This window comes from Bacillus sp. SM2101 (assembly GCF_018588585.1).
GTDB lineage: Bacteria > Bacillota > Bacilli > Bacillales > SM2101 > Nanhaiella > Nanhaiella sioensis.
Map to the genome: position 1 here is coordinate 1 of NZ_JAEUFG010000016.1, position 99,279 is coordinate 99,279.

Below are 99,279 nucleotides of genomic sequence, written 5' to 3' on the forward strand. Positions count from 1 at the left end.
AATACGCGCTGAAAATTGATTTTGAAATGGAACCCCCGATGTTTAAAGTATCAAATACTCACTATGCAAAAACATGGTTATTACATGAAAGCGCACCGAAAGTTGAGCCACCTGAAATAGTGCAGCGTATGAAAAAGCAATATGAATCTTTCAAACGCAGACATGAAAGAGGGTAAATGAAAATGACGAATAGAAGAGAAAAATTGTTGGAAATTCAAGATCTTAAACAGCATTTTAAAGTTAGTAAAGAAAACACAGTAAAAGCTGTTGATGGTATTTCCTTTGATATATATAAAGGTGAAACGTTTGGCTTAGTTGGAGAATCAGGTTGTGGAAAATCTACTACAGGAAGAACGGTCATTCGTTTATATGATGCAACTGATGGCAAAGTTATTTTTGGTGGGGAGAATGTCCACGGGAAGAAGTCCAAAAAGGAATTAAAATCTTTTAATAGAAAAATGCAGATGATCTTTCAGGATCCATATGCGTCACTTAACCCACGGATGAAAGTATCTGACATTATAGCAGAAGGAATTGATATTCATGGTCTCGCTTCTTCTAAGCAAGATCGAATGAATAGAGTCCATGAATTGCTAGAAATTGTTGGACTTAATCGAGAGCATGCGAGTCGATATCCCCATGAATTCAGTGGCGGACAAAGACAACGTATAGGGATTGCAAGGGCACTAGCAGTAGACCCAGAATTTATCATTGCAGACGAGCCTATTTCAGCTTTGGATGTTTCTATTCAAGCTCAAGTTGTGAACTTGATGAAACAGTTGCAAAAAGAAAAAGGTTTGACATATTTATTTATTGCGCATGATCTTTCGATGGTCAAGTATATTAGCGATCGAATTGGTGTAATGTATCGTGGGAAAATTGTTGAATTAGCAAGCAGTGATGAGCTCTATAACGACCCAATTCATCCTTATACGAAATCATTGTTATCGGCAATTCCATTGCCTGACCCAGAACATGAGCGCTCTCGTAACAGAATAATTTATGACCCTTTGCAGCATAATTATGATACTGAAGCTCCTGCAATGAGAGAAATTAAACCAGGCCATTTTGTCTATTGCTCAGAGTCTGAATACAAACGTTATAAAGAAGAACGGAAATAGTAACGATAGATCTCTTTTTTAAGGGATCTTCTTTTTTTAGGCTCTTTTGTATATTATGTTGCTTTTTTAACTTACATTTGAGTAATTGATGTGTCTAATGTGTTTGTAGTCTTTAGAGAAGAAAAGATGTCATGAATGCTTGGTGTATACGTATTTATTTCTTAGTACGCGAAGCAACAATTAATGCGAAACAAGCCTAAGTAATTAACACTTCTTGTCCTTTACTGCTAGTTTTATACTTGTAAGTTGGATATTACCTTCTAGCTGTCCTATTTTCTAATAAACGCAATATTTTGTCATACTCAAATATAAACAGCTAGATAAACCATTCATCATAATAAGTTTGTTGGGGTTAATTATATGGCTTTGTCTAAAATGCTCGAATTACAACCATAAAATAGCCAAAAAAATAAAAGAATTTGATAAACATTACCCCAAAAATTAGTTATTTGATTTATAATTAACTTAATTCATCTTAGTTGGGGGAACACTGATTTATGAATATAAAGGGATATTTTATTACACTTATAACTGCTAGTATGTTGTTCTTTTTGTTTGGTACAGATGGGTATGCTAAGCAAGTAGAGTCAACTTCGGTAAGTAATCACGTTATAAAAAGGTCAGTTGTAAAGAAAAAGAGCCTACCTGAACAGCTACCTCGATACATGTATGATTCTGGGTTGTCCTTTGAATACCCAGACGCAGTAAGAGGGATTTATGTGACAGGCCATTCAGCGGGTGGGGATAAATTTGGTTCTTTAGTTAATTTAGTTGATTCATCGGATTTAAATGCAATGGTAATAGACATAAAAGATGATTATGGCAATATGACATACATACCAGAAAACCAACCATATAAAGAAATTGGAAAAAACTATATTAAAGACCCTGTAGAAATGTTAAAGACACTAGAAGAAAAGAAAATATATCCAATTGCTCGGATTGTCGTATTTAAAGACAGTGTCCTTGCGAATAAATATCCTGAATGGTCATTTATTGAAGAAAATAATATTTGGACAAATAGACGGGGCGAATCGTTCGTTAACCCATTCATAAAAGAAGTTTGGGATTATAATGTCGGTATAGCAATTGAAGCAGCAAAGCTAGGTTTTCAAGAAATTCAATTCGATTATGTGAGATTTCCAGAAGGATTTGAAAAACGTGATTCAATTTTATCGTACAGTATGGGAGAATATGCAAGCAAGGATATAGATAATGTTCAAAAACGTGTTCAATCAGTTACAGATTTTGTTGCCTATGCAAAAGAAAAGCTTAAGCCATATGGCGTAAAAGTATCGGTGGATATTTTTGGTTATACAGCAACATTGCCTGAAGCTCCTGGGATAGGGCAAAACTTTTCTAAAATATCAGCAAATGTTGACGTTATTTCGTCTATGATTTATCCTAGTCATTGGACAACATATTTTGGTATTCAAAAGCCTGATTTAGAGCCATATAAACTGGTTACAGAATATATTAAGGTTGAAGCTGAGAAATTAAAGGAATTAGCTAATAGTCCTATCTCTAGACCTTGGCTCCAAGATTTTACTGCTTCTTGGTTAGGAAATGGTAACTATAAACCATATGGCAAAACTGAAGTAGAGGATCAAATTAGAGCTTTGAATGAAAATGGTGTAAAAGAATTTTTACTTTGGAATGCAGGTAACTCCTATACAGAAAATGTAGATTATACCCCGTTGAACTAGGAAATTACTTGTGAAGGTCGTTAGAAATATATCAATGGAGGTATTGGAATGGTTATTGATTATTTTACTGATTTTGCTATAGTGGCTGTACTAATCATTGGTATTACTGCTATGATGGGAGTCATGTTAAATGGTATTGGTGAAAAGTTTTTCGGAGGAAGAAAGAAAGCTGAATCTTTTAATCAATCTGCAAATACACAAGTCGGTTGGAGAAGTGTTGGAGGAAAGCGAAATTAATTTAACAGGAGACTTTTCCCTATATGTACAATGAAGCAAAGTAGTTTTTACGAATGTATAACATCGTTAATGTAAGAAAGGTGCTGCGAAATAGTTGTATGCGTTTTAAATTCTTATTTTCAATACTGTCAATGAGAAAACAGTCCTGCTCAAAAAGATTCAATACCATTAAATACAAATTACATCTTATAGAAAATTACACTAAAATAAAATATATATAAGAAAAAACCTAGCTGTCGCTGGGTTTTTTTACACATAATTAATTGAAAAAAGTATATCTTTCTATATATATTTATTGTATAATTATCAATAGACATTACTTATTTAGATTTATTTCAATTTAGATTTTTTTTTCTTTTTTTGAAACTTTTTGTGTTTATTTACGTATAACATTTTAGAGAGTATCAAAAGGTGGAGAATATAAGCTGAAGCATTGTTTATGTTACAACATGTTTGCTCGTACAATTCGTTAACATTCTCTTATCAGATATACTGAACTTTTGGTAACTTTTAATTTATGAAATTATTTCTTATGTGAGCTTTCTATCCACATAAATTATGGGAGTGAAGAAACAATGGTAACTTTATATTCATCACCAAGTTGTACTTCCTGTCGCAAAGCAAGATCTTGGTTAGAGGAACACGATATTTCATTTAAAGAACGAAATATATTTTCAGAATCTCTAACTATCGAAGAAATTAAAGAGATTTTAAGAATGACAGAAGAAGGAACAGATGAAATCATATCTACAAGATCAAAAACTTTTCAAAAATTAAATGTTAATGTTGATACTTTACCATTGAATGAATTGTATAGTCTTATTCGTGAAAATCCTGGATTGTTACGAAGACCGATTATCATTGACGAGAAAAGACTTCAAGTAGGTTACAACGAAGATGAAATTAGAAGATTTTTACCGCGTAAAGTTAGAACTTTTCAATTGAAAGAAGCGCAAAAATTAGTAAACCAATAATCTGGAATATAAAAAAACTTCTACATCTCGATGTAGAAGTTTTTTAGCTTAGGTTCTTTTCGCAAAATTTTCTGCTATTAATAACAATATAGCAAAACGCAACTATTGGTTGTTTATGTGTGTCATCGTTTTAAAGAAGAAAATACTTCACGAACTCCAGTTGTGTACGTATTTATTAAAATTTTAACATTTGCAGCCATAGCATTGGCTGAGATTTTTAGCGAATAGCTTGTTGGTTTTCGTAAGATGCTAATAACAGAAATAAAGTTGCGAATTGTGGATGTATGAGTGGCGAATTTAATTTCAAGTTTTTATTAACAAGACCAAACAAGGCTTATCATGATTTAGTTAATTTAAAAGTCTTGTGCCGTTTAACGAACTACTCTGATCCGATTACTAATATATCCACCTGTAATTACAAGTAAAATGCAAATATATGGTATAATGATTTTTGCGTAATTATAGTGGTTAAAAAATTGTGTAAAATATAATTCATGTGTAATCATTCTTCCGGCAGTAAATGCTAAAATACTTGCTCCTATATAGATAATAATAGGGTATTGATCCATTATGTATAGTATTAGTTTACTGCCCCAAATAATAATTGGAACAGAGATTAACACACCAATTATTACGAGTGGCAAATGTCCTTGTGAGGCTCCAGCTATTGCAATTACATTGTCTAAACCCATTATAATATCTGCAAAGACAATTGTCCGAATAGCAATATATAAAGAAGTACTCGCTTTAAGTGTTGCTTGATCTTGGCTCTCTGACACGAGTAATTGATAAGCAATCCTGAGAAGTAATATTCCACCAATCATGTACAATAACGGGATAGTCATTAATAAAGCTGCAATAATAGTTAAACAAACACGAACAATAATAGCAAAGGTAGTACCAATAAAGATAGCTTTATTCCTTTTAGCTTCAGGAAGATTTCTTGTTGCTAAGGCAATGACAACAGCATTATCACCGCCTAATACGATGTCAATTCCAATAATCATCATGATTGTAATTACGTAATCAAAATCCATTCTCGTCCTCCTGTTAACTAAATAATAGCGCTATCTTTTTTATGGCTTTGTTGTAAACTTAGCTGATTCTTTTACTAAATGACGACTGTTAAACTAGATTAATGAAATCTTAGTGTTTGGTGCAAAGATGGTTATATTGTGATTATTTTTTAGGTAGCATAATAAAAAAATGCGAAAGCAGCTTTTTTTATTAATAGTACAAGTATAGTAAGCAACATTCATCATTATGACGAGTAAATAACAAATATATGGCCATCTTTAAAAAACGACATTTTATATAGTATTACGTGATATAAATGATCTCGCTCTAGAAGGTTCGATGGAAAGAATAAGGACGATACATTGCTATGTTGATAAACTAACTACAAGTCCATAAAAAAGAGACTAATTAAGTTTAAATAGGCTTTTTGTCTGCTCTTATTGGGCAGTAGATGGTTTTTAAATAATCGGTATTTTTTATTTCCATTCCTTTTGTATTTGTCATAAAATAAAAGTACAAGAATGATTATAATCGTGAAAAAGTGTATCACGGGGGTAAATAAGTCCCTTCAAAAACATCCTATGGAAGGGAGTTAATTATATGGAAATTGAACGAATAAATGAGAATACTGTAAAATTTTATATTTCATATTTAGATATTGAAGAAAGAGGATTTGACCGTGATGAAATATGGTATAATCGTGAAAGAAGTGAAGAACTTTTTTGGGAAATGATGGATGAAATTCATCAAGAAGAAGACTTTGTGGTGGAAGGTCCGTTATGGATACAAGTCCAAGCATTGGATAAAGGGCTTGAGGTACTCGTAACAAAAGCTCAACTTTCTAAGGATGGGAATCGGTATGAGATTCCTTTATCAGAAGATCGAATAAAGGAATTACCTGTTGATGAGAAAATAGAAGAGTTACTTGATCAACAATTTAGCCCAGCTAAGGATGATTATAATCAAAATGTTAACCAAGTAGATGATGAACAACTCGAATTTTTACTTAGGTTTGATGATTTTGAACATATTATCTCATTGTCACATCGAATAGATGGATCACCATTCAAGAATCGATTATTTTCATTCGAAGGACAATATTATTTATATGTTGAATTTAATGAAGAAAACATGATAGGGGATGAATTGGACGCTATTATAAGCTTGTTGTTAGAGTATGGGCAAGAAACAACAGTGACAATTCATCGACTAGAAGAGTACGGAAACGAAATCATTAAAGAAGATGCAATGACGGTTATAGCTAATCATTTCCCATCAAGATAATAAAAGCCGATTTCTGAAATAGTGAAATCGGCTTTATTAAAATACTTGTGAGTGTTATTAAATGCAGTAATGCAATTGGACTTTTGCCCACGTTAGTGTGGGCAAATTTTAATTAATTTTGCTAACTTAGGATTGAAGAACTGTAGTATGAGGCGGTGTGGGGAATGAAAAAAACATTACAGGTTTTAGTATTTTCATTTATTATAGTTATCTTATTTTATGTTACAAAACAATATTGGGAAGGCTGGATTCTAGGAGCGGCTAGTTTAATTATTAGTTTATCAGTTATTTTCATTGGTTTTGTTATTTTCTTAGAAAATAGAAATCCAACAGCAACATTAACATGGCTTATCATTTTAGGTAGTGTTCCGTTGTTAGGTTTTATTTTTTACATAATATTTGGTCGTAATTTTCGCAAGCGTAAGTTATTTGCTAAAAAAGCGTTGTTGGATGAACAGACATATTTAAAAATTGAAGGTGGACCATATTGGAGTGAGGAAAAAATAACTCATATGGGGGAGCATCAACAGCTTCTTTTCCGCCTTGCACAGAATTTAGGTAAAAGCCCAATATCTTTTTCAACAGAAACGAAAGTGCTTACAAATGGTGAGGAAACATTTTCTCATATTTTAGAGGCATTAAGAGGGGCGACACATCATATACACCTTGAATATTACATCGTAAGGCATGATGACATTGGGCAGCAAATCAAAGATATTTTGATTGAGCGAGCACAACATGGCGTTCAAGTACGCTTTTTATATGATGCAGTTGGCTGCTGGAAACTTTCAAGAAGCTATATTGAAGAATTGAGAAAAGCTGGGGTGGAGATGATTCCTTTTTTTCCAGTTAAATTACCCATTCTAAACCACAAAATTAACTTCCGTAATCATCGAAAAATAGTAGTGATTGATGGAACAATAGGTTTCGTAGGTGGTCTAAATATTGGTGATGAATATTTAGGTAAAGATTCTTATTTTGGTTTTTGGAGAGATACACACTTAGCTGTTCAAGGTGAATCAGTACGGACTCTACAATTGATTTTTTTACAGGATTGGTACTATATGACTGGACAAAAGTTGTTAACTCCAAGCTATTTGTCTCCACAGTTAATTGATAAAGAGAACTTGGGCGGTGTTCAATTAATTGCTGGTGGACCAGATAACGAATGGGAAATCATAAAGCAGCTCTTTTTTTCTATGATCATTTCCGCAGAAAAATCTGTTTGGATTGCAACGCCTTACTTTATTCCTGATGAAGATATTTTCACAGCGTTAAAAGTTGCTGCTTTAAGCGGAATTGATGTAAGAATATTGATGCCTAAACGTCCAGATAAAAAGATTGTATTTTATGCATCCCGTTCGTATTTCCCTGAGCTGTTAGAAGCAGGGGCGAAAATATATGAATACAAAAAAGGCTTTATGCATAGTAAGATTCTAATTGTGGATGATGAAATTGCCTCAATTGGAACATCAAATATGGATATGAGAAGTTTTCATTTGAATTTTGAAGTGAACGCATTCTTATATCGAACAAATAGTATTCGAGCATTAACAAATGATTTTATTCATGACATCGCACATTCTGATATTATTACTGAGGAGCAATTTAGTACCAGGCCAATTTGGGTTCGTTTATATGAGTCAACTGCACGATTGTTGTCGCCACTATTATAACAAGGATATCTTTTTTGAGGGTCAAACTTTGCGTTTAGACCCTTTTTTATTTAGGCTCTTATTCGTAAACTTTATTGCTTTTATTTGAGTAACTGATGTGGATTATATGGTTTTTATAGTTTTTTAGAGAAGAAAAGATGCCCTAACCGATTATTAAGCATGTTTAGCTCTTATTATGAAAAGCAACAATTAATCCGATAGTAGCCTAATACATTAGGCAATGAGATATATACCGATACAAATAAAAGGTTAACACCGAGCTACGGTAAAACAACTTATAACTTGCGATCAGTAACAATTATTTTTTAAATCGCTGACAATTGTCTATCATAAGTGCTAGCAATTTTAATTAAATATCATTAGCACCAAAGTTTTTGTAAATAGTCTAAAGGGATTTTGCTATTTTAGTTGAATGACAAATAGAAAGGGTGGTGACAATGTGTTAGTCGCAAAATTAAGTAATAATAAACAAGTATCATTAGTTGAAAACTGGACGCGGAAGGAGCTTGAAATTCTAAAAAGAGACGAAAGCTTTTATTGTCCATCTTGTGGCGAAATGATGTACCTTAAGCTTGGAACGAAAAGAATATTTCACTTTGCACATCAAACGAAGGAGAATTGTAAATTTTCGATTGAACCAGAATCTCAGTATCATATGGAAGGGAAAAGTGAGATATATGAATGGTTAAAAAAACAATCATTTTCTATCAAGCTAGAGCATTATATAAGCAACATAAAACAGCGACCTGATTTAATTATTAGAGACAATCATCATGTATATGCGATTGAGTTTCAATGTTCTACGATTAGTACTGAACTTTTTGCCAAACGAACAGCGGCTTATAAAAAATATGGTATTATTCCAGTTTGGATATTAGCAGCTAGCTTTATGAAAATAACTTCTCGGTGCATGAAGATATCTCAGTTTCAATCATTATTTATTCAAGATCTATATGGGCGTTATGGCAAGATCATATACTTTTGTCCGTATAAACGGCGGTTTTATCTTAACGAAAATCCACTTTTCTTCTCTTCAACTGAAGTTCTCTCTGGTATAGTTTCTCTTCCACTTCATTCAAGTACATTTTATCAGTTGCTTAAATCAAAAGGTTTTCATGGGAAAACACTTTATGAAAATTGGGCCTATAAAAAGAAGTATTGGCGTTTATATTGTACGGTTTATCCTTCAAAAGACCTCGAAAAACTACTTCATGTATTGTATGAAAAAAAAATCCCACCGAGCCTAATTCCAGCGGAAGTTGGTATACCTACTAATTATTCCTATTGGTTTGAGACACCACCGATTGTTTGGCAAGCTTATATATATGTTGATATTCTTATGAAAAGTAATGGGGGAACTTTCACATTCGCTGACATACTTAATTGTGTGAACCTACGAATCACTAATAATAAAATATCGATTAGAACATTACCTTTAGTGACAAACTCACATTATGCTAATGCTATTAGAGAATATTTGCTTTTATTAGAGAAATTACAAGTGATAAAAAAAATTAAACATCAAGGGTTTAAAGTAAAAAAAGAATTTACGCTACCTAAATCTTCTGAAGATGCAGTTTTATTGGATTATGATATAATGAATAAGTTACTATCATATAATAATAAATAGTTATATATGAATTGTTCAAACAATTTAGAACTGTGAATTTAAGGAGGCTATACGATGTCCGAACAGGCAGCAGTGAAGAAAATACCTACAAGAGATGAAATAAGTATTGAAGATACATGGAAATTAGAAGATATTTTTGCATCTGATGAAGTGTGGGAAAATGAATTTAATGCAGTGAAGGCACTTATTCCAAATGTCCAAAAATATAATGGAAAACTAGCAGATTCTGCAGAAGTTTTATATGATTTATTACAACTACAAGATGAAATAACGATGCGACTTAGCAAGCTTTATTCTTATGCACATATGCGTTATGATCAAGATACAACGAACTCTTTCTATCAAGGTTTAGATGACAGAGCAAAAAATCTGTACACACAAGCTTCTAGCGCTTTATCATATGTAGTTCCAGAAATCCTTGCCATGGAAGAGAGTCAGCTTAAAGAGTTTTTAGATAATAAAGAAGAATTAACGTTATATAAGAAGGCATTGGATGATATTACGCGTCAACGACCACATGTGCTGTCTTCTAGTGAAGAAGCTTTGTTAGCCCAAGCATCTGAAGTGATGGCATCTTCTAGTAATACGTTTGGGATGCTTAACAATGCCGACCTTACATTCCCAACTATAAAAGATGAGAATGGGGATGAGGTTGAAGTAACACATGGACGTTATATACGCTTCCTAGAGAGCGAAGATCGTCAAGTTAGAGAAAATGCATTTAAAGCTGTTTATGATACATATGGTAAATATAAAAACACATTTGCTAGTACATTAAGTGGAGCTGTGAAGAAGGATAATTTTAATGCAAGAGTGAGAAATTATGAGTCAGCTCGTCATGCAGCATTAAGTGCTAATAATATACCTGAATCAGTTTATGATAATTTAGTGGATACAGTAAATGATCACCTTCCTTTATTGCATAAATACATTTCTTTACGTAAAAAGCTGTTAGGTGTTGATCAACTTCATATGTATGATTTATATACACCACTTGTAAAAGACGTGAAAATGGAGGTAACCTACAAGGAAGCCAAGGATTATTTAATGAAAGGTCTTACTCCGTTAGGTGAGGATTACTTAGCCGTGATTAAAGAAGGGCTAGATAATCGATGGGTAGATGTTCATGAAACTAAAGGCAAACGAAGTGGGGCATATTCATCAGGGACATATGGTACAAACCCATATATTCTAATGAACTGGCAAGATAATGTTAATAACTTATTTACACTTGCGCATGAGTTTGGTCACTCAGCGCATAGCTACTACACTCGAAAATTCCAGCCATACCCATATGGAAATTACTCAATCTTTGTAGCTGAAGTAGCATCAACTTGTAATGAGGCGCTACTTAATGACTATTTATTGAAAACAATAGATGATGAACAAAAACGTCTGTATTTATTAAATCATTATTTAGAAGGCTTCCGTGGTACGGTATTCCGTCAGACGATGTTTGCTGAATATGAACATCTTATTCATCAAAAAGCGCAAGCAGGTGAAGCGTTAACAGCCGAATTATTAACAACGACTTATTATGATTTAAATAAAAAGTATTTTGGAAATGATCTTGTCATTGATGAAGAAATCGGTCTTGAGTGGTCAAGAATCCCTCATTTCTATTACAATTACTATGTATTCCAATACGCTACTGGATTCAGTGCTGCTACTGCCTTGAGTAAACAAATCCTTGATGAAGGTCAACCAGCTGTGGATAGATATATGGACTTTTTGAAAGCGGGTAGTTCAGATTATCCAATTGAAGTATTGAAAAAAGCTGGAGTTGACATGACTTCATCAACTCCAGTTAAAGAAGCTTGTCAAGTTTTTGAAGAGAAGTTGAATGAAATGGAACAGCTATTAACAAAATAACTCGAAAAAGGAATGGGAATCCCGGAATCCCCATTCCTTTTTATTGTTCAACAAGCTCTGATGGATAAGAGGGTTGCACGCACTTATATTATTAATGATGTGAAGTGGTGTAGTTAGTTAAACTCCACGAAAGCGATTACGATCGTTAAGATAGATTATGAAACTTAAGATAGTAATAAAAAGTAAAGGAGAGCTAATATAGATCGGAATAATTTGCATTAACCCAAGTATTTGTATAGCTAAAGCAACTATAAAAAAAATACTAAATAGTACAACGACAAGTTTCATACCATCAACCTTTCTGTCCGTTAATATAATGATATTTGGAATGTGGTACGAGTAGTTATAATGTATATTGTATGATGGATAAGTGTAATGTATGACAAAATTGTGAAAGGGTGAGCAGAATTGTTGCCATTGTTTCATTCATCTGTTATATTATACTTGTGAAGTTAATCACAAACAAACAATACCCCTTGTTTGACCGTGAAAATTTCTCCCATCCCCTTTGTTGTCTTTAGACATACATGAAAAAAGCTTAGTTTATGCTTACTAAGCTTTTTTTATTTGTCTCTCTTCGTAAACTTAACTACTATAAATGTAAGAAAAAATGCTAAGAATACTTTTTGTATTCGGTTATTATCTCAGTAATAACGTCACTATGTGAAAAGCGTTGCTACAATTTTGTTAACTAGGTGTCCAAGTACAAGAACAATGTGTGTATATATGTTGGGTTATATGGTTTGGACAATGAATGAGTAAAAATAATTCATACAAACACCAGGCTAATCGTAATACTATTGACTTACCATTATCGATATATGTTGGAAAAGAAACAATCAATGTATATTTCTTAATAATAATAACGTAAAGAAAAAGAGTCTTACACATGATTGGTCAGACTCTTTCTACAAGGCTATTTTTGAATACATTGTCACTTATCGTTTATCTCTACCTTTATTCTGCAAAACGCAGAGTGTTACGCAAATGGACATCTTAATTCTCTAAGTTAGGAATAATAGCAACAAAGTTTAGGAGAACAGCCCTAATAAAGTGATGAAGCTACTGGATATATCTCCAGAACGTCCCGTATTTTACAGGAACTCTTTCAACCTTTTTTTGCAATGCAAGTTTTTTCATCTCTCGTTCTACGTCATTACAAGACATATCGTAGACAACAGATATTTCTTTTGTTGCTACAAACCTAAAATGCTGTAAAAACACTTCAAGTGGAGGAACTGGGTCTGCTTGCACTTTTCTACCGAGCATATCTTGAATGACCTGCACATAAACATCATAAGAATAGCACCCAGATATTTTTAACCCTTCATCTTCCACATGTTCATTAAATAGGATGAGTGTAGGTATTTCCTGTACATCCATTTCCGAAGTAATTTTCAAGTCACATTGTAGTGCTCTTGCAGCACTTGGTGAGTGAATATCTTTAATAAATTCGTCAACATCAAGTCCTACATCTTTTGCACATTCAATTAAAACTTCTTCGTTAGAAATGTTTTGCTTTTCTAAAAATAGCACTTCTTGTACTTTTCTTAGAAATCGGTTCCCTGATTTTCGACCTTGAAGCTCTGCTGCTTTAATCGCAACTGAGACTGCATAGGGTGTTGAAATTGGATCTTCCATCCATATTGTTCCGTCGCATGACATTCCACTTCTGCTTGCTGCCCTTTCCCAAACCATAGCCATATTTTCATGGCTTTTCTTTCTTCTAAGTTGTAAAGTTTCTAATTTTCCACTAACTATATGACGCAATGAAAAAAAACGTCCATATTCAATTATTAATTTTTTTACGATTGGTTCAAGACCCCAACAATCAGAACAAAGCGGATCAACAAACATGTATAATTCTAATGGCTTTCTTTGTGGTGTATGAGAGCTTAAGGTATGGTTTTGCATATTACTTGATTGTTGCTTTTTCAAAATGAAACCCCTTTCGTCTCTGTTCCTTGATCAGGTGTGTTAATCATATGTTGGGCAGTTAATACTAATCTGTTATAAAACTCTTCACGCACAGGACCGTTAAGGTTTACTGCATCCATTGCTTCTTTCATGCATTGTAACCATGCTCTTGCTCTAGTTGGTGTAATTTCAAATGGCATATGTCGGGCACGTAGCATCGGGTGACCATGCTCAGTCGTATAATGGTTTGGTCCACCTAAATATTGTGTTAAAAACTGTTTTTGTTTACGTGCAGTTTCGGTTAAGTCGTTAGGAAAGATAGGAGCCAACTCAGCATGTTGCTTCACTCGGAGATAGAACTCATCTACTAGCTTATCAATGAATTGTTCGCCACCTATTGCGACAAATGGTGTTAACATCTTATCGGTCATGTTGACTACTCCTTTTTTATTGTAGAATAGATTATTTCTAAGTTCTAACCTCTCTCATTGTTACACCTTTTCGACTGAAGACAAAAAGATTTTCATCATAAGTCGAAAAGGCACTACAACACTTGTAAGGGTTAAGCATCTTTATTTTTTTTTTTCCAATGATGTCTCTTATTCCTTATAGTACTTTTGGAGGACTAAGGACTTTACGCTTATATAAAACTTAGTAAATGTATGTTTATTTTAGCAATCTATAACAGTTATCTCAAATAAAGAGCACTGAAATTCGTACACAAAAAAATACCATCCTGATTAAAGGAGGTACTATCAAGGTTTTTAGCTATTAATAATAGAAAAAAACACTTTAATTTTATAATGAGTGATATGTATTAGTTACTTTTTTAACATAGTTTTGCGTTTCTTTAAATGGTGGGATACCTTCAAACTTATCTACATTTCCTGGGCCAGCATTATATGCAGCTAGAGCCAATTCAAGATCGTTATCGTATCTATTAAGCATATCACGTAAATATTTCGTCCCAGCTGCAATATTCTCTTCCGGATCATATAAATTTGTAACACCTAACGCCTTAGCTGTAGGAGGCATTAATTGCATTAAACCAGTTGCCCCTGCTCGACTAACTGCATTTGGGTTAAAGTTGGACTCTGTCTTTATCACAGCCAAAATTAACTTTGGATCAATATTATATTTTTGTGCAGCATTATTTACGATCTCATCATATGTTTTTGGAGTGCTATTGTCACTTGCGATACTTCCGTTTAGCTGTTGTTGAGCATATGCTTGTGTTGTTAATTGACTATTTTGGACTGAAACATTTGCTGGAGCACTTGAATCCACTAAATATTCATTTAAAAGCTCTTTAAATAGAGACTCATTTAATGATGTTTGTGATGAGCTTACTTGAAAATTTTTCAATGCCTGAAGCTCCATCATAACTTTTAAACGATCAATACTCAATTTAATCACCTATCTTTCTAAAATACGAGGAAGTTTTAATATGTTGCTTACGTTATTAAAGTGAACAGATCGCATGTCCTTTTTTAACGCTAAATCCAATCAGCCACATTGTGAGAATATAAATGATTGAATATGAGGTGACAAAAGTTAGTTGATTTGTCTATGGTATCATTTCGTTCATTTTTTTTCTTTGTTATGTATGGCTCTTTCCGTAAACTTTGTTGCTTTTTTTCATTTATAATTGAGCAAGTGAAGTCATTATATAACTGTTATAACCATTAGAGCAGAAAAGATGCCCCCAAATGTTAGCTATATTCACAGTGAGCTCTTAGGTAAGCAACAATTTATTCGAAATCAACCTTATGTATTTATGAAATGAACATTTTCATTGTCAACTTTCTTCTTTGTTAATCTTATAATTATAAAATCTTTGAATTTTATTTTCTGTTTTACGTACAGGAATTTGAAATTTACTTAACAGTTTTTGAAATGTAGCAAATCCAGTTTCGTAATTTCTTACTTCATATTCAATTTCGTAATCATCTATTGTTAAATAATGACTATGGTCAAAAACTAGCGTTCCACCCTCATATATTATTTCGGCTCTATTTGTAGAAAGTGAACCAAAATACTTTATTTCGTTAATTGGAACATGAAGTTTTTTTAATTGCTGAAGAACCTCTCCATTTATGGAAAAATCGTTGCGAAGCAATCGTTGTGCTTGTTCATCTGTAAGCGGTTGATGTGTCTCAAGTAAGCCGACTTGGGCTGGCTGCTTTAATGTTAGCATATATTCGTTTTCTTTTAAACGGATTCTCAATGCAGAAGCTTTACTTTTAAGCGCAAAATCGTTTGTATCGAAATAATAGTTTACCTGGGATTTGAAATGTGTATTGTTTATTGAAAAAGCATTTAGCATGTTGTTAAATTCAATTTTCGTCAAAATATTTTTAAATTCAATTTCAATTTCTTGAGTCACTTTGAATACGTCCCTTCTACCTGTATCATTACATTATCTCTTTAATTTATGACAATCGCAATTATTATCTTCATATACAAGAGTGTGATAAAATAAAACCAACATTCACTATAGAAGGAGAGCATCATGCGAAAAATAATTACGATAACTAGTTACAAAATAAATGAGCAAATCATACAACTATGCTCAAATGATACAAGTATTAATATTACAAAAGGAAAAGATACGAAGCAAATGCTTGTTGATTCAGATCAGACTGCCTTTATTTATATCATTGAATGTGATGAAGAGTATGTTTATATAGAGATTCCACATGCTTGTTGGAAAGGGTTAAAGCAGCTTCTCTTACATAATTACCAAGCTGTTTTACAGGTGGGGAATCAACGTCTTCAACTTGAAAATATGAAAGAAGAGTTAGAGTACTTAATTAATAATATTGAAGGAAATACAAACTATGGTGACGAAATGGTTAGTAAAGTGGAGGAAATATTTTTAACTAACTGATTAGGTTACATAGTTAAACCTCAAAGATTTTTATACTGTTACATATATATAAAGAGCTAAATCTTTCAGCGTAAGAGTAGATGGTGGTGTTTAATATGGGTGAACATTGGGACGTGTTTTTAGCTCCTTATCGTCAAGCAGTCGAGGAGTTAAAAGTAAAACTTAAAGGAATGCGCTCGCAGTTTGTTATGCATTCTGAGCATTCAGTTGTTGAATTTGTAACAGGGCGTGTAAAGCCAATTGCGAGTATATTAGATAAAGCAGCAAAAAAAAATATTCCTCTCAGTAACTTAAGTGAGGAAATGCAAGATATCGCTGGATTAAGAATTATGTGTCAATTTGTTGATGATATTAAAATAGTTGTAGAAATGTTACAAAAGCGCAATGATTTTGAAATTATTGAAGAGAGAGACTATATAAATCAAAATAAAGAGAGTGGATACCGCTCTCATCATGTAGTTATTCGATACCCTGTGCAAACGATTAAAGGTGAAAAACAAATTCTTATTGAAATACAAATACGAACATTAGCGATGAATTTCTGGGCTACAATAGAGCATTCACTCAATTATAAATATCGCGGTCAATTTCCAGAGGACATCCAGCTTCGTTTAAAGAGTGCTGCTGAGGCAGCATATAGATTAGATGAGGAGATGTCCTTAATCCGTGAAGAAATTCAAGAGGCACAAGCATTCTTTACTAAGAAAAAGGAAGTACATGATTCAGATTAATCATTTGATTACTTGAAAAGGGATGTTGATAATGAAATTTGCTGTAACTTCAAAAGGTGACACTACATCAAATACATTAATGCATAAAATGAAAACATACTTATTAGATTTTGATCTAGTATATGATGAGGATCGGCCAGATATAGTCGTTTCTGTAGGTGGAGATGGTACGCTATTGTATGCTTTCCATCGTTATAAAAGCAGACTCGATAAAACTGCATTTGTAGGTGTTCATACAGGTCATTTAGGTTTTTATGCGGATTGGGTTCCAGATGAAATTGAAAAGCTTGTTATAGCTATTGCAAAAACACCTTATCAAGTGATTGAGTACCCAATATTAGAAGTAATTATTCGTTACTTAGATGGAGCTAAGGAACAAAGGTATTTAGCCCTAAATGAATGTACTGTAAAGAGTGTTGAGGGGTCTCTTGTAATGGACGTGGAAATAAAAGGTCAGCATTTCGAGACATTTAGAGGTGATGGGTTATGTGTTTCAACGCCGTCAGGCAGTACAGCATATAATAAAGCACTAGGCGGTGCTATTTTACATCCATCATTAGAGGCTATACAAGTAGCTGAGATGGCTTCTATTAACAATAGAGTGTTTCGTACGATTGGCTCACCTTTAATATTGCCAGGGCACCATACATGCTTGTTTAAGCCCGTAAATGATGTGGATTTTCAAATCACTATAGATCATTTAACACTACTTCATAAAGAGGTTAAATCCATACAATATCGGGTTGCTCATGAGAAAATAAGGTTTGCTCGCTTTCGACCGTTTCCATTTTGGAAGCGTGTTCGTGATTCATTTGTTAAGGAATGACTACAATTTGAAAAACTTTAAATTACAATGGATAATTTCTGAAAAAGATCACTATAAGCTCATTCGTGATTTTTTGAAGCAGCAACATATTTCAAAGGCTTCACTCACTGATATCAAGTTTGCAGGTGGAGATATTATTGTTAATGGAAAATCTCAGAATGTTCGCTACAGGCTAAAGCAAGGTGATCAAGTAGTAGTTGTATTCCCAATAGAACCAATTGGTAAGGGTATAGTAGCGGAAAATATTCCTTTAGAAATTATTTATGAGGATGAGTATCTGTTAATTATCAACAAACCACCTAATATGCCGACTATTCCTTCACGTCAACATCCTCAAGGATCCCTAGCAAATAGTTTGTTGAACTATTATAAGGAGCAGGGCTTACAAATTACCGTCCACATTGTCACTAGACTTGATCGTGATACATCTGGATTGGTTTTGGTAGCGAAGCATCGTCATGTACACCATTTGCTGTCACAACAACAACAGTTAGGACAAATTAAACGAGTTTACTACGCTATAGTAAACGGGTTGGTGACATTAAATAGTGGAACGATTACTTCACCAATTGGAAGGAAAAGTAATAGTATCATTGAAAGGGAAGTTAGGGATGATGGACAGAAGGCAATTACTCATTTTCAAGTAGTAAGAAGGTATCCTACTTATACATTGGTACAATTACGTTTAGAAACCGGAAGGACGCACCAAATTCGGGTTCATATGTCGCATATTGGTCACCCATTAGAGGGAGATACTCTATATGGTGGGACAGTGCAACATATTAAACGGCAAGCTCTGCATTGTCACAAGTTAACATTTTGTCATCCGGTTACATATAAGGAATTAGTCTTTCAAAAAAATTTACCTGATGATATGCATTCACTTACGACTGAATTTGATAAGTAGGAGAGTACTCTACCCTTATGGGCAATCAGGTGAAGAAAGCCTTCACCTGATTGCAGAACTATTTTGAGATTTAACTGTAACATTTTAGCGTATTATGATTGTGTATTATTTTGTTGCTCATCCTCTTCAAACGTTCTAAATTTCTCAGCAATATATGGCATAGTTGATTGTACAGCGACAGTTTCAATCTCAGGGTAACGAAAGGCTGTTAAGCTCCCTCCAAATACAGCACCTGTATCTATATTTATCGTTTTATTAATGATTCTAGGTTGTTTGACAGGTGTATGGCCATATACAATCCAGCTATCTCCATTGTAGTTTTGAGCCCAATCTCTTCTAATTGGTGTCCCATCGTCATTCAACTTTCCCGTTATGTCTCCATACAGTACAAACGTCTTGACTTGTTTGTCGTTTCTTCCAATATAATCAGCGCGGATACCAGCATGTGCAACGATCAGTTTGCTATTATTAATTTGATAATATAATGGTGCATTCTCATAAAGCTCAATAAAATTAGATTTGACATCTTGTTGTTCATAAACATTAAGCTGATTATATTCAGCGACCGTTGTTTCTAATCCATGGGTGACTTGTACTTTATTTCCTAAAAAGAAACGATACAGTTTATTACAATGATTACCTGGTACATAAAATGAATGCTGATTTTTTACTAAAGAATAAACGATGTTAATCATACGAATGGAATGCGGTCCTCGGTCTGTTATGTCACCAACAAATGCTATGCAACGATTATTAGGATGTAATGGTACCCCAGATGACCATATGTAACCAAGTTTTTCTGTTAACAGCTTGAATTCGTTATAACACCCATGTATATCTCCAATGACGTCAATGTCCATTATGTACTCTCCTTAACAATAAGCATTTTAACTCTCCATCTCAAATGTGATTTTTTCTTCAGATAATTGTCATCTATAATCGAGTTAATTTCGAGGTGTGTTGAAAAAACATCATAGAACTTTTCTTCTTTTATAATAAGCTACATTGCATTTCACTATTCCAAACAGAACGTTATATAAAAATACATCATGCTACGAATATGACAAAGTCTAGCACAAATGAATAAGAGCAGCTAAAAAAGCTACGGGTCAGTCAGAAAATGCTTCTAGTTTGGACAATAAAGGATGCGAATGTATAGGTTATGACGATAAAGGTGCAAGTACGACATTAATGATATTGGTTTGGATAATAAAAGGTGCGAATGGGACAGTAAGACTATAGTTTTAGAAAATAAAGGAGGCGGTTGCGACAGTAAAACTAATGGTTTGGAAATAAAGGATGCGAATGTGACAGTAGGATTATAGGTTATGGCAACAAAGGTGCAAGTACGATTCGTGATGTTGGTTTAGGTAATAAATTGAAAAATAACTTTGTGCTACGCTAAAGGAATATCCTCTTGGTTGAGGTGTTAATCATTCAACATTAGATGTTTGAATGACTAACTACCCATAACTAAAAAGCGAAGCTCTTTTCAAATGAGCTTCGCTTTTGTGTGATTTTCACTCTACTCCAAAACCTTCAAACGGAATATTACGCTTGTGTAGGGGTGTCTTCGCAAGTTCTAAAGCTAATAATGATGACAGCTTATGTTCCTAAAAGCAAGCCAACAGGAAAAACCTCTTCATGTTGCTAGAGTGGAGTAATAATGGCAACCTTTTTTGAGTAACCTGTATCTTAATCGAACATAAATTTGATTGTTCTCGAACGCACATTTAATACTATTCCTATAGCAATCATGTAGGTAAGCAAGGAGCTTCCACCATAGCTAATAAAAGGAAGAGGAATTCCTGTTATTGGTAAAAGGCCTATTGTCATACCAATATTTTGGAAAACTTGAAATGTAATCATGCCTATAATTCCTGTACATAGGTAGCTGCCGTAAGGGTCATTGCTTTCTAGAGCGGTATGAATGATCCGGTAGATAAGCAGGAAGAAAATAGAGATTAGCAAGCACGCACCAATGAAACCAAATTCTTCTGCTATAATTGCAAAAATAAAGTCTGTATGTGCTTCAGGAATACGTACACCTTCAGTCATATACCCTCGTCCGACTAGCTCCCCAGATCCAATAGCCAATAAAGATTGTAATAGCTGGAACCCTTGGGTAGGATATTCGTACGGAGCAAGCCATCCGTAAAATCTGCCTAATGTGTATGAATTACTATCTCCTCCTAAAAAATATTCGACGAAAAAGTCAAAGTTTAGGAAGTATATAAGAACAACGATACTTATGACTAAGATTACTGAAAAAAACAATGCTGCAATATAGCGCCATTTGATTCCAGATACAAGGATAATAGATGCGATAATAGCGGATAATACCATTGCAGTACCAAGATCGGGTTGCATCATAACAAGTAGCAGAGGTGGCCCCGAAATGAGCATGATTTTCATAAACAGCAATAAGTCTTCTTTAAGTGTCCGAATAGGATATTTTTCATTGTGGCGAAACACAATTTGACTTAATAGAATGATGAGGAAGATTTTCATCACCTCAGATGGCTGAAAGCTTCCAAGCCCTCCAGGAAACTGATACCAACTTGTTGCTCCATTTATATTTTTGACAAAATCTCCTTCTGGAATAATTTCTAAGCCGAGCAGAAGAAGCATGCCAAGACCATATAAAATCCAAGATATTTGTCTGAAGCGGTCAAAATCAATAATCATCGTCACAAGAATAGCTACTAAGCCAATCACATACCAAACAATTTGTTTTGTCACATATGCTGAATTAGCACTATAAATAGCAATACAGCTATATATTACAAAAAGTATCATTAACAACACAATCATATAATCTATCTTTGGTTGAGTCTTTTCTTTTTCCATTGTATAAACCTTCTTCTAGTTATTCTCTCTTCGATATATTTTGACATAACTAGCGACATTTTACTATACATTTGCTAGTATAATGTGTATAAAAATTTTTTCCTGTTACAATAGTAAGTCTTATTGTTATCGTAAGGATGTAGTGACACGTGTTCAATAAGAGAACAGTGACTCGTTTTCCTTTTATTAACAGTAAGTATAATTAGTTAATGCTATTGCTAAAAAAGTACTGAATAACATTCAGTGTAATTAGTTTATCATAATTTTTGTTAACTTGAGCATCCTCCGATACATAAGATTTCGTGTAGTAGATATTAAGTGGGTTTATTTTACATTTAAAAAATGTAAGGGATTATGATTTTAGACTAGAGAGGGGGTTAACTAAAATGAGTGATAATAAAAAATTTGACATGTTGAGAGACTTTAATGAGCTGATTCAGTTACTGTTAGAAGAAAATATTGAATATTTTAGAGAAAAGTTTTTTGACTTACATCCATATGATCAAGCCAAATTTTTCGTGAAGTTAGACAAAAATGTTAGAATGCTATTATATCGTTTTTTATCACCTAAAGAGATGGCTGCAATTTTCGAGAACATTGAAATTGAAGAAGAAGATTATCAACGGATATTATCCGAGATGAATCCAAACTTTGCTGCTGACATGCTTGCGGAAATGTATGCAGATGATGCCGTTGACGTGTTGAATGAAATAGATAAAGATCAGGCAGCTAGCTATTTAACGATCATGGATGACGAGTCAGCTGGAGAAATTAAAGAATTACTTCATTACGAAGAATCTACAGCTGGAAGTATTATGACAACTGAATTTATTGCTATTCATGCAAATCAAACTGTTCGTTCAGCGATGCATATTTTGAAAAAAGAGGCACCGCGTGCAGAAACGATCTACTATGTATATGTGATCAATGAAGAGAAGCAATTAGTAGGTGTCATATCATTAAGGGATTTAATTATATCTGATGATGAAACGATGATAGGAGATATGATGTATGATCGCGTGCTAGCAGTTTCTGTAGCAGAAGATCAGGAAGAAGTAGCTAAAAAGATGAAGGACTATAACTTTTTAGCAGTACCTGTGGTAGACTTTAGAAATCACCTTTTAGGGATTATCACTGTAGATGATATTATGGACGTAATGGATGAAGAAGCATCTGAAGATTATTCAAAATTAGCAGCTATTTCCGACGTAGACAGTTTTGACAAAAACCCCTTAACTGCAGCACGTAAAAGGTTACCTTGGTTAATTATTTTACTTCTTTTAGGAATGATGACTGCTAACCTCATTGGTAAGTTTGAAAGAACACTTGAACAAGTTGCAATCTTAGCTATGTTTATTCCGCTCATTGCAGGGATGGCGGGTAATACTGGAACACAAGCATTGGCGGTTGCAGTGAGAGGAATTGCTACAGGAGATCATGAGCATGAGAGTAAATGGAAATTACTTATCCGTGAAGCAGGAACTGGACTAATAACTGGCCTTACGTGTGGAGTACTTGTTACAATAATCGTATATTTTTGGCAACATAATATATTTTTAGGTATTCTCGTCGGACTTTCAATTTTAGCGACCTTGATCGTAGCTACGATTGCAGGTGCATTAGTCCCCTTAATTATGCACAGGTTAAAAATAGATCCAGCTGTAGCATCTGGTCCATTTATTACTACTATCAATGACATATTAAGTATTTTAATTTATTTTGGAATGGCAACACTATTTATGAGCTATTTACTTTAGAAAGGCAGGAATATTATATGGAGCAACATGCTTCTGTCACTTCGCTAGTTATCGTAATAATCATTGCATTTTTAACTCCAATTTTACTTCATAGACTGCGATTGAATCTCATTCCGTTGGTCGTTGCAGAAATTGTGATGGGGCTAATTATTGGAAAAAGTGGATTTAATATCGTACATCCTGACATGTGGCTAGAAACGCTGTCGATGTTAGGCTTTATCTTTTTAATGTTTTTAAGTGGTCTAGAAATCGACTTCTCAGCATTTGCTGGAAGTAAAAAGAAGGAAAAATTGAGCAGTGGAAAAGATGCACCAAATCCATTTCTTGTTGGATTTCTTATTTTTGTAGGTATTTTTGGCATATCCTTAGTTCTATCATACATATTTGTCTGGTTTGGTATCATTGAAAATGCATTTTTAATGACATTAATTATTTCTACAATCTCCCTAGGCGTTGTTGTTCCTACACTCAAAGACGTTCAAATTATGAAGTCGTCAATCGGGCAAACGATCCTATTAGTAGCTGTCATTGCAGACTTAGTGACAATGATTTTATTAGCTGTCTTTGTATCTATATATGATACTGGACAAGGTAGCACATGGTTATTACTGATCTTGTTTGGTGTTGGGGTTATCTTTTATTTATTAGGGAAATATTTCCGAAACCAATCTTTTCTTGAAACGATGTCTAAAGGGACAATTCAGATTGGCACACGGGCGGTATTTGCTTTAATTATTGTATTAGTGGCATTATCTGAAACAATCGGTGCAGAAAATATATTAGGAGCATTTTTAGCTGGAGTACTTGTTTCCCTTTTAGCACCAAATGCAGATCTAGTCCATAAATTGGACTCATTCGGTTATGGCTTTTTAATACCAATTTTTTTCGTCATGGTCGGGGTAAATTTAGACATATGGTCCTTATTTGAACATCCTAAATTGTTATTGTTTATTCCGTTATTGCTAGGTGCTTTGTTTATCTCAAAAATAATCCCTATTTATATATTAAGAATTTGGTATGATCGAAAAACAGTTCTTGCTTCTGGTTTTCTTCTAACATCAACTTTGTCCTTAGTAATTGCCGCAGGAACTATTGGTGTTCGGATGGAAATTATTAGTCAACAAATGTCAGATGCATTTATTTTAGTAGCAGTTATAACAAGTGTTGTTTCTCCAATTGCATTTAAAAAGATCTTCCCAGTACAGGAAGGAGAAATGCGTAAATTAAAGGTTGCCTTTATTGGAGCGAATCAACATACTCTAACTGTGACACGAGAATTAAACCCAGCTTTATATGAGTCAACTTTATATCATGTTACACAAGAGAAAATTGAGAAGAAAATTGCTGATTCATTGTTTGAGATTGTTGAAGTATCTGACTATTCGATTGAATCATTAAAGAATCTCGATGTATTTGATGTAGATATTTTTGTAGCAACAACTGGTGAAGAAACAATAAATGCTGAAGTAGCCATCTTTGCAAAAGAGTATGGTGTGGATCGTGTCATTGCGAGGGTTGAGTCACCGAACTTAGACGAGGAGCTAAAGTCAAGAAATGTCGATGTGTTCTCGGTATTCTTATCGACGAAAGCCTTGTTAAAGGCATTAATTGAGTCTCCAAGTATCATGAACATCTTAACTAATCAAGATACTGCGTTATACCAAATCAATATGAATAATCTTAAATACGACGGTTTAATGCTGCGTAATTTTCCTTTTACTGGTGATGTGATTTTCGTTCGAATGTTCAGAGGAAAAGATTCGATCGTACCGCACGGGGATACTGAACTGAAAATGGGTGACAGGCTCATTGTAACAGGGTCACGAGAGTATGTTGAAGAGTTAAGAAGAGTACTTGAATTTGGTGAATAATAAAGCTATTCATAAATATTGATTAAAAAAAGGGTCTGAATCTATACTCTATATTCTGTATACAATATTGCTATAAATGATACAGACCATAGGGTATACGAAGCTGGCCCTTTGCTTATGAGAAATATATTATGAATGTGCTCAAAAATATGTTATACTATTTTTATTACTAGGTACTAATAACTTGTAATAATTCAGGAGGGATATACATGTCTTTTTCTTTAAAAGGACGTACATACGTTGTAATGGGCGTTGCAAATAAACGTAGCATAGCATGGGGCATCGCTCGTTCACTTCATAATGCTGGTGCAAGACTTATTTTTACTTTTGCAGGTGAGCGTTTAGAGAAGAATGTCCGAGATCTTGCTGACACGTTGGAAGGGAATGATACACTCGTCTTACCTTGTGATGTTACAAACGATGAAGAAGTTGCTAATTGTTTCAGCAAGATAAAAGATGAAGTAGGTACTATACATGGGATTGCTCACTGTATAGCCTTTGCAAATAAAGAAGAGCTAACTGGAGATTTTCTTAATACATCTCGGGACGGCTTCTTATTATCACATAACATCAGTTCATACTCTTTAACAGCTGTCGCAAAAGAAGCAAAGGACCTTATGACAGAAGGTGGAAGTATTATTACTTTAACTTATTTAGGTGGAGAACGTGTGGTCTCAAACTATAATGTGATGGGTGTTGCAAAAGCATCACTTGAAGCTAGTGTGAAATATTTAGCGAATGACTTAGGGAAATATGGTATACGGGTTAATGCAATTTCCGCTGGACCAATCCGAACATTGTCAGCAAAAGGTGTAAGTGATTTTAACTCTATTCTAAAAGAAATTGAAGAACGTGCACCTCTTCGTCGAACAACAACACAAGAAGAGGTTGGTGACACAGCTACGTTTTTATTCAGTGACTTTTCAAGAGGTATTACTGGTGAAAATATCCATGTAGATTCTGGATATCACATTCTAGCAAGGTAAATCGAAAAAAATAGTTTAGAAATTTATAATCGAAAGTATAAATCGTTTTAAAAACCTTCTTTTCAAATGAAAAGAAGGTTTTTTTTCTTAAATTTAGGTAATTTGTTGTACGAAGTGCATAAATATATATTGATGGAAATCGAATTAAGGGGTGAAAGAGCATGAAAGAAAAACAAAAAATTAAAAATACACCATTTATGTATATTATACAACCCAACTTAAGTACAATTGAATCATCTATGCAAAAAACATTTATAGCCAAGGTGGATAAAAATGAATCTATAAATGTAACTGACATAAATAAAATCGATAACAAAGATAGTGTTGAAAAAATAGAACAGCCTGAACGTATAATAGAAAAGAGAAAATATGCTAAAAAATCTTCAATTAAACCTTTTAAAGAAATGGACCTAGTTGAAAAAGTGAAATTTTTAGCAAATCCACCAAAACAACTACCTCGTGTAAAATGTAAAATTAAAACGATCAATGATATGTTTGAAGGTACGATTATTGAACAAACGGATGAAGAAATTTCAATGCATTTGATAGATACTGGCGAAACAATTACGATTAATATCGATGAGGTTGAACTAATAACAATGGTAGGATTGTCGTAGCTGTATGGTATGGTGGGAGCTCTAATTGTCGTGTAGACATTTAGAGCTTTTGTTATATTTGATCAATCAATTTATTTAATGCAGTGGATTTAATACGTTCATATTCCATCGCTCCTGTTAATTCATCGGGTAGTAAAGGAGATTGACGTACATATCGTTCACGGATCACATCGTATAGCTCGTAAGGGAACAACATATCAATGAACATAATTTGTTTTTGTGCTGAAGAAAGAGGTGAAATTGATTCGTAAGCATTTATCATAATATTGAATTGTTCTTCATTCCAAACACCACTAGTGTCCAGCAGTGGTATGACAATTTTGCGCAAATCACGGATTGGTAAATCATACGATACGGTGTCAAGGTCAATTACCCAGATCTGCTCATCTGTTCCTAACAATGTATTACCTGTGCCATAATCCTGGTGACATAAAGTAGGTGTAGCCTCCATACTTTGTACCCATGTTTGATACTCTGATTCAAATAGTCTCTGTAATGTATTACGTCCTTCATCAATAAATGCATCTATTTCAGCTAAATAAGTTTGTGAAAAAGGATCATCAGGAAATCTTTGCGCAACTAGCTTCCATGTTTCCATCTGTTGACACCTTTTAATATAATGATTTGGCCATCTGCCAAGCTTTTTAAATACCGGAACACCTGGTGGTGGCAAGTAACCTATCGATGCTAAATGGAATTCTGCAAGCCCTTTCATCATGAATTCGACATCTTCAGTAACGGTTAATTCAAATGGTCTGCCCTCAATCCAATCATAGACAACAAACAAAAATGGTCCATGTTTAGAATAGAGTTCACCATGCTTATTAGGTATAATTCCTGGAACCCTCATACCTTTCTGTGCTAAGTAATCTTGGGCATAAATAGAAAAAAGCGCTTTTTTCTCAGGGCGGTGTATTCTTTTTAAACAAATGACTTGCTCTGTTGTATGGATTTTCCAAACGAGTGCCATTTGCCCCCCTTGGATAACCTCAATATTAGTTATTGAAAAATCCCAATAAGGCATAATTGTTTCTGCAAGTTTTAACAGCTTTTCTTCTTCTTCTGGTGTTAATACATACTCACTTTCTTCTTCTTCAAACTGATCAACTATAATTTGATCCTCAATCAATCCAGTCACCATCCTCCAATCCTTGTATGATTAATGTATGGTTATCCAACATAAGTTGCCAACAATTTTCTCAGTTTCATAAAAAAATAGGTATTTTCCTAGTTCTAGTATTTTTCACTGTAGCTAGGTAACGTGCCTACATTTAAAAAAATGAAAAGTAATTAGGAACAACGGTCCTTACAAACTCGTATCATAAATAAATAAGGATAGTTTATCTCAATTTTACTAAGTGTAAATGAATGGAGGTTGATTATGAAAATAGCTTTAATCGCTACAGAGAAACTTCCTGTACCTGCAATACGAGGTGGAGCGATTCAAATATATTTACAATCGGTTGCGTCAATCATTGCTCAAAAGCATGATGTAACAGTTATTTCAATTACAGACTCTGAGTTACTTGATTTTGAACAAACAAATGGTGTGAAATATATTCGGTTTAGTGCAGATCGATATGTTGAGCAAATTGAAGCTCATATTAAAGCTGAAAATTATGATGTCATACATTTATGTAATCGTCCAAATTGGATAAAAATTCTAGCTGCTGCCTCACCCCAAACTAAATTTGTCTTAAGTGTGCATAATGAAATGTTCGATTATGAAAAAATGACTGACATTGAGGGTCTAGATTGTATTCAAAATGTTTCAAAAATCGTAACGGTTAGTAATTTTATTGGAAAAACAATAACATCTCGATTTCCAGAAGCCGTAAATAAAACATCGACGGTCTATTCAGGAGTAGATATAGACCACTATCATCCTGCATGGACAGGAAATGGTAAGAGTACAAGAAATCGAATTCGGGGCGAATTAAATTTACAAGGCAGAAAAATAGTCTTATTCGTAGGTCGTTTAAGTAAAGTTAAAGGTCCACATTTACTTCTTCAAGCTCTGCCACACATCATAGACAAACATCCAGATATCATGATGGTTTTTATCGGGTCCAAATGGTTCGGTGACGATAATGTTAACAATTATGTACGTCATTTATATACGTTTGGTGCCATGTACAAAGAGCATGTGACGTTTATAAAGTTTGTGCGACCGAAAAATATTCCAGAGTTGTATGCAATGTCAGATGTATTTGTCTGTTCTTCACAATGGCAAGAGCCACTTGCACGTGTACATTATGAAGCGATGGCTGCTGGTTTACCAATTATAACGAGTAAGCGTGGTGGAAATCCAGAAGTCATTGAGGAAGGTAAGAATGGTTATATCATTGATGATTTTGAAAACCCTATTGAATATGCAAAGAAAATCAATCTATTGTTAAATGAGGGAAATACGCGTAGAAGCATGGGTAAATATGGTCGTTCAATCGTTGAACGTGACTTTAACTGGGATCGAGTAGCCGAGAATTTGTTACATGTGTATGAACAAGCACGAGCTAATTCACCAACTAAAACGAATCCTCTTCTGAAAGGGTGAAAGTATTTGGAACAACAGCATACTCAAGACATCTCTTATTTGAACCGAGTTTTACAGTTCTATCCATTTGATATATTAGATATTCATCTCATCGAAAGTCGGAGTGGAAGGACAACTTGGGAAGTAAAGACAAATGAAGGTGAAAAAATATTAAAACAGGCACAAATGAAACCGAGAAGAATGTTGTTTATCGCTGGAGCACATGATCATCTCTATAAAAATGGTTTGGCGATAACACCAATTCATAAAACATCAAGCGGTGCAATTTGTCTCGGAGCAAAAGATTTTTCATATGTGTTATACGATAAAGTAGCAGGAAATGAAATGATTTATTACAACAAGGATCAGATGAAGAAAATCTTTGCATTTGCCGCACAATTTCATATTTCTTCAAAAGGGTATGTTCCAGCCTCGGAAAGTAAAAAGCGTAGTAGACTTGACAAATGGCATAAATTATATCGATGGAAATTGCAAGAATTAGCGGGTAATAAGCAGTTGGCACAGTCTTATCCTGAGGACGAATTTTCTAAGTTATTTTTAATGTATGCTGACAAAATGCTTGAACGAGGACAAAATGCCTTAAGAGCTCTTGATAACGGCCAGTATGAACAATGGACAAAGAATTCAATTGAGGAAAGGAGTTACTGTCAACAAGATTTTACACTAGCTAGATTTACAGAAATTGACGGAAATCCATTTATGAGAGAGCTACATTCAATTACTTATGACCTACCATCAAGAGATTTACGCATTCTGCTAAATAAATTAATGAAAAAATTATCGGTATGGGATACTGATCTAGCTGTTGAGTTACTAAGTTCATATGAAGCTGTTAATCCGTTAACTCCAGATCAATATAAAGTGTTATGGGCCGACTTAGAATTTCCGTATTTATTCTGTTCAATTATACACAAATACTATTTAAGCCAGAAGAGATCCTGGGGTAATGAAAAGTATATTTGGGCGTTACAAAATATTATTGCAGTGGAAGATTCAAAAGAACAGTTTTTACATCAGTACAGAGAAATAGTTAGTAGTATAAAAGAAGGAAAAGGAGGTGAATGATGTGGTTGAAAATCAGTCTGACAAAGCGAATAATAAGATCCCAAAACTTGATTTAGCAAAATTTACATTTTCACCACCGGGACCGATGGGATGGAGTATTTCAGAGTATGAACAAATTCTTGATAATATAGATCAAATTGTCTTAAATGAATTGGCCGTAAAAAATCATTTATCCTCACTTGAAGGAGTAATCCTGCAGGAATACCCGACAGTAAATACAGTGACAGATGATATAGTAATCCAAGAAAACAGTGATGTGGAATCAGCTATAAAGAACGAGCAATTAGATGGAGTTGGTAGTGAAATAACTGCTCTGGAAGAAAGTGTCGATACACAAGAGATAACGGCCAATGGAGATACGATTACTGATGAGCATGAGGAGTTCAATAGTCATGCAAAGGAATCCGAAAATTCGCAAATAATGGAAGAGAATAGTCATAGTCATGATAATACAGGAAAGAACAGGCGTAAGGGATCTAAGAAGGCGTTATATCGTATTCTGTTAGAAGAAGAATTCGGTGAATATCCCATTTTTAGTACAAGTAACAAAAATAGTTTACAGGAAAGGAAAGGTGAAGACGCATCTAGCGGTAAGCTCGTAGAAGAAAAATCACATCCAATTGGTAAAGATACGAAGAGTCAAATCAAGGATGATGATAATCAGAGCAGCAAACAGCAATCAAAAAAAGATTTACACCAATTATTTAATGAAGAAAATGCTAAAGATCGCAATGTAGATAAATCACCAGAGTTAAAAACGAATGTTAATCATGATAAGACTAATGATTCAACAGAGCCATTAAGTAGTTTGTCATCTGATAAAGTTGATGATATCGATAAAGTTGACAATGTGAAAGAAGACTCAGAGAAAACTAAAGAAATAACAGCGAACGATACTGCCAATGTTGATCAAGAATTACTTAAGGAAGAAAAGGTAATAATGATTGCTTCAACCGACCCTTTACCTAAACCATCTATATATATAAGCAATGATTAAACTTATTTTGGCAATAAGATATAGTTATGCAGTTTTCTTATTTTTAGGCTGTCTTTTTTTCTTATACTAAAACATAAACCCTTGTACAAATAAAGTCCCCATCTTTGCTTCTCTATTGCGATGTTTGTCATTGGCTGTCTGCGCATTAATTGTTGCTTTTCATACTAAGCTAAATATGTAAAAATCAAGTATTCATGGCATCTTTTCACATGCAAAATCAAGTTATAACTATTAATTGATGACTTATTTTAGTCTTAATAAGAACAATGTTTATGAAAAAGAGCCTTTTCTTAGTAATTAGGTCTCTATGGGCTAGTAAATCTTTTACCCCTCAAAAATTCAATATTATTTTGTCAATAATTTAATGCAAGATGCATATCATGTTAGCGTAATGAATTTCGGGTGAGGAGGAGTACAATTGGGTGAAGTCATTTCAGTAAAAGTAGATATTGATTTTGAAGAAGGGTTTGAGCTTTCACATAATGTAAGTCCTGAGGAGGCTTTGAAGGCTGTATTGAAAGAAATTAAGAACTTATCATTTGAAGAGCTAGAAATCGAACTAGAATATGAAGATGGTAATGTCTATGAGTATGTCATAGGTGAAGACGAAGAAGATGAAGACGAAGAAGATGAAGATGACGAAGAAGATTAAACTACTGTAAATTACAACCTGTAAGGTCAGATCTTTACTTCTATAGCTTGTAAAAGAGGGAATATCTCAAAACACAAGTTATAGAATTTGGAGATTTGACCTTTTTAACTATAATTGTTGAATTGGTGGTTTTGACATTTGTGTTGCTTTTTATTTTAAATAGAAAGACGGTCTTTGATGAGGCTGTTTTCACATTGATTGTTGTTTTTCGTATTAAGAAATAAAACAGTACACAGCTAGCGTTCGTGGCATCTTTTCTTCTGTACAACGATGACTAACAATAAAAAAACCACTTTTTTGGTATTAAATTAATAACAATAGCAACAAAGTTTACGAAAAGAGCCTTTAAAGATTACCATAGCTTTTATGCAGAAGCTGTTTTGTATTAATTGTTGCTTTTCGTAATTAGAACTATACAGGATTATAACTTATATTCGTAGCATCTTTTTTCTAAAAAGACTGTAATATTATATAATACTTAGTAGTTTCACAAATTTACATAATAACAATAAAATTTACGAAAGGAGCCTAAGAAAAAAAATCCCAGAAATTAATGTGATAAACAGCAAAAAACAAAAATCAGCAATATGCCGCTTTTTGTTTTGAGTTCAAATTGTTGGAGTTGTTCCGTAATGAGGGCAAAATTTTTAGGTGCTATTTGGATTTTCTTCATACAATACTTCGTTGTATACCCTTTCTAGCCGATCTGCAACGTGGTGAAACTGGAAGTTAACTTCAACAAATTTTCTGCCTAATTTAGCAAACCCCCTCGCAATGGATGGGTGTGATAAAATAAAATTGATCGATTTGGCATATTCCAAAGGATTGTTATAGTCATAAATAAGAAGGCCGTTCATTGCATCAATCATAACTTCTTCATTTCCACCCCGCTTAGTAGTAACTACTGGAATACCAGCAGCCATCGCTTCATAATGGACCCTCGCTAATGGCTCATTCCAAAGAGAACTACAGACAAATAAATCTCCAATGAGAAATAAATGTGGAATATGTTCAGCTGGCACATACTTTGTAAAAATGATGCGATCTCCATATGGAAGTGCTTGTTTGTACAATGAGCGCACATAGCCATTCATATTATTATCACTAAACCACTTTCCCCCAACAATAACGAGAACAGCATGTTCATTCTTTTTTAATATATATTTCATTGCCTCAAGTAATATATGAGGGCCTTTGGATTGGCTTAAACGGCCGACAAATAATATGACTTTTTCATCCTGAGCAATACTATACTTTTGACGTAATCGATGGCGGATGCGTTTGCCTTCAAGAGACCATAGAGGAATGAATTGTTGTAAATCGACCCCAGAATAGACGACCTTTATTTTTTTTTCAGCTTCTGGAAACCGTGTTAGCACTGTTTGTTTAATATAATTGCTTACAGTCGTAATCGCATCAACGTCACGTACAATTTGTTGACCTTCATCAAAGGCAAGTTTATGTTCTGCAAACATTTCATTATGAAGACTAACGACGAAGCGGCTAGATGGAGAAGCTTGCTTATATAGTGGCACATTTGCAGGGCGGTTGTATACATGGATTACATCAAAGGTATGATTAGTTAATTCTTCTGCTACTAGTGACCTATAATGCTCTCTGTCAAAACGTATAAAGGCTACTCCACTACGCTCTTCCTTATCAGGTAGATCAGGGTCAGTGATTGAAAAAACTGTTATGTCATGATCATCTTTTAAATATGGAAGCACCCCATCAATCATCAGTTGTATCGCCCCTCCTCTAATTGATGGTGATGGAAGCTTTTCGGTACAAATAAAGCAAATCTTCACCTTATCCATCCCTCCTTCCGTGTCTGTTCATATTTTATTCTTGTTATGGCTATTTTTGTGACAAATGCGGAGCCCAAAAATAGTGCAAGTAAGTAATATTATCATGGTCAACTTGCAGGGAGAGGTTTCTCGCATAACATATAGGAAGGTAATTATCTAACGGAAAGATAGGAAGTGAGGAGAGGTTGACGTGATTAAAAAAGCGATCATACCAGCAGCAGGATATGGAACACGTAGTTTACCAATCTCAAAGGTTATTCCCAAGGAAATGTTTCCGATTGGTATTAAGCCCGCCATTCAATACGTAGTGGAAGAAGCAATTGAGTCAGGAATTGAGCAAATATTAATGGTTGTTTCTCGATCAAAAAACCTTATCGTTGACTACTTCGACCATTCACTTGAACTTGAAGCATTTCTTGAACGTAAAAATAAAATGCATTTGATGGATGCCCCTAATATACCTGATATACAAATTCACTATACTCGCCAACCTATTGCGAAAGGTCTAGGGGATGCCATTCGTCTCGGAAAGTCATTTATAAATGACGAGTCGTTTGCTGTGTTATTACCAGATGATATCATTCTCCATAAACATTCACCATGTCTGAAACAATTAATTGATGTATTTACGAAATATAAAGAGAGTGTCATAGGTTTACAAACGGTTGACGAAAAATACTTAAATCAATATGGCGTAATAAAAGGAAAAAAGCATAGTAACGATACTTATAGGTTGACTGATATTGTTGAAAAGCCAAAGATAAACCCACCTTCTCAATTAGCAGTCATAGGTAGGTATGTGTTTACACCAATGATTTTTGAGCAATTGGATAATATTAAACGGGGTATTGGCGGTGAATATCAGTTGACAGATGGCATGAAAGCATTGTTGCAATCAGAAAATATATACGGCAAATTAATAGAAGGAAAAAGATACGATATTGGTAGTATGGATGATTATATGAAATTACTAAATTTTGTTTACAGTGATATGAAAAATGGGTAAAAATGGTAGACTCTTGTCCGTTTCAATTTTAATATAACTTGCATTTACTAAATTAGAAACAGGTATAAATCATACCTTTAAAAATACTACCGAAAGGATGGAAATCGGATGTCAGGTTGTAAATGCAAAGGGAAAAGAGAAAATGAAATTTATTGCGTAATGGAAAATAATAATATCACAGTGAAAACTGCTGGAATGAACAACTTTACGAATATCGTTTTAACTACCCCAATGATAAATGTCACTGAAAAAAATTGGGTCGCTAAGGTGGATTCAATGGTTGATCTACAAGCAATCACAGGTGATGGAGCAGTTAATGGCGTGAGCTGTACTTATACTGTTGAACGTATTACAAGTAGTATGGCGAATCCAGTTATATTGTGTGAGTATGCTGTTAATGATAATAGGGCTGGTGGAATGTTTACATTAACTCCGAACAACACTGTTTGTGATGAGCCAGGAGTCGGCTGTCATATGTATAGACTTACAATTGCAAATGATATGACAGATTTGGATACTGGAATTGACAGTAATTGTCGGAGCTTAAATGTTTCAACATTTCAAAAAGGGTGAGTGATAATCTAGGTTCTTTTCGTAAAGTAATAGTTTTATAGGATTCTCAACTTTTTGAAAGATGAAAAGATGTCACAGACGATTGGTTTATCTTTAAGTATGACAAACAAGTTTATGCGAAAACAGTGAAAACTAAGAGAACGTAAGAAAAGGTCAACGTTCTCCTAGTTTTTAAATTTGCATTATTAGTAATAAAATGCTCTTAATACAATCAATTTTTTAGAAGTATACTTTAGTGTTGAATGATAATCTGATTAGTGGAGGCAACTCCTTTTTTCAATTCCTGACTATAAAAGAATGCCTTTACCTTAAAAATAGGGACTTTCTGATTTAGGTGATAGGATATATGGAAATTTGCGAAAGATAGTTGTTCTTCTGGTCGGATTTTTTTTGTTATTACTGGTTTTAACCAATACTCACCATTGTCTTCTACTTTGCTCTTAAGTGTGTCATTTACATAATCCCAAGCTTCTAATTGATATGGGTTGTCGTGGGGGTCATAATTTATATGTTCACCAATCTTACCGCTAATTAAAATGTCATTCGAAGGAGAAGCGAGTAAGCAAATAATCGGCTCATTCACTTCAACGGTACCAATATTTTTAATGACGAATGATCCGAATACTTTTAGTGTATTTTCTTGATCCTTTGGTAGCAGTACTGAATATTGAAAATAAGGAATAACGGATACAATTTCGTTGTTGTCAAGCTGATTTTTAGCTGAGAGATACTCTTCTTTAACAGCCTTTAAATCAGCTTCGTACTGCGCAAGTCGCTGCTCAATTTCACGAAACGATTCCTTCATTTGTTTTATCCTCCTTTTAATAAAAGTGCTTACCATAACAAGAAATTAATTGAAGTCAATATATATGTATGAAAAATAAGATTGTCTAACAAGTGAAAAATATAGTCGTAGTTAAAACTATTTTATGGACGAGTGTTTTCCAAAATAGATTTCGTGGCAGTTTCTTCTATAAAACGATCTTTATCTTCTATTTTAGGAGCTGAAGCAACAAAGTTTATGAAAATGGCCTAAAAAATAAAAGTGCCTACATATACAGTAAGGCACTTTCCGTTGATATCGTTAGAACTATGTTAGCTCACAAGTTTGTAAGAAGAGGTTATGAAATGTTGTCAACACAACGGAAACAGTTCATCACATTGTGGAGGATTCGCTGGTGGGATGCAATCTAGGTCACACTTAATTTCTCCTCTAGGTTCGCAGAATTGAGCCCAAACTTTCAACACAACATCAAATTTCACCATGATGTTTTGGCAAGATTTAAGACAAACCCAAGTTGTTGCAGTACAAGTAAAAGTTCCATCAGAATTTGGCGTACATGAAATATTCATAATCGGTTCGACTTTACAAGTTTTATGACCCTCTAGTTCAAACGGATCACAGCATACTTCTGTTCCAGGAGGTGCACATAGAAGCACTTCCTCACAAGTCGAAACCATTACTGTGTCAAATGTTACCCAAACCGTCTCTGTCATACCACTTGCATTCGTCCCTGTTGCTTCTACAGTAATATCGATGCAAAAAGTCTTCTTTAATGATACTTTCCATAAACGAATCTCTCTACCATCATGGAAACATAATACTTCAGTACGATCATCTGGGTCTGGCTCTTCACAAGCGACAAGTGACACATCACACATCGTTTTGTCGATTGTTGCCATAGATAAATCAATCGGAGAATTTGAAGTCGTTAACTGTAATTCTCTGTCTGTAAGCTTTGTTAGTAAAGTGGTCCAGTCATACACTTTACAAACATGTATACATTCTTCCTTCCAAGAATCGTCAAGCTTAATTGCCATACAAATCTTCCTTTCCATAAATTTTGAATCTACTTCATCTTATGAATTGACCGTTAGTATGTGATAAGATAAATGACTATTTTTTTATTTTTGAGCATGTGCACTTAATGATGTAAACATTTAAATAAATGTGCATAAAATGTAGGTAAGGTTAAGTATAAAAAACATATTTCCTTTTACAAAATAGCACTTATAAAGGGGGGGAGGAACTTGGATAACCATGATATCATTCAAGAAAATGAAGAGTTAAAAAAACAATTAGAAGGCTTACAATATATGCATGAAGTATATAAAGAATTAATTCAAATGAACGAGGAACGATTAAAAGTAAAGGATGTCAAAAAGTTTAGTGATGAACAGTCAGATAAAAATAAAAATGAAGATGAGCAACGAACTCAAAAACAATTATCTGACTTTTATATAAAAATGTCTTCTCAATTTGCAAATGTTGAACAGGACTTGCTTGAACAGTTTTCAATGATTAAAGAAGTATTGAATCAATTAACAGAGCAAAGAGATATGTACGAAAATAAAATTCACTCCTTAACAGATACATGTGAAAAATTAGAAGGTATTCAATCAACACTTGTAGATCAACTCGAATCAATAGAACTAAAAAAGAAAGATTATGAAAAGAGGCTGGTGGAAATGGAAAAGGAAAGTGAATCATTACAAGCTGATAATGAGAACCTACGAGGGAAAATCGATCAATTACTTTCAATTATCGCAAACCAACAGGATAATGTACTGCAATTACAAGAAAACAAAAAAGTGGTTGCAGATAAAATAAAGAACGAGGAACAAGGTAGTATAAATGAACAAATCAAGACCTTACTTGAGAAAATCAATAATATGGAACATAAAATTTCTAAGCTAAAACAAGAAGATATTCAAGCGCATAGTAACGAAAAAGATGAACAAGAGCTTTTTGAATCAGCTCGCACACAAACCAACCAACCCCAAACAATATCTGATGTAAGTGTACCTGTTCAGGAACAATCGCCCATAATGGAAGTAAATCATACTTCAAACTTGATTAAGGAAAAAAACGGTCGGCAATCAGATTCTACTACTACTTCTACTACTACAAATAGCTTTATAAAACTAAGCGAAATTTTACGAAATTCTCCAGAAACTATTGTATTAACTCAAAAAGATCAGGTTGAATCATCACAGCAAAGAACAAGTCATCAAAAAAATGTGGTACCTAAATATAAAATGCCAAGTTTAAAGAATACAAATTATGTTGATCCGTTAACGCGTCTTAGAAAACAGTCCAACGAAACTAATCAGTCAGTAAATCAACAAAAAAAAAAACATAAAAACGAAAAAGCGGTAATAAACCCGAAAAAGCTAAAGATGAAAGGTAAAGAACAACACAATAATGACATGACCCACAAAATAGAAAATGTTGTTGTAGAGGAGAAAATAAGTAAAGAGCAAAGTACAAAAATGACACCTTCAGAGGCTGAACAACTAAGTACTTACGGACATGTGTCTGAAGACATCGCTCAAAATGGAGTAACACAACATACGGTTTCAGAGAAGTTAGAGACTAATAATTTAATTCATCAGCAGTATAGTGAACAAAACGTTAAGGAAGAAGCTCTAGAAATAGAAGCTAGTAAAGATATGTTAAGTACACAAGATCATGATGACTTTCAACTTAACAGTGCTACGGATTCTGATGTGCAACATACAAACGCTGAGCTTCACCTTGAACATAAGAATAATACAATAGTTGATATTGAAAATCTTCAAGAAGAAGAGAGTAGCATTGATGAACAACAAGTATCTACAAATGAAATTGACATGGAACAACAACATGCCAATACAACCTCTCACCTCGAGCAAAAGAATAATGAAATAATTGATATTGAAAACCTTCAAGTGGAAGAAGTTAGCATTGACGAGCAACAAGTATTTTCTAATGAAATAGACATGGAAAAAGAACAACATGTTAATACAGCCCTTCATCTAGAACAAAAGGCAAGTAGTGAAAAGCTCAAAGAAGAAATGACTAGTAATTCTGTTGTTGAAAATGAAAGGGGAAAAAAACAACAGACAATAATTGAATTAAACGTAGAGTCTGATGAAAATTATAATGCAAATGATGAAGTGATGGATCAGAAAAATCAAGGTGATTTAGATGAACAACAACTTGAAAATGTCGATAACGTTGAACATACAACTCACATGAACACTTCAACAGTTGGTTCACAACATGCTCAAGAATCTGATGAAAGTACAGGCCAAGTTGAAAATACTGCTGGTACAACAATGCATCATACGATTTATACTAGTAAAGAACAGTTTAAAGATCATGTTGATGAAATAGATCAAATAGAAACGAGTCTTAGCAATAAGGGACTAGTTACAAGAAGTGAAGATAATCTATTAAATCATTATTCAACTGACAACCCAAATAATAGCTCTCAAGAAAAGCAAAACAAAAAATCTTGGTTTGTTTCATTCTTAAAGAAAATAAAAATATATAACAAATAGTTTGTGAGATTGCCTCTTTTGCTACAGATGACAAGGTGCCAGAAATGCTATTAAGTCAGCTTTAAAAAATAAAGATAAAGCAAAGGTGAAATGAATGTTAACTGTATTTGAATTCGTTATATTATTTCTTGCAAGCTTTAGGCTTACAAGATTAATCATTTATGACACAATTACAGCATTTCTTCGTAAACCATTTCATGAGGTGATCGAGGAAGAGCAACCAAATGGAGCTATTGTAACGTACATGCAGGTGAAGGGGACTGGGTTACGAGCTTGGATAGGAGAGCTGCTTAGTTGTTATTGGTGTAGCGGTATATGGTGTACGACCTTTTTTTATGTAGGTTATTTGTTCTGGCCTTTTTTATTCGAACCATTAATTTTTATTTTTGCCATTGCAGGCTGTGCTGCCATCATTGAAGTTATTATTTCTAGACTACTTGAGTAGAGAAAGAGCATTAATTGCTCGTTTTCACTACAACAGATTTATTTGTTAAGCATATAATATTGCACAAAGAATTTGGAGGTGTTTTGGTGAAAAAAATCATAATGAAGCCAGTAAATAAACCATCACAAGGTAAATACGTAGCTTCCCCACCTCCTGCGACTCCTGTTTACAAAAAAACTGGTGGTTGTGGTTGTGGGAAGAGAAGATAGTCTGATAAAGCTTAACATAAAGTGTATGAGTGAATGAGGTGGAGTGATCTCTAGCTTATTTAACAAATTTAAGAAATATTTGTAATATGTTGTTGTCATATATGAGCTTTATTACTATTATTTCAAAATTCCCTAGAAAAAATGTTACTAAACGCTTGTTACTATAGGCGAGAAAAACAACTGTCAAATCAAAAATATTCAAAATATAAATTAGTTAGATCTGTTTAATTGAAAAGCCTATACACTAATATCATATATTGCATATGTTAGAAGCGAGTAAAGATTTTTTCTCAGGAGGGTAGAAAATGGCAGAAAAAAAACGGAAACCGAAAGAAATTCATGTAGAAAATTTAATCATTAAGGCAAATGAAGTAATTATCCAAGATGAAGGTAGTAAGTCACAACAGCCACAGGAAGAAAGAAGGCCTTTCCGTGATCCTTGGGGATTTCGTCCAAGAAGACAACAAGAAGTAGCAACTGAAGAAGCAGATGAAACAGCAACTGATACAGAAGAAGTTAATGAAGATGATCAAAGTACTGAAGAGGAAAATGTTGAGCAACCCCAACAAAGAAGACCGTTTTCTTGGTTTTAATTTTGAAACAGAGCTCCTTACAAGAGCTCTGTTTTACTTTATATGAAGGCATGATGGTAAAAAAAGTTATTATAAAAAATGCGTAAACGATACAAGATAAGCAGTGAAAAGAAATTTCCAGCATAGGAGGACATTATTTTGACTGTTGCAACACAAGTTAAGCAGACGATAGCTGGTTTAAAAAGTGCACAAGCGAGCTTTGAGCAATTTGCGTTACAAACTGAAAATCAACAAGCTAAACAATTATATGAGCAAGCTGCACAGCAGGCACAACAAATTGTAGACCTTGTCAATCCACGCATGCAAGAAATTGAACAAGAGGAACCTCAGTACAGGCAATAAAGGTTGGTTGAATACCAGCCTTTTTTGGAAGAAGTGCTTGCACATACTAATTAAGCATTACATAAAGAATGGATTGGTTTTGAATGAGAAAAAGTAGACTGCTTTTTTTAATGATCATTACCATAATAGCATCAAGCTGTACAATGACGGAAAAAGAGTCAAACGAAGATAACCAAATGATAACAAAATTAAGTAGCACATCAAAGGAAAGACCTCCTGAACAAATTGTGATTGATCAAACAATTTCGCAAAGAGTTATGAAGGAAATAGTAAAACAGGATAGGATTACGCAAGCTATTGCTGTAAATATTGATGAAGAAGTTGTCGTTAGTTTCAAGGTGAAACATGTTCACAGATGGTTTCTAGCTGATATAGAAGCGAAAGCAAAAAAAGCGTTAAAAAAAGAGTTTCCAGATTACAAAATTACCGTTTCTAGGGACTTAAAAATCTTCATTGAATTGACGCGGCTTAAAAAGAAAATTGATGAAGATAAGCTTGATAAAAAGAAAGCTGAAAAAGAATTAAATGACATAACTTTATTATCAAAAGAAGAAGCTTAAAAGGTGGTGAGATATGGTGGCAAATAATAAACTAAAAAACTTGACACCAACACAACAGGAATATCAACAATTTGAGAAGGTAAGAGAGACGAAGCGTCCTGTTTTGATGAATTGTATAAAAGCTTTTTTCGTAGGTGGATTTATTTGTATCATTGGTCAAGTGATTCAACTTTTTTATATTTATCAATTTAATTTTACCGAGCAAACCGCTGGACATCCTACAGTCGCAACAATGGTTTTTATATCGATGCTTTTAACTGGTTTTGGAGTTTATGATAGGATTGCACAATTTGGAGGTGCCGGAAGTGCAGTTCCGGTTACAGGATTTGGTAATGCAGTTATTTCTGCGTGTATTGAGCATCGTACGGAAGGTTTTGTGCTTGGTGTAGGAGGGAATATGTTTAAGCTTGCAGGATCAGTTATTCTGTTTGGTACATTTTCCGCATTTGTCGTTGGGTTAATTAAAACGATTGTTACACAATGGGGTGGGCTATAAATGCTGAAAGGTCATCGTACATGGGTGTTTAATCATAAGCCTGTCATCATATCAACAGGTACCGTAGGTGGACCATTCGAAGCAAACGGGAAGCTAGCTGATCATTTTGACTTATTACACGAAGATTTGTGGCTTGGTGAGGACTCTTATGAAAAAGCTCACAAAATATTATTTGAAGAAGCATGTTTTAAAACTCTTGAAAAAGCTCATTTACCAAAGGACAAGGTACAGTTTGTTATAGGTGGTGATTTAATTAACCAAATGACTCCCACAACATTTGCAACACAGTCTATTGGTGCACCATACTTAGGTGTTTTTAGTGCTTGTGCAACTTCAATGGAGGCATTAGCATTAAGTGCTTTTCTTGTAAATTATCAAGGTGCAAATTACGTGTTAACTGGTGCTACAAGTCATAATTCTGCCGTGGAAAAACAATTCCGTTATCCTACCGAATATGGAGGACAAAAGCCTCCAACAGCACAGTGGACTGTAACTGCATCAGGTGCTGCATTAGTGAGTAAAGAGGGGAAAGGACCGCGAATTACTTCAGCTACGATAGGAAGAGTCGTCGACATGGGTTTAACTGATCCTTTTAATATGGGCGGAGCAATGGCACCTGCAGCTGTTGAAACGATAGAGGCTCATTTTCAGGATATGAATATTAACCCAGATCATTATGATTTAATTATTACAGGTGATTTAGCACATATCGGAAGAGAGATTTCGCTCGATCTATTAAAAAAACATGGACTAGCTATCGAAGATCATAAGTATCAAGATTGTGGGTTACTTATCTATCGGGAGGGTCAGCCTGTATTGGCAGGCGCAAGTGGGGCAGGTTGTTCAGCTTCAGTTACGTACGGTTATTTACTTAATCGTATGAAAGCAGGTGAACTGAAAAGAATACTCGTCATTGCTACAGGTGCATTACTATCTCCTCTTTCATTTCAACAAGGAGAAACAATTCCTTGCATAGCGCATGCAGTAGCCATAGAGAATGGAGATGAGAATGAATGATTGCAACTTTCTTTTGGGCCTTTGTGATTGGTGGCTTAATATGTGTTATCGGACAAATTATGTTTGATGTGTTTAAGTTAACTCCTGCACATACTTTAAGTATATTAGTTGTTGCTGGAGCCATACTTGATGGCGTTGGTTTATACGAACCTTTTATTGATTTTGCAGGTGCAGGTGCAACTATTCCGATTACAAGCTTTGGGAATTCTCTCGTTCACGGTGCGCTACAAGAAGCTGAAAAACATGGCATCATAGGAGTGCTGACAGGTATGTTTGAAGTAACTAGTGCGGGGATTTCAGCAGCTATCATATTCGGATTTATCGGAGCGTTACTCTTTAAACCAAAGGGATAGGAGGTGATAGATATGACCGTTGGATCACAAGTAAAGCAAAGCTTAGCAAGTTTAAAGGGTATTCATGCAGGATTACAAAGTTTAGCACTAACATCAGTAGAGGGTGAGGCTAAACGTAATTTTCATGAAGCGATGCTATTAACTGAAGACATTATTGAAGAAATCAAAGTACGTGTAGGAGAGTTAGAAGGGGAAGAGCCTCAATATAGAGGTTTTTAATATTTACGAGAAGGAGCTAACACTATGCTTGATTGGATAGAGGTTGTCATCCGTTCTTTTTCAATCATTATTGGTTTATTTGTCATCACAAAAATATTAGGGAAAAAGCAATTATCCAAATTATCATTTTTTGAATATATAGTTGGGATTACAATTGGTGATATTGCCGGAACTCTCTCGATGGATCTTGGCCTAAACGTCATGCATGGATTAATAAGCATTTTTATTTGGTCATTGTTTCCTGTAGCTATTTCATTCCTATCTTTACATAATAAGAAGTTTAGAGATTTCGTAGAAGGAAACTCTACAGTTTTCATTAAGAACGGAAAAATCATGGAGGATAACTTAAAAAAGGAAAAATATACGCTAGATGAGCTATTAGAGCAACTGAGGAAGAAAGACGTCTTTAAATTTGCTGATGTTGAATTTGCTACATTAGAAACGAATGGAGATTTAAGCGTTTTACTAAAAAAGGAAAAGCAGCCACTTTCAGTTGAGGATGTTATTAATAATCCTCCTGCTATAAAGGAGCCGCAAACTGTTGTTATGGATGGACAAATCTTTGATGAGCCCCTTACGACGATAGGCTTAAATAGAAGGTGGTTAAAGGAAGAACTAGACAAAAAAGGAGTAGCTATAGAAAATGTGTTTCTTGCACAGGTCGACTCCTATGGACAGCTTACCATAGATGTTTATGACGATAAAATAGAAATTCCTAAACCACAAGCAAAGCAATTGCTATTAGCCTCTATAAAAAAATGTGAAGCAGATTTTGAATTGTTTGCACTACAAACTAAAAATCGTACAGCAAAAGACATGTATGCTAGAAATGCACAAAAGCTTCAAGACATGCAGATAAAATTAACAGCATATTTGGAGCACTAAAGCAGTAGGTTTGAGTTCATGATACACCAAATAATTTCACTCAAAAAAAAAGCGCCTTATGAAGATAAGGTTTATGCAGATAGGCGCTTGTACGATCCCGTTAATATTCTATATCTTCATAATCTTTAGGCTGTGGAGAAGGTTGGTTTGGGCTTTTTGTGTTTGTTTGTTGAATAAATTCTTTTTCTTGGTCCACTTTACTATTACTTTTTTTATTATCCTGTAATCGATCCATTATATGAGCAACCCCTTAGTAAGCATTACTTGTAGTATGAGAAGAACAACAAAATATATACTACAATAAAGCCACTGCATAAATTCTGCAATGGCTCTACTCATTATTATTCATTTAGAAATTGTCTTACTTGTTCAGGTGTTTTAGCATTTGCACTATGCAGATGACTAAGTTTGTCACCATTTTTAAATATTAGCAAACTTGGAATTCCCATTACATCATATTTTTCCGCTAGTTCAGGGAAATCATCTTTATTTATCTCGAACCAGTTTAATGAAGGATTTTCGTCAATAATTTCACCGATAAACATGTCCATACGTCTGCAATCTGGGCACCAATTTGTATAAAATTTGATGATAGATTTTTCGTCCCTCGCTGTAATATCGTTGAACTGATCAAGTGATGTGATTTTCTCCATGTATGATCTCTCCCTTTCATAATTAAATGACTTATTCAATGTACCATAAATAGATAAGATAAAGAACAAATTTGATTTGTGTTTGTTCTTCCTCCAAAGTATATCCTTAGATAGGTAGAATGTATGTAAGCTGTCTTACTGAAAAAGAGTAATGATGTCATTAGAATTGACATTATAAGGAGGGAATGAAAGTTGACAACGGTTTTATATACAATGGATGGGTGTTCATCTTGCCAGTATACAAGGAGTTTTTTACGAAAGAAAAATATACCATTTACAGAAAAAAATATTTTTCATCATAAAGAGTATTTACTTGAGTTACAACAACTCATTAATGAAATAACATTACCAATATTACATCTAGATGATAAAGTGATTATTGGTAAAGACATTTTGAAAATGTTTCCTACAACGTAGATGAGGTTTTAATAAATTGTTAATATATTCGTTATATATTCATAAGGTTCTTTTTGTAAACTTTGATTAAGGTTGTTGTCGTTAATTGTGTTGGAACAACAATGCAAATTGTGGGCAATTAAGATAATCTAGTTAAAGAAAGGTGCCTTTGTGCATGCCCTATGCCCTATTATAGTAGTCTATGCGATAATAGCATTTAACAAGGCTCTTTCCATAAACTTTCTTACTATTGGTACTAAATTAGGGCAGTAAGAAGTGATAATGTTCAATTGTTATCATGTTATGGCTAAAAACCGAACAGGGTTTATACGTATTTTTACCTTTGTACGAATAAACCGAAGAGCAAAGAGCAATTGACAATGCACCCTTACTTAATAGTTGTACATTGGTAAATGTAATGTGCAGCTACTCTACTATATTGAAAAGCTTGTAATAGCTACGGCTCTTTTTGTGAACTTTGTTGCTATTGTTACCAAATTAGCACTATAAAAAGTGGGTTTATATGTTAGTCATCGTTGTAAAGAAGAAAAGATGCCAAGAACTCTTGGAGTGTGCGTGTTTTTTTAAAAATACGAAAAACAACAACATATGTGAAAACAGCCAAAAGCTAACAGGAAAATCAGGGAGAATACCTAGTAAGATCCTCCTTGAAAGTGAAAATATTATATTTTTCTAGGAGGACAATATATGAAAAGTTTGAAGGTTTTATCAATTATTTTTCTCTTTCTACTATCTGCTTGTAACAACAATCAACCTAACCGACACGGAGCTGAGAATTTACTTCAGCAAGAATGGAAAGATATTATTGAACTTGCCAGTGGTACAGAAGTGAATATATTTATGTGGGGTGGAGATGAAGGGATTAATTCTTACATTGATGATTGGGTTGCACCTAGACTACTTGAGAAGCATGACATAATTTTAACCCGCACACCGATGGATACAGAGAATATTCTTCAAAAATTGTTAACTGAAAAAAAAGCAGGCAAAGATTCAGGAACAATTGATGTTATATGGGTTAATGGTGAAAATTTTAAAAATGCTAAAGAAAATGAGTTATTACTAGGAGCATTTTCTAATAAGCTACCGAATGTCCAGCAATATGTCGATTTAGAAAGCTTAGATGTGCAATATGATTTTGGTACATCGACAGAAAACATGGAAGCACCATGGGGGAAAGTACAATTTGTATTAGCTTACAATTCAGCAAATATAGCTGAACCACCAAGAACTTTTGAAGAACTAAAGGTGTGGGTGCAGGAGAACGAAGGAAAATTCACATATCCAGAAGCGAGTGACTTTACAGGTAATGCGTTTTTACGGCATTTAATGTATGAAGCAGCAGGTGGAGTAGATCAATTGTTATCTCGAAGCTTTGATGAGCAATATATTTATACTCAAAGTCAAGAAATGTGGACTTATTTACGAGATATTAAACCTTTTCTATGGAGATCAGGAGAAACTTACCCTCAAGATTTAGCTGCACTAGATCGATTGTACAGTGATGGTGAGGTATGGATGACAATGGGCTATAATGAAGCACGTGTTGAGAGCTTGATCGAAAAAGGGATCTTTCCAGATTCAACAAAAACATTTGTGTTTGACTCTGGGTCGATTGGGAATACACATTTTTTAACGATTCCATACAACAGTCCTAACGTGGGAGGGGCAATGGTTGCAATTAATTATTTATTATCACCTGAAGCCCAACTAAAGAAAATGGAGCCTTCTATGTGGGGAGAGAATATGGCACTAGACCCTACAAAGCTTTCCGAGGACTTACAAAAGCAATTACGACAAGTCAACAGAGGGGATTCTGTACTATCTTCAGAAGTCTTGAAGGATCACTTATTACCAGAAGTAGATTCTCTATATGTGAATTGGGTGAAGGAGACATGGCAAAATGAAGTGGTACAAACGCCATAACAAGACATTATTATTATTTTTTCCTGTGACGTTGTTCTCAATTCTCTTGATATCGTATGGGGTTCTTCACGGAATTATTGAATCGTTACAGTCGACTGATGGTGGAGTATCACTGCACGTATATCAAGAGCTATTTAGCAATACAGTGTTTATACAATCAATTAAGTTCAGTTTAAGAGTAACAATGGTATCAACTGTCATGTCATTAATAATAGGCCTTATTAGTGCAAAGTTTATTTATCATTTGTTGCAAAAAAGTCACTTAAAGTTACTCGTATGGCTACCGATGATTTTTCCGCATTTCGTTGCAGCTTACATGGTATTTAGTTTATTTTCATCTAGTGGTATTATTGCTTCTATTTTTTACTCAGTTGAGCTAATTAGTGATCAAAGTCAATTTCCAGTATTGACAATGGATCGAGATGGTTTAGGTATAATGATGACTTATATATGGAAGGAAGTTCCCTTTGTAATTCTCATGCTCATTCCTGTTTTTTATGAAATTGACAATCGCTATGAGGATGTTGTACGTACTCTTGGTGGCAATAGTTGGAATGTATTTTGGACAGTCGAATGGAAATGGCTTCTCCCAGTTATCATTGAGACATTTATTATCTTGTTTGCATTTATCGTAGCAGCTTACGAAGTACCCTTTCTAGTTGGAGCAACAAACCCGAAAATGATTGCAATTATTGCTTATCAGTGGTTTTTCGAAGGTGATTGGAGTAATCGTCCGCTTGCACTCGCTGCTTTTATTTGTATAACTTTACTTATTTTGGTCACAACAGCTGTAAGTTTTATGAGTATACAAAGGCTTAGAACAAGGCTTATAAGAGGAAAAATATAATGACAAAGCTCACTAAAAATATCGGATTACTTATTATGATATCCCTTGTATGTTTACCAGTTTCCTTAATTGTAGTAAATAGCTTTGCATACGGTTGGCGTTTTGGTCAAGTTGTACCTGAACATTTTTCGGCTAGAGGCTGGATGACACTGTTTAAAGATCAAAAACTAATTGAGGCGCTTCACACCACTATAAAAATTGGAATAGGTGTATTAATTCTAAACTTTATCATTGCGTTTCCTGCTGCGAAAGGGCTAGCACAAAAGAGTTTTTTTGGTAAATCAATGTTTGAAACACTGCTATTACTTCCTATTCTAATTCCAAGTTTAGCAGTAGCAATGGGATTACACATTACTTTTATTAAAGTGGGGTTAGCCGACCATTGGTTTGGTGTGACAATTGTTCATTTAATTCCAACCGTTCCTTATACTGTTAGAATTTTAAGAGCTGGATACGAACGTATTGGAGTGAAATGGGAAGAACAAGCTAAATCGTTAGGTGCATCACCGTTAAAAATATTTCTTACGATTACTTTACCATTACTATCAACTAGTGTACGTACCGCGTCATTTCTCGTATTTGTCATTTCGTTAAGTCAATACGTTTTAACAGCACTTATCGGAGGTGGTACGGTAGTGACGTTAGCGACGATTTACTACCCTTATTTTACTACAGTAGATGATGCGGTAATTGCTAGCTTTTCTATTCTATTTGCGATCCTCCCTATCGTGTTTATATTATGTATTGAACTAGTCATAAGAACAGTTATATATGTTGCTAAAAGATAAAGAGGTGCTATAAATGGATGAATCATTTGTATCTTGCATAAACGTGTCAAAGCAGTATGGTAATACTTCAGTAATTGACGACATTAATTTTCAACTTGATAAAGGAGAGATACTTAGTTTAGTTGGACCATCTGGTTCAGGAAAAACAACGATACTCCGCAGTATTGCGGGGTTAGAGCAAGTATCTACAGGAGAAATATGGGTAGATGGTATAAATGTAACTCATGACAAAGCGGAAAATAGACCTATTGTCATGATGTTTCAGCAGGCCCTCCTTTTCCCCCATTTAACAGTACTTGAAAACGTCATGTACGGTGCAAAAAAGCTGTATAACCAAAGAACAAATCGAATATATCATGCGAGACAGCTTCTAGAAAAAATTGAATTAATAAATTATGAAAAGAAATATCCTTATGAGTTGTCAGGTGGCCAACAACAACGTGTAGCATTAGGACGGGCATTAATGACTAAACCGAAGCTGTTATTATTAGATGAACCATTTAGTAGCTTAGACCCTCAGCTGCGTTCATCAATAAGAGAATGGATCGTTTCACTATTGCAGAAAGAAAATATTACGACAATTTTTGTTACACATGATAAAGAAGAAGCGATGACAATTGGGAATAGGGTGGCGATTGTTATGGAAAATAAAATCCAGCAATTAGGTGCGCCACTAGATGTTTACAATCATCCAGTAAACGTGGAAGTAGCTAGATTTTTCAGTGATGGTCTTATCACAGATCATAACAAGTTTATACCTATCCAAGACTTGGAATTGCTTCCGAGCAATAATCAAATTGATCAGCACAAGCTAGCCTTTAGTGGAAAGGTAATGAATAGATTTATCAAACATGGCCAACTTTTTGATCAAATAGAAGTAGATCAAATAAATAAAAGTGTAACCGTTCCTTCAAACAGTCGTGTGAAAATAGGAGAAAAAGTAAAGCTAGAGACTAACCGAAGTAACGTACACACATTCCTTGATTAGAAGTATATTTTTTATGCTGTTTTCACAATAACTTTTGCTTTTCAAAGAGGCTGTTTTCTTATAGAATGTTGATTTTCATTCTAACAAATAAGCACGTATACAACTAGGTTTCGGAGCATCTTTTCAATTTTAGTAACTAGCAACAAAATTTACGAAAAGAGCTTTTTTTAAAACGGAATGAACGGAGGAAGCAAATGAAAAAGCAAACGATCGTAAAAATCATATTATTAATAGCTGTTCTTATTACTTTAATATGGATAAATAATAACTATTTAAATATTACTCCGACGTTAATAAGAGAATGGATATTATCATTTGGACTGTTTGCGCCAGTTATTTATGTCATTTTATATACTGTACGTCCACTTATCCTTTTTCCAGCTTCTATTCTTTCGTTAGCTGCTGGCTTAGCTTTTGGTGCTGTTAATGGCACCATTTATACAGTAGTAGGAGCAACATGTGGTGCCGCTTTATCATTTTGGGTTGCCCGTAAGCTAGGAAAAAATATTAGTAATAAAGAATGGACTGGAAAGGCGAAGTCTATTCAAACTCAAATAGAAAAACAAGGCTTTATATATGTCTTATTGTTACGCCTGTTGCCAATTTTTAATTTCGACATGATTAGTTATATCGCAGGTATTTCAAAGGTTCGGTTTAAAGATTTTGTCATAGCAACGTTTATTGGTATTATTCCTGGAACATTTGCTTATAACTTTTTAGGCTCAAGCTTTGCTCATGGAGATATGAAGATTGTTATGATAGCAGTTATCGTATTTCTACTCGCATTAATTATTCCGATTTTTACAAGTAAGAAGCTTAAAAAAAGATTAGGTTTAACGAAGTAATCAATTTCAATTAATTAACGGAGGTGTAATCATGCTTGATACACATGCGAGAAAGTACGTACAGCCTATCTTTCAAAGATCGGCAAAAGGTTTGTTGAAAATAGGTTTGTCTGCAAATCAAACAACTGTGATTTCGTTTGTTATTGGTATAACGACTGGTGTTTTTATTTATTTTGATTATACCGTATTAGCACTGGTCGCTTTATGGACTTCTGGTTTTTTAGATGCAGTTGATGGCACAATGGCACGACTAACTAAACCATCGCCATTTGGTACGGTCCTAGATGTAACATTCGATCGCATTGTAGAGATTAGTGTTATTTTAGGATTGGCATTTCGTTACCCTGAAGCGATGTGGAGCCTTTTATTATTAAGTGTTTCAATCATTGTTGCAATGACAATTTTCTTAACAGTCGGTGCAGTCACAGAGAAAGAAGGCATTAAATCTTTTTATTACCAACCTGGTTTAGCAGAGCGAACAGAAGGATTTTTACTTTTTTCAGCAATGATGATATTTACGAATGTGCTTGTATGGTTGACATTACTGTTTCTAGTGATTGAAATTTTTACAACAGTTCAGCGGTTATTAGAAGCAAAAAGAATTTTATCATAAGGTGGAGAGAGAACAGTGAAAAAATACGACCTAGTAGTTATTGGTGGCGGTGCAGGTGGACTAACAGTCGCAGCGGGTGCTAGTTCATTAGGTGCAAAAGTAGCGTTGATTGAAAAGGAAGAACAGCCTGGTGGAGATTGCTTGCATTATGGCTGTGTTCCATCGAAAGCATTAATAGAGTCAGCTAAGATCGTACATCATGCGAAAACGCAAACTGATCAATTCGGACTACAATTACAAGGGAAACCATCGCTAGACGCAGCAATGACAAGAGTAAAAGTAGCAATTAATACGATAGCAAAACATGATGATGCCGATAGATTTCGGAGTATGGGAGTAGACGTATATATCGGTATCGGAAGCTTTCGATCCTCTCACGAAATCGAAATTAGTACAGGAGAAGTTGTGTACGGAAAGAGAGTTGTCATATCTCCTGGATCAAGGCCGTTTATTCCACCAATCAAAGGAATCAATGATATTGATTATATAACGAATGAAACAATCTTTTCTTTGAAAGAAGCTCCTGGTCGATTATTGGTCATTGGTGGAGGTCCTATTGGTTTAGAGCTTGCACAATCTTTGGCTCGCTTTGGTAGCGAGGTTACTGTAGTTGAGAGAAGTGATAGGCTGTTATCAAAAGAAGATGAAGAAATCGTTCCGTATGTACAAAAACATCTTGAAGATGAAATGACGATTTTTACGAATGCAACAGTAGAAGAGGTTAGTAAACAGTCTGGACATATATCCGTTTCTATAAAAAAGGACGATGGTCAGGTACAGTTGCAAGTAGACCAAATTCTCATTGCCTCTGGAAGAACTCCAAATACAGCAAAGCTAAATTTATCAGCTGCGGGTGTCCACGTTGATCAACGCGGCACTATTGTCGTAGACGACTATTTACGAACAAATATTAAACATATATTTGCGGTTGGGGATGTGAATGGAAGGTTTCCATTTACACATGTAGCCGGTATGGAAGGTAAGTTAATCGTACAAAATGCTGTGTTAGGAATCTCAAAAAAGGTCAATTATGATAACGTCCCATGGGTAACTTATACTGATCCAGAGGTGTTTCATCTAGGGTTGACTGAGAGGGAAGCAAAAGAGACATATGGAGATATTTCGGTATTCTCTCAACCTCTAGCTGATGTAGACAGGTTTGTAAGTGACCATAACACAAATGGTATGGTTAAAATTATTGCGAATAACAAAGGTAAAATAATCGGTGCTCATGCAGTAGGTGCAGGTGCAGGAGATTGGATGCAAGAAATCGTGTACGCAAAACAATATAAACAAAAAATTGGCTCAGTTTCTCAAGTAATACACCCATATCCAAACCATGCTGCAGCTGTACAGCGGACAACTGATTTGTATTGGCGTGAAAAGCTGTTTAATAGCTCGTTACCGAAAATTACAGAAAAGTATATAAAATGGTTTCGATAATTTTATGAATATGTACAATTATGATTTATTGAACAACCTGCATTCATCACGAATATATTATGGTAACTTTACAGGAAATGAGTGATGAATGTGCCAGATTTTTGGAAGGAGTTAGCAAAATTTCTATCAGATATAACAGGAGAAGCTGAAACAAACGAAAAACCACCTCCTAAAGTTGATCAGTGGGCAAGGGAGCTTGATTCAGATTTAGGTAAACTTGACAATACAAGTGATTCTTTTTGGAGAAAATTTGAGAATATGATGGAAAAGGGAGAAAGGTACTTTGAGCAAAAGCAAAATGAAATAGATAGGAAGTTTTAAACAAGCTATATCTTTTTCTCGTATATTTAGTATGAATTTTCACTACATGAGAACAGCTAACTGAATTCATAAATTTTAATGTCTCAGTATCAAAAGCATCTTAAAAGTGTAAACAGCAAATATTAAAGCCTCTTTTTACATCCTTTACATCAATTGATAAAATTCCTAGACATCTCCGCGTTTATCCATATCGTTATTTGACTAGTCATCATACAGTAATAGTGATGATATACAGGGAGGTGTTAAAAGGGTATGTATTGCGGATCTGGTTGTTATGGATATCCTGGTTATGGATATGGTGGACCATACGGTGGGTCGTCATTTGTATTACTTGTAATATTGTTTATCCTATTAATAATCGTAGGTGCGACCGTATTTATGTATTAGTTTAAAGGTTGGAAAACTAAGTAAGTCCATTAGAAGCTACCTCTTTTAGGTTATATGTAAGACGTACCTTTATAAAAAGCATCAAAACGGATGAGATAAAAAATCTCATCCGTCTATTATTATTTTAACATTTATTTTGCTCTTCCTCTTGCTAGAAAACAAATTGCTGTTTTCGTATGGAATGTTGTTTTCATTTTAAAAAAATAATCACGTATACAACTAGGTTTCCGGGCAGCCTTTTCTTTTCTAAAGATTATACAAATCCTATCATCAGCAACACAAATGTAAGACAAAAATGCACTAAAAGCTTTAAATCCACGAATACAACTATTTTGTTTTCTAATTGAATCGCTGTAGCAACAAAAAAATAATATTAGCCCTCTTTATAGGTACTGACTATTAATGTGTTTGTTTACATTGTCGACATGGATTGCTAATGAACGAATTCCTTTCTTAAGAAACCCTTCTTTCTTAAGCTGGCTTATGATTGTACTTGTTGTCTCACGAGTCGATCCGACCATTGTAGCAATATCCTGGTGTGTAAGTTTCATTTCAATTGTTTGCCACTCGTTTTTTCTTTTTCCGGATTTTTCACTAAGTTTCAGTAATAAATATAAGACACGATATTTTACATCGCCGAGTGCTATTTTTTCACTCATTTCGTAAATATCTTTTAAGCGAGCAGAAAGTATTGAAATAAACTTCAAGGCAATTTTCGGATTTTTCTCGATAAATGATTCAAATTCTGATTTCCCCATCACACATAAATATGTGTCAGTCATTGCTTGTGCATATACTTGGTCATCTATAAGAGAGAGGGTAGATGTTTCTCCGAAAATATTTCCATCAGTTAAAATATCTAACGTAAACTCTTTTCCTTGTGCATTCATACGATATAGGCGAACTTGTCCCTTTTTTAAAAAAAACAAAGCTTTTATCGGAAGATTAGGATCTATGATAATTGTTCCTTTTTTGACTGGCTTCATCGAACTTAATTCATCAATTACTTGCAACTCTTCATTTGATAATTCTTCTAACAAACTAATTTGAGATAAGAATAATAATTTATCCATGTGAGTCCCACTTTCCTTTGAAAGTATATTTTCTAGTATACAAAAATTTTGATGATACGAACAGAACATTTATAGTGACGGTCACACCTGAGCATATCAAGTCATATGATATATCACGTTAGGAGGCTTAGGGATGGATAATAATTTATTTAAAAATATTGAGAAGAAAACAGGAGTTAAAATGAAGGATGTTTTCGAATTAGCCAATTCAGTACAACATGCAAACTTCCAAGATGAAAAACAAGTTAGGCAAATTGTGAAAAGAGTAGCTGAGTTAGCTAGACGTGACGTTCCAAAAGAGCTTGAGGATAAAATCGTCAGTTCTATTATTAATGATGGGAAAAAGATTGATTTTGGAACGATAGCGAATATGTTAAACAAGAAGTGACTTCCTTCAAGCTAAACTAACTTTACGTTCAGGTGGGCAACAAGCTCCACCTGATTTTAAGTTGTAACTATTTAATGAGTAATGATCCTCATCAATAATTAAACTCCCTTCCAGTTGGAAGTTTTTTTGTTTTATTCCTAGCATACTTTTATAACATCATTCAAAGAGGTTGAGACAAAGGGAGGTAACGGATTTTTACTAAATCTTAAATAAGTTTTCTTTATAGTTGTTCTACGTCCTTTCCTAACTTATAGTTGAAAACTTGCGCGCTTATTAATAATTATATTTTAGTGACGACGAAATTTTTTGACACACATAATTTTCATTGGTTATAGAGCACGTATGAGCATTTTTCTTTGTAAATTTGATAGCTTTTATACTAAATTACGGCGTGTAGTAGTGGCGTTATAGTTTATGAGTATCGTACAAGAAAAGATTATATTTGTATCGATATATGTTTACATATTTTTTGATCAATAGAAACCCGTTTTTGTTTAGTTATATTATCGAGCTAGAGTTTACATGTATAACCTCACATATACAAGTGCAGCTTAGTGTGCGATTTATTCCTTGTGTATTATTTCTCTACATGAAATTGTGAAAACCTGTGTCAACTCCCCAATATTTGAATAAAATAGCATAGAAAAATATAAGGGAGGTATGAACTGTTGAATCATTATTATCCACATATGCATAACCAGATGCACAATCCAATGCATGGAAATGTCATGCCTTGGCATGGGAATATGATGCCTTGGAACGGTAACGTCATGCCAGCGCATGAAAATGTAATGCCGATGTATGAGAACGTCATGCCAGCGCATGAAAATGTAATGCCAATGTATGAGAATGTGATGCCAGCGCATGAAAATGTAATGCCAATGTATGAGAATGTGATGCCAGCGCATGAAAATGTAATGCCAATGTATGAGAATGTGATGCCAGCGCATGAAAATGTAATGCCAATGTATGAGAATGTGATGCCAGCGCATGAAAATGTAATGCCAATGTATGAGAATGTGATGCCAGCGCATGAAAATGTGATGCCAGCGCATGAAAATGTGATGCCGATGTACGAGAACGTCATGCCAGCACAAGAAAATGTAATGCCGATGTACGAGAACGTCATGCCAGCACAAGAAAATGTAATGCCGATGTACGAGAACGTCATGCCGGCACAAGAAAATGTAATGCCAATGCAAGAGAACATCATGCCAGCACAAGAAAATGTAATGCCAATGCAAGAAAACGTCATGCCAGCACACGAGAAAGTAATGCCAGCTCACAGTCCCGAAGAAATGAAGGACTTTTGTAGAAAGTATAAGCACCACTTTGTCTGTGTAGAAATGAAAGATGGACGCCATTATGACGGAATTATTGTAGGTACGCAAGGAGATTCAGTAGTGATGTTAGTTCCAATGGGGGAAGTTGCGAACAGAGATGAGCAACAACAATTTGTTAACGACCCTAATGGAGGATTTGGCTACGGTTTTGGTGGTTTTGGAGGCTATCCACGAAGATTCCGTAGATTTGGTCGTTTTGGATTTCCTTTCTTTGGAATAAGACGCTTCGGTTTCCCGTTCTTTTATTAACGCAGTGCTCACATAGTTTGAGATATCTTAATGTTAAGCAGTAAGAAATAATTATACCTTCATCTAGCTGTGTATATCTAATTCAGGAATAATAACAAAGGTGTATGTATAAGGTAAAGGATATAAATATTGATGAAATTAAGAGGACTGATGTGCCCTAGAATATGAAGGTAACCAAGTGCATGTTTAAAGAACGAAGAGCTAGGATGACTGTATCCCTAGCTCTGTATTGATTCTTGATTATTTTCAAAACGATAAACCCTTGGATGACGCTCAAGTTATACAGCTCCAACGACTATCCCCTAAGTGGACAAGGCAAAAGGTGCTCAAGTGATAACTAATGCTTTCAAGACCAAATGAGCTGCTGTGTATCGGTAGTTGCTCAATCAAATATTTGTAATCTCTGGTTGTATTCACATTTAAAAGTATTTTTCGTACTAAGAAATAAACAAGATGAAACTAGATTTCGTAGCATTTCTTCTTTTTATTTAGAACCATGAAAATGGCATAAAATCTTGTTCAATGGTAGTCATTTTATAAATGTACAAAAAGTTTAAAAAGCTTTTTATCTTATTATTGAAGCTAAGAAACGTGAACGCTTAGCTTTTTTACCACGTCGCATATGAGGTATAGACAAGTATAAAGAGTCTTGCGCACGTGTCATTGCAACATATAATAAGCGTCGCTCTTCCTCAAGGATACGAATATCGCCATTTCGAAACGATTCTAATGCATAATCGTGTGGAAGGCTACCGTCCACAGCCCCTAACACGTATACGTTTTTATACTCTAGCCCCTTCGCTCGATGGATAGTTGATAAAGTAATTGAGTTGTTATATTGCTTACTAAGTTCCTTCATTTCTTTATTCATTGCAATCATGTGATCAATGTGCTCAATGAGTTGGGGAAGATTTGTAAATTTCTTAGCAACAACCTTTAGGTCACGTACATCATCTGACCCTCTTTCAATAGCATTGCCTTCATTCCCTCTTTTTTTAAGAAATTCAGCAAAGCTCATCTCTTGTTCGATTTTTTCTATAGCTTGGATAGGTGGTAGGTTAGCTAAAGTTTTAAACAAAGGAACTATTTTTTGTAACTTTCTTTTTTGAAAAGGTTGGACATTTTGAAGATATGCTAGTCCATCTACAAATGAACAATCTTCTAATATAGTAATTGCTTTCAAATCTTGATAGATTGATTGCTTTAAAAACTGTGCAGTTAAGATATCCCGAATAGCATTGCTATTATTTGGGTCTAAGCTTAAGCGTAAATGTGCAACTAAGCTTTTAACAGTTCTCCTTTGATAAAAAGATTCACTATCCTGTTCAATAGTGAAAGGTAAGCTAGACTGTGTCAACCTCTCAAATATGGCTCTAGAAGCGGAGTGGGTTCGATAAAAGATGGCAAAATCATTTGGCCCTGCCCCATTTGCAATTTTTTCTTTTAAATCAGTGACAATCATTGTCGCTTCCTCTTCTTCATCATAAGGATAAAAAACAGTTGGTACATGTTGATTATTATTTTGTGATATCATATTTTTTTGATGACGAATACTATTCTCTGATATTACCGTATTTGCACTTTGGACAATATGATGTGTAGAACGATAGTTTTCTGCTAATATAACTGTTTTGCAATTAGGGTAATCTGTAGAGAAATGTAAAATAAACGATGGGTCACTTCCTCGAAAGGCATAAATAGATTGATCATCATCCCCAACTACACAAAGGTTTTTCGTATGATTTGAGAGCAATTGAATGATCTTGTATTGGACTTTATTAATATCTTGAAATTCATCGATTAAAAAATAGTGGAAGCGTTGCTGATACTTTTTTAACAGTTGTTCATTATGTTGGAAAAGCTGTAAGCAACCAACAAGCATATCGTCAAAGTCGAATAAAGATTTTTCCTTTTTCAATTGTTCGTAGCGCAAATATAAAAATCCTAGCTTTTCTTCCCATTCGTCTGTAGGTTTTATATCCATCGGTTCCAACAATGTGTTTTTCCAATAACTAATTTTTTGAAGGGCTTCGTCGTAAGCAAACTGCTTTTCATCTAAATTGATTTCCATCCCCGCTTGTTTAACAAGCTGTTCTCTTTGCCATTCCCATTTGATGAGTTTGTCGCTTTGCCATTGCTCAGGGGTGTGGTGTAGAAGTATTTTGTAAAAAATACTATGGAAAGTTCCTATTACCATTCGACTGATCGTTGCTGATGATATCCCGTAAGAAAGTAGGCGTTGTTTCATTTCTTTTGCCGCTTTAGTTGTAAATGTAACGAGTATCATGCTAGCTGGATCTACTTTTTTATCTTTAATCATATAGAGTGTTCTTGTAGTTAAGACACGAGTCTTTCCACTCCCAGCACCAGCAAGAATAAGAAGTGGACCTTCTGTATGCTTTACCGCATCCCATTGTAATGAATCTAGCTGAATGTTGGTTGCGTATTTAACGTACTCTTTTGTTGTATCATTTTTAAATGTTTGGATTGTTTTTACGGTTTTTGCAGGCTGCCATATCATTTGCTTTTCCAAGACCGTTGATGAAATAGTACGTGATTTTGGTATGCGAAATCCATTTTGTTCAACAAAATTAATAGTGCTATCAGCCTCGTTTTCTTTTGGTTGATGAACTGGTACCACCTTGACGTTTTGACAGGATGTCGTTTTGTGATAAAAATGTGGTTGCTTTGACATGCCTAGATATAATCGAACTTCTGCACCACAATCTTTACACGTAATTTCTCCTCGAAGACTATTTTCATAGAGGCGCTGGAGATTTTCTCTATGCTGAGAATCTAGTTCAATAAGGCGATCATGATGTATTGCACAGTCCATGAAGGACCCTCCTAATGACTTGTATATTTTTAACCTTTCTATCATAACAAAATGATGAATGGAGGAAAAGTTGAATTGTAGAATTTGGTGATACTTCTGGGTTACTTGCAAACTATTTCTATAATTTTCATATGTAAAGCTACGTATTTTGGCCCTAAAACTTTGTAGAGATTTCCCATTCGTAGTAAACAGGTGTGGGATGCTTTAATTGAGTGTCTCTGTTTGAAGTAAACATTGTTGATTTGAAAACAATCATAAGAAGTAGTTTTATACGTTTGCACGTTTTACAGAAGAAAGTATGCATGAACATTTTAAGTATATGTGGTGCGAAAAAGAGCAATCAAATGATTTGTGTTTAAGTAAGAAGTTTTGGAATATTATGAGTTATTAAAGGAAAAAACTTGCATCTTATCGAATGTTTATATATAAAGGAAGGTGATAGCTATGACTTTAATTGCACCTATTAATCATGAGCAATACAGTTTATACGCACTTCGCACCATTCCGTTCAAGCAAGATATGATGAAATTTAATCCAGTTTATAAGTCTTCAATAGATGCACGGCTACAGGAACAATCATTTCCAATTTCGATACTTCAAAAAAGAAAATACGAAGTGAAAGAAAATGAAGAAAAACTATATTACGAAATTACTGGTAAAGGGAAATATATAAATGAACTAGTCTGAATAATGGGGGCGTACTACTAAATGAAGTTATGCAACATTCAACACGATTCTTATTATTTTCATGCTGCGGTCAATATTGGTTATGTGAAAGCGGGTGACCAAGGGTTGTTGATTGACGCAGGTCTCGATAAGAGTTCAATAAAAAAAGTAATTAAAGAGCTTGATAAAGAACAGTTACCTCTTACTCACCTATTTATTACTCATGCACATGCGGACCACTTTGGAGGTGCTGCGCATTTACAAAAAACAAAAGACGTATTTACGATGGCTCCGCCACTTGAGGAGGCAGTTTTACGGTATCCTATTTTGGAGCCAATATATTTATTTCAAGGAAACCATCCTTTACCAGAAATGAGAAATAAGTTCTTGGAAGGTGAAGCTATCAGAATTGACCAAGTACTAAATGAAGGTAACCATGAAATAGATGCTTTTACGTTTGAATGTATCTCATTTCCAGGGCATAGTGAAAATCAAATGGGTATAAAAATCAATGAAATTTTATATTGCGGTGATGCTTATTTTAGTATAGAGCAGCTTCAAAAACATAAAATCCCTTATATTGTAGATTGCCAACATACAATAAATACATTAGAGAAGTGTTTGGGAATTGATTGTTACGGGGCAGTACCTGGACACGGCGAATTTGAAACTTCTTTTCAACGGACTATTAGAGGCAATATCGTATACCACCATCAAATATTAGATTGGATGAGTGACTACTTTAAGTTGAAAGAAGCCGGTGTTAGTCATGAAGAATTAGTTAGAGATGCATGTGAGGCCTGGGAGGTTTCTTTGCCATTCGTATCATCGTGGATGCTGTATCGTACAGCGATAACAGCGTACGCAACTAAGCTAGTAAAAGACGACTTAGTAGAGTTATCAATAAAAGATTTTGCGCTATCATTTAACTGGAAAAGCTAGAGAATGTTTGGACTAGCTTAATGCATCCAAAGTGCTGTATGTGCTCCGCCACTTGTTGTTTGCTGAAATTAACATTCTGTTTGTAAACAGTAGAAAGCAAAGTATTAGCTGTTATTTAATAATACAGCTAATACTTTTTTATGATGTGATAAGTATTGTTGCTTTTATTTGCGTTACTTTTTCTGCTTGTCTCTTTTTGAAATATATTAAATGGACCTTGTAATATATGAGAATAGACGCCACGACTAGATTTGTAGGGGGGTATCTTTGTACGAGGCTAGTAGTGCGAAATCAACCTTTGAAAGACAGGAACATGTAAGAAAACGATCTATTGACTACAAAAAAAGTCCAATAACTATCGGACTCTAAGAGAGAGGTGTGTCTTAAATACCGTTCATATCAAATAAGATACATTATAAAGATGAGAAAAATATGTGACGATGATGGGAAATTGTGTGAATATTTGAAATGGCTCCTTTTACAAACTTTGTTGCTTTTGTTATAAAAAATGGACGGGGTGAAGAGCTTTTATAAAACCTCAATAAATGTAAAAGTAGATAAGGTGCCACGAAGCCTATGGTTATACGTGCTTATCTATTAGAGGAAAAAGCTAGTCACGGAGAAAACTGCTTTAACAAAGGCATTAAGCAGAACTATGCAGTGTAATACAATAACAAAATACTTAGTAAGTGATAAATATCGTCCGCAAATATGTCTAACTAGTTGTCGGTTTGAACATCTATTTTTAACCCCTCAGCACTTGCGGGCCCTTTTAGAATAATTCGTAGGATTTGTTTAGACATATGTTCAGGTGAGGGATAAGGTTCTTCTTTTAGCCACCAAGTGAGAACACCTATAAAAGCTGAACTAGCAAAGTGAAGAAGCAGTTCTTCAGGAAGGAGTAGGTCATTTTTTTCCATACCAAGCTCCGTTAAATTGTCTTTGAATTTGTTGCTTTTAGCTGGATCAAACTTAAGAAAGTCTCTCCAATTAATTTTCGTGTTCTGGAAAGAAATCATTTGATCATGGCTTAGGTATATTAGGTTGGAGTGGAGTAGTGAGTTTGATGTTGATGTTTGTAGCTGTTTTGAAGTGGAAAAATGGAATAAATGAAGCAGGTAGTCAGTTGAGTATAGACAGTCAAAATTGAACAGAAAGTACTTGTTTTAAGTTGCCTAATAGAAAGGAGAGGCATTAATACTTCTGAACGTGTAATCCCTCTCCTTCTTTCCATTCTGCGTATAGTATTTCTGAATACTTTGTTGCACCGTGAACTTGAATTTGCCCTTGAAGCCACTTTGTATCGAAGCCAACCTCCTCTAAATTTTCCCATAGCACTTCCCCGTCACTAATTAGTGTGTTTGAAAGTACAACATTTTCTTTAGATAAATTCATATCACCACGTGTGGGAGCTGCATATTTGGATTTTTTAAGCACGTTAACAGTTCCATCTGTTTCTAGTAATGCGTATTCAACTTCCCGAATAGAGAATGCATCCTTTGTTCGTAGAAGGTGCTGTAATTGATTAATATCAAGTTTATTTTTCTTTAATTCATTGTAATTAATTTGTCCTTTGTTAATAACGATTGATGGCTTACCTTCAAGAAAAGCTCTTGTTCTCTTCCATTTTTGAGTGATCATTTCCATCGTGTAAATTAATAACCCCCAAATTGCAACCGAATAAATAATTTGCCCTAACCCTGTATTCTCATCAAATAGTGCGTTTCCAACTAATTCGCCGAGGACAAGTGCAGATATGAAATCAAAAGTTGTAATTTGAGTGATTTGTGATTTCCCTAACATTTTTGTGACCAAAAATAACGCAATAAAGCCAAAAAAAATCTCGATTGTAATATGATAATAATCCATGTTATGCACACCTTTATATATGAATCAAAAAATATGCTGCTTATAGTTAACTAGGTATTATGCAATTGCTATTAGTGGATATGTTTTTTAATAAATTTTGTTACTAACGTGACAATATTATAGCGGCAAAAAATGATTTGTTAGCTGTTTGACATCATTTTTATGTTAATGTTTAAGTACGAAAAATTACAATCAATGCAAAAATACTTTATAAAAAAAATATTTAATTGTAACTTCTTAAGTCAGAAACAGCGTTTCAAAATGACAAGGGTATGTACGAATGATTATTAAGAACGTCGCTCTGCTATTCCTATAAGTTCATTATTATGATGTACAGACAGGGATTTTTTATGATCTTTTCAAAGGCTTTATTTTGGAGTAGACGAATAGTAAGGCACTTTTTATTAATTTTATGAAAAGGAACAGGGAGATAAAGACATTAGACTCTAAACATAGAATTTCAAGCGTGTTAGATTGAAAATTACAGTATTAGATTGAAAATTACAGAATTGACCGATAAAATGCCGGATTTGACCAGGAAATCACAGTATTTGACCCGAAAATGACAGTATTAGACCTATAAAATGCCGGATTTGACCAGGAAATCACGGTATTAGACCCATAAAATGCTGGATTTGACCCGAAAATGACAGTATTAGACCCATAAAATGCTGGATTTGACCCGAAAAACACAGAATTTGACCCGAAAATGACAGTATTAGACCGATAAAATGCCGGATTTGACCAGGAAATCACGGTATTTGACCCGAAAATGACAGTATTAGACCCATAAAATGCTGGATTTGACCCGAAAAACACAGAATTTGACTTGTAAAACACCATATAAACAGGGAGATAAAGACTTTATCTGGTTCAATATGTTTAGGTGTTTATATTTATGTACGAAAATCAACCAGAAAATAGTCTTTATTAAATTTTCGTTAATTTACAATAATTAGTCCGAAAAATGAATTTGAGATGATTGTCGTCGTCATATCGAAGTTGGGTAGGAAAGAGTAGTCTAATCATATCATCATCGTCTAGAATTGCTGAACAAGAACTTGTAGTAATATTATAATATTGAAACGAATATATGTTCTTGTTATTGTGCTTATGATAAAATATAAAGAAAATAAGGAGCAAAAAAGACTATGGATAAAATTAATTGCATTGAGTTAAAACATTTTTCTGATGAATATTTGGAAACCCTATCTTCTTTTAAACTCCCTGAAGAACAAGTGAAATTTACTGCATTACCAAGTAAGGTTTTGGAGGTGACAGAAGGACAACATCGAATTATCATTGTTAATAATAATGTACCTGTAGGTTTCTTTTTATTGCATTCAACTGAACGAGTAAGGGAGTATTCAGTTAATCCGAAAGCTATGTTGTTAACCGCATTATCTGTTGACCATGCACATCAAGGAAAAGGTTATGCCAAACATGGTATGATCGTCTTAAGCGATTTTGTTAAAGCTGAATTTCCTAATTGTAATGAAATTGTTTTAGCTGTGAATCATAAAAATGTTCCTGCACAACAGCTGTATGCAACAGTAGGGTTTGAAGACACTGGCACGCGAAAAAGCGGTCCAATTGGGGAACAGTTTGTTATGAAATTATCGCTGTGAAATACACCATTTGTTATAAAATGTTATTCAACAATTGCCGTATTTCTGTAATGGATCAAAGAGTTTTTTCAATGGTTTTAAATACTGAAAATAGATGGAATTTATTACCATAACTATAAAATAATAGGTGAAAATCATTATGATGAAAAATAGTAAAAAGGGAAAGTTTTTCTATTGTTGAAGCTTTAACGAAAGTCGCATCCGAAGGAATTTTATATAATTTGGTTGGTTATTAAACATCGGTAACATAGTTAAAATCTAACCTGAAAACATCGCTTTTTGTAAGGAATATCAATAAAAAAGCGCTAATAACCATTTCTCGTTATTAGCGTAATGTACATTGTATTTTATAGACATTATGTTAATTGTTTGACCATCGTTACGTGAGGAATTCCTGCATCCATAAAAACTTCAGAGACTGTTTCATACCCAAGTTTTTTATAAAATTGTTCTGCATGGGTTTGAGAATTTAACTTTAATTTATCAATTCCTTGATCAATGGCAAATTGTTCAATTTTGTCCATAATCATTTTTCCACTACCTTTTTTACGGCTAGTTGAAAGAACACAAATACGCTCTACTTTACCAGTGTTTTCTAATTCGCGAAAGCGACCCGCACCAATTGGTTGATTTTGATCATACAAAACAAAATGTGTTGCTTCATTTTCTAAGTTGTCTATTTCTTCTTCTTCAGAAACTTGTTGTTCTTCGATAAAGACCTGTCTGCGGACCAATAATGCATCGTTATATTCTTCGTTAGTAGTAGCTATTTTTACTTTCAATCAGTTAACAATCCTTTCCAAACTGAAATGTTTCATAAACAGTCCATTGTCCATTGTCTAATTGATATAATAAATGGAAACGGTCAATTTTTTCTTCGAAATTTACATTTGTCATTTTTAATCTACCAAAAACATCAGAATGTTCATCATTCGATAGTTTTTGTCCTATCGTAATATGAGGTACAAATGCATATTCAGGTTCGTCTGAAAATAAGCCAGAATGAAGCATTTCATTTAGATTTAATAATTCAGGTGTAGGGTTAACTTTTAAATAAATGACATTATTGACAGGTGAAAACGAGCTAAATTTATACACGTGTAGATTAAACGGCTGAACTTTTTCAGTTATATCCTTTAATTGTTCAACCATCTCTTTCATATCGTTATCATCTGATTCAAATGACGCTTTAAGCGTAATATGTGGCGGAATAAGTGAATAATTAGGGTCATATCTCTTTCGGTATGAGTTCGCTTTATCTTGAAGTTGTTTTGAAGGGAATAATACAATTCCGTATTTCATGATTTCAGCTCCTTTTCTTAAAATGGATTTCTTTAATTATACTCATCTTTTACACATATGTTTGTACATCGGCAGGCTCCGAAACAATCAATTAGAAAAAATGCATTTACCTCTTTGACTACATGCTATTAAAATGTTTGAATATAATAATTTCTATTATAGCAAAATAAGTGAAAATTATATATATTAGCTATTTAAAGAATTATCTTGTCACATAGACAGCATCATTTTAAGTGCGCGACTAAGATCAGGTTGCCAATAAGTCCACGTATGGTCCCCATCAAATTCATCATAAAAGATCGGATAGGATTTCTTCTTCATCACGTCATGTAACTCTCTGTTCGGATATACAAAATCCTTTATTTTTCCATCGGTTGTCTTTACTTCTGTTTCTTGTTTTCCAATTACGTGATAAAGCTCCAATTGATGAGGATGTTTGAAATCTTTTACCTTATCAATTACATGGCTGTTCACATATGGGGACTGCATGATGATTTTTCCAAATGTATGTGGATATGTTAGTGCAGCTAACAAAGATACAGTTCCACCTAATGAATCACCTAATAGTATACGCCCCATACCCATATTGAATGTTGGATATTCTTTATCAATATATGGTGTTAACTCATCTGCTAGAAAGCGTATATATTGCTGATGTTTTTGTCCATTTGGATGATACTTTTCTTTTCGGTCGATCACATCTTTATAAGGTATAGCTACTATAATCGTGTTATCTATTTGTTTTATAGAGAGTAGATGATCTGTCACTCTGGCAATTTTACCTAGATTTAAGTAATCTTGGCCATCCTGTGCGATTAATACGTGATACTTATACAGTGGTGAAAAATTCGCAGGTTCATATATGAGAATTTGTACTTCTTCATTAAGGGCTTCACTCGTTAAAGTCACTTCTTTAATTTTGCCTTTTATACCGTTCATGTGATAAACCTCCTACAGCTGTCATAGTACGTTAATATCATCAAATTGTACCATAAACAACGGTATAATGCTGTTAAAATGATAGGAGGATGTGATAGATCATAAATGACAGAATAAAGTTAAGGGAAGTAAAAAGGGAAGCGGAAGGGAACACCATCGGTATGCCCGCTTAATCGACATGTATATGACGGTGGGTAATTGAAGTAGTTGCTGTCATTAATTGGCTTCTTTTAAATTAGTGGTATTTTGTAAATAACGATCAATGAGTGAATCTAAGTTTTTGATTTTTACTAGCGCCAGCTTTTTCTCGATTGTTCGATAGTGATGTTTACCATTTGGTTCTTCGTCAGCCTCATCAGCTAATTTTACAACCTGTTGTAAGCCATCTGTATTTAGCTTGCCTTCAGGAAGGTAAGAATCTGTGTGTAGCAACACTGCTAATGCAATTTGCTTGGCATTCGTAGGTTTTTCTCCTAATCGGATTAATAGTTTATGTGCACGTTCAGCTCCTTTTATCGCATGTATATCATTTTGGCGATATTGCTCAAAGTCCCATTTGCCGTCTTGATACCACTCATAATGGCCGATATCGTGTAAGAGTGCTGCTTTTGTAGCTAAATCTACATCAACTTTATACTGTATTGCTAAATGAAAGGCATGGTAGGAGGTGGAAATTGCATGAGCAACTCCAGAACGATTAAGATATTTTTGAGCAATCGGATGTAAAAAAAGGTCTGTTAAGGTCACTTCTCTCATAGGTGCTCTCCTCCATTCTATTGTAGTTTAATAAAAAAGTGTTTCTTTTTAGATTAACAAAAAAACAAGGTGATTGGAATAGTTCTTTTGTATTAATTGTGGATTTTTACGGTGTTTTCACATTGTTTAGTCGCGTTGCACAATAGCCACTTATACATCTATTCTATTTTGGGTTTCTCGTAAATTTTGTTGTTGTCGTTCCTAAAATAACAGATAAAAACCTCGTTTTTCTCAAGAATCATAATTTTATAGAAGGAAAGATGCAATGCCCCGAACCTTAGTTGTATACATGATTATTTTAATAGAGAAAAAACAACAATTTATACGAAAACAGCCTATAAAAAAAGCAACAATTGATGTGAAAGCAGCCCCTAATTTAAAAGATAGAAGTTTTAGATAATGATGTTCATCTAAATAATGACAAAATACAAAGTTTACGAAACGAGCCTTATTTTCATTGTGAAACTGGGATTGCCGATAAAATATTTGCTAAATTAAAAGTTCGTTGTTCATGACGTAACAGACAATATGCTTTGACATAGCTCGGTGTTACTTGTTCAACCCGTAAAATCCTTTGTGTTATTTGACCAGATTTAGACATGTATATGACTTCTATCGGTTGCTTTAGCTCTAAACATCTTAAAAATAATCGATACAAGATGTAACAACCCCTTATAGATTAATAAACTGTTTTTAGATAAGATCTCAAAAAGCTTCTTTTCATATAGGAGAAAAAAACAGAAAATATGTTCTTTGTTACTTTATTATTGTCAATTTTCTGTCAATATATAATTTGACAGTGCTATTAGTGGGAAAATTGTATTGTAGCTATGGTATTGGGTGTAAAATTGACCGGGTAAGCCGGTGCCTGTAAGATAAGTATGTTGGGTAGAAGAATAGTTATTTGTAGTTAAAAATTGTATTCCAGTTTGAATCGATCTTTCCATTTTTGAATTAGAAGTGAGCAATGCATCTAAAGCCCATGCAGTTTGAGAAGGTGTACTAAATTGCAAAGGTACGAATCGTTCGACTTCAGCACTGCGACAAGACTCTCCCCATCCACCATCATTATTTTGAATATTTTTAAGCCAACGAATTGCCTTACGTATACAAGGGTGATTTGCTTGGATACCAACTGCCCTCAAACCTGTAACAGCAGCCCATGTGCCATAAATGTAACAAATACCCCATTTCCCATACCAAGAGCCATTCTCTTCTTGATTGTTAATTAACCAATTCACAGCTTGTTTTACTTGTGGATGTTCTTCGTCATAGCCAGCGAAGTTTCCAAGATATTCAAGTGTACGTCCTGTTAAATCCGCTGTTGATGAGTCACGCAATGTAAAATTAGCGTTTTCGATCGGTAACGTAGCTAACCATTTTTGGTCAACGTTTTTTTCAAATGATGGCCAGCCACCGTCATTATTTTGCATAGACAGAAGCCACTTCTGCCCTTTCGATAAAGCGACTTGAAAAGGATGTTGTGTTTGAGCCGTTGATGTGATGGCTCTTAGTGCTGCAGTTGTATCATCAATATCTGGAATAATCGTGTTTATATCTGAGAAACCCCAGCCTCCTGGTTCTGTATTGGGGTTGTGTACTGTCCAGTCTCCATATTTTTTGTGTTGACGGGATAGTAGGTATTCATTAGCACGATGTATCATTGAAACATCTGCACTTACTCCTGCTTTTTGGAGGGCATAACTTAATAAGGCTGTATCCCATACAGTTGAGGGTGAGTTTTGAATATGAACTTGGTCGTTAGCTGGGCAACTGAGAGATTTCAATCCTTTAATTGCTTTTTGGATAATCGGCGAATCTTTCGTGTATCCCAATGCTAAAAGTGCAAAAACCATGACGACAGTTGAGGTAGCGTAACTATACAAAGTCCCATTACTTTCAATTCTGTCTAGTAAAAACTTCTCAGCTTTTTTTAATCCTTGTTCATGGATATGTAGCGGATAGCTAGCAAGTTTTTTAAGCTGCGTTAAGAACTCATGTGAAAGTCTACTTTCTCTAATCCAGCTTTGTGTGAATAAAGAAGGAGGTGTGGTGAATAGATGACTTACATCTGGTGTACTATTAGAACGAAGTGAAAGGCGTTTGTTTCCACAAATAGCCATAGGAATAAAATGAATACGGGCATAATTACTAATTGAATAAATGCTAAGTGGCGAAAATTTTGGAAGCATTAATATGGACATAGGAATGTAAAATGCTGTAGGCCAAGGATATTGGCCACATACAGAGAGAATAAACTTAGTTGTAAAATGAGCCTTAGTCAACCCACCTTGTGATTTAATGTATCGTTCTGCTTTCTTCATATTTGTATCACTTTTTTTCGCAGCTTTAGAGCATAATAAGGCGAAGTAACATTGAATGGTAGCAGATAAATTTCCATCTTGCTCATCTTCATACAGCTTCCAAGTACCATTTTCACTTTGTATACTCAATAATCGATCTGCAAGTTTTGATATTAATGATTCATCACCTATACCAAGGCAATGTAACAAAATAATAGTATAACAATCCGTTAATGGAGGACCTTCAAAGCAAAATCGCCAAGTCCCATCTGTATATTGTGTTTCATGGAGGTCATGCACCATAGTTGTAATTTCTTCACGAATTTCTTCGTTTGAAAACAAAAGAATCACTCCTTATAAAGTGGTTAGCCTGGGAGAAGGGTTGATCAGCTTTTTAAAACAACCTTCTTACTATATATTCGTGAATGCTTGTACATATTGACGAGACAGGAAAACAATACTATAAAAAAACATTTTAATACTGAGAATAGATTCGTATGAGTAAGAAATGAAAGAAAATGTACTTACATGCATTTTCATACGAACAACTTCTAATACATTTAGTAATATTATCAGTCAATCATTAGGGCTCTTTTCGTAAACGTTGTTGCTACAGTTCCAAGGAGAAAATGTCCCTTTATTCAACAGTCATCGTTTTATAGAAGAAAGATGCAACGAAAATTAGTTCGTGTTTATTTTTTAGTAAACACAACATTCTATAAGAAAACAGCAATCAGTAAAGAATGTTTACCATCATTAGTTGTGGAGATGATTGTTTGGAACAAGAGGGGAGCTTTTTGTAAACTTTGTAGATTAGAACATTTAAATGAAATTAAGGTGTAAATGTAAAGGTATGGAAAAAATAGTGTCATTGGGTTTAGGTGTATATGATTTAGTTCTTTGTAGGATAAGCAACAGAAATAATTGTAATTGTGAGGTGGGTATAAATGAAGTGGGTTCGTATTTTATGTGGCTTGTTAGTATTTGTACTTATGTTATGTCAAATCGCAGCCCCTGTATTTGCTTATAATGAGTCGAGTGGAAAAGTAATCAAATTTTCAAGCAAGAGTCATGTTCAAGATAGAATAAAAGTAGCTAATTTACCTGATGCTAATGTTACATTGCTAGCGATTAAAGAAGACAAGTGGTTTAAATATTTTCAGCTTACAGTAGGAAAACGAAACAAAGAGTTTGTACATTGGATGAATGTCACAGATCATGACTTTCAGCCAAAATTGTACTCTATTGATGTAACAAATACTGGTCAAGAGGAAATTATTGTCGTCCTCACGACAGACCGAGACAAAGGTGTATATATAAATGAAGCACATGTATTAGAAAGAACATTAGTAGACAAAACAGATGTAGTGAAAGAAATTTATATTGAGAATCCACGAATCATCGCCGCTCAAAAAGTTAATATGAAGAGAACGAAGAGAGGAGTAGTTTTAGTAGTAGATGGTAAAAGTACATTCATTCCAAATAATAAGCTAGATTCTAAAGAAGAGTTACCTCAACTATCAATGGAACATTTTGTGAAATTTACGATAGAAGACAATACACTTAAGGCTATATTATTGGTAGAAGAAAAACCGAACCATTATTATGGTAACATCGTCATTACATACGAATATGATAATGGCATCATGAAAGCTGAAAAAGTAGAGCTTCGATTAGGGTAACAATAGCGAGTATCAGAAAAAACCTGTAAGTTTCCATGAGTAGGGAAGGGGGAATATTACACAAGAAAATTTTTTAGCAATACATGATTAGATATGTCTATAAATAATGAAAGGTCAGGAAACATGATTTTAATTTAAAGAATAACATTTAACCTATTAGATGGTCATTCAACAAATTTATTAATATGTCTAATAGCTGTTGGATATTCAGAACTACAATTCAATCGTAGCTACATAGTTCTTTAGCATTCTGTTCTTAAAAAGTGTTGCTTGATTTTATGCAAATGTCATTTGCATGAAGGAAGAACAAGTGCTTGTATTTCTGAGCAAGAAATACAACCCTAAACAAAAGCTAATACAACAGCTTTCTTACTATATAATCATATTTTTTCTAATATGATACTGAGAACGTAGTATAGATTACAAACTAAAAAAGAAACTACAATGCAAATGTACTTCGCAAAGTAGTTGATGTATACAATCTATTTTGAACACATTACCAAACTATGAAGAGCCTTTGCAATTACAAGACGGCATTCCAGGTACAACTCCACTTGATGGTGATAGTCTCTTTTGGCTACATTGCTCTTCAAGAGCTGAAATAAGAAGGTTCTGGACTATTATTGATTCTGGGGTTTCGAAGGCAGGGTTAGCTAGGTTTTTTTCTTCTAACGGATCATTAGTAAGGTTGTATAGTTCATATTGATCTGGAACTGGATTATTTTTTGTTTTCGTTAAGCAAAGGTAGCATTGCTCATTTGATGTCGTATTAATCGCAGAGCTCTGGACAGTTGTGTTGTCCTCACACCCAGGATCACTCCAAAATTGTGGATTATCATAATAACGACTAAGCTTCCACCTCTCTCTTTTTTTATCCATACCAGTAGGTAACATCGTAATAATCGCTTCAATATGATTTGGCTGGACGACTGATTCATACGGCTCACCTGATAATGTGACCTGATTCAATCCCCTTGTCACATCATCATCACTCATAAAATAAATCGGTTCATCATCACGGTAAAAATCTTTTCTTCCTTTTAGCAAAGGGGTAAGGTCACGACCAACTAGAGGGTGTACTTCAGTATGAGCTGGCCTCAGCTTTTCTTGTATTTCCATTGGGTTAATACCTGCTAAGCCTAGCATAGTTGGCAGAACATCAACGTGACTCGTTATACTGTCTGTACTTTGTCGACCAGAGAACAGCCTAGGACTGTGGATGATCATAGGGACATGAATCGACTCTTCGTATGTGTTATACCACTTTTGAAATAATCCACCGTGTGCACCTAATAATTCTCCATGGTCAGATAAGAAAATGACAATTGTATTTTCATAAAAATTAGATTTCTGAAGTGCTTGAAATACTTTCAACATTTCCTGATCGGCTTCTTTTTGTAAAGAGTAATACAACTGGCGATAAAAAAGTGTGTCTCTTAGAGGCTGCAAAGCTTTCTGATAAGTAACTCGGTAGCTATCTTGTGCGATGGGTTTTGTAGATAGTGATTCCTTTGCCGTTGGAGCAGGAGGAATGAACGGAACAGAAGGGTCTACTTTAAAATTATACAGTGCACTTAATTCTGTAACGATTCCGAATAATGCGATATCATGTGGATTTACAAATGAGCTCATAATCAACCATGGTGCATCATTTTCTTCTTGTAATTCGAGAGACCGAATCAATGCAACAACTTCTGCAGAATAGACAACATCTCGCCCACTGACACCTATGGCTGCTGAACATCCTGAATTTCGAGGAGCTGAACCATGAGGCTCAGGACCCACCCAGCCAGAGAACCCAAACTTATCCAATTGATCAGCGCTCAAATACTTTCGAACCTTCTCTTCATCAGGTATTCCTGTCAATGTATAGCTTGGGTAAGCATCTTTTGTACCAGGAATGAGAATATCTTCATCAGAAGCATGCCACTTTCCTTTCCAAAAAGTACGGTACCCAGCAGCTCTAAAATAGTCACCCATCGTTGGAACGCTATTTGGGTCTAACCAGAATAAATCTGGGTCAAACGCGGTTTTAGCTACACCGCTCGTTTGTGTTACCCCATGTAGGGAAGGGTATTGCCCAGTATACAATGTCGCACGACTTGGTGAGCAAGCTGTACTCCCAGCATAATGATTGTTAAATTCAAATCCATTTTTACGTAAAAGCTCTTGTGCAATAATATTTTCTTTCCGCCATAACTTTAGTTCTTCGTTTTCATAAATTGATGGAAATCTTTCCTGGTCGACCATTAAAATAAGAAAGTTTGGCTTTTCTTCTTGGACATTTTTGCGGTCTGAACTTGTTGTCGCTTGATTCACTTAACATAACCTCCATGTATTGTGATTAGGGTAAAAGGTACTCTCGTATGCTTTAATTCATCTTCACTATATGATGGTTATAAAGTTATCATTCTAGAATCATTATGAATAAGCTGTATAACACTCGATGTCCCAAGATGGGTAGGAAACACCTTTCATTGTTTCTAAAATATATACAAATAGAGTGTAGGCATCATTTTTTCAAATATCAGTCTCAATTGCCAAAGAATAAACACTGTTTTTACAAAGTGTTGGTTTCATTGAGCGTAATAAACAATATATATCGAAAAACTCGAAATATTGATAAAATGATTGTTAAATAGTTGTATTGGAGGATAATAATGAGAAATAAAGTGACAGGTGTTTTACGATTTTTAGGCGTATTTACTATTTGTGTAGGGATAATTATAGGGGCTTGGTTGGCAAATGATACACAACTATTATCTTTTGGAGGGGCTTTTTTAATTGCCTGTGTTATAAATAGTTTTTTGTTATTTGGTCTTGCTGAAGTAATGAATGTGGTATTCAAGATCTATGAAAATATGGGCGGTTCGACACTCAAAAAACTTGAAATATCTGGCTCACTAGAAAGTGTACAAGCGAATAGTAAAACAAAACGAATCGGTATAAGCGATAGGAAGACGATTGAAATGTTTTATGTTGATTCACATAGTAAAACAGCAATTGAGGTAGTAGGCACCCCATTTGAGGATTTCTTTTTGGTGAGAAACAGTGACGGAGGAATAGATATAGTAGAATTAGGTGGTTTTAAGCCGCAAATACTAAGCGCAGAAAGTATAATAAATCATCCTCAATTAAAAGATTGGTATGAGTCATTATAGTTAAAAAACAGTTATCGAATACATGCAATCTCTTCGATTCTTCAAATATCGTCATATAAATCTAGATAAGAGAAAAGAAAGTACAACGGGTTTCAACTATAGCATAGGTACGAAATAGCTACATATTTTTGTTTCTAGTAAACTTACACTCAAGGACTACCTAATTAGCTTATAGATTTTTAATCGTGGGTGTTCTAAAATATTTGGAAATCAATATATTTAATCAATAGGTACAATGTGAAATCTTGATTACAATTTTATTAATCATGGAAAATAACTTCAAAAATTATTAAGTAAAAAGATGCTGCGAACGAAAAAAAGCCTAGTATAAAATCAATAATCTGTGCGAAAACAAGCAGCACATAAAAAATATGTTATGTATTCACTTGAAATGCCTTAAGATAATGTCTAAATCCTTAAATAATACCTCATCATGGGAGGATCTCGTAATTGGTTAGTCAGTTATACAAGAACCATTTTACAGTTTATAGCTATTATCCTGTCATGAGACCAAAAAAAGGAGTGAAAGCATTGTTAACGAAGGAGGAACAATTTATACTGGACGAACTAAAAGTTATTTTTAAAAATGAAGGCAAAGCAGCAGTTGAATTCAATAGACGAGAATTAGTAGAACATTTTTCAGACATCAATGTTCCAGTTGTTATAAAATCTCTAGTGATCAATGGCTATTTAAGTATTGAACATCTGCCAAAGGGGAAACTCTTACTAACCATCTTGTAGATTAATAAATAGAAGTTAAAGCCTTGAGGAGATATTGTCTGTTTACAGGATGCCAAAAAAACACAAAGAAAATAAAGAGTATCGGATATCTATATAACTATTGTTGTATATGTATCCGTTACTTAACGCTAACACTCATAGGGAACAGTCTTCATTAGATTAGAACAAATACATACCTCCTTTACGTTATCGTTGTTCATAATTAACGATGTAATATTTGTTTGTATTATAAACTGTGTTTGGGTGAACATTGTTTCCAAAACTATTGTATGAAAAGTGACGAGCCACTTGAAAAATTATAGGATTCGTAGATGAGTCCTATAATAATTAAGTACGTTGGCTGGTCTTTTTGTTGTGCATGAATAATATTGATTTCTAGATAGTAGCTTGATTATAGGTTGCTAAAACTAATTCGGATATGGTTTTCTTTTGGTTATATATACAAGAGCCTTTACATGTGTAAGATCCATTTATATTTTCTTTCTTATGAACTTGTATTACACCTTCCTTACTGTTGTTGAGACTTAACAACTATTTTATTTGAATCCAAAATCTCCATAAAAACTTTAAAATTTCATTCTATAATAACTCTGTTGAACTAACTAAAAGGCTTGCCACAAGGATAACCTTTTATTAATTATTGGGGTGTGAAAATTGAAAAAGGTGGTTCAGTGTAAACTATATAAAATGGGTGAGTTCAGTGTTGAGTAATATGCGTAAAAAAGAAAATAAAATAATATTTATTACTAAAGGGTATGCTGTGACAATACCAAAAAAACTTAGGGATTATTGTAATATGGAACCTGGGCAAGTAGTGGATGTTTACTATAGTGATATGTGGATAGAAATAACGAGCAATAGAAGAGATGAAAGTTTAGAAAATCAAGTAGTTATTGGTTCCAGAGGTTCAATATATATACCAAAAGAAATACGGAAATTTACGAATATTAATGAAAGCACTAAATTTAAAATTTGTATTAACGAAAATTTAAAATCAATCAAACTAATACCTTTTGTTTAGGGCAATAGACTTGGACTATAGTGTACATAGGTGTGTTACATCATTCATCAAATTAATTTTTTAAAAAAATACATTATTTCTTCAAAAAAAATCCTTTAAATCTGCATATTCCCTCGATATTTTTAGAATGTAAAAAAAATATCTTCATAGAGGAGTTAGGGATGTTAAAGAAAGTATCAGCATTTAGCCTACTCGTAGTGTTACTAAGCATAGGGATAGTCGTATATGCAGATGGAGGGGATGCGGGAAATTATGAAGACATTTCATCAGTTATTAACGGTTTTAGAGGAGAAAATACTTTAATAGAACAAAAAAATCAACTCTTTGAACTATCCGATGGTCATGCTCACGGTGAAGAGATTGTAATTGTAGATTCTCCAAATTATGTTGTTTTAGGAATATTTGGGACAATTATCTTCTTGTTTTTAGTGTTGGGTCTCACTTTAAAATTACATAAGAGAAAAATGGAAGAAGCATATATTCAAAGAATACATATGAAGAACTTGTTGTCTCATCCCATTATAAGCAGTTTTCTTAAAAGTAAATGGTATCCTGGGATTTTTCAATGGACAGCCATTGTTGTGTTTTCAGTCATTGTATTTCAGTTAGTTGCGGGTACAACAAATGGTCATAAGAATTTTGGAACGACAATGACATGGGTTCTTTGGTGGCCTATTATTCCGCTTTTATTTATCTTATTTGGAAGGTTTTGGTGTGCAGTTTGTCCATTCGGCAAAATAAGTGACATTGTTCGAAAATACTTTGGTAGTGAACTCCCCGTACCAAAATTTCTAAAACAGTATGGTATTTGGTTAATTGATTTATTTTTTATTTTAATTACATGGAGTGATCACGTTTTTGGTATTGTCGATTCACCTAGAGGATCTGGATATTTATTATTAATCTTGTTGACAATGGTCATCATCACATCTGTTTTTTACGAAAGAAGAACTTTTTGTAAGACACTATGCTTTCTAGGTGGTCTTGCAGGTAATTATTCTAGAGCTGGTATTGTTGAATTAAAAGGGACAGAGGAAATTTGTAAAAGCTGCAAAACTCAATCATGTTATCGGGGTAACAGCAAAGTTGAAGGTTGTCCTATGTTTCAATTTCCAAGAACAATGGATTCAAGTGCGGATTGTAACTTATGTGCGAATTGTATTAAAGCTTGTCCTAATAATTCGATTCAAGTTTCAATTCGTAAACCTACTAGTGAGTTATGGGGTATAAAAAAGCCAAGGTTAGAGCATACCGCATTAGCAGCTATCATTATGGGAATCGTATTTGTTCAAAATATTACGATGTTGTCTGTATGGGAAGATATTCTACAATACATAAGTCAATTAACGAGAACAACGAGCTATGCAATTAATTTTACAGTTGCATTTATAGTATCAATGGTTATTCCATTATTCCTTTTGTGGTTTGCTTCTTTTATAGCATCTAATAAAAAGGACATGCAAACAATTAAAGAGTATTTTGTAATTTTTGGTTATGCCATTATTCCGCTGGATTTGGCAGGGCATATGGCACATAATTTATTTCATATTTTGACCGAGGGGAAAGCAATTTGGTACAATACGCTCCAGTTGTTTGGTATTAAAGCGAGTGGTGATTTAGCTATTAGTTCAGGTTTAACAGTACAAATATTACAGTATGCAATTATAGTTTTAGGATTGCTTGGCTCGATTTATACCGTACATCGTATAGGGAACAATAATGGTATTCAGAAGAAGCTACCTTTTTATGTGTTAATGATAGTATTTACAGTAGTCAATATTTATCTGTTTGCACTGCCAATGGATCACCGAGTTCATTAAATTTCTTTCTAGAAGGAGACTATTATATATGAAAATGTTAAAGACAATTACTCCAATTTTATTAGTAGGAGTAGTACTTGTGGGCTGTAATTCCAATGAACAAACTACAGAACCTACAAAAATAGAAGGTGGCAAAAAAATTGAACATATGCACGGGTTATCATATCAGGATGATACGATCTTTGTTGCTACACATGAAGGAATGATTTCCACTAGTGATAAAGGAGAATCATGGTATACTGTTAGCTCTCATGATAATGATTTTATGGGTTATCATGCACTATCGAATGGTGAAATGATTACAAGTGGTCATCCAGGGAAGTCATCAAACCTTCCAGATCCTCTAGGACTTTTAAAAAGTACTGATAATGGAATTACATGGGAAGAAGTATCGTTACAAGGCAAGATTGATTTTCACATTTTAGATGCAAATTATTCAAATACTGATATTATATATGGTTTGAATCAAATGGGTAGTGGCAAATATGGGGCAGGTATATTTAAATCAATTGATGGTGGCGAAAATTGGGATAAAATTGAGCCAGTTGGCTTACCAGATGACCTTCATAAAATTTACACATTAATCTCACTGCCGAATAATGATAGTGAACTACTGGCTGGAACACAGAATGGTGTCATGCGTTCTGAAGATAGTGGAGAGACATGGGAGTTATTAGATGGAAATCGCTTAATTACTGCAATTACAGTTATGCCAAATGAAAGCAAGGACTTAGTGAGCTACTCAATTACACAAGATGAAGCAGGTATTATGAAAAGTAGCGACAATGGGCAGACTTGGGATTACATTGGTCTAGACTTGGGAGAGGTCGCAGTCAATAATATATCTATAAATACAGATAATAATAACTTAATGTCAGTAACAACATTTAACAACTCTGTGTATGTGACTGAAGATGGTGGGGGAAATTGGAAGCAAACGATAGATGCTGGAACTATTAAATAACAGCTATAGAAGAGACTCGACATATTAGTTGGGTCTTTTCTATATTTAAGAAATGATGGGTATTACATATTTGAAATTAATAAAATGCTTTAAGAATCTGCAAAATTTTTCAATTAATTTCGAAGATAGTAATGATAAATAACATAAGCTTGTTGCATAAACTTTGTTGCTACTATTTTTTCACTATTAGCAACACAAACGTATTGAACATATGCAATTGAAAGTTATGAATGAAGTTCAATAAATCTGCAAAAATTCTTGCTAGTATAAGAGCAAACGAATGGAGTGAACTGATCATGATGGGATGGCTCGATAGCTGCTCTGGTTTTCAAGGAGGAAGTATGATGATGCTAGGGATGTTTATTTTTTGGGGAGGCTTACTTTTCTTGGGGTTTTATCTTCTGAAAAAATATCTGAATGGCAATAACCATTCATACCAACATCCGATAAATATTTTAAATGAAAGGTTTGCAAAGGGTGAAATTTCTGAAAAAGAATATGACCATTTAAAAGCAAAAATAAGAAGTAAATAACAAAAACTGCTTCTATCTTTTATAAGTAGTTGGGCTAAACAAGTTTAATTTTGACAACGGAGTATTGTGGAAAATCAATGGAAGATTAGTAGATAATGAACTTAACCAAAGGGGTGAAAGGTTTGGGGAAGTTTAGGTTATTGACACTTATAATTGGGGGAATTTCTTTCATATTAGTTGGGTGTCAACAAACAACTTCAAATGACAATTCAACATCTATAAATATATTAGATATACCAAAGGAAACTCCAAATGAAGAGGAGGTTGTTACATTTGATATTATTGCTCAATCAACTGTTTGGGAAATAAAAGGTACACGATTTGAAGCTTGGACTTATAATAACGAAATTCCTGGAGAGGAGATTCGTGTAACCGAGGGAGATTTCATACGTGTTAATTTAAAGAACAACCTTGATGAGCCAGTAACGATTCATTGGCACGGCATGGTTCTCCCTAACATGATGGACGGTGTAGCTGGTGTGACACAAAATGCAGTGCAGCCTGATGAGGAATATACCTATGAGTTTGAGGCAATAGAAGCAGGGACGTATTGGTATCATTCTCACCAAGATAGTGGTAATCAAGTAGATAGAGGTTTATATGGCGCGCTAATCGTTGAACCTATGGAGAAATCTTATGACCAAGATGTTGTACTAATGGTAGATGAATGGTCTATAGGTGAAAGTGGTGGAATGATGGACCATATGTCCGGTGGCACACCTGGAGAGATGGACTCACAGATGACCTATGGAACCTTTACTGTAAATGGTAAAAGTGCCCCAAATATCGACCCTATTGTTGCTAATTTTGGGGAAAGAGTAAGACTGCGTCTAGTGAATGCTGGATATCAAAAACACTATTTTTATTTACAAGGGAACTCTTATAATTTAGTTGCAAATGACGGTAAAGAAGTAATTGGGGCACCGCTAACTTCTGATGTAATTGAGATAGCTCCTGGTGAGCGGCTAGATATTGAGTTTAACGCTAATCAGAGTAATAATTGGTATATTTCTAGCGTGAACAATGTGGAAGGTGCCAACGATATAAGAATTCCTATCATCGTAAATCACGTTGAAAAGCAAGTGGAAGATATAGATCCTGTTGTAGAAGGAAAAAAGGAGTTATCACTTATTGATTTTACAAACATTGGTGAAATGGAGTCGATTATTAGCTCAGAAGCCGAGCCAGACCTGATATACGAAATGGATTTGAACGTTGGGATGGGTATGATGGCAGGTGGTATGACTTACAAGATTAATGGGAAAACATTTCCTAATACTGATCCTATTAAAGTTCAGAAAGGTGACGTAGTAAAAGTAACGATTATAAATAATAGTATGTTAGACCATCCGATGCATTTACACGGTCACTACTTTCAAGTGATAACGAGAAATGGAGAGAGGTTAAAAAATCCATTAGTAAAAGACTTAATTAATGTTAAACCACATGAACAATATGAGATATTATTTACTGCTGATAACCCAGGAGAATGGGTCTTTCATTGCCATGACCTTGTCCATGCTGGAAATGGGATGGTAACAGTTGTTAAATACAATGGATATTATTCACCATTTGAATTAGAAGGAGAGTACTTCAATAAACCCGAATAAGTTTATGTCATATAACGAGTTTCTTATTTTTCTATACTTTCTTTATAATTATGGCTCTTTTCATAAACTTTACTCATCAGTCATCGTTTTATAGAAGAATAGTTACCTAAAGCCTAGTTGTATACGTGTTTGTTATTTCGTACGAAAAACAACATTCTATACGAAAACAGTCATAATTATTGTATTTAGTGAGCATAAAAGTGTTAACTTGAAAATTAAAGGTGGTTTTGTTGTGTATGCTTTATTTAGTCAGATAAGTAACTTTTTTAGTCAGCCTTTTATGAATATTGCGTATAGCGTTGAAGGTATTCCGCTGGCATCTGCATTTGTTTTGGGCATTGTTGGTGCAATGGCACCTTGTCAATTTACAGGGAATATTGGTGCAATTACTCTTTACGGGAATCGGTCCATGCAAGAAAAACTTGCATGGAAAGAAGTGATCTATTTCATTATCGGGAAAATAACTGCATTTTCTTTACTAGGATTATTAGTATGGTTGCTAGGACGTGAGTTTCAGCAAAGTCTAACCTTATATTTTCCTTGGTTTAGGAAAGTAATTGGGCCAATTTTAATATTAATGGGTATTTATTTAATGGGGTTTTTCAAAATGACTTGGAATCTGCAGCTAATTAACATACCAGACAGTTATTTTAAAAAAAGTAAATTTGGCTCATTTCTAATGGGATTAAGCTTCTCCTTAGCATTCTGTCCAACGATGTTCATCTTATTTTTTGTTACATTAATGCCAATCGTTCTATCTACTTCTTATGGAGTTATTTTACCAACAATTTTTGCTTTAGGTACGTCTATCCCTGTTCTAATAGCGTTGTTTTTAATATGGTATTTTGGCTTGGGAGGTTCATTAATGAAAAAAGGTAGAAAACTAGGGAAACGAATTCAAATGATTGCTGGTATTATCATTATTATAATAGGTATCTTTGATACAATAACTTATTGGGCTTAAACTATAGTCATAGCAGCAACAGACTGCTATGACTATTTTATTTAGGACATTTTTTAGAGGAAGTTATGTCATATGGTCAAAGTAAAAGATAAATAAAATATTTAAGTTGACAATTACCATAGGGGGGTATAGTATAAAAGTAAGAAAACAACATAAGGTTATTAATTAAGAGTAAGGCTAAAGGCTATTCAAATTTTACTTCAACATAAATTCCAATTATGGAAAGGGCGGGTTATTGATGATGAAAGGTAAAAAGACTCATCAAAATGTGGGTAATCCTGAAAGACATACACATCAAGAACATGATGACCATAAACAACATGGACATGTAGGACATAATCACCTGGAACATAATAGTCATAATCACCGAGAACATAATAGTCATAATCATAACGAGCACGATGGTCATAATCATCAAGAACATAATAGTCATAATCATAACGAACACGATGGTCATAATCACCGAGAACATAATAGTCATAATCACCGAGAACATAATAGTCATAATCATAACGAACATGATGGTCATAATCACCGAGAACATAATAATCATAATCATAACGAACACGGGGGGCATAATCACCAAGGCCATGGAGGGCATAATCATGGGCATATGATTGCTGACTTTAAGAGGAGATTCTATATTTCTTTAATAGTAACAATACCAATATTAATTTTTTCTCCAATGATCCAATCGATTTTAGGGTATGAATTAAGTTTTTATGGAGTAAATTATGCTCTGTTTATTTTAGCAACATTCATTTTTTTCTATGGGGGAAAGCCTTTTTTAACAGGTTCTTACGATGAGCTGAAACAAAAGAGCCCTGGAATGATGACCTTAATAGCACTTGCGATTGTAGTGGCGTATATATATAGTACCTTGACTGTCTTTGGTTTATCAGGAAATAATTTCTTCTGGGAATTAGCCACCCTCATTGACATTATGTTATTAGGGCACTGGATAGAAATGCGATCAGTAATGGGAGCTTCTAATGCTCTGGAAGAATTAGCGAAAATGATTCCTTCAGAGGCTCATCTGATAGATGAAAATGGAGAAATAACAGATGTTAACATTAGTCATTTAACCCAAGGAAATAAAGTTCTAGTAAAACCTGGTGAAAAGGTCCCTGTTGATGGAACTATTATTAAGGGGAACTCTTCCATCAACGAATCTATGCTGACAGGTGAATCAGTACCAGTTGAAAAAACAATAGACGATGGGGTGATTGCAGGATCCATAAATGGAGAAGGATCTTTAACCATACAAGTAGAAAAAACGGGAGAAGATAGCTATCTTTCCCAAGTAGTAAAGATGGTTAAAGAAGCCCAAGAATCAAGATCCAAAACACAGGATTTAGCTAATCGAGCTGCTAAATGGTTATTTTATCTAGCACTAATTGCTGGGTTCGTTACATTGGTAACATGGTTATTGCTGGGGTACCCTTTTGTTTATGCGTTAGAACGTATGGTAACTGTAATGGTAATTGCTTGTCCTCATGCTTTAGGTTTAGCAGCTCCATTAGTTGTAGCTAGATCTACAGCATTAGCTGCAAAGCAAGGGTTATTAATCAGAAACCGTGCTAACTTTGAAGAAGCACGAAATATTCAATCCATTGTCTTTGATAAAACGGGTACTTTAACCGAGGGTGAATTTGGTGTAACTGATATCATGACTGAAAATGGCTATGAAAAGAAGGATGTTTTACAACTTGCAGCTTCTCTAGAAGTATTGTCTGAACACCCGATTGCTAAAGGGATAGTTGGAGAAGCAAAAGCTCAAAAATTAACTTTTTATCAGCCAGATGAGTTTGAATCGATGACAGGTAAAGGGCTAAAGGGAATTGTAAAAGGTAAAGAGATTTTACTAGTCAGCCCTGGTTTTGTTAAAGCAAATAATATAAGATTTCAACAAGAAACGTTTGAGAGATTATCTGAGCAAGGAAAAACTGTAATCTTTGTATTAATTAATAGTGAAGTAGCTGGAATGATTGCACTTGCTGATAAAGTTAGAGAAAGTGCTGAACGTGCAATCGCACGTTTGAAGAATATCAATGTCCAATCGTTGATGTTAACTGGAGATAATTACAAAGTAGCTCAATGGGTTGGAAAGCAATTGAATTTAGATGATGTAGTTGCAGAGGTATTACCACATGAAAAAGCAGACAAGATAAAAGAACTAAAAGCAACCGGTTTAAAAATAGCAATGACAGGGGATGGGGTCAATGATGCACCTGCTTTGGCAAACGCTGATCTCGGAATAGCTGTAGGAGCAGGTACTGATGTTGCAATGGAGACTGCAGATGTTATTTTAGTAAAAAGTAATCCTGAAGATGTTGTGTCCATCCTTGAGCTTTCAAAATCAACATATAGAAAAATGATTCAGAATCTTTGGTGGGCAACAGGGTATAATATTGTCGCGATTCCACTTGCAGCTGGAATCCTATCACCAATAGGAATCGTATTAAGTCCAGCAGTAGGAGCTGTATTAATGTCTCTAAGTACTGTAATTGTTGCGATAAACGCACGATTGTTCAAAGGTTAAGATTGGAAAATATTGATAAAAAATATTAATAAGTTAAGAAACGCCACTAAAGACTAAATAGTTTTGAGGTGGTGTTTTTTTGTAGGTGAAAGATTACCCAACACTTTTCTTTCGAAAAACTTTATAGTAAATTCCAATCTTCATAAAAAATCTATAATTTTCTATTATAATAGCACTGTATTCGAAGGAGGGGTCATATTTTAGGCTGTTTTCGCATTGATAGTTGTTTACGTGCTAAGAAATAAATACGGTATAACTTTAGTGAGTGGTACCTTTCTGCTATAAAACCAGAAAAACCCCCCCGTTATAGTGGTTTAAATTAGCAAAATAACAACAAAGAGTAGGAAACGGACCTTTATTTAAGCTAGTATGACTAGAAATAATTTAATGAAGAGAGGAATTTTTGATGAAACCCATATTTAGTATAGGTCCGCTTTCAATATATTTTTTCGGTTTAATGATAGCTATTGGTGTAATGGCAGGTTTAGCTATTTTAACTAGAGAAGCAAAACGTAGGGGACTTAATTATAAATTATTGATAGATGGTGCAATCTACTCTTTCATTGGTGGAGTAATAGGAGCTCGAATTATTTATGTATTCATGTACGATCCTATCTATTTTATTAATAATCCATTAGAAATTATATTCATTCATAACGGCGGACTCTCAATACATGGTGGTATTTTAGGTGGTCTTGCTGTTGGGTATATATTTTTGAAGCGTCACAAGATGCCGATTTGGGAAACATTAGATATTGTCGCGCCAGCATTAATATTAGCTCAAGGGATTAGTAGAATTGGTTGTGATGTATTTGGTGGTCCAATTTCACAGGCATTACCTTGGGGAATGGAAGTAAATGGAGAGTATCTTCATCCATCTCAAGCATACGAATTTTTATTAGATTATTTGTTATTTGGGTACCTATGGTTACGCTTGAAAAAATCATCTTACCATGGGCAAATCTTTATTCATTATTTAATTGGTTATATGATCATACGAGCAATTGTGGAATTCTCAAGAATTAATCCGATGATATTAGGTACGATATCTGTTAGTCATTTAATGAGTATTGTAGGTATAACCATCGGAATATTCTTAATGAAATATTTGAAACCAAGAACCACTATTAATAATGATAATGTAATAACAGCAAAAGATTATTATAAAACAATATTTGCAGTAATTGTATTGATGCTTTTATCGGTCATTATTTATTTTGGGGTACAGGGGTGAAGATCAGCTTAATAGTTGAAAAAACACCTTTCACACAGTTGAGAACATATATGCATTTTATCTGCAGAAAAAACAATTAACATATAAAGATATTATAAAAGGTTATGGTATTGAGACGGGAGTGATGGTTCAGAAATTCATAATTAATAGCATATTGTTAGATCGGCCCTTTTCTAAAATTTTGTTTAAGTTATTAAATTGAACAGCATGGTGAAGCTATATGATACTTTCATCCTTAAACTAGTAGGAAAAGAGCCACTAACGTCAGTTAGTATGCCCATTTAGTTTTAAGTACAAAAAAATAACACCGTTCAAAGTTTACAGTCATTTGACATATGACTTCATTATTAAAATTGATCTATGGGAGGTATTAATGATGGAATGGATTTTACTTTTACTGCTTCTTTTATGTCCATTATCAATGGTCTTTATGATGAAAGGTCATAATCATGGAAAACATCAACATGGTCATCGTCATGGGAAACATCAATTTGGTCATAATGCTACTGTACAAAGTGATTTATCGAGTGAAGAAGAACAGTCTTCTAGATTAGACAGCTATAAAGTTAAGCAATTAGAAGGTGAACTTACTATGTTAAGAGAACAACATGAATTGCTTAAAGAAAAATTTGATGACTCTATCGAAAGTAATGCAAAGAATAAGTAAAGCTGGAGAAGGAGTCAACAGGGTGAAGAATCTAATGATGTAGTTAAATAAATCGAACTACAAAGGAGATCATTGATAGAACCCTGTATACCAAGAAGCTCATGAAATCTCATGTCAATCACTTATAAAGTGGTGGATGTAATTAATATGGAAGCTACCCACCTTGTAAATGAATAACAATTAAATGATTGCAGGTTGATGTTGATTTAACTACTCATTCAGGTGATTTGACCGAATTAAAGCTAGATAAGAATATTTTTTGAGTAGATGATTAGCACAAAGTATGTGTTAGAAATTTTGTTATCCAAAGGTCAATTCAAAATTTTATCTTCAAATAAATAACTTTTATATTAATACCGTAGTTTTGGATTACACGTCTAGGTGATTTAAGTTGAATCATCTGATGTTTGTAGGGATATCTGTACTAGTTGCAATAGTAAATGCATATATTGATGTACATGCTATTAAACTAGGATGTGATAAATATGATTATGTCAAAAGCGTTATTAATGACAATTATAACACCACTCTTATTAACCTTTTATATTTCCTTATGCTTGGTTATACAAAGAAAAAACATAACAAGTATGACTAGTATGACGATTACAATGACAGTCGGTATGATGAATGGTTTGTTAAGTGGAGTGATCTTTGGGGTTTTTTTAAATGGAAATCTCTTTTTATCTACTGTCTTAGGAATGGGTGTTGGGTTTATATGTGGAAGTATGGTTGGGCTACTGAATGGAATCATACCAGTATTAAATGGAATGTTGTCAGGTTTAATGGGAGGAATGATGGGAGCAATGTTAGGTGAGATGGTAATGGTTCAATATCAGGAATCAACCATCAAAATTTTTTTTACATTAGTGATTGTTTCTCTCATTCTAGCTTTAAATTTGTTGAATGAAGAAACGCAAAAACCTTTCACTCAGCCCTTCAATAAAATGCTTGAACATCCAATAGCTTCAGCTATTATTCTTATTGGATTTTTCTATATATACAATAATATGGGACTAATAGTTAACACTGAGTCGTTACAAGTTGATTTAGATATAGAACATAATCACATAATTGATAATTGTAGAGACCTGCTAATGGTGAGGGTTAGAGGGATTAGAACAATTTATAGGCGCTATGCAATAAATTATCATAGTAAGGAAGGATTTGAATATATTGATCATAGTTTCAGAAGAAATGATGTCTCCAAGGATATTTGTGTATATATATATTACTTAATTCGATAATGAGAAAACAGCCCTAAAAAATAGAGATCATTTAAGTTGAAGTCATGAAAAGATATTGACATTTCAAATATATCAAGCTATTATATTAATTATTCACGACAATATATTGTGATTCCGTAGCTCAGCTGGGAGAGCGCTACCTTGACAGGGTAGAGGTCGCTGGTTCGAGACCAGTCGGAATCATCCTAACGCTAGAATCCTTGATAAATCAATGGTTCTAGCGTTTTTTATTTCCGTTGACTTGTGCTTTGGCTTAGTCGCAGGGTTACGCTCCCATTAACCCGCAAGGCAGCGGTGCTAGATGCGTAAACAAAGCCTCTTAAATCGATTACTCCGAATCAAAAATATGGGGGGTAGCGGTGCTGTAGAGGTATTTATCCATCATATTCCTTTAGTTAATTTACTTAAAGGAGACGAATATTAAGGCAACAAAACGACGTGGTAAAGCTACTAAAAACGCAAGAGTAATCGGGCAACAGAAATCTATCAACGATTTAGAAGAATTGTTTTCACGATTTAAAGCGATTAAAATAGCCGAAGGTCGTGCGGAGAAAACTCTAAAACAGTACGATCACAACTACGGTTTTATTCGTGATTATTTAGGGTGCAACGGAATTGATGGAAATATAAAATGTATTAGAAAAATACCATTAGAGACTCTATTGTATTTATGCGTGAAAGACTAGTGAAATTAAGATCATAAATATAAAACCGATAAGGACAAGGAAGTCGGGTTATCTCCAGTGACTATTAATACGCGTCTAAAAATGGTCGTCCTCAACGAAGATAATTTTGTCTGAGAGCGATTGGTCAATATTAGTTAAAGGAGGCGGTCAGTGCGCGAGTTAACGCTATCTCACAGGACTGCTTGAAACAACAGTGTTAGATATACATCTTTCAGTGATAGTAAAGTTATAATTTATCACACAAATTTCTCCTGTACTTCCATTAGTACATGTTAAAGTTATTTGAGTGACGTTTCTATATGAGATGCATATAACATCTCCTTCAATACAAGGACCTAAAGGAAAATCCATCCCGTTTGAGGTTACTACTATTAGTATTTCACACGTTGTAGTAGGTTCTATGGTAATTGTACCGTTTACAGATCCTATAGTATTTCCATTAAAAAAGGAAAATGTTGGACTGCCGCACTCTCGCTCAATTCTCCCTGAGCATTGGTCGGTAATTACTGGACAATCACAACAAGCAGTTTGTTCTTTGGCTGTAGATACAGTACTACCGCAACATGATGATTTTGAAACATACGCGCTCATTATTCTACCTCATTTCATAGTTTGTTTGCGGTATTGTATGGTTAATCAATTCGTTTTGATTAGACGATTGAGTAAATATTTTGGTGTTTTACAGCTAATCGCATTCAGCGTGGTTGGCTTTTTTAGATTCCGAAAAAGGAGTCAATCTAACATGGCGCAAACACAGCGCGAAGTTGGCGAATTCACAGTGAAATTAAACGTTGAGGTGTCTGATGTTATTACTGGGTTAAAGGCTATTCAACGTGAAGCAAAGAAAGCAACGCAGGCACTTCGGGAGTTGGAGAGTATTTGCTTATCGTTAATACGGTCGGCTTTTTATATTGTGAAAGGTTAACGCAAGCAGGGTGCGAGGATTAAAGTTGGCAATGAGCCGGAGCGATACACGTTTAATCCTAGCGTGTTTTATCGTCAGAATAAGAAGCCGGACGATACATTACTCGCCATGTTTAACGTGAAGAAAAGGTATTTATTCTCAATTAGAATAACGTAAATGATAATGAGTGTGACCTTATTCCCATAACCAAAAACAGGGTTCACCATAGAGCGACAAGGGATGTAGAGATTTTTAGTGCGAAATTATATCTTAATCTTTGTCTACTAACCAAGATTGCGCCTCATTCGTTTCTCTCATTCGTCGCTGTCCTCTTTATCGCTGGTTATTAAATTATCGGCGAGGAAAGGTATTAATGGACAGTGATGACTTGAGCAAGGCGAAAGGCGGCACAATGGTTTTGAACTTATTAAATCGGTATGTATTCGCAAAGTATTACGGAAAGGAGGGCGTTAATTATGGTACGGAATTTAACAAAAGCACAAATAACGGCAATTAAGATATTAGCAATGCCGAAAAGAAACAGAATGAAGTACGCTGAAATAGCCGAAGAGGTAGGCGTTACAGAACTTACATAACAAAGGATGGCGTAAGCTCGATCACTTTAACGAAGAATTACATCGTCAGATTATGCGCAATACAGTCGATAGATTACCGGAAGTAATGGAGTCGATATACCCGATCACATAAACAAGGATAGTAATGCTGCGATGTTTAGGACGTTGTTTCAGGTGCATAGTAGTTAACGGAGAAGGTCGAAATCGATTCGATAGATAAAGAGGAAGGCGTTAGTATGTCGGATGTGAGAGTGAAGATCGAACGGTTTAAGCAAACGGTAGACACTGACGAATAGATAGCGGAATTGTAGGGTGAACTTGATGTCGGTTGAGGTCGTACGTCCAATCAGGGTAAAAATACGAGCATATTATATCGTAAATCTGTGATTATGGAGGTTGAGCGATGTCTCAGTATAAGAAAGTAAGTACGTGTTGTGGAAGTACAATCGTAAAGGATGAAAAAGCGTGCGATTGTCCTTGTCTATTGTTTACTGGTGATATTACTTCAAATTTCTCGGTAGATAGCGTCAATACAACATCGGAATTATATAATGGAAAAGCAATTGGAATTGTAGGTACGGTGCTATTAACTTTAGCAACATTAAACTTGAATGATGTAGTCGTATTTAACTTTTTTTCAAATGGTACATTAAACAAGTCTATAACTTTAAATGCCAATCAATTTAACAAATTTTTCACATGCGATAATGTAACTAGAATTGAAGTAGTGTTTGTGGCTGGTACGGACCCTGTAGAAGGGTTAATGCGTTGGGGAGCAGTGAATGAGCCTTGTAAGTAAATAAGTCTACAAGCCGAACCTGACGCGCGGTACCTCGAACACTTCCACCTTAAAACGGAAGGTTAATTGTATGCACTATTTTAGCGAGTAAAGGGAGTTCGACAAGCTAGAAACGCGGTCATATCAACGATGTATAAAATCGTGTATGATTGATAAATTTACGTGAGTTAGAAACGCGGTCATATCAACGGTTATGACCACGTATTGGTTCCTATAGTTACTATTATGTAAACTAGAAACGAATGACGTATACAGCGATATACACGAATCGGAGTGAGGTCGCAAAGGGAAAACGACTGCCCCCAAAGCGCGCCCAACGAATAGCCCTTATTAGACGGAAAAACAATGCGGATTCAAAAAATCACTTTGACCTTGCGCTCACATACACTAGTAAAAACGATTGTAAGGAGGTCGGTACAATGGTACTGGCTTATGTTGTGAATGCCAGGTAACAGAGTTTCCGTTATTGATACGAAAACACAATCTGTAATTGCTACCGTTTTGGTGGGGGCAGGGGCTAATAATATTGCGATTTCACCTGACGGGAAACTAGCTTATGTTACTTTCACTAGAGATGTGATAAGTGGTGTGTCAGTTATTGATACGAAAACACACTCGGTTATTGCAAATATTCAATTAGGGGTTGGAGCCGTAGGTATCGCTTTTACACCTGATAGTAAACTTGCCTATATTGTAATCGATTCAGGTGATATATCAGCGATCGACACGAAAACTCATTCTGTTATTGCAACTGTCCCAGTAGGTGCCGATCCGGAAGCAATAGCAATCACACCAAATGGGAAACTAGCTTATGTCGCAAATCGAGGAACAATTAATGAACCAGCTACTGTGTCAATCATAGATATTAAAACTCATAGTGTGATCGCGACAGTAGTTGTGAGTATGGGGGGAGATCCGTTTGCAGTTGAAATCACAACTAGATTATAATGTAAATCGACTTGTAGACAGTATAGCAGTTATCGATACAAAGACGCACTCTATTGTTGCAACTATTCAAGTAGGAGACGGTCCACAAGATGTTAAATCTACACCTGACGGGAAACTAGCTTATGTTGTAAATCAAGGTGATGATGTAATTTCTGGCTCTGTTACAGTAATTGATGTGAAAACGCATTCTATAGTGGCTACAATTTCAATAGCATCTCCCGATGAAAGCCCAGTTAATATGACCGAGTGAGTTTTTGTATCAATTACACATACAGTACTATCCCTTTCATTACCCACATAAGCTAATTTCCCATCTGGGGTAAACTCTAAAAAACGAAGGTTGTTGTCTACTTGAAAAATGGTAGCTATGATTGATTGTGTTTTTACATCGATGGCAGTAATCGTATTTCCGTCACGAGCATCTACATAAACAAGTTTTCCATCAGGTGTAATAGCAATGGTCATCGCAAACGTTCCTGTCGGTACTAATCCTGAGGCGATTGCATTCAGCCCTAACTAACCTAAACTAAATTCACGCTCGCTCATCAACCGGCGAGCTTTTTCGCGTGAACTAACACGGAATGGAGGACGATCTTATGGCGTGGGAAAATGGCGAATGGCTAGATTATGATGAGCGCCAGCACAAAATTGAAGAAATAAACGAAATTATCACGTTAATTGACGCTGAGTATAATTCAGCCGAAGATATGCCGGTCGAAATTGTGCAAGACTACTTCGAACTAATCGAAAAGTTAGAGCGTTTTAACCGAATTCACCGTGTCGAACGCGACTTGCTTTACTGTGCATACGAATATTTCGCCGAAAACTTGAACCCGGAAAACTCCGATAACTGGATTCCGAGGCAGTAACAAAACGTTGAGTGTGTGGGATATTAAAGAGAAGATCAAGCGGTTTAAGGGCGGTAAAGAGGAGGATGAATAGAGTTTTCGCTTATCGATAGAATAGTAGACAGGACATAAGCAAATGTAAGTAGTTGTTTCGTTTTTGCGTCCAATCACGGTTATAAATACCGGCATAATATACCGTATTAAACTGTGATAGCGGAGGTCGAACGATGAGTCAATATAAAAAAGTGAGTACCTGTTGCGGGAGTACAATCAAGGAAGGAAAAACGTGTGATTGTCCGTGTCAATTGCTCGCGGATGTTATAAGTGCTCAAAATAACGGTTTAAATAGTACGAATAATAATATAGCAGAAGTATACAACGGTAGAGCAGTTGGAATACATGGTAAGGCAGAGTTAAAAGATGGTATAACAAATCCTACTGGGATGGGTGAAGTCGTTATTAATTTTACTTCAAATGGTATTTTACAGCCTATAACCTTAAAATTAAAGGGTGTAGGCAGTATCTCTAGTAAAATTTTTTCATTCCTAAATGTAACCAAAATAGAAGTGATAGTTATGAGTGGAGTGGACCTAAATGTACTTGTATCTCTCGATGGAATGACAGAGTTATGTAGTTAAGCCTGCAAGCCTAACCCTTTCGCCTTGAATCAGAAGGTTAATCGTATGCAGGATAATGTAGTAAAGCGTAGGTAGATCAAGCGGTTTAAGGGCGGTAAAGAGGAGGATGAATAGGGTTATCGCTTATCGATAGAATAGTAGACAGGACATAAGCAAATGTAAGTGTAGTTGTTTCGGTTTTACGTCCAATCACGGTTATAAATATTGGCATAATATACTTTATTAATCTGTGATTGTGGAGGAATAACAATGGGTCAATACAAGAAAGTAAGTACATGTTGCGGGAGTGCTACTGATAAGGAAAAAACGTGTGATTGTCCGTGTTTATTGATTGTAGATAATATAATTACTTTAAACAGGAATATGAATGATTCAACTAATAATACAGCTGAAGTATACAACGGTAGGCCAGTTGGATTGCAAGGTGAGGTCGAATTAACGTCGGAATCGGGAGTACCTATGGGTGTCGGGATTGTAATAATTAATTTTACATCAAACGGTATTGTACAGCCTATAACATTAGATCTATCTTCTAGAAACACTAACAAAATATTTTCGTTGTTAAATGTAACTAAAATAGAAGTGAATGTTATGACTGGTGAGAATCTGAATGTGTGTGTAACTTGTGATGGAATGACAGAACCGTGTAAAAGGGGCAGTATAGGCTATAGTGCAGTTGAAAAAGTAACGCAATGCGATTGTTCGTGTCAGCTACTTGCCGACGATATAGGTACCACAAATACTGGCTTAAATAGTGTGACTAATAATTTGGTGGAAGTATACAACGGCAGAGCAATTGGATTTCACGGTGAGGTCGTTTTAAGAGAAGATCAAACAGACCTAGACGGTGTAGCAGAGGTAATTATTAATTTTACTTCAAATGGGATTATACAGCCTATAACTTTAAATTTAAACGAGGTTGACACTACCGCTCACAAAATGTTTTCATTTTTAAATGTAACTAAAATAGACATAATGGTTTTGAGTGGGGAAAATTTAGCAGTAGATATAGATATTGATGGAATGACAGAACCGTGTAGCTAGATCTGCAAGTCGAATTCGACGCGAGGTACCTCTAACACTTTCAACTTAAAAAAGAAGGTTAATCGTATGCACTATTTTAGCGTAGTAATGGACGACCGATACGCCACAAATGTCTTCAAATCATCGATGTATAAAATCGTGTATAATTGATATATTTACGCGCGTTAGAAACACTGTCATATCAACGGTTATGAGCGCGTATTGGTTCCTATAGCTACTATTATGTAAATTAAAAACGAATGACGTATACAGCGATATACATCAATTGGAGTGAGGCTGCAAAGGGGAAACGACTGACTCCCAAGCCCCCCTGACCAAAAGCCTTTATCTGACGAAGAAACTATGCGTATTCAAAAAATCACTTTCACTTTACACTCGCATACACTGCTAGAAAGGACATAGGTCGGACGATGGTACGGGCTTACGTTGTTAACGAAACTTCAACCGGTAATGTTTCTGTGATTGATGTGAATACACATAGCGAGATTGCAAGGGTTACAGTTAGTGGTTTACCAATATAGCGGTCACACCGTTCGTAAAACTTGCGTATATTACGAACGGTGGTTCCGGTACTAATTCGGTAACAGTCATCGATACTAAAACACATTCCGTTATAGCAAGAGTACTGGTCGAAAGTTGCAATTACCTCGAATGGTAAATTTGCGTATGTAGTTACTCGAAATGGAAATACAGTCACGGTCATTGGTACTAAAACCCATTCAATCATAGCAGTAGTCGGAGTGGATAGCTAACAACGTTTTGTTTCTTTTACACCCGACGGAAAACCTGCTTATGTCGGAAATAATGGTAGTAATAATGTTTCAGTAATTGACGTAAAAACTCATTCACTAATTGCTATAGTTCCCGTATATACTGAACCAACTGCTATCGCATTCACACCGTGTTAATGTAATTTATCTTAAAAAAAATTTACGCTCGTTCATCAATCGGCGAGCTTTTTCGAGTGAACTAAAACGGAAAGGAGGACGATCTTATGGAGTGGAAAAGTGGCGAATGGCTTGATTATGACGAGCGCAAACATAAAATTGAAAAAATAAACGAAATTAACACGTTAATTGACGCTGAGTGATTTATCGCCCAATACTATTTCACCCCAAAAACATGGCGTTATGGGAACAATGTTGCGATATCTATCAAGATCGCAATAACGCGATCGGAGCCGATCACGCACTCGCATTTTACGAAACCAATCACCAGGAAATGGATGATGGTGCCGACGTGCTTTGGCCGGATGTTCAGCCGTTGTACAAGCTGATGAAATGAAAGTGGGACAACGGGTCAAATGCGTTCAACACCGCGTATCAAAATAATCCACTCGATGATATTTGTTTCAGAGCACCTTTCGTATTGGAATGAGAACACATCAAAGTTTGATTACAAATCAAACTAATTTTTAATAAAGATGGGCGTTGACTTTGTGATGGGTAAAAAGAAAGACGAGTACTCGGCTATTGGTGATGTTGCGAAGGATAAAACAACGAACACATTTTACGTTATTGATTCCTGGGGCGAAGGTGTGTTAAGCCCGACGTATTTATGAAAAAGATCATTGAAATGACGCTAAAATATCAGCCCCACGGTATAGCAGCCGAGGCGCAAATGGCGCAGGAATTCTTTGTCGATGAACTGAAAAAGGCATTAAGAATAGTTAATTACCCGGCACACTCACGCGTTCATAAAATTCAGCAAAGATAACGAAAAGATCTTCGAATCGAGGTGGTTTTTCCAGATGTTGGAATCGCAGGTAAGATAATCACGCCCTGTTGCTCGAACAATTTGAACGATATGGAACGGGTGAGGTTGACGACTTAATTGACGCAATGGAGCAGGCGATTTCAATATCGAAGAAGGTGAGAGCGCGGGTAATGGAAAAACCAGCATGGTTGTAGCTTATTCGTTATTATGCTGTTTTTCTAATAACCTATCAGTCTTAGCTGATATTTTATAAAGATTCTCACTTATTTCGTTAAGTAGATATATACCTCTAAATAAACAACCAAGAATGATACCAAAAGCGATAATTGCAGAAAAAATTGGGCCAGTAAAAAAGATGAAAATATAGCTTAATATTGTAGTTAAAATTATTATAAATACCAAATACACATTAAAACCCCCTTACAGTCTATTAATTATATTACTTAAAGAAAGGAGGCGGTGCAATGTTCGAAATAGGTAAGCAGTTTCCACCGGCAGTTGAAGTTGAACGCTTAGCAAAATATAAACGCGGTAAATCGTTCTTTGACGGCAAACAACACGAAGTCTATCAACGCGCATCGGAACTATTAAAAGACACACCTTTTGCGTTTAAAATGGAAAAGATATATATCGCGATTAACGGTAATTATTAACTTTAATTGTAACGGTAAAGAATGTGGAGTAAGCCTTATATTATGTGGTAGTTTTCAAAATTATGAAGTTAAATAAGAGATGTTGTATTAATTTGCTAATTCAACAATTGGGCCATATTGTTGAATAACCAGATTTTTTGATTTGTAGATTTTTACTGATTAATAATTTTAAGAATTATAAATCCTAATTGCAATATTATCCACTATGTTAAATTACATGTTGTTTTATTTATAAAGTGATCAAGTTGTTTTATTGGGTAACCTAATTTATAAATATAAGTAGAACAAATTTATTTATCGAAGAGTACCTTCAAATAGAGTCGATAAAGTAACAGAATTTCATTTTAATATCAAAACTGCTAAAAAAAAAGACCATAAAAAACCCTTTTATAGTAAAAATATTATAAAAATTGTAATTATTTTCACTATTCCCCCCCTTAAAGATAGTCATTTTGTATAGATTTTCACAATGATAATTGACTGATATTTTGAATTTTTATAAAATTAAGTTATTTATTTATACAGGGTAAGTTTTTTATTTAATTAAACTTATCTTATATGAGAACTAGTACTTTGATGATAGACTAGTAAAATAATAATGAGGTGAAACAATGAAAAAGAAAAAAATTAGTTACCACTGTATTGGCCAGTTCATTAGCTTTAGGAGCTTTTGTTGCTCCTTCTGTGAATTATGTAACAGCTCAGTCTAATAATCAACTAGAAAAGGTAAATTGGAGTGAGAAGGTTAAAGCACCTGAATTTGTTTCTGGTAAATTGACAGAACCTTCAAATAATAATAGTGAAGATATACTCTTTAGCTATATTGATAGTAAAAAAGAATTATTTAAGATTAATGATATTGCAAAGAATTCGTTTATCGTTAAAGAAAGTAAGAAGGATGGTTTAGGGTATACGTTTATCCGTTTGCAACAAGTATTTAAAGGTACACCAGTATTTGGTGCCACGTTGACAGCACATATTGATCAAGATGGTGTTTTGACAGCAATTTCTGGAACCGCACTTCCAGAGCTAGATAAAAAGAATTCATTAAAAAAAGAGCAAAAAGTAGCTAAAAAAGATGCTGTTGCGATAGCGGAAGAGAACTTATTAGCATCCTTAGCTGACGCACCTGAATACGAAAAAAATCCGAAGGCAGAACTAGTCATCTATACTGATGGTGAAATAGCTAACTATGCATATGCAGTAAACTTCCTTTTCTTTTATCCTGAATTAGGAAACGTTGATTATTTTGTAGATGCTGTTACAGGTGAAGTGCTAGCGAAACATAACAATATTCATACTGCAGAAGATTCAGTTGGAACTGGTGTTGGTGTGTTGGGGGATCAAAAGTCTTTAAATACTTCTTTTGATGGAACTTCATACTCATTAATTGATAATACTCGCGGGAGTGGAATATTTACCTATGATGCTGAAAATAAAATTAATGAAAATAACTACTTTGCTAAGCTCCCTGGTAGTCTTTGGGTAGATACTGATAATTTATTCACAGATAGTTATGACAGCGCCGCAGTTGATGCTCATTATTATGCTGGCATCACGTATGATTATTTTAAAGATGTCTTTGGAAGAGATAGCTATGATGGAAATGGTGCACCAATAAAATCTACAGTACATTTTGGTAGAAGTTATAATAACGCTGCTTGGGTAGGCACCCAAATGATTTATGGAGACGGTGATGGGAGACAATTCCTACCTCTATCAGGGTCACTTGATGTAGTTGGACATGAGTTGACACATGCAGTAACGGATTTTAGTGCAAATTTAATTTATCAA

The 99,279-nt window shown here is 34.5% G+C and carries 102 protein-coding genes, 1 tRNA gene and 2 pseudogenes; 77 read left to right on the plus strand and 28 right to left on the minus strand.

The window, feature by feature from the left end; genetic code table 11:
- From JM172_RS24830 to spxA, 5 genes and pseudogenes are all read left to right on the plus strand, one after another.
- Window positions 1-176 (plus strand): annotated as a pseudogene (locus JM172_RS24830) (ABC transporter ATP-binding protein); the annotation flags it as partial.
- Between the two features lie 6 nt (window positions 177-182).
- Window positions 183-1,121, plus strand: coding sequence for an ABC transporter ATP-binding protein (locus JM172_RS15515; protein ID WP_214483285.1), 939 nt, complete (start codon window positions 183-185; stop codon window positions 1,119-1,121).
- A gap of 497 nt (window positions 1,122-1,618) precedes the next feature.
- Complete coding sequence (locus JM172_RS15520) at window positions 1,619-2,827, plus strand: putative glycoside hydrolase (RefSeq protein WP_250886700.1); 1,209 nt, start codon at window positions 1,619-1,621, stop codon at window positions 2,825-2,827.
- A gap of 48 nt (window positions 2,828-2,875) precedes the next feature.
- Window positions 2,876-3,064 carry a hypothetical protein gene (locus JM172_RS15525; RefSeq protein WP_214483286.1) on the plus strand — a complete coding sequence of 63 codons (189 nt, stop codon included), beginning with the start codon at window positions 2,876-2,878 and terminating at the stop codon, window positions 3,062-3,064.
- A gap of 575 nt (window positions 3,065-3,639) precedes the next feature.
- Window positions 3,640-4,038 carry a transcriptional regulator SpxA gene (spxA, locus tag JM172_RS15530; protein ID WP_214483288.1) on the plus strand — a complete coding sequence of 133 codons (399 nt, stop codon included), beginning with the start codon at window positions 3,640-3,642 and terminating at the stop codon, window positions 4,036-4,038.
- A 371-nt stretch (window positions 4,039-4,409) separates the two neighbouring features.
- Here the strand turns inward: spxA and JM172_RS15535 are convergent, their stop codons facing one another.
- Window positions 4,410-5,075: a TerC family protein gene (locus JM172_RS15535; RefSeq protein WP_214483290.1), complete on the minus strand. Its 666-nt coding sequence runs from the start codon at window positions 5,073-5,075 to the stop codon at window positions 4,410-4,412.
- 580 nt (window positions 5,076-5,655) lie between these two features.
- Here JM172_RS15535 and mecA point away from each other — a divergent pair.
- From mecA to pepF, 4 genes are all read left to right on the plus strand, one after another.
- Entirely contained in the window at window positions 5,656-6,339 is a 684-nt protein-coding gene (gene mecA / locus JM172_RS15540) for an adaptor protein MecA (protein WP_214483291.1), read from the plus strand.
- A 164-nt stretch (window positions 6,340-6,503) separates the two neighbouring features.
- On the plus strand, window positions 6,504-8,015 hold the full coding sequence (gene cls, locus JM172_RS15545; protein ID WP_214483292.1) for a cardiolipin synthase: 1,512 nt from the start codon (window positions 6,504-6,506) through the stop codon (window positions 8,013-8,015).
- Window positions 8,016-8,427: 412 nt separating this feature from the next.
- The gene (locus JM172_RS15550; RefSeq protein ID WP_214483293.1) at window positions 8,428-9,645 is read left to right on the plus strand and encodes a competence protein CoiA; all 1,218 of its coding nucleotides are present in this window, start codon (window positions 8,428-8,430) and stop codon (window positions 9,643-9,645) included.
- 54 nt (window positions 9,646-9,699) lie between these two features.
- Window positions 9,700-11,517 carry an oligoendopeptidase F gene (pepF, locus tag JM172_RS15555; protein WP_214483294.1) on the plus strand — a complete coding sequence of 606 codons (1,818 nt, stop codon included), beginning with the start codon at window positions 9,700-9,702 and terminating at the stop codon, window positions 11,515-11,517.
- Between the two features lie 1,062 nt (window positions 11,518-12,579).
- Here pepF and JM172_RS15560 read toward each other — a convergent pair.
- The 4 genes from JM172_RS15560 to JM172_RS15575 all read right to left on the minus strand — a co-directional run bounded on the left by JM172_RS15560 (window position 12,580) and on the right by JM172_RS15575 (window position 15,820).
- Complete coding sequence (locus JM172_RS15560) at window positions 12,580-13,431, minus strand: ClpXP adapter SpxH family protein (protein WP_214483375.1); 852 nt, start codon at window positions 13,429-13,431, stop codon at window positions 12,580-12,582.
- 20 nt (window positions 13,432-13,451) lie between these two features.
- Window positions 13,452-13,865 carry a globin domain-containing protein gene (locus JM172_RS15565; RefSeq protein WP_214483295.1) on the minus strand — a complete coding sequence of 138 codons (414 nt, stop codon included), beginning with the start codon at window positions 13,863-13,865 and terminating at the stop codon, window positions 13,452-13,454.
- A 367-nt stretch (window positions 13,866-14,232) separates the two neighbouring features.
- Window positions 14,233-14,841, minus strand: coding sequence for a lytic transglycosylase domain-containing protein (locus JM172_RS15570; RefSeq protein WP_250886701.1), 609 nt, complete (start codon window positions 14,839-14,841; stop codon window positions 14,233-14,235).
- A 391-nt stretch (window positions 14,842-15,232) separates the two neighbouring features.
- Window positions 15,233-15,820 (minus strand): CYTH domain-containing protein, encoded by a 588-nt coding sequence (locus JM172_RS15575; protein ID WP_214483296.1) that lies wholly within the window; start codon window positions 15,818-15,820, stop codon window positions 15,233-15,235.
- 126 nt (window positions 15,821-15,946) lie between these two features.
- Here JM172_RS15575 and JM172_RS15580 point away from each other — a divergent pair, with 126 nt between their 5' ends.
- From JM172_RS15580 to JM172_RS15595, 4 genes are all read left to right on the plus strand, one after another.
- Window positions 15,947-16,324 (plus strand): UPF0738 family protein, encoded by a 378-nt coding sequence (locus JM172_RS15580; protein ID WP_214483297.1) that lies wholly within the window; start codon window positions 15,947-15,949, stop codon window positions 16,322-16,324.
- A gap of 95 nt (window positions 16,325-16,419) precedes the next feature.
- The gene (yjbM, locus tag JM172_RS15585; RefSeq protein WP_214483298.1) at window positions 16,420-17,055 is read left to right on the plus strand and encodes a GTP diphosphokinase; all 636 of its coding nucleotides are present in this window, start codon (window positions 16,420-16,422) and stop codon (window positions 17,053-17,055) included.
- 31 nt (window positions 17,056-17,086) lie between these two features.
- On the plus strand, window positions 17,087-17,881 hold the full coding sequence (locus JM172_RS15590; RefSeq protein ID WP_214483299.1) for an NAD kinase: 795 nt from the start codon (window positions 17,087-17,089) through the stop codon (window positions 17,879-17,881).
- A 7-nt stretch (window positions 17,882-17,888) separates the two neighbouring features.
- Entirely contained in the window at window positions 17,889-18,788 is a 900-nt protein-coding gene (locus JM172_RS15595; protein WP_214483300.1) for an RluA family pseudouridine synthase, read from the plus strand.
- A 92-nt stretch (window positions 18,789-18,880) separates the two neighbouring features.
- Here the strand turns inward: JM172_RS15595 and prpE are convergent, their stop codons facing one another.
- Both prpE and JM172_RS15605 read right to left on the minus strand, forming a co-directional pair.
- Window positions 18,881-19,648, minus strand: coding sequence for a bis(5'-nucleosyl)-tetraphosphatase PrpE (gene prpE, locus JM172_RS15600; protein WP_214483301.1), 768 nt, complete (start codon window positions 19,646-19,648; stop codon window positions 18,881-18,883).
- 835 nt (window positions 19,649-20,483) lie between these two features.
- Complete coding sequence (locus tag JM172_RS15605) at window positions 20,484-21,638, minus strand: FtsW/RodA/SpoVE family cell cycle protein (RefSeq protein ID WP_214483302.1); 1,155 nt, start codon at window positions 21,636-21,638, stop codon at window positions 20,484-20,486.
- A 386-nt stretch (window positions 21,639-22,024) separates the two neighbouring features.
- Between JM172_RS15605 and mgtE the strand changes: the two genes are divergently transcribed.
- The 4 genes from mgtE to JM172_RS15625 all read left to right on the plus strand — a co-directional run bounded on the left by mgtE (window position 22,025) and on the right by JM172_RS15625 (window position 26,869).
- Complete coding sequence (gene mgtE / locus JM172_RS15610) at window positions 22,025-23,395, plus strand: magnesium transporter (RefSeq protein WP_214483303.1); 1,371 nt, start codon at window positions 22,025-22,027, stop codon at window positions 23,393-23,395.
- Window positions 23,396-23,412: 17 nt separating this feature from the next.
- A complete protein-coding gene (locus JM172_RS15615) occupies window positions 23,413-25,266 on the plus strand; it encodes a monovalent cation:proton antiporter family protein (protein ID WP_214483304.1) in 1,854 nt (617 codons plus the stop codon).
- 209 nt (window positions 25,267-25,475) lie between these two features.
- Window positions 25,476-26,252 (plus strand): enoyl-ACP reductase FabI, encoded by a 777-nt coding sequence (gene fabI / locus JM172_RS15620; protein WP_214483305.1) that lies wholly within the window; start codon window positions 25,476-25,478, stop codon window positions 26,250-26,252.
- A 161-nt stretch (window positions 26,253-26,413) separates the two neighbouring features.
- Window positions 26,414-26,869 (plus strand): CotO family spore coat protein, encoded by a 456-nt coding sequence (locus JM172_RS15625; RefSeq protein WP_214483306.1) that lies wholly within the window; start codon window positions 26,414-26,416, stop codon window positions 26,867-26,869.
- Between the two features lie 52 nt (window positions 26,870-26,921).
- On the opposite strand, the gene JM172_RS15630 is transcribed toward JM172_RS15625, so the two are convergent.
- A complete protein-coding gene (locus tag JM172_RS15630; RefSeq protein WP_214483307.1) occupies window positions 26,922-28,010 on the minus strand; it encodes a spore coat kinase CotI in 1,089 nt (362 codons plus the stop codon).
- A 240-nt stretch (window positions 28,011-28,250) separates the two neighbouring features.
- Between JM172_RS15630 and JM172_RS15635 the strand changes: the two genes are divergently transcribed.
- From JM172_RS15635 to JM172_RS15650, 4 genes are all read left to right on the plus strand, one after another.
- Entirely contained in the window at window positions 28,251-29,423 is a 1,173-nt protein-coding gene (locus JM172_RS15635; protein ID WP_214483308.1) for a glycosyltransferase family 4 protein, read from the plus strand.
- 6 nt (window positions 29,424-29,429) lie between these two features.
- On the plus strand, window positions 29,430-30,488 hold the full coding sequence (locus tag JM172_RS15640; protein WP_214483309.1) for a CotS family spore coat protein: 1,059 nt from the start codon (window positions 29,430-29,432) through the stop codon (window positions 30,486-30,488).
- A gap of 1 nt (window position 30,489) precedes the next feature.
- The gene (locus tag JM172_RS15645) at window positions 30,490-31,485 is read left to right on the plus strand and encodes a hypothetical protein (protein ID WP_214483310.1); all 996 of its coding nucleotides are present in this window, start codon (window positions 30,490-30,492) and stop codon (window positions 31,483-31,485) included.
- 418 nt (window positions 31,486-31,903) lie between these two features.
- Window positions 31,904-32,137 carry a hypothetical protein gene (locus JM172_RS15650; RefSeq protein WP_214483311.1) on the plus strand — a complete coding sequence of 78 codons (234 nt, stop codon included), beginning with the start codon at window positions 31,904-31,906 and terminating at the stop codon, window positions 32,135-32,137.
- A gap of 647 nt (window positions 32,138-32,784) precedes the next feature.
- Here the strand turns inward: JM172_RS15650 and JM172_RS15655 are convergent.
- Window positions 32,785-33,945, minus strand: coding sequence for a glycosyltransferase family 4 protein (locus JM172_RS15655; RefSeq protein WP_214483312.1), 1,161 nt, complete (start codon window positions 33,943-33,945; stop codon window positions 32,785-32,787).
- 190 nt (window positions 33,946-34,135) lie between these two features.
- On the opposite strand from JM172_RS15655, the gene JM172_RS15660 reads away from it, so the two are divergent.
- Together JM172_RS15660 and JM172_RS15665 are read left to right on the plus strand one after the other, a co-directional pair.
- Window positions 34,136-34,951, plus strand: a complete 816-nt coding sequence (locus tag JM172_RS15660) for a UTP--glucose-1-phosphate uridylyltransferase (RefSeq protein WP_214483313.1) — start codon at window positions 34,136-34,138, stop codon at window positions 34,949-34,951.
- A 108-nt stretch (window positions 34,952-35,059) separates the two neighbouring features.
- Entirely contained in the window at window positions 35,060-35,524 is a 465-nt protein-coding gene (locus JM172_RS15665; RefSeq protein WP_214483314.1) for a hypothetical protein, read from the plus strand.
- Between the two features lie 232 nt (window positions 35,525-35,756).
- Here JM172_RS15665 and JM172_RS15670 read toward each other — a convergent pair whose 3' ends face one another.
- Both JM172_RS15670 and JM172_RS15675 read right to left on the minus strand, forming a co-directional pair.
- Window positions 35,757-36,329 carry a hypothetical protein gene (locus tag JM172_RS15670; RefSeq protein WP_214483315.1) on the minus strand — a complete coding sequence of 191 codons (573 nt, stop codon included), beginning with the start codon at window positions 36,327-36,329 and terminating at the stop codon, window positions 35,757-35,759.
- Window positions 36,330-36,658: 329 nt separating this feature from the next.
- On the minus strand, window positions 36,659-37,345 hold the full coding sequence (locus JM172_RS15675) for a BMQ_0737 family morphogenetic spore coat protein (protein ID WP_214483316.1): 687 nt from the start codon (window positions 37,343-37,345) through the stop codon (window positions 36,659-36,661).
- 210 nt (window positions 37,346-37,555) lie between these two features.
- Between JM172_RS15675 and JM172_RS15680 the strand changes: the two genes are divergently transcribed.
- The 11 genes from JM172_RS15680 to JM172_RS15725 all read left to right on the plus strand — a co-directional run bounded on the left by JM172_RS15680 (window position 37,556) and on the right by JM172_RS15725 (window position 44,969).
- Window positions 37,556-39,850: a coiled-coil domain-containing protein gene (locus JM172_RS15680; RefSeq protein WP_214483317.1), complete on the plus strand. Its 2,295-nt coding sequence runs from the start codon at window positions 37,556-37,558 to the stop codon at window positions 39,848-39,850.
- Window positions 39,851-39,944: 94 nt separating this feature from the next.
- Window positions 39,945-40,295, plus strand: a complete 351-nt coding sequence (locus JM172_RS15685) for a DUF1360 domain-containing protein (RefSeq protein ID WP_214483318.1) — start codon at window positions 39,945-39,947, stop codon at window positions 40,293-40,295.
- An 86-nt stretch (window positions 40,296-40,381) separates the two neighbouring features.
- Complete coding sequence (locus JM172_RS25215; RefSeq protein WP_284730468.1) at window positions 40,382-40,504, plus strand: hypothetical protein; 123 nt, start codon at window positions 40,382-40,384, stop codon at window positions 40,502-40,504.
- A gap of 305 nt (window positions 40,505-40,809) precedes the next feature.
- The gene (locus tag JM172_RS15690; RefSeq protein WP_214483319.1) at window positions 40,810-41,097 is read left to right on the plus strand and encodes a hypothetical protein; all 288 of its coding nucleotides are present in this window, start codon (window positions 40,810-40,812) and stop codon (window positions 41,095-41,097) included.
- 138 nt (window positions 41,098-41,235) lie between these two features.
- A complete protein-coding gene (locus tag JM172_RS15695; protein ID WP_214483320.1) occupies window positions 41,236-41,439 on the plus strand; it encodes a DUF1657 domain-containing protein in 204 nt (67 codons plus the stop codon).
- A gap of 83 nt (window positions 41,440-41,522) precedes the next feature.
- Window positions 41,523-41,999 (plus strand): hypothetical protein, encoded by a 477-nt coding sequence (locus JM172_RS15700; protein ID WP_214483321.1) that lies wholly within the window; start codon window positions 41,523-41,525, stop codon window positions 41,997-41,999.
- A 13-nt stretch (window positions 42,000-42,012) separates the two neighbouring features.
- The gene (gene spoVAC, locus JM172_RS15705; protein WP_214483322.1) at window positions 42,013-42,495 is read left to right on the plus strand and encodes a stage V sporulation protein AC; all 483 of its coding nucleotides are present in this window, start codon (window positions 42,013-42,015) and stop codon (window positions 42,493-42,495) included.
- Window positions 42,496-43,512: a stage V sporulation protein AD gene (gene spoVAD / locus JM172_RS15710; protein WP_214483323.1), complete on the plus strand. Its 1,017-nt coding sequence runs from the start codon at window positions 42,496-42,498 to the stop codon at window positions 43,510-43,512. It abuts the gene before it with no gap.
- On the plus strand, window positions 43,509-43,865 hold the full coding sequence (gene spoVAE / locus JM172_RS15715) for a stage V sporulation protein AE (protein WP_214483324.1): 357 nt from the start codon (window positions 43,509-43,511) through the stop codon (window positions 43,863-43,865). The genes spoVAD and spoVAE overlap by 4 nt, the downstream gene beginning before the upstream one ends.
- 12 nt (window positions 43,866-43,877) lie before the next feature.
- Entirely contained in the window at window positions 43,878-44,084 is a 207-nt protein-coding gene (locus JM172_RS15720) for a DUF1657 domain-containing protein (RefSeq protein WP_214483325.1), read from the plus strand.
- 24 nt (window positions 44,085-44,108) lie between these two features.
- Window positions 44,109-44,969, plus strand: coding sequence for a DUF421 domain-containing protein (locus JM172_RS15725; RefSeq protein WP_214483326.1), 861 nt, complete (start codon window positions 44,109-44,111; stop codon window positions 44,967-44,969).
- Between the two features lie 100 nt (window positions 44,970-45,069).
- Here JM172_RS15725 and JM172_RS25220 read toward each other — a convergent pair whose 3' ends face one another.
- Together JM172_RS25220 and JM172_RS15730 are read right to left on the minus strand one after the other, a co-directional pair.
- A complete protein-coding gene (locus JM172_RS25220) occupies window positions 45,070-45,204 on the minus strand; it encodes a hypothetical protein (RefSeq protein ID WP_284730469.1) in 135 nt (44 codons plus the stop codon).
- A gap of 106 nt (window positions 45,205-45,310) precedes the next feature.
- The gene (locus JM172_RS15730) at window positions 45,311-45,622 is read right to left on the minus strand and encodes a thioredoxin family protein (protein WP_214483327.1); all 312 of its coding nucleotides are present in this window, start codon (window positions 45,620-45,622) and stop codon (window positions 45,311-45,313) included.
- 192 nt (window positions 45,623-45,814) lie between these two features.
- Between JM172_RS15730 and JM172_RS15735 the strand changes: the two genes are divergently transcribed.
- The 10 genes from JM172_RS15735 (at window position 45,815) to JM172_RS15780 (ending at window position 54,197) form a co-directional block, all read left to right on the plus strand.
- Window positions 45,815-46,039 (plus strand): glutaredoxin family protein, encoded by a 225-nt coding sequence (locus JM172_RS15735; protein WP_214483328.1) that lies wholly within the window; start codon window positions 45,815-45,817, stop codon window positions 46,037-46,039.
- Window positions 46,040-46,726: 687 nt separating this feature from the next.
- Window positions 46,727-47,965 carry an ABC transporter substrate-binding protein gene (locus tag JM172_RS15740; protein WP_214483329.1) on the plus strand — a complete coding sequence of 413 codons (1,239 nt, stop codon included), beginning with the start codon at window positions 46,727-46,729 and terminating at the stop codon, window positions 47,963-47,965.
- A complete protein-coding gene (locus JM172_RS15745; protein WP_214483330.1) occupies window positions 47,943-48,812 on the plus strand; it encodes an ABC transporter permease in 870 nt (289 codons plus the stop codon). The genes JM172_RS15740 and JM172_RS15745 overlap by 23 nt, the downstream gene beginning before the upstream one ends.
- Window positions 48,812-49,600: an ABC transporter permease gene (locus JM172_RS15750; RefSeq protein WP_214483331.1), complete on the plus strand. Its 789-nt coding sequence runs from the start codon at window positions 48,812-48,814 to the stop codon at window positions 49,598-49,600. Before JM172_RS15745 ends, JM172_RS15750 begins: the two co-directional genes overlap by 1 nt.
- Before the next feature lie 13 nt (window positions 49,601-49,613).
- The gene (locus JM172_RS15755) at window positions 49,614-50,588 is read left to right on the plus strand and encodes an ABC transporter ATP-binding protein (RefSeq protein WP_214483332.1); all 975 of its coding nucleotides are present in this window, start codon (window positions 49,614-49,616) and stop codon (window positions 50,586-50,588) included.
- Between the two features lie 194 nt (window positions 50,589-50,782).
- Complete coding sequence (locus tag JM172_RS15760; protein WP_214483333.1) at window positions 50,783-51,433, plus strand: TVP38/TMEM64 family protein; 651 nt, start codon at window positions 50,783-50,785, stop codon at window positions 51,431-51,433.
- Window positions 51,434-51,464: 31 nt separating this feature from the next.
- Window positions 51,465-52,046: a CDP-alcohol phosphatidyltransferase family protein gene (locus tag JM172_RS15765; protein WP_214483334.1), complete on the plus strand. Its 582-nt coding sequence runs from the start codon at window positions 51,465-51,467 to the stop codon at window positions 52,044-52,046.
- 15 nt (window positions 52,047-52,061) lie between these two features.
- The gene (locus JM172_RS25480; RefSeq protein ID WP_214483335.1) at window positions 52,062-53,489 is read left to right on the plus strand and encodes a dihydrolipoyl dehydrogenase family protein; all 1,428 of its coding nucleotides are present in this window, start codon (window positions 52,062-52,064) and stop codon (window positions 53,487-53,489) included.
- Between the two features lie 84 nt (window positions 53,490-53,573).
- Entirely contained in the window at window positions 53,574-53,810 is a 237-nt protein-coding gene (locus tag JM172_RS15775; RefSeq protein WP_214483336.1) for a hypothetical protein, read from the plus strand.
- Between the two features lie 252 nt (window positions 53,811-54,062).
- Entirely contained in the window at window positions 54,063-54,197 is a 135-nt protein-coding gene (locus tag JM172_RS15780; RefSeq protein WP_214483337.1) for a YjcZ family sporulation protein, read from the plus strand.
- 383 nt (window positions 54,198-54,580) lie between these two features.
- Here the strand turns inward: JM172_RS15780 and JM172_RS15785 are convergent, their stop codons facing one another.
- Window positions 54,581-55,270: a Crp/Fnr family transcriptional regulator gene (locus JM172_RS15785; protein WP_214483338.1), complete on the minus strand. Its 690-nt coding sequence runs from the start codon at window positions 55,268-55,270 to the stop codon at window positions 54,581-54,583.
- A 133-nt stretch (window positions 55,271-55,403) separates the two neighbouring features.
- Between JM172_RS15785 and spoVIF the strand changes: the two genes are divergently transcribed.
- On the plus strand, window positions 55,404-55,658 hold the full coding sequence (gene spoVIF, locus JM172_RS15790; protein WP_214483339.1) for a sporulation-specific transcription regulator SpoVIF: 255 nt from the start codon (window positions 55,404-55,406) through the stop codon (window positions 55,656-55,658).
- A 6-nt stretch (window positions 55,659-55,664) separates the two neighbouring features.
- Here the strand turns inward: spoVIF and JM172_RS15795 are convergent, their stop codons facing one another.
- On the minus strand, window positions 55,665-55,802 hold the full coding sequence (locus JM172_RS15795; RefSeq protein WP_214483340.1) for a hypothetical protein: 138 nt from the start codon (window positions 55,800-55,802) through the stop codon (window positions 55,665-55,667).
- A 524-nt stretch (window positions 55,803-56,326) separates the two neighbouring features.
- Here JM172_RS15795 and JM172_RS15800 point away from each other — a divergent pair.
- Entirely contained in the window at window positions 56,327-57,250 is a 924-nt protein-coding gene (locus JM172_RS15800; RefSeq protein WP_214483341.1) for a ribosomal eL19 family protein, read from the plus strand.
- A gap of 565 nt (window positions 57,251-57,815) precedes the next feature.
- On the opposite strand, the gene JM172_RS15805 is transcribed toward JM172_RS15800, so the two are convergent.
- Complete coding sequence (locus JM172_RS15805) at window positions 57,816-60,086, minus strand: UvrD-helicase domain-containing protein (protein WP_214483342.1); 2,271 nt, start codon at window positions 60,084-60,086, stop codon at window positions 57,816-57,818.
- 444 nt (window positions 60,087-60,530) lie between these two features.
- Between JM172_RS15805 and JM172_RS15810 the strand changes: the two genes are divergently transcribed.
- Complete coding sequence (locus JM172_RS15810; protein WP_214483343.1) at window positions 60,531-60,773, plus strand: hypothetical protein; 243 nt, start codon at window positions 60,531-60,533, stop codon at window positions 60,771-60,773.
- Window positions 60,774-60,794: 21 nt separating this feature from the next.
- Window positions 60,795-61,694, plus strand: coding sequence for an MBL fold metallo-hydrolase (locus JM172_RS15815; RefSeq protein ID WP_214483344.1), 900 nt, complete (start codon window positions 60,795-60,797; stop codon window positions 61,692-61,694).
- A gap of 719 nt (window positions 61,695-62,413) precedes the next feature.
- Here the strand turns inward: JM172_RS15815 and JM172_RS15820 are convergent.
- The 3 genes from JM172_RS15820 to JM172_RS15830 all read right to left on the minus strand — a co-directional run bounded on the left by JM172_RS15820 (window position 62,414) and on the right by JM172_RS15830 (window position 64,406).
- Complete coding sequence (locus tag JM172_RS15820; protein WP_284730470.1) at window positions 62,414-62,713, minus strand: TetR-like C-terminal domain-containing protein; 300 nt, start codon at window positions 62,711-62,713, stop codon at window positions 62,414-62,416.
- 175 nt (window positions 62,714-62,888) lie between these two features.
- Window positions 62,889-63,563 (minus strand): DUF421 domain-containing protein, encoded by a 675-nt coding sequence (locus tag JM172_RS15825; protein WP_214483346.1) that lies wholly within the window; start codon window positions 63,561-63,563, stop codon window positions 62,889-62,891.
- Window positions 63,564-64,064: 501 nt separating this feature from the next.
- On the minus strand, window positions 64,065-64,406 hold the full coding sequence (locus JM172_RS15830; protein WP_214483347.1) for a hypothetical protein: 342 nt from the start codon (window positions 64,404-64,406) through the stop codon (window positions 64,065-64,067).
- Window positions 64,407-64,714: 308 nt separating this feature from the next.
- On the opposite strand from JM172_RS15830, the gene JM172_RS15835 reads away from it, so the two are divergent.
- Complete coding sequence (locus JM172_RS15835; RefSeq protein ID WP_214483348.1) at window positions 64,715-65,191, plus strand: GNAT family N-acetyltransferase; 477 nt, start codon at window positions 64,715-64,717, stop codon at window positions 65,189-65,191.
- Window positions 65,192-65,547: 356 nt separating this feature from the next.
- On the opposite strand, the gene JM172_RS15840 is transcribed toward JM172_RS15835, so the two are convergent.
- The 4 genes from JM172_RS15840 to JM172_RS15855 all read right to left on the minus strand — a co-directional run bounded on the left by JM172_RS15840 (window position 65,548) and on the right by JM172_RS15855 (window position 68,188).
- Complete coding sequence (locus JM172_RS15840) at window positions 65,548-65,973, minus strand: GNAT family N-acetyltransferase (RefSeq protein ID WP_214483349.1); 426 nt, start codon at window positions 65,971-65,973, stop codon at window positions 65,548-65,550.
- Window positions 65,974-65,977: 4 nt separating this feature from the next.
- Complete coding sequence (locus JM172_RS15845) at window positions 65,978-66,493, minus strand: YjcG family protein (protein ID WP_214483350.1); 516 nt, start codon at window positions 66,491-66,493, stop codon at window positions 65,978-65,980.
- 210 nt (window positions 66,494-66,703) lie between these two features.
- A complete protein-coding gene (locus JM172_RS15850) occupies window positions 66,704-67,432 on the minus strand; it encodes an alpha/beta hydrolase (protein ID WP_214483351.1) in 729 nt (242 codons plus the stop codon).
- A gap of 216 nt (window positions 67,433-67,648) precedes the next feature.
- Entirely contained in the window at window positions 67,649-68,188 is a 540-nt protein-coding gene (locus tag JM172_RS15855; protein ID WP_214483352.1) for an HD domain-containing protein, read from the minus strand.
- Window positions 68,189-68,453: 265 nt separating this feature from the next.
- Here JM172_RS15855 and JM172_RS25225 point away from each other — a divergent pair, with 265 nt between their 5' ends.
- Entirely contained in the window at window positions 68,454-68,588 is a 135-nt protein-coding gene (locus tag JM172_RS25225; RefSeq protein ID WP_284730471.1) for a hypothetical protein, read from the plus strand.
- A gap of 54 nt (window positions 68,589-68,642) precedes the next feature.
- On the opposite strand, the gene JM172_RS15860 is transcribed toward JM172_RS25225, so the two are convergent.
- Together JM172_RS15860 and shc are read right to left on the minus strand one after the other, a co-directional pair.
- On the minus strand, window positions 68,643-68,846 hold the full coding sequence (locus JM172_RS15860; protein ID WP_214483383.1) for a hypothetical protein: 204 nt from the start codon (window positions 68,844-68,846) through the stop codon (window positions 68,643-68,645).
- A gap of 112 nt (window positions 68,847-68,958) precedes the next feature.
- Window positions 68,959-70,833 carry a squalene--hopene cyclase gene (gene shc / locus JM172_RS15865; protein WP_284730472.1) on the minus strand — a complete coding sequence of 625 codons (1,875 nt, stop codon included), beginning with the start codon at window positions 70,831-70,833 and terminating at the stop codon, window positions 68,959-68,961.
- Window positions 70,834-71,438: 605 nt separating this feature from the next.
- On the opposite strand from shc, the gene JM172_RS15870 reads away from it, so the two are divergent.
- The gene (locus JM172_RS15870) at window positions 71,439-72,173 is read left to right on the plus strand and encodes a hypothetical protein (RefSeq protein WP_214483353.1); all 735 of its coding nucleotides are present in this window, start codon (window positions 71,439-71,441) and stop codon (window positions 72,171-72,173) included.
- A gap of 504 nt (window positions 72,174-72,677) precedes the next feature.
- On the opposite strand, the gene JM172_RS15875 is transcribed toward JM172_RS15870, so the two are convergent.
- Window positions 72,678-74,492: a sulfatase family protein gene (locus JM172_RS15875; RefSeq protein ID WP_352223638.1), complete on the minus strand. Its 1,815-nt coding sequence runs from the start codon at window positions 74,490-74,492 to the stop codon at window positions 72,678-72,680.
- 341 nt (window positions 74,493-74,833) lie between these two features.
- Between JM172_RS15875 and JM172_RS15880 the strand changes: the two genes are divergently transcribed.
- The 16 genes from JM172_RS15880 to JM172_RS15960 all read left to right on the plus strand — a co-directional run bounded on the left by JM172_RS15880 (window position 74,834) and on the right by JM172_RS15960 (window position 92,586).
- Complete coding sequence (locus JM172_RS15880; protein WP_214483354.1) at window positions 74,834-75,334, plus strand: hypothetical protein; 501 nt, start codon at window positions 74,834-74,836, stop codon at window positions 75,332-75,334.
- A 450-nt stretch (window positions 75,335-75,784) separates the two neighbouring features.
- Window positions 75,785-76,075 (plus strand): hypothetical protein, encoded by a 291-nt coding sequence (locus JM172_RS15885; RefSeq protein ID WP_214483355.1) that lies wholly within the window; start codon window positions 75,785-75,787, stop codon window positions 76,073-76,075.
- A gap of 712 nt (window positions 76,076-76,787) precedes the next feature.
- Window positions 76,788-77,096, plus strand: a complete 309-nt coding sequence (locus tag JM172_RS15890; RefSeq protein WP_214483356.1) for a hypothetical protein — start codon at window positions 76,788-76,790, stop codon at window positions 77,094-77,096.
- A 161-nt stretch (window positions 77,097-77,257) separates the two neighbouring features.
- Window positions 77,258-78,916: a 4Fe-4S binding protein gene (locus JM172_RS15895; protein WP_250886702.1), complete on the plus strand. Its 1,659-nt coding sequence runs from the start codon at window positions 77,258-77,260 to the stop codon at window positions 78,914-78,916.
- Between the two features lie 28 nt (window positions 78,917-78,944).
- A complete protein-coding gene (locus JM172_RS15900; RefSeq protein ID WP_214483357.1) occupies window positions 78,945-79,880 on the plus strand; it encodes a F510_1955 family glycosylhydrolase in 936 nt (311 codons plus the stop codon).
- Between the two features lie 230 nt (window positions 79,881-80,110).
- Window positions 80,111-80,413, plus strand: a complete 303-nt coding sequence (locus JM172_RS15905; protein WP_214483358.1) for an SHOCT domain-containing protein — start codon at window positions 80,111-80,113, stop codon at window positions 80,411-80,413.
- A 122-nt stretch (window positions 80,414-80,535) separates the two neighbouring features.
- Window positions 80,536-82,023, plus strand: coding sequence for a multicopper oxidase family protein (locus JM172_RS15910; RefSeq protein ID WP_214483359.1), 1,488 nt, complete (start codon window positions 80,536-80,538; stop codon window positions 82,021-82,023).
- 232 nt (window positions 82,024-82,255) lie between these two features.
- The gene (locus JM172_RS15915) at window positions 82,256-82,987 is read left to right on the plus strand and encodes an urease accessory protein UreH domain-containing protein (RefSeq protein ID WP_214483360.1); all 732 of its coding nucleotides are present in this window, start codon (window positions 82,256-82,258) and stop codon (window positions 82,985-82,987) included.
- A 238-nt stretch (window positions 82,988-83,225) separates the two neighbouring features.
- On the plus strand, window positions 83,226-85,529 hold the full coding sequence (locus tag JM172_RS15920) for a copper-translocating P-type ATPase (protein WP_352223643.1): 2,304 nt from the start codon (window positions 83,226-83,228) through the stop codon (window positions 85,527-85,529).
- A 406-nt stretch (window positions 85,530-85,935) separates the two neighbouring features.
- A complete protein-coding gene (gene lgt / locus JM172_RS15925; protein WP_214483361.1) occupies window positions 85,936-86,763 on the plus strand; it encodes a prolipoprotein diacylglyceryl transferase in 828 nt (275 codons plus the stop codon).
- Window positions 86,764-87,139: 376 nt separating this feature from the next.
- Window positions 87,140-87,430, plus strand: a complete 291-nt coding sequence (locus JM172_RS15930) for a DUF2933 domain-containing protein (protein ID WP_214483362.1) — start codon at window positions 87,140-87,142, stop codon at window positions 87,428-87,430.
- Between the two features lie 485 nt (window positions 87,431-87,915).
- A complete protein-coding gene (locus tag JM172_RS15935) occupies window positions 87,916-88,674 on the plus strand; it encodes a hypothetical protein (RefSeq protein WP_214483363.1) in 759 nt (252 codons plus the stop codon).
- 110 nt (window positions 88,675-88,784) lie between these two features.
- Window positions 88,785-88,857 (plus strand) — tRNA-Val (locus JM172_RS15940).
- Window positions 88,858-89,664: 807 nt separating this feature from the next.
- Window positions 89,665-90,285, plus strand: coding sequence for a hypothetical protein (locus JM172_RS24845; RefSeq protein WP_250886703.1), 621 nt, complete (start codon window positions 89,665-89,667; stop codon window positions 90,283-90,285).
- Between the two features lie 957 nt (window positions 90,286-91,242).
- Window positions 91,243-91,638 carry a hypothetical protein gene (locus JM172_RS15955; RefSeq protein ID WP_214483364.1) on the plus strand — a complete coding sequence of 132 codons (396 nt, stop codon included), beginning with the start codon at window positions 91,243-91,245 and terminating at the stop codon, window positions 91,636-91,638.
- Between the two features lie 441 nt (window positions 91,639-92,079).
- The gene (locus tag JM172_RS15960; protein ID WP_214483365.1) at window positions 92,080-92,586 is read left to right on the plus strand and encodes a YncE family protein; all 507 of its coding nucleotides are present in this window, start codon (window positions 92,080-92,082) and stop codon (window positions 92,584-92,586) included.
- Window positions 92,587-92,718: 132 nt separating this feature from the next.
- Here JM172_RS15960 and JM172_RS15965 read toward each other — a convergent pair whose 3' ends face one another.
- Window positions 92,719-93,051, minus strand: coding sequence for a YncE family protein (locus JM172_RS15965; protein WP_214483366.1), 333 nt, complete (start codon window positions 93,049-93,051; stop codon window positions 92,719-92,721).
- A gap of 131 nt (window positions 93,052-93,182) precedes the next feature.
- Here JM172_RS15965 and JM172_RS15970 point away from each other — a divergent pair, with 131 nt between their 5' ends.
- From JM172_RS15970 to JM172_RS15980, 3 genes are all read left to right on the plus strand, one after another.
- Window positions 93,183-93,455, plus strand: coding sequence for a hypothetical protein (locus tag JM172_RS15970; RefSeq protein WP_214483367.1), 273 nt, complete (start codon window positions 93,183-93,185; stop codon window positions 93,453-93,455).
- Window positions 93,456-93,661: 206 nt separating this feature from the next.
- Window positions 93,662-94,072, plus strand: coding sequence for a hypothetical protein (locus JM172_RS15975; protein ID WP_214483368.1), 411 nt, complete (start codon window positions 93,662-93,664; stop codon window positions 94,070-94,072).
- 249 nt (window positions 94,073-94,321) lie between these two features.
- Window positions 94,322-95,116 (plus strand): hypothetical protein, encoded by a 795-nt coding sequence (locus JM172_RS15980; RefSeq protein ID WP_214483369.1) that lies wholly within the window; start codon window positions 94,322-94,324, stop codon window positions 95,114-95,116.
- 421 nt (window positions 95,117-95,537) lie between these two features.
- On the opposite strand, the gene JM172_RS25670 is transcribed toward JM172_RS15980, so the two are convergent.
- Window positions 95,538-95,843, minus strand: a complete 306-nt coding sequence (locus JM172_RS25670; RefSeq protein ID WP_250886704.1) for a hypothetical protein — start codon at window positions 95,841-95,843, stop codon at window positions 95,538-95,540.
- 58 nt (window positions 95,844-95,901) lie between these two features.
- Between JM172_RS25670 and JM172_RS25490 the strand changes: the two are divergent.
- From JM172_RS25490 to JM172_RS16010, 7 genes and pseudogenes are all read left to right on the plus strand, one after another.
- Window positions 95,902-96,024, plus strand: a pseudogene (locus JM172_RS25490) (hypothetical protein); the annotation flags it as partial.
- A 214-nt stretch (window positions 96,025-96,238) separates the two neighbouring features.
- The gene (locus JM172_RS15995; protein WP_214483370.1) at window positions 96,239-96,400 is read left to right on the plus strand and encodes a hypothetical protein; all 162 of its coding nucleotides are present in this window, start codon (window positions 96,239-96,241) and stop codon (window positions 96,398-96,400) included.
- Window positions 96,401-96,554: 154 nt separating this feature from the next.
- The gene (locus tag JM172_RS25230) at window positions 96,555-96,677 is read left to right on the plus strand and encodes a hypothetical protein (RefSeq protein WP_284730473.1); all 123 of its coding nucleotides are present in this window, start codon (window positions 96,555-96,557) and stop codon (window positions 96,675-96,677) included.
- The gene (locus tag JM172_RS16000) at window positions 96,674-96,832 is read left to right on the plus strand and encodes a hypothetical protein (protein WP_214483371.1); all 159 of its coding nucleotides are present in this window, start codon (window positions 96,674-96,676) and stop codon (window positions 96,830-96,832) included. Before JM172_RS25230 ends, JM172_RS16000 begins: the two co-directional genes overlap by 4 nt.
- A gap of 68 nt (window positions 96,833-96,900) precedes the next feature.
- A complete protein-coding gene (locus JM172_RS25235) occupies window positions 96,901-97,026 on the plus strand; it encodes a hypothetical protein (protein WP_284730474.1) in 126 nt (41 codons plus the stop codon).
- A gap of 270 nt (window positions 97,027-97,296) precedes the next feature.
- Window positions 97,297-97,485 (plus strand): hypothetical protein, encoded by a 189-nt coding sequence (locus JM172_RS16005; RefSeq protein ID WP_214483372.1) that lies wholly within the window; start codon window positions 97,297-97,299, stop codon window positions 97,483-97,485.
- A gap of 642 nt (window positions 97,486-98,127) precedes the next feature.
- Window positions 98,128-99,279: M4 family metallopeptidase (locus tag JM172_RS16010; RefSeq protein ID WP_214483373.1), on the plus strand; the 1,152-nt coding region annotated here is incomplete at its 3' end.

What these genes read in the sequence shown, in the direction of transcription:
- JM172_RS15515 (WP_214483285.1), top strand. Translation starts at nt 183, where the DNA reads ATGACGAATAGAAGAGAAAAATTGTTGGAAATTCAAGATCTTAAACAG.
- JM172_RS15520 (WP_250886700.1), top strand. Translation starts at nt 1,619, where the DNA reads ATGAATATAAAGGGATATTTTATTACACTTATAACTGCTAGTATGTTG.
- JM172_RS15525 (WP_214483286.1), top strand. Translation starts at nt 2,876, where the DNA reads ATGGTTATTGATTATTTTACTGATTTTGCTATAGTGGCTGTACTAATC.
- spxA (WP_214483288.1), top strand. Translation starts at nt 3,640, where the DNA reads ATGGTAACTTTATATTCATCACCAAGTTGTACTTCCTGTCGCAAAGCA.
- JM172_RS15535 (WP_214483290.1), bottom strand. Translation starts at nt 5,075, where the DNA reads ATGGATTTTGATTACGTAATTACAATCATGATGATTATTGGAATTGAC.
- mecA (WP_214483291.1), top strand. Translation starts at nt 5,656, where the DNA reads ATGGAAATTGAACGAATAAATGAGAATACTGTAAAATTTTATATTTCA.
- cls (WP_214483292.1), top strand. Translation starts at nt 6,504, where the DNA reads ATGAAAAAAACATTACAGGTTTTAGTATTTTCATTTATTATAGTTATC.
- JM172_RS15550 (WP_214483293.1), top strand. Translation starts at nt 8,428, where the DNA reads ATGACAAATAGAAAGGGTGGTGACAATGTGTTAGTCGCAAAATTAAGT.
- pepF (WP_214483294.1), top strand. Translation starts at nt 9,700, where the DNA reads ATGTCCGAACAGGCAGCAGTGAAGAAAATACCTACAAGAGATGAAATA.
- JM172_RS15560 (WP_214483375.1), bottom strand. Translation starts at nt 13,431, where the DNA reads ATGCAAAACCATACCTTAAGCTCTCATACACCACAAAGAAAGCCATTA.
- JM172_RS15565 (WP_214483295.1), bottom strand. Translation starts at nt 13,865, where the DNA reads ATGACCGATAAGATGTTAACACCATTTGTCGCAATAGGTGGCGAACAA.
- JM172_RS15580 (WP_214483297.1), top strand. Translation starts at nt 15,947, where the DNA reads ATGCGAAAAATAATTACGATAACTAGTTACAAAATAAATGAGCAAATC.
- yjbM (WP_214483298.1), top strand. Translation starts at nt 16,420, where the DNA reads ATGGGTGAACATTGGGACGTGTTTTTAGCTCCTTATCGTCAAGCAGTC.
- JM172_RS15590 (WP_214483299.1), top strand. Translation starts at nt 17,087, where the DNA reads ATGAAATTTGCTGTAACTTCAAAAGGTGACACTACATCAAATACATTA.
- prpE (WP_214483301.1), bottom strand. Translation starts at nt 19,648, where the DNA reads ATGGACATTGACGTCATTGGAGATATACATGGGTGTTATAACGAATTC.
- JM172_RS15605 (WP_214483302.1), bottom strand. Translation starts at nt 21,638, where the DNA reads ATGGAAAAAGAAAAGACTCAACCAAAGATAGATTATATGATTGTGTTG.
- mgtE (WP_214483303.1), top strand. Translation starts at nt 22,025, where the DNA reads ATGAGTGATAATAAAAAATTTGACATGTTGAGAGACTTTAATGAGCTG.
- JM172_RS15615 (WP_214483304.1), top strand. Translation starts at nt 23,413, where the DNA reads ATGGAGCAACATGCTTCTGTCACTTCGCTAGTTATCGTAATAATCATT.
- fabI (WP_214483305.1), top strand. Translation starts at nt 25,476, where the DNA reads ATGTCTTTTTCTTTAAAAGGACGTACATACGTTGTAATGGGCGTTGCA.
- JM172_RS15625 (WP_214483306.1), top strand. Translation starts at nt 26,414, where the DNA reads ATGAAAGAAAAACAAAAAATTAAAAATACACCATTTATGTATATTATA.
- JM172_RS15630 (WP_214483307.1), bottom strand. Translation starts at nt 28,010, where the DNA reads ATGGTGACTGGATTGATTGAGGATCAAATTATAGTTGATCAGTTTGAA.
- JM172_RS15635 (WP_214483308.1), top strand. Translation starts at nt 28,251, where the DNA reads ATGAAAATAGCTTTAATCGCTACAGAGAAACTTCCTGTACCTGCAATA.
- JM172_RS15665 (WP_214483314.1), top strand. Translation starts at nt 35,060, where the DNA reads ATGTCAGGTTGTAAATGCAAAGGGAAAAGAGAAAATGAAATTTATTGC.
- JM172_RS15670 (WP_214483315.1), bottom strand. Translation starts at nt 36,329, where the DNA reads ATGAAGGAATCGTTTCGTGAAATTGAGCAGCGACTTGCGCAGTACGAA.
- JM172_RS15675 (WP_214483316.1), bottom strand. Translation starts at nt 37,345, where the DNA reads ATGGCAATTAAGCTTGACGATTCTTGGAAGGAAGAATGTATACATGTT.
- JM172_RS15685 (WP_214483318.1), top strand. Translation starts at nt 39,945, where the DNA reads ATGTTAACTGTATTTGAATTCGTTATATTATTTCTTGCAAGCTTTAGG.
- JM172_RS15690 (WP_214483319.1), top strand. Translation starts at nt 40,810, where the DNA reads ATGGCAGAAAAAAAACGGAAACCGAAAGAAATTCATGTAGAAAATTTA.
- JM172_RS15700 (WP_214483321.1), top strand. Translation starts at nt 41,523, where the DNA reads ATGAGAAAAAGTAGACTGCTTTTTTTAATGATCATTACCATAATAGCA.
- spoVAC (WP_214483322.1), top strand. Translation starts at nt 42,013, where the DNA reads ATGGTGGCAAATAATAAACTAAAAAACTTGACACCAACACAACAGGAA.
- spoVAD (WP_214483323.1), top strand. Translation starts at nt 42,496, where the DNA reads ATGCTGAAAGGTCATCGTACATGGGTGTTTAATCATAAGCCTGTCATC.
- spoVAE (WP_214483324.1), top strand. Translation starts at nt 43,509, where the DNA reads ATGATTGCAACTTTCTTTTGGGCCTTTGTGATTGGTGGCTTAATATGT.
- JM172_RS15720 (WP_214483325.1), top strand. Translation starts at nt 43,878, where the DNA reads ATGACCGTTGGATCACAAGTAAAGCAAAGCTTAGCAAGTTTAAAGGGT.
- JM172_RS15725 (WP_214483326.1), top strand. Translation starts at nt 44,109, where the DNA reads ATGCTTGATTGGATAGAGGTTGTCATCCGTTCTTTTTCAATCATTATT.
- JM172_RS25220 (WP_284730469.1), bottom strand. Translation starts at nt 45,204, where the DNA reads ATGGATCGATTACAGGATAATAAAAAAAGTAATAGTAAAGTGGACCAA.
- JM172_RS15730 (WP_214483327.1), bottom strand. Translation starts at nt 45,622, where the DNA reads ATGGAGAAAATCACATCACTTGATCAGTTCAACGATATTACAGCGAGG.
- JM172_RS15740 (WP_214483329.1), top strand. Translation starts at nt 46,727, where the DNA reads ATGAAAAGTTTGAAGGTTTTATCAATTATTTTTCTCTTTCTACTATCT.
- JM172_RS15745 (WP_214483330.1), top strand. Translation starts at nt 47,943, where the DNA reads ATGAAGTGGTACAAACGCCATAACAAGACATTATTATTATTTTTTCCT.
- JM172_RS15750 (WP_214483331.1), top strand. Translation starts at nt 48,812, where the DNA reads ATGACAAAGCTCACTAAAAATATCGGATTACTTATTATGATATCCCTT.
- JM172_RS15755 (WP_214483332.1), top strand. Translation starts at nt 49,614, where the DNA reads ATGGATGAATCATTTGTATCTTGCATAAACGTGTCAAAGCAGTATGGT.
- JM172_RS15760 (WP_214483333.1), top strand. Translation starts at nt 50,783, where the DNA reads ATGAAAAAGCAAACGATCGTAAAAATCATATTATTAATAGCTGTTCTT.
- JM172_RS15765 (WP_214483334.1), top strand. Translation starts at nt 51,465, where the DNA reads ATGCTTGATACACATGCGAGAAAGTACGTACAGCCTATCTTTCAAAGA.
- JM172_RS15775 (WP_214483336.1), top strand. Translation starts at nt 53,574, where the DNA reads ATGAATGTGCCAGATTTTTGGAAGGAGTTAGCAAAATTTCTATCAGAT.
- JM172_RS15780 (WP_214483337.1), top strand. Translation starts at nt 54,063, where the DNA reads ATGTATTGCGGATCTGGTTGTTATGGATATCCTGGTTATGGATATGGT.
- JM172_RS15785 (WP_214483338.1), bottom strand. Translation starts at nt 55,270, where the DNA reads ATGGATAAATTATTATTCTTATCTCAAATTAGTTTGTTAGAAGAATTA.
- spoVIF (WP_214483339.1), top strand. Translation starts at nt 55,404, where the DNA reads ATGGATAATAATTTATTTAAAAATATTGAGAAGAAAACAGGAGTTAAA.
- JM172_RS15795 (WP_214483340.1), bottom strand. Translation starts at nt 55,802, where the DNA reads ATGCTAGGAATAAAACAAAAAAACTTCCAACTGGAAGGGAGTTTAATT.
- JM172_RS15805 (WP_214483342.1), bottom strand. Translation starts at nt 60,086, where the DNA reads ATGGACTGTGCAATACATCATGATCGCCTTATTGAACTAGATTCTCAG.
- JM172_RS15810 (WP_214483343.1), top strand. Translation starts at nt 60,531, where the DNA reads ATGACTTTAATTGCACCTATTAATCATGAGCAATACAGTTTATACGCA.
- JM172_RS15815 (WP_214483344.1), top strand. Translation starts at nt 60,795, where the DNA reads ATGAAGTTATGCAACATTCAACACGATTCTTATTATTTTCATGCTGCG.
- JM172_RS15820 (WP_284730470.1), bottom strand. Translation starts at nt 62,713, where the DNA reads ATGATTTCTTTCCAGAACACGAAAATTAATTGGAGAGACTTTCTTAAG.
- JM172_RS15825 (WP_214483346.1), bottom strand. Translation starts at nt 63,563, where the DNA reads ATGGATTATTATCATATTACAATCGAGATTTTTTTTGGCTTTATTGCG.
- JM172_RS15830 (WP_214483347.1), bottom strand. Translation starts at nt 64,406, where the DNA reads ATGGTGTTTTACAAGTCAAATTCTGTGTTTTTCGGGTCAAATCCAGCA.
- JM172_RS15835 (WP_214483348.1), top strand. Translation starts at nt 64,715, where the DNA reads ATGGATAAAATTAATTGCATTGAGTTAAAACATTTTTCTGATGAATAT.
- JM172_RS15845 (WP_214483350.1), bottom strand. Translation starts at nt 66,493, where the DNA reads ATGAAATACGGAATTGTATTATTCCCTTCAAAACAACTTCAAGATAAA.
- JM172_RS15850 (WP_214483351.1), bottom strand. Translation starts at nt 67,432, where the DNA reads ATGAACGGTATAAAAGGCAAAATTAAAGAAGTGACTTTAACGAGTGAA.
- JM172_RS15855 (WP_214483352.1), bottom strand. Translation starts at nt 68,188, where the DNA reads ATGAGAGAAGTGACCTTAACAGACCTTTTTTTACATCCGATTGCTCAA.
- JM172_RS25225 (WP_284730471.1), top strand. Translation starts at nt 68,454, where the DNA reads ATGCCCCGAACCTTAGTTGTATACATGATTATTTTAATAGAGAAAAAA.
- JM172_RS15870 (WP_214483353.1), top strand. Translation starts at nt 71,439, where the DNA reads ATGAAGTGGGTTCGTATTTTATGTGGCTTGTTAGTATTTGTACTTATG.
- JM172_RS15880 (WP_214483354.1), top strand. Translation starts at nt 74,834, where the DNA reads ATGAGAAATAAAGTGACAGGTGTTTTACGATTTTTAGGCGTATTTACT.
- JM172_RS15890 (WP_214483356.1), top strand. Translation starts at nt 76,788, where the DNA reads ATGCGTAAAAAAGAAAATAAAATAATATTTATTACTAAAGGGTATGCT.
- JM172_RS15895 (WP_250886702.1), top strand. Translation starts at nt 77,258, where the DNA reads ATGTTAAAGAAAGTATCAGCATTTAGCCTACTCGTAGTGTTACTAAGC.
- JM172_RS15900 (WP_214483357.1), top strand. Translation starts at nt 78,945, where the DNA reads ATGAAAATGTTAAAGACAATTACTCCAATTTTATTAGTAGGAGTAGTA.
- JM172_RS15905 (WP_214483358.1), top strand. Translation starts at nt 80,111, where the DNA reads ATGAAGTTCAATAAATCTGCAAAAATTCTTGCTAGTATAAGAGCAAAC.
- JM172_RS15920 (WP_352223643.1), top strand. Translation starts at nt 83,226, where the DNA reads ATGATGAAAGGTAAAAAGACTCATCAAAATGTGGGTAATCCTGAAAGA.
- lgt (WP_214483361.1), top strand. Translation starts at nt 85,936, where the DNA reads ATGAAACCCATATTTAGTATAGGTCCGCTTTCAATATATTTTTTCGGT.
- JM172_RS15930 (WP_214483362.1), top strand. Translation starts at nt 87,140, where the DNA reads ATGGAATGGATTTTACTTTTACTGCTTCTTTTATGTCCATTATCAATG.
- JM172_RS15935 (WP_214483363.1), top strand. Translation starts at nt 87,916, where the DNA reads ATGATTATGTCAAAAGCGTTATTAATGACAATTATAACACCACTCTTA.
- JM172_RS24845 (WP_250886703.1), top strand. Translation starts at nt 89,665, where the DNA reads ATGCATATAACATCTCCTTCAATACAAGGACCTAAAGGAAAATCCATC.
- JM172_RS15955 (WP_214483364.1), top strand. Translation starts at nt 91,243, where the DNA reads ATGTCTCAGTATAAGAAAGTAAGTACGTGTTGTGGAAGTACAATCGTA.
- JM172_RS15960 (WP_214483365.1), top strand. Translation starts at nt 92,080, where the DNA reads ATGCCAGGTAACAGAGTTTCCGTTATTGATACGAAAACACAATCTGTA.
- JM172_RS15965 (WP_214483366.1), bottom strand. Translation starts at nt 93,051, where the DNA reads ATGACCATTGCTATTACACCTGATGGAAAACTTGTTTATGTAGATGCT.
- JM172_RS15970 (WP_214483367.1), top strand. Translation starts at nt 93,183, where the DNA reads ATGGCGTGGGAAAATGGCGAATGGCTAGATTATGATGAGCGCCAGCAC.
- JM172_RS15975 (WP_214483368.1), top strand. Translation starts at nt 93,662, where the DNA reads ATGAGTCAATATAAAAAAGTGAGTACCTGTTGCGGGAGTACAATCAAG.
- JM172_RS15980 (WP_214483369.1), top strand. Translation starts at nt 94,322, where the DNA reads ATGGGTCAATACAAGAAAGTAAGTACATGTTGCGGGAGTGCTACTGAT.
- JM172_RS25670 (WP_250886704.1), bottom strand. Translation starts at nt 95,843, where the DNA reads ATGATTGAATGGGTTTTAGTACCAATGACCGTGACTGTATTTCCATTT.
- JM172_RS15995 (WP_214483370.1), top strand. Translation starts at nt 96,239, where the DNA reads ATGGCGTTATGGGAACAATGTTGCGATATCTATCAAGATCGCAATAAC.
- JM172_RS16000 (WP_214483371.1), top strand. Translation starts at nt 96,674, where the DNA reads ATGAAAAAGATCATTGAAATGACGCTAAAATATCAGCCCCACGGTATA.
- JM172_RS16005 (WP_214483372.1), top strand. Translation starts at nt 97,297, where the DNA reads ATGTTCGAAATAGGTAAGCAGTTTCCACCGGCAGTTGAAGTTGAACGC.